Below are 114045 nucleotides of genomic sequence, written 5' to 3'. Positions count from 1 at the left end.
CACCCGCAGGTCGAACTTGTCTTGTAACTCGCGTAGGCGCTCGCTGTCGGTGTCGACGAGGGTGATGTCGTTGTTCTCCCCGGCCAGGTTCTCGGCCAGGGTGCCGCCGACTTGGCCGGCTCCCAAAATGATGATTTTCATAGGGAACGTCTACTCACGTTGAGGCTGTAAAGGGGAGCGCCAGAACGGAGCTGGCGGCAATCCCGAATGAGGTTTGTCATGCCCGGCTCAGAGCTTGACCAGTTTGGCGTAGTAGAAGCCATCCATCTCGGCTTCACCCGGCAGGAACTGGCGGCCCGGGCAGTCCGGGGTGTCCTGTTCGTGCAGCGGTACCAATTTGGCATCTTTGGTCGCGGCAAGGAAGGCGCGGATCTGTTCGCGGTTCTCTTCCGGCAGGACGGAGCAGGTAGCGTAGAGCAGGGTGCCGCCGCTTTTCAGCTTGCCCCAGAGGGCATTGAGAATGCGGCGCTGCAACTCGGCCAGCTCGCGAATGTCCTGATCACGGCGCAGCCACTTGATGTCTGGGTGGCGGCGGATGACGCCGGTGGCGGAGCAGGGAGCATCCAGCAGGATGCGGTCAAACTGACCCTCCGGCCACCACTGTTCCGGTGCTGCGGCATCGCCGTGGATAACCTTGGCGCTCAGGCCGATGCGGTCCAGGTTCTCCTGCACCCGCTTGAGGCGGTTTTCATCGGCATCGACGGCAACCACGCCAGCCAGCTTGGGCTGACGCTCCAGCAGGTGGGCAGTCTTGCCGCCGGGGGCCGCGCAGGCATCCAGCACCCACTCGCCCGGTTGCGGGTCGAGCAGTGCCGCGGCCTGTTGTGCTGCACCATCCTGTACCGAGCAGTCACCGACCTCGAAGCCGGGCAGCTTGGTCACATCACAAGGACGTTCCAGCAGGATGCAATCCTCACCCTCTTCACCGGCCACGGCATTGATGCCGGCTTCGGCCATGCGAGCCAGCATGGCATCGCGGCTCTGGCGCTGGCTGTTGTTGCGGATCCACATGGGGGGGCGCTGGTTGTTCGCCTCCATGATGAATTCCCACTCATCGTGATAGGCCTGACGCAGGCGCTTGGTGAGCCACTCCGGATGACCGAGGCGAATGCTGGGAACGCGGTCGATGCGCAGCAGAATGACTTCGGCGCTGCGCTGGAAGTTGCGCAGCACGCCGTTGATGAGGCCACGCAGGGAGGTGCCCTTGAGCAGTTTGACGGCGTTGACGGTCTCGGCCACCGCGGCGTGAGCCGGAATGCGGGTGTAGATGAGCTGATAGAGACCGACCAGGATGAGGTAGTGGAAAATGCGGCTCTTGTTCTTGAGCGGCTTGTCCATCATCTCGTTGACTGCCGCATCGAGGCGGGGCAGCCAGCGCAGGGTGCCGTAGCAGAGTTCTTGCAGGAGAGCGCGATCGCGAGGCGCGACCTTCTCCTGGGCAGCAGGCAGAACAGCGGAGAGGGATTGACCCTGATCCAGCACCTGTTGAATAACGAGAGCGGCCTGTGCACGTGTTTTCATAGAGTTACCTTAGATGCGCAAGTCGGGGCCTGGGCCCCGCCTGTGTCAATTCAATCCAGTTCAATTCAATTGCGTGCCGGGTTCAAACCAGTCGCGGCGAGAGTTGAGCAGATCCGAAACGGACATCGCCTTCTTGCCGGGCGGTTGCAGGGTCAGCAGGCGCAGTACCCCTTTGCCGGTCGCGATATCGATCCCCTGCTTGTCGGCCTTGAGCAGGGTGCCGGCGGGTTGGCCGTGGTCGATGTCGATGACGGCGGCTTGCCATACCTTGATGGTCTGGTCAGCTACTTCAAACCAGCTGATGGGCCAGGGGTTGAACGAGCGGATGCAGCGTTCGATGGCAACAGCCTCCATCGACCAGTCGATGCGGGCCTCTTCCTTGGAGAGCTTTTCGGCGTAGTTGGCCAGCGCATCATCTTGCACCTCGGCAGCGGTTTCACCGGCGGCCATGGCATTGATGGTGTCGACCAGTGCTTGCGGGCCCAGCTCGGCCAGCTTGTCATAGAGGCTGGCGGAGGTCTCGTCGGCGGCGATGGGGCAGCTAACCTTGCGGATCATGGCGCCGGTATCCAGCCCCACATCCATCTGCATGATGGTGACGCCGGTTTCGCTATCGCCCGCCCAAATGGAGCGCTGGATCGGTGCAGCGCCACGCCAGCGCGGCAGCAGGGAGCCATGGACGTTGATGCAGCCCAGACGCGGGGTATCGAGTACCGCCTTGGGCAGGATCAGGCCATAGGCCACCACGACCATCAGGTCTGCACCAAGGGCGGCCAGTTCGGCTTGCACCTCTTCCTTGCGCAGGGTAGCGGGCTGGTAAACCGGCAGGTTGTGGGCCAGTGCCAGCTCTTTGACCGGGCTGGCGGTGAGCTTCTGGCCACGGCCGGCGGGCTTGTCGGGCTGGGTATAAACGGCAACGACCTCATGGTCGGAAGACAACAACGCCGCCAGGTGACGGGCGGCGAAGTCGGGAGTACCGGCAAAAATCAGTTTCAGCTTATTCAATGGGGCAGATCCTCAGAGGACTTTGCGATCTTCACGGGCCATCTTTTCCAGCTTCTGGCGAATGCGCTGGCGCTTGAGCGGGGACAGGTAATCCACGAACAACTTGCCCATCAGGTGGTCCATCTCATGCTGGATACAGATGGCGAGCAGGTCGTCCGCTTCCAGCTCGAACGGTTTGCCGTGGCGATCCAGGGCGCGGATCTTGATCTGCTCAGCGCGCGGTACCAGAGCGCGGCTGCCAGGCACGGAGAGACAACCCTCTTCAATGCCGGTGCTGCCACACTGGGAGATCACTTCCGGATTGATCAATACCAGAGGATCTTCACGGTTTTCAGAGACATCGATCACTATGATGCGTTGATGAATATCCACCTGCGTTGCGGCCAGGCCAATGCCTTCCTCCGCATACATGGTTTCGAACATATCATCTACAATCTGTTGTAACTCGGGTGTAAAGGTCTCGACAGGGGCTGCGATAGTACGCAGACGCTCATCGGGAAAACGCAATACATCTAGAATGGCCATAGTTTTTTCTTTAGTTTCGTATAAATGCAGTCAATATTGGCGTAATTCTAGTCATTTACGCCGACAAAAAACAGCAACACTTTGCGCGCAGAGGTAACAGGGAGTGTTATGTATCTGAAGCAAACCATCCTCACCTGCCTGCTGGTGACCATGAGCCAAGCCGCTCTGGCCGATCAGCTGAGGTTGAAAGCGGGTTATCCCGAAAGCTATGTAGTGCAAAAAGGCGATACCCTGTGGGATATCTCCGGCAAATATCTTTCCGAACCCTGGCTGTGGCCCCGGCTCTGGAACATCAATCCACAGATTGCCAATCCGCACTGGATCTACCCAGGGGACGTGCTGCACCTGAGCTGGGTCAATGGTGAGCCCCGGCTGGGCAAAGCGATGCAGGGGGGCAAACAGGTCATCCGTCTCGGCCCGAAAACCCGTTATGAGAGCAAGGCAAATCCTATCCCTACTCTGCCCTTCAGCGAGATAGGCCCCTTTTTGCAGACGGACCATATCTTGGCCGACAGTCAACAGCAGAAAATGCTGCCCTATTTGCTGGGTTCCGACGAAAAGCACATTGGAATGCTTGAGGGGGACACCCTCTATGTGCAGGGAGCTCTGATACCGGGCAAGATGTATGGCATCTATCATCCCGGGGTGGTCTACAAGGATCGCGAGACAGGTGAGCTTTTGGGTCAGGAGGCCATCTTTGCAGGCGTGGTGCGTGCGGTAGCGCTGCTGGATGGTGATCGGACCGAAGTGACTCTCACCCACAACCAGCGTGAAGTATTGCAGGGTGATAAGATTATGGAGCTGCCCCCTCAGGAGAACATGCCTGCGGTTTTCATACCCAAGGCTGCCCCAGCGATTGCCCCTGGCTACATCATCGACTTGCCGAGCAAAGCCAGGGGAGGGGGCAAGTTTGATGTGGTCTTGATTAACAAAGGTGCTAGGGATCAACTCTCCGCGGGCGATGTGCTCGATGTTCGGCGTCCGGGGGCTGCGCTGGTCACCAAGAATGGTGCAGTGCAATACAAGGAGTTCTCCTCTGTCTACGACAAGGTGTTCTACAGTAGTGGCAACCAGAAGGCACCACTGCCCTCTGAAGCTATTGCCCGCGTCATGTTGTTCAAGGTGTATGACAAGCTGAGTTATGGCCTCATCATGCAGAGCAAGGACATGGTGAGCTCGGGTTATCAGGTCACTCACTTCTGACGTGAACTACCCCGATGAGCGCTTGGCGCTCTGGTTAACCCTCAATGCGGTTACCGGAATCGGCCCTGTAACCGCAGTTCGACTGCTGGAGCAGAGCGGTGGTTCGATTGATGCCCTGTTTCAGAGCGATGAAACGCAGCTGCATCGCATGGGGCTGTCGTCAGAGCAGATCAGGCAACTGCGCTGGCCCTTGCCGAATGTTGAGCCGAGTCTGGCTTGGGCCGCTGAGTCTGACAATCACCTTATTCCACAAGATCACCCTGCTTATCCATCCTTGTTGCGGGAAATTCCCGCGGCACCACTGTTGCTCTACTGTCGTGGCGATCTTGCTGCGCTGTCGCTATCCCAGTTGGCAATGGTGGGGACACGCCATCCTACCTATGCAGGTAAAGATAATGCGTCCCGTCTCTGTAGCGAGCTGGTTGGGTGCGGATTGGCTATTACCTCGGGCCTTGCGCTCGGTATCGATGGTATTTGCCATCAGCAGGCGCTGGCTTGTGGCGGTATCACTCTTGCTGTGTTGGGTTCCGGGCTGGATTGCCTCTACCCCAAACGCCATCAGGGACTGGCAGGCCAGATTCTGGAGAAAGGGGGTGTGCTTATCTCCGAGCTGGCGCCGGATAAAGGGCCGCTGGCTGAACATTTTCCTCGTCGCAACCGTATTATCAGTGGTCTGTCGTTGGGAACCCTGGTGGTGGAGGCGACCGAGCAGAGCGGTTCGCTGATCACCGCTCGCTATGCACTGGAGCAGGGGCGCGAAGTCTTTGCGGTACCCGGCGCCCCGCAAAATGGCCAGGCGATAGGGTGCAATAGATTAATTCAGCAGGGGGCCAAACTTGTGCTGAGTGCGGCCGATATAGTGGAAGAGCTGCCAGAGTGGGTCGCACGGCCACATCCGTCGGTCATACCATCTGAGCAACCGCATAATAGCGAATTGCCTTATGCCGATTTGTTGGATAACGTAGATTATGAGACCACGAGCGTGGATACCGTTGCCGAGCGGGCCCAGCTTCCTGTCGAAGTGGTATTGGGCAGGTTGGTAGAGCTGGAGCTGGCCGGTGCAGTGATGGCGGTAGCCGGTGGATACGTCAGAGCGAGGAGGGCGAATCATGTTTGATGTATTGATGTACCTTTTCGAGACCTACATCCACAGCGATGCAGATGTGATGGTCGAGCAGGATGAGCTCACCGACGAGTTGAGCCGGGCCGGTTTCGATAAAGAAGAGATCGACAAGGCACTCGACTGGCTGGAGCGGCTGGCCAATCTGCACGATAGCGAGCGGGAGGTCTATGTCACCGCCAGCGCGCAAGGCTCGATGCGTATCTATGCTCCGCAAGAGCTGGCACGCCTCAGCACCGAGTGCCGCGGCTTCCTGCTCTTTCTGGAACAGGCCCAGGTGCTGAATGCCGAAACCCGCGAGATCTGTATCGAGCGCCTGCTCGAGCTGGACAAGCCGGATATCGAGCTGGATGACCTGAAGTGGGTCGTGATGATGGTGCTGTTCAACGTACCGGGCAGTGAAAATGCCTACCAGCAGATGGAAGAGCTGGTGTTTGATGAGTCAGACGGCGTCATTCACTGACAGTCCGGTGCCGCGCTGGTAGAATTCAGGCCATCTGGATTTCAAGGCGCGGCCCATGTCAAAAATCGATCATCACCTCTTTTCAGCCCACGAACATGCCTTCGAGCGCGAGCCGTGCCCGCAGTGCGGGGCCGAGTTGGTGATCCGCCAGGGCAAACATGGCCCCTTTCTCGGCTGTTCTGCCTATCCTGCCTGTGATTACATTCGCTCCCTGACGCCATCCGGCCGTGACATCGAAAAGGTGCTCGAAGGCTCTGCCTGTCCCGATTGCGGACAGCCGCTGGCGATCAAGAAGGGGCGTTACGGTCTGTTTGTCGGTTGTACTCAATATCCGGCCTGTCCGCACATCGAATCCCTGCAGGAGAGCGACGATACCCAGATACTCTGCCCCGAGTGCGGCAAGGGTCATCTGGTGAGCCGCACCTCCCGCTACGGCAAGCAGTTTTACTCCTGTGATGGCTATCCCCATTGCAAATATGTGGTGAACGACAAGCCGATCCCCATGCCTTGCCCCGCGTGTGGCTGGGGCATCATGGTGGAAAAAAAAGTGAGGGGAGCTCTGCGTTGGGTCTGTCCGCAAAAGAAATGCGGCCACCAAAGTGAGCAGGTATAATCCCGCCGCCGCAACCGGATTGAAACGTTTTCGGTGAACTTCAACCCCCCACTTGGAGTAAGGAAATTCCCACCATGAATAAACCCTTTGTTGCCGTATTGATGGGCTCTGATTCTGATTTCCCCGTGATGCAGAGCACCCTCGAGGTGCTCAAGTCATTTGATATCGCAGTGGAAGTCAAAGTCACCTCCGCGCACCGCACGCCGGCTGCGACCCATCAGTATGTGACCGATGCCGAGGCCCGTGGCTGCAAGGTCTTTATCTGTGCTGCCGGTCTGGCTGCGCACCTGGCGGGTGCCGTAGCCGGCATCACGACTCGTCCTGTGATCGGGGTGCCCATCGATGGTGGCCCGCTCAAGGGGCTGGATGCGCTGCTCTCCACCGTGCAGATGCCGGGTGGTGTACCGGTGGCGACCGTGGCGATCGGCAAAGCCGGTGCCAAGAACGCAGGTTATCTGGCAGCCCAGATGCTGGCAGTAGCCGATGATGAACTGGCAGCCAAGGTTCGGGCCGAACGCCAGAAGAATGCCGAAGAGGTGATGGCCAAGGATGCCGCCCTGCAGGCTCAACTCAAGTAAGTGAACGGGTGACGATCCGGATGTGTCGTATTTTTCCTGTGCTACAGCAAAACGTCACTTTGTTGTGGTCGCCACCGTATGGATTCAACTTGCTACTAAGCGACGAGGCGGCAGCTAGGCTGCCGCATTTTTCCTATGCCAAATGAATTTGAACAGGTAGTTGCCGCCCTCCAACAGGAAGGGGTGATTGCTTATGCGACCGAGGCCGTGTTTGGTCTGGGTTGTGATCCCGACTCCGAAGTTGCGGTGCAGCGACTGCTGGCCATCAAACAGCGTCCGGTGGAGAAGGGGTTGATCCTGATTGCTGCCGACGTGGCGCAATTGCAGGATTACATCGATCTGAGTCAGCTTAGCGGTGAGCAACTGGCTCGGGTTGAAGCCAGCTGGCCCGGCCCCTTTACCTGGATCATGCCTGCCCGTGCAACGACGCCGGCCTGGCTGACCGGGCAGTTCGAGACCATCGCGGTACGCGTGACGGCTCATCCTCAGGTGCAGGCGTTGTGCCGTGCCTTTGGCAAGCCGCTGGTCTCTACCAGCGCCAACCTGACCGGTGAGGAGCCTGCCCGTCGGGTGGCCGATATTGGTGAGCGGCTGGCAAGCAAGCTGGCCTATATCCTGCCCGGTGAAGTGGGTGGTCAAGCCAACCCCTCCGAGATCAAGGACGCCAGAACCGGCGCCATTATTCGCCCCTCCTGAGCAGGCGGATACGTCATGATTTGCCATCAATCCGCTGAGCGGTGAGCTCATTGGATTGATTTAACTATAAAAATGGACAGGGCGTTCACGATCCTGCCTGACTGGAGACAAGATGAGCAAACCGGATGTGGCCCAGGTCAAGGCCTTCCTGTTGCAGTTGCAGGACGAGATCTGCCGTGGTCTGGAGCAGGCCGATGGCAGTGGACACTTTGTGGAAGATGCCTGGAGCCGTGAAGGCGGTGGCGGTGGTCGCACCCGTGTGCTGCGCCACGGTGCGGTGATCGAGCAGGGGGGCGTCAACTTCTCCCATGTGTATGGCGATGCCATGCCTGCCTCTGCTACAGCCCATCGGCCAGAGTTGGCCGGTCGCAAGTTCGAGGCGATGGGCGTGTCGCTGGTGATCCATCCGCACAACCCCTATGTGCCGACCAGCCACGCCAACGTCCGTTTCTTCATCGCCGAGAAAGAGGGTGAAGAGCCCATTTGGTGGTTTGGCGGTGGTTTCGATTTGACGCCTTTCTACCCGTTTGCCGAGGATGTCCAGCACTGGCATCAGGTCTCCCGTGATCTCTGCCAGCCATTTGGTGATGATATCTACCCCGAGTTCAAATCCTGGTGCGATCGCTACTTCTTCCTCAAACACCGCAACGAGACGCGGGGGGTGGGCGGTCTCTTCTTCGACGATCTGAATCGCTGGCCCTTTGCCGACTGCTTTGCCTTTATGCAGGCGGTCGGTCGGGGTTATCTCGATGCCTACCTGCCGATCATCGAGCGACGCAAGGCACTGCCCTATGGTGAGCGGGAGCGGGAGTTCCAGCTCTATCGTCGCGGTCGTTATGTGGAGTTCAATCTGGTGTATGACCGTGGCACCCTGTTCGGGCTGCAGACCGGCGGACGTACCGAGTCGATCCTGATGTCGATGCCACCGCTGGCACGTTGGGAGTATGACTGGCAGCCGGAGGCGGGCACTCCTGAAGCCTTGCTCTATACCGACTATCTCACGCCGCGAGAATGGCTGTGACCCGAGGGGCCATGATGGCCCCTTTTTACTGGCCGATATTCGGCTTGTTCCCGAGTGCGAAAACACGTTAAATCGGAATATTGCCCTCTGATGGAACTCTTTGATGGATCGTTATCTGGTTTTTGGCCACCCGGTGCGCCACAGCAAGTCCCCCTTCATTCACACCCTGTTTGCCAGACAAACCCAGCAAGAGCTGGAGTATGGGCTGGCTGAACCCGCCGTCGACGAGTTTGCCCAAGCCCTGCGCACCTTCTTTGACCAAGGGGGCAAGGGATGCAATGTCACCGTTCCCTTCAAGGAGCAGGCATTCACTCTGGTCGATCGCTTGAGCCCGAGGGCCAAGCGGGCGGGCGCGGTCAATACCATCAAGCTGACCGATGATGGTGTGTTGCTGGGGGATAATACCGATGGCGCCGGATTGGTCGCCGATCTCAAGTCCCATGGTGTGACGCTGGCGGATAGCCGGATCCTGCTGCTGGGGGCCGGTGGCGCGGCTCGTGGTGCATTGGCGCCGCTGCTGGCTGAGTTGCCGAGCGAGCTGGTGATCGCCAACCGCACCCACGCAAAAGCGCAACAGTTGGCTGCCGAATTCTGCGATCTGGGGCCTGTGACTGCCCAGACCTATGAGCAGTTGGCAGGGTCATTCGATCTCGTCATCAACTCTACCTCCGCCAGCCTGCAAGGGGAGCTGCCGCCGTTGGCCCCCGCCCTGATCCACACTGATATTGCCATCTACGACATGATGTATGGCGCCTCGGATACGGCGTTTATCAGTTGGGCCAAGCAGCATGGGGCCCGTCAAACCATGGATGGACTCGGCATGCTGGTGGAACAGGCCGCCGAAGCGTTTACCGTGTGGCGCGGAATTCGTCCCGGGACTAAACAGGTATTGAGAGAGTTGAAGCGTAACTTGGGGGTGATATGAACCAGGGTATTCTGTTTCCCGACCTGATGGAGTGGCAGGCTGACGAACAGCGGGTGCGTTTTCCTGCCCAGCAGATGGGGGCACTGATAGATTGTTACATCAGCCTGCGGCGACTGGAGAGAATGACAGGTCTGGCGCTGACGAGAGAGGATGACATCGTCAGAGCCTTCGAAAGTGTACGTTTTGATATTGAAGATATGGCTGAAAAACTCATTGAAGAACAAGAGTTTGCTGAAGATGGCGCAATCTACCTCTGATTTTTCAAAGTTTTTTTGTTTTGTAGCGGAACTACTTTGAAATGGCGCTGACTAACTAGATAGTTGAGGAAGTGCTAGCTAGTCACCTTTATAACTCCCCGGTATTCGTACTGGGGATTTTTTTATCTGCATGAAAGTAAAAGGTTTTTTATTAACCTGTAAGTTGTGAAACTAAATTACATAAATTACTTTCACTTTCTGCTGCTTTGCTGTACAGTTGTCTGCGTAGGGTACAGAGGTAAGATGTTCTATCTTTCAGACCTTTTATTTCACGTAATTGAATGTGGCTGAATAGCTGCCCCGATGAGGTTCTCGTCGGGGTGTTTTTTTATGCGTGCCATTTAGAGTAAATGCTTTAAATTGGCGATGCATTTGATAGAATGAGGCTGCTTCTTGAGGAATACCTGTCGTCTGGTACTCAAGATTCAGCTTCTTCCCAATTTTTTGAACTTATTATTTCAGGCTGGATGGCATCACTGTCGTCCGGCCTCATTTTTAACCCTCTCGGTTAGATCTTGTAATTAAATTTCATTTTTGTCTATTTTTGTAATTCTGGTTCGCTTTGAAAGAACGAATTTGAAAACGCTATCAACGTCTTCAAAAGTTAATTTCTTTCATGAATTAATGGCCTATCTATATGAACTGTAAGCGGTAATGGATATAACAGGGGAGACGAATGCGGGGTGTTCGTCGTGAGGCATGTGAAAGCGGCAATCTGAAACCCTTTCAATCAGCGGAGGGGTGCTCCGCCAATTGCAAGGAGAGCGAGGAGTAGATTACTCCTCGGCAGGTTGTTGTTCGTCAGCGTTCAGCACGTCGGTATCGTCACCACTGACGTACCATTCGGTCAGGGTTTGCGCCAGCTTCTCCACACCGATATTGGTGAGAGAGGAGAATGCTTCGACCTGGATCTGGGAACCGAGGTCGGCAACGGCCTGGCGCACCTTGATTACTTGGTTGTTGCGTGGGCCTGGGCTCAATTTGTCAGCCTTGGTCAGCAGCAGCATGACGGGCAACTGACGGTGCGAGCTCCACTCCAGCATGTTCATGTCGGTATCTTTGAGTGGGTGGCGGATGTCCATCAGGATCACCAGACCTTTCAATGACTCACGGCGCTGCAGATACTCTGCCAGTGACTTTTGCCACTTGAGCTTCATTTCCAGCGGAACTTGCGCATAACCATAACCCGGCAAGTCGACCAGACGCTTGCCCGGTTCCAGCTCAAACAGGTTGATCAGCTGGGTACGTCCGGGTGTCTTACTGGTGCGCGCCAGGTTCTTGTGTTTGGTTAAGGTGTTCAATGCAGATGACTTACCGGCGTTGGAACGGCCGGCAAACGCGATCTCGACACCCCCATCATTTGGCAGGTGACGGATGTCGGGTGCGCTGGTCACAAAATGCACCTTATTGAAATTCAGAGTTTGTGTATCCAACGTAAATTCCCCATGGAGATAGAGGGTTATAGAGTTACTTTTTTGTAAAATGGTGTAAAATAGCGTCGCTTAAACGCGTTTATTTTAACATGCCTTCAGCGGCATGGGATCTGGAAGCCTAATAACGAAAAGTTGGAACGCCATGAAGAACCTAGTCATTACTCTTGCTCTGATGGTTGGCGTAACGGGGATGGCACAAGCCAAGGGCGATGCCGCTGCGGGACAGACCAAGGCTGCCGTTTGTGCGGCTTGTCATGGACCGGACGGAAACAGCCTGGTTGATATGTACCCCAAAATTGCTGGTCAGCACGCATCATATATCAAAAAGCAGTTAGTTGAACTGAAGGCTGCTGCTTCTGGTCAAATTGGCCGGGTTGCGCCAGTGATGGGGCCGATGGCGTTACCTTTGTCGGAACAGGACATGGATGACCTGGCGGCTTATTTCTCCAGCCTGAAGGTTACCCCTATCGCTGTCCCTGACGACGTGGTCGAAGCGGGCAAGGCACTCTATATGGGTGGTGACATGAGTCGCGGTCTGGCAGCTTGTACGGCTTGCCATGGTCCCCGTGGCTCTGGTGTCGAACAGGCGAAGTATCCAAGCCTGTCTGGCCAGCATCCTGCCTATATCAAGGCCCAGCTCACCGCATTCCGTGCCGGGACGCGTGACAACGATCCGAACGGCATGATGCGGGACGTTGCCAAGAAACTGACTGATCAGGATATCGAAGCCCTCTCCAAATATGTGGCGGGTCTGCACTGATACAGTCGATACGGTCGATTTGAGTTGAAACGGGGAGCTTGGGCTCCCCGTTGTTTTTATGGCTTTCAGATAATTCTCGGTTTAATCCCCCCGTTCTGTAAGAGATCTCCCATTCTCAAGGCAGGTCAAGGCTCATAAAATTGCATAAAACATTAAATAATCATTATTTATCAATACGTTATATGAATATTGATGTTTTTCGACATGTTGAGAATGTTTTGAGTGGATTGAGCCGCTTTATAGAGTTGGTACAGTAGGCTTAATGGATTCACCCACGGATTGGGTGGCGGTTTCACGACAGGGGGGTTGTGAGCAGAGGATGGCTGGCGTGGCGGGATGCCCTGGGCTCGGATGAGCTGGCAAAGGATTGAAGGATCAGGATGGTGACCATCTCCGGAGCGGGATGGGGTTGCGGGATGCAGGCTCCCCGGCACGATGGCAGGATGCGGTCGAGACGGGTCAAACAGGCACACGCACATTCAGGAACGACCAATATAAGGTCAGGATGACCACACAACGATATGATGCGGCGACAAGTTGTCACGGAGAGGACGAAACAGATTGTTTTGCCATTCAGGATGGCGCACGCATGAACATATCAAGGCAGCTTCGGCTGCCTTTTTTCTTTTGGGTAATTAACCCGATTAGCCATTCTGTGTCAAAATACCAGCAACATGCCCAGAGGATACCGATCCTGCGGTGTTCAGTGGCCTGATTGGGCCTGATTGGTGCGGGATCCTGCTCTTGTTCCAGCCTTACTGTTCCTCGCATCGTATCCCACCGGGTGAGATCATCCCGGGTACGGGTCAAACCAGTTATTTTTCGGAGTTAGCCATTCATGTCTGCCAAACAACCCACTCGCAAGCCTACTGGCAAGCGCAAAGAATCTGATGTCAGTGCTCAGGAAGGCCGTGAGCGTAAACGGGCTGCCAAGCGCAAAGGCCTGAAGGCTGGTTCTCGTCAGCAAGTTGAACAGCCGAAGAACAAGTCTGGCAACAGCCAGTCCACAGATCCGCGTATCGGTTCCCGCAAGCCGGTAGTTCTGGTGGTGGATGACAAACAGAAGAAGCCGGCAGCACCCAAGGCGGTGAAAGAGAAGAAGCTGGTGATGACGCCCGAGCAGGAGCTGGCTTCCATCGAAAACGATGACCGCTTGAATGATCTGCTGGATCGTCTTGATGCCGGTGAAACCCTGGAAGCGGCCGAGCAGGCCTGGGTTGATCAGCGTGTCGACCGTTATCAGGAGCTGATGGATGAGCTGGGCATCATCGACAACGACGATGATGAAGATGATGAGCTGCCGTTTGATGATGGCGATGACGCCGAGTTCGACGAGCAGAAACCGGCCTCCGAAGAGGAGTTGTGGGACCGTTTCAACCAGGTCGATTTCAAGCCGGAACCCAAGCCTGAGCCGAAGAAAAAGTGATGAGTGGATGGATGCTGGCCGCCCTGTTGGGCGGCCTGATTTTGTCAGGGTTGGCCATCTATGCAGGCATGCTGCTGGCCAGGCTGAGACGGCAGCAAGCGATGCAGTGGCGGGCTATTACTGCTCGCAATGAACGAATTCTGGAGAGCGTACGGGTCATTGCTCATGCGGTGCAGGAGGGGCAGTGCGATTACTCCGAAGGCGCCATTCGGCTGACCAATCTGCTGGATGCGTTGCAGATCAAGGGGGGACGAGCGTTCGTTGCCGAGTTCCCGGGTCTGTACGGGCTGTATGAGAAGGTGAAAGATATGCCGACCCATGAGGCCAGACGCGCCCTCAAGCGCAATGAAGTGATGAAGATGGATCTCGAACGCAGCGGCTACGAGGCCGAGCTGGAGGCTCAGATCCTCAAGGATGTGGCCCAGCTGAAGGATTTTCAGTTAGGTCGGTGAGCCAACAATAACAACAAGAGAGGAAGCGAGCGTGCAAGCAGAACAGATTGTGTGGGATCAGGCCCTGATCGAAAAATATAACTACAGTGGCCCGCGATACACCTCTTATCCCACTGCGCTGGAGTTCAACGAGAGCTTCGGCTATCCGGATTTTGTCCGCGCTGCCGGCCAGTATCCCGAGCGCAATCTGTCGCTCTACGTGCATATCCCTTTCTGTCACAAGCTCTGCTACTACTGCGGCTGCAACAAGGTCATTACCCGCCATCAGCACAAGGCTGACGAGTACCTCGACTACCTGGAGCAGGAGATCAAGGCGCAAGCCCCGCTCTTCAAGCATCGTCTGGTCACCCAACTGCACTGGGGTGGCGGTACACCCACCTATCTGGATGAAGCGCAAACGCGCCGTCTGATGGCCATGCTGCGTGAGCACTTCCATTTCGCTGAAGAGGGGGAGTTCAGCATCGAGGTCGATCCGCGCGAGATTGCCATTACCATGCTGGATGTGCTGCGAGATGTCGGCTTCAACCGCATCAGCCTCGGGGTGCAGGACTTCAACAAGGATGTGCAGGTCGCAGTCAACCGCGAGCAGGACAACGACTTTATTAAAGCGATGCTGGAACGGGCCCGTGAACTTGGCTTCCGCTCGACCAACCTCGACCTTATCTATGGCCTGCCGCATCAGGATCGTGCCAGCTTCCACCATACGCTGGAAGAGGTGCTCAAGACGGATCCGGCGCGCCTCTCTATCTTCAACTATGCCCATCTGCCGAGCCGCTTTGCCGCCCAGCGCAAGTTGAAAGAGGTGGATATGCCTGCGCCGCAGGAGAAACTGGCCATGCTGCAGGACACCATCGCCTTCCTGACCGGTCAGGGTTACCAGTTCATCGGTATGGACCATTTTGCCAAACCCGATGACGAGCTGGCAGTGGCGCAGCGCGAGGGCAAGCTGCACCGCAACTTCCAGGGCTATACCACCCAGGGAGATTGTGATCTGCTGGGGCTGGGGGTCTCCTCCATCAGCATGATCGGTGATGCCTATTCCCAGAACCAGAAAGAGCTCAAGGCTTATTACGCACAGGTTGCAGAGCTGGGTCATGCCCAGTGGAAAGGCTGCTCGCTCAATCAGGATGACCTGATCCGCCGTGAGGTGATCAAGCGGCTTATCTGTGATTTCCGTCTGAACTTTGCGTCTGTCGAGCAGGCGCACGGTCTCAATTTCAGAGAGTATTTTGCCGACGATCTCAAGCTGCTGCAGACCTTCATCAACGATGGATTGGTGCGTATGACGGAGGATGGTCTGGAGGTCTCCTCCACGGGGCAGCTGCTGATCCGCAATATCTGCATGTGTTTCGACGTGTACTTGCGCAACAAGGCGCGCCAGCAACAGTTCTCTCGCGTGATATAAGCTTGTTTGCCGATTAGAAAACAGAAAAGGGCGCCATCGTGGCGCCCTTTTCATATGTATTTTTGCTTAAGCAGCGGGTCGGAAAGGTTCTGGTAAGAAGTCTCTGCGCTGAGGCAAGCAATTGAGAGCCAAGCAAGGGGACGGTGAAATGCAGATAAAAAGATGGGGGCGACTTGCGTCGCCCCCGGTAGTCGTATCGCTCAGATCCTTGAACGAAGTTGCTCCCTGCAATCCCTGACTGTTTACCTCTTCCTTTAGGTTTCCCCTTCCCAATCCTTTGGGGTGTCCTTTAGCCATCTTGGCCTGACGAGTCATCCTGTCCCGTCGCACTTTCTCCGTCCCGGGAGGTGTCCTTTACCACATCCTGTGGTGAGTCCATTTGCCCAACCCTGGCAGCCAGTCTTCCTGACCGACTTCATTGCGTCCGTGCATGAGTAACTATAAGGATTTTCTAACCGGCTACAACGTCAGAATGGAAAACGTTTTTTCTATTAGCTGTTCTGAAAGTGGTGTGTTTCGATTTATTCATTTATAAACAGATACTTAAGTTAATCGCCTTCACGTTTTAAGATCCTATCTTCCGATTATCTCGAGGATCTTTTAGGCTGTTTACTTACATGTGGAATGGCAGATCTCTTACACGGGATTTTGGTTACTTTGGAAACAGATTCTGTGCTCTGATGGTGATCACCCAATGTGGGTGTGACGGCAGGAAAAGAGCAGTGAATGGGGTATTTATAGGTGCTGGTTGAGGCGCTCATAGATGGTTTGGCGCTCTTCAGGGGTGAGCGAAGAGAAGTAGTGGGTAAAGAGGCGCAGTAGCAGGGACTTGTTCATGCCGTCTTGTTGGGTCAGATTACCCAGCTCATCGATGGCCACTGTACTCATGGAGAAGGTCGCTTTTTTAAAACTGGGCTTCAGATGCTCACCACTCTCGATAAAGGCCAGTGCCGACAAGGCTTCATCCCTATGCAGACTCAACTCAAGGCTGACAACCTTGGGTTTACCCTTGGCGTAGAACTCAGCATCTTCGATAAATTCATCGACAGTGAACTTCTTCTGGTGATGCAGCTGATGCTTTTTCTTCAGATCCGCCAAGCCCATCTCATACCCCCACTTTCAGGAACTCTTTGGCGATGGCCCGGATCTCTTCGGCAGATTTGCCATCCGGTTCTATCTCCATCACCGATAATCCCTTTTCCTCACTATCGTCGTAGACGTTGCGGCCATAGGTGATGGAATTCAGTACATCGACTCCGAACGAGGCACATACCTCTTTGGCCTCGAGAATCCGCTTTACCTGATTGGGCAAAGATGGACATTGGGTCAACACAACGGCTGCATTGAGGGTCGGATTGACCATCTTGCAGGTGGTGATCAGATCTTCCATATGGGGCAGGGTCTTGAGGTCGCGGCGTTTCGGGCGCAAGGGGATCAGGGCGTGGGTGGCGACAGCCATGGTGGAGCGCAGTGCCCGGTTGTCTTGCCCGCCGCAATCGACGATGACGTAGTCATAGCGATTTTTCAGGCTAAGCAGATCGTTGCGAATATTGCCATAGAGCTGAACGCAGTTGATTTGTGGCAGATCCGGGTTGTCGTTGCGTTCCTGAATCCAGTCCGAGGTAGTGCGTTGCGGGTCGCAGTCGACCAGTAACACCTCTCCCTGAAATTGGGATCTGAGGTAGACCGCCAGATTTTGCGCCAGGCAGCTCTTGCCACTGCCACCCTTCTCCCCACCGACCAACAAGATCATGACGTTCCCCTATCCATGAGAAAACCGCTGATTTCAGTATAGGAGGGGGTTGGCTCATCACAAGGCGAGAGGAGTGATGCTCCTCTCGTTCTGCAGGTTAATAGTCAACACTGCCGCCATGCCAGCGGCAGACATAGTCGGGCACCAGCATCTGGGGAGCCTTGTCGACATGGCAGACCACCATGGGTATGGCAGGGGCTCCTTCAGCCTGACTGAGGGTGGGGAGCGCAGAGAGCAGCAAAGTCGCGAGCAACAGCATGGGTTTCATCTTCATAACAACTCCTTGGTAGTGTCATTCCTGTGTGATCCGGATCACTTTCTGAGTTAAGTCGAGGTTGGCGCCAGCGCAAGGTGAGGTGAATAAATTCAATTAATGAAAAAAGTATCAAAAGGCGTTGTGGTGACCGACGAGGATGGCTGCCCACCTTGATGCGGACTTTGTGCATATTAAGTTGAACCGCAAAAAGAGGCGGTGACTTATGAGGCTGGGCCTGATGGGGTTGGCGTCAATGCCATGATCTGGAACAAGAAAAGATTTATGCAGTGAATGTGGTCGATGTGAGTATTTATTTCTCCCGCGTTCCTCTCGTTACGGCGATGTATTCAATACACAGGTAGTAATATTCAGATATTATTTTAGTTGCCACCCATTTCATTGTTTTTTAATGGGTTTTTGTTTTTTTCTTTTAATCTTTCCAGTGAGTTGGCATGAATAAAAGTTGAATCAACCTGAAATATATCGGGGTGGTTTTGCATGAAGATTCAGGGTTTGCTGAGAGGAAAATGCGTAAATTGCTACTGGAGTCATAGATTGAAAGGTGAATATATTCAGTTCAAAGTGAATGTGATCAATGTCTAAGTTTATTGCTATTGGCAGGTCTAACCTCGGCTTCGAAAGGCAAAGGCAGGATAGAACATAAGCCGATTACCCTACATAAAGAATATCCCGCCTTAGCCACGAGCATGAATAGAAGGAATCTATTCAATCACTCGCAGGGACCACTGCTAGACGGAATATAATCATGAGCAAATTTTATGTAGGTTCTGAAGTTGGCCAATTGCGCCGTGTCATGTTGCACCGCCCCAACCTCAGTCTGAAGCGTCTGACTCCTTCCAACTGCCAGGATCTGCTGTTCGATGACGTCCTGTCTGTTGAACGTGCCGGTCAGGAGCACGACAAATTCGCTCAGGTACTGCGCGATCAGAATGTCGAAGTTTTCCTGCTGACCAATCTGCTGGCGGAAACCCTGGATGTGCCGGAAGCCAAAACCTGGCTGCTGCAACATCAGGTCTCCGACTATCGCCTCGGCTCTTCTTTTGCCAACGACGTGCGCTGCTTCCTGGCTGACATGCCGCACCGCGAACTGGCCCGCATTCTCTCCGGCGGCCTGACTTACTCCGAGATGCCCTACAGCGGCGTCAACATGGTAGTGGGCATGCACGCTCCGACCGATTTCATCATCGAGCCGCTGCCCAACCACCTCTTTACCCGTGACACCTCCTGCTGGGTTTATGGCGGCGTCTCCATCAACCCGATGGCCAAGCCGGCTCGTCGCCGCGAGACCAACCATGTGAAGGCCATCTACCGCTGGCACCCGATGTTTGCCGGCCAGGACTTCATCAAGTACTTCGGTGACGAGGAGCGTGACTACGACAACTCCACCATCGAGGGTGGCGACGTACTGGTTATCGGCCGCGGCGCCGTGCTGATCGGCATGTCCGAGCGCACTACCCCGCAAGGTGTCGAGCACCTGGCTCGCAGCCTGTTCAAACATGGTCAGGCCAAGCAGGTCATCGCCATGGAGCTGCCGAAACATCGCAGCTGCATGCACCTGGATACCGTCATGACTCACATGGACATCGACACCTTCTCCGTCTATCCGGAAGTGATCCGCAAGGATGTGCAGTGCTGGAGCCTGACTCCGGGCGGCGCCACCGGCATGAACATCAAGGAAGAGGGTTACTTCGTCACCGCCATCGAGAAAGCACTGGGCGTGGATCAGCTGAAGATCATCACCACTGGCGGTGACAGCTTCGAAGCCGAACGCGAGCAGTGGAACGACGCCAACAACGTACTGACCGTACGTCCCGGCGTGGTGGTGGGTTACGAGCGCAATACCTACACCAACGAGAAGTATGACAAGGCCGGCATCACAGTTCTCTCCATCCCGGGTGATGAACTGGGCCGTGGCCGCGGCGGCGCCCGCTGCATGAGCTGCCCGATGGAACGCGACAGCATCTGATGAGACGGCGTGGCGCCGGCAGAAGCTGGCGCCACACAGAACCAAACTCGAGATTAACCACTATGAAAAAACCAACTGTCGTCGTCGCTCTGGGTGGCAATGCTCTGCTCCGTCGTGGTGAGCCACTGGAAGCGGATATCCAGCGCAAGAACATCGCCACCGCCGCCAAGACCATCGCCCTGATTGCTCAGGAGTACAACGTGGTACTGGTGCATGGCAACGGCCCGCAAGTCGGCCTGCTGGCCCTGCAGAACAGCGCCTACACCAAGGTATCCCCCTATCCGCTGGATGTGCTGGGTGCCGAGTCCCAAGGCATGATCGGCTACATGCTGATCCAGGAGCTGAAAAACCTGATGCCGAGCCGCAACGTCACCGCGCTGCTGACCCAGGTGCAGGTTGATCCCAAGGATCCGGCATTTGCCAATCCGACCAAATTTATCGGCCCCGTCTACGAAGAGGCTGAAGCCCGCACCCTGGCAGAAGAGAAGCACTGGGTGGTCAAGGCTGACGGCAAGTTCTTCCGCCGCGTAGTACCGTCCCCGCTGCCTCAGCGCATCGTTGAAGGCGATGCCATCGAAACCCTGATTGCCCAGGGCCACCTCATCATCTGTACCGGTGGTGGTGGTATCCCGGTGACCTGGGATGGCCAGAGCCTGACCGGTATCGAAGCCGTCATCGACAAGGACATGTCTGCCGCCTATCTGGCCAAGCAGATCAAGGCCGACGCCCTGCTGATCCTGACCGATGCCGATGCCGTCTATCTGGATTGGGGCAAGCCGACCCAGCGTCCGCTGCGAGTCACCAGCCCGGACGAGCTGGCCGGGGTCAAGTTCGATGCAGGTTCCATGGGGCCGAAAGTCGAAGCCTCTTGTGAATTTGTCAAAGCGACCGGCGGCATGGTCGGCATCGGCTCGCTGGAAGATGGCCTCGCCATCCTCAAGGGGGAAGCCGGCACCAATATCGTCGCCACCCGCACCGTACATGCGTAATTACCGACATCTGTACTGAGAATGCGTAGTCAACACTACTGCCCGAACTGGTCTGAAACATATATAGAGAGAACTCATCATGGCTTTTAATCTGCGTAACCGTAACTTCCTGAAACTGCTGGACTTCACCCCGCGCGAAATCCAATACATGATCGACCTGGCCATCGACCTGAAAAAAGCCAAATACGGTGGCTACGAGCGCAAGCATCTGGTCGGCAAGAACATCGCCCTGATTTTCGAGAAGACCTCCACCCGTACCCGTTGTGCGTTTGAAGTGGCGGCCTTCGACCAGGGCGCGCAAGTCTCCTACCTTGGCCCAAGCGGTTCCCAAATCGGTCACAAGGAGTCCATGAAGGACACCGCCCGTGTACTGGGTCGCATGTATGACGGTATCGAATACCGCGGCTACGGTCAGGAGATCGTGGAAGAGCTGGGCGCCTACGCCGGTGTCCCGGTCTGGAACGGCCTGACCAACGAATTCCACCCGACCCAGATCCTGGCCGACTTCATGACCATGCTGGAGCACGGCAAGGGCAAGCGTCTGGATCAAATCAAGTTCGCCTACCTGGGTGATGCCCGCAACAACATGGGTAACTCCCTGATGGTCGGCGCCGCCAAAATGGGCATGGACATCCGTCTGGTCGCGCCGAAAGCCTTCTGGCCGGAAGAGGAGTTGGTTGCCAAGTGCCGCCTGATCGCCGAAGAGACCGGCGCACGCATCACCCTGACCGAAGATGTGAAAGAGGGTGTGCTGGGTGCTGACTTCCTCTACACCGACGTCTGGGTATCCATGGGTGAAGCGAAAGAAGCCTGGGATCAGCGCGTCAAACTGATGACCCCGTATCAGGTCAACATGGATGTCATCAACGCCACCAAGAACCCGGATGTGAAGTTCATGCACTGTCTGCCGGCGTTCCACAACGACGAGACCACCATGGGCAAGGAAGTGGCTGACAAATATGGCATGAAAGGCCTGGAGGTGACCGAGGACGTGTTCGAATCCGAGCACAGCATCGTGTTCGACGAGGCCGAAAACCGGATGCACACCATCAAGGCAGTGATGGTTGCTACGCTGGGCGACTAAGGTCGCAGTAGTGGTGCCGGGGGGCGACCCCCGGCTTTTCGACCATGTGACAGCGGCATAATACCTCTAACCCTACAACCCGCAGCCTGCATGGATACCACACCCACAGAAGGAAGCTGGACCATGACCAAATTCAAGTTCCCGTCAGCCTACACGATACTGTTTGTGCTGATCGCCCTGGTGGCCGCCCTGAGCTGGATAGTGCCGGCCGGCAAATATGAGATGACCATGAACGAAGCCCTCGGCAAAGAAGTGCCGGTGGCGGGTACCTACAAACTGGTGGAGGGGAATCCCCAGGGGATCGTCGACGTGCTGCTGGCACCTATCGATGGCCTCTACAACCACGACACCTATGAGGCAGGCGCCATCGACGTCTCCCTCTTTATCCTGATCATCGGTGGTTTTCTTGGCATTGTGACCAAGACAGGTGCCATCGATGCCGGTATTGAACGTGTGACCGACCGCCTGCGCGGCCGGGAAGAGTGGATGATCCCGATCCTGATGGCGCTGTTCGCCGCAGGCGGCACCATCTACGGGATGGCCGAAGAGTCGCTGCCTTTCTACACCCTGCTGGTACCGGTGATGATGGCCGCACGCTTCGACCCTGTGGTGGCGGCTGCAACCGTATTGCTAGGTGCCGGTATCGGTACTCTCGGTTCCACCATCAACCCGTTTGCGACTGTTATTGCCGCCAACGCCGCCGGTATCTCCTTCACCGACGGTATCTGGCTGCGCGTTGCTATGCTGGTTGCCGGTTGGCTGCTCTGCGTTGCCTACGTCATGCGTTACGCCAAGATGGTGCGCAGCGATCCGAGCAAATCCCTGGTGGCTGACAAGTGGGAAGAGAACCGTGCCCACTTCCTTGGCAACAAGAGCGACCAGATGCTGGAGTTCACCCTGACCCGTAAAATCGTGCTGGGTATCTTCGTCGCCGCCTTTGCCGTGATGATCTACGGTGTGGCCGTGTTGGGCTGGTGGATGGCGCAGATCTCCGGCGTGTTCCTGGCTGCCGCCATCATCGTTGGTCTCATCTCCCGCATGAGCGAGGAGGAGCTGACCTCCAACTTTATCGACGGTGCCCGCGACCTGCTGGGTGTGGCGCTGATCATCGGTATCGCCCGCGGTATCGTGGTGGTGATGGATAACGGCATGATCACTCACACTATTTTGCACAGTGCAGAAGGGATCGTGACTGGCCTCTCCACCATCGTCTTTATCAATGTGATGTTCGTGCTGGAAGTGGTGCTCTCCTTCCTGGTGCCGTCCTCCTCCGGTCTGGCCGTACTGACCATGCCGATCATGGCGCCGCTGGCCGACTTCGCCAACGTGGGCCGCGACCTGGTGGTGACAGCTTACCAGTCTGCCTCCGGTCTGGTGAACCTGGTGACCCCGACCTCCGCCGTAGTGATGGGCGGTCTGGCCATCGCCAAGGTGCCTTATGTACGCTGGCTGAAGTGGGTGGCTCCGCTGCTCGCTATCCTGACCGTGCTGATCGTGGTCTGCCTGAGTCTGGGCGCCGTGCTCTCCTGAGAGATGACAAGCAAGATGAAACGGGAGCCTGCGGGCTCCCGTTTTTTATGGGCGCAAGAAGTGATGGGCACAAAATAGCAGGCAACAAAAAGGCGACCCGCGGGTCGCCTCAGTGCATTTGGGGGAGAGAGCTTAGCGGGCCTGCGCCAGTGTGCGCACTACGGCGGCGTGGGCCTGACGGGTGCGGCTGATGTGGCGCGGCGCGACCAGCACCACGTCATTGCCCGCGACGGCGCCCATGATCTCGGGATTGGCGTTGCGATCCAGCAGGCGAGCCACCACGGTGGCGGCCCCCGGAGTGGTGTGGATCAGCACCATCTGCTGGTTGTGTACCACTTCGCGCACCATGTCGTGGATCGAGCGGGTACTGCCGGCGGGCTCCAGCTGCTCATCGACCAGGGTGTAGACCTTCTTGCCGTTGGCATTCTGTGCCTTGGCCACGCCGAGACGGCGCAGCAGACGGGAGATGGTGGATTGGCTGATGTCGGCAAAGCCGCGCTCCGACAGCTCGCGGCGGATCTCTTCCTGGGTGCTGTAGCAGTGCTGACCGATGATCTGGCGACAGGCATCCAGCTGGGCCAGATCGGGCTCTTGGGCAACGGGACGACTGAGGGTTTTGACCACGGCGAATTCCTTTGATGATGACCGGAGGTAAACGCGCGATATCTGCCATAGCAGTCAGTTATCAGGCAAAAACACTGATAATCAATCTATATGCAGGGAATGAGCGGGCATTACCATCTTGCGATGGCAAATTATAGCTGACTGGAAATTCGGTGATGTGACAGGGTTCAAAAATGGGCCCCGCGGGGCCCAATCAGATATCAGTAACGCTCGCTGACGATGTCTTGAGTGAAGGACTTCTCGCAATATTTGCACTTCATCCGCACCACGCCTTTCACTTCGCGCACCCGGAAGTAGCTGTCAACCGGCTCGTTATGGGAGATGCAGTTGGAGTTGGGGCAGTGGAACACGCCGGCGATGAACTCAGGCAGCTCCAGCTGGTGCTTCTTCACCACATTGAAGTCTTCGATGATGTTGACGGTCGCTTTCGGGGCGAACAGCGCCAGCTGGTTGGCCTGTTGCTCGGTCAGGCGGGTGTTCTCAATCTTGATGAGATCCTTCTTGCCCAGCGCGCCGGATTTCAGGTTGAAGCCGACGGTGATCCGCTCCTGGGTTTCAACCAGCTGGAACAGCTTGAGGATCTTGATGCCCTGGCCAGCGGGGATGTGATCGATGACGGAGCCGTGACGGATGGCTTCGACTTGCAGTTGGTTCTTGTCAGACATGATATTCCCCTAAGCTCAGACAGTTTCGTTCAGTACCAGTGCCAGCAGCGCCTGGCGTGCATAGACCCCGTTCTCCGCCTGCTGGAAGTAGCAAGCGTGGGGAGTCTTGTCGACCGCCACATCGATCTCGTCGACGCGGGGCAGGGGATGCAGGATCTTCATGGTGGGCTTGGCCCCTTCCAGGGTCGCCAGCTCCAGAATGAACTTGGCGGCCATGTGCTTGTATTCGGTCTCGTCGAAGCGCTCTTTCTGGACGCGGGTCATGTAGAGGATGTCCAGCTCCGGCATCACCTCTTCCATGGTCTGGTGGACGCTGAACTGGATGCCCTTCTCTTCCAGCTCTTCGCAGATGTAGTCCGGCATCGCCAGCGCTTCCGGGGAGATGAAGAAGAAGCGGCAGTTGAACAGGCTGAGGGCCTGGGCCAGCGAGTGCACGGTGCGGCCATATTTCAGGTCACCGACGAAGGCGACGTTGAGGTTGTCCAGACGGCCCTGGGTCTCATGGATGGTGAACAGGTCGAGCAGGGTCTGGCTCGGATGCTGGTTGGAGCCGTCGCCGCCGTTGATGACCGGCACGCGGGAGAACTCGGAGGCCAGACGGGCCGCGCCCTCTTTCGGGTGGCGCATCACCACCGCATCCGAGTAGGAGCCGATGATCTTGATGGAGTCAGCCAGCGTCTCGCCCTTCTTGGCGCTGGTGTTGCCACCGTCGGCGAAGCCGATGATGTTGCCGCCAAGGCGCTGTACCGCGGTCTCGAACGAGAGGCGGGTGCGGGTGGAGGCTTCGAAGAAGCAGCTGGCAACCAGCTTGTCTTTCAACAGGCTGGTGTCAGGTTCAGCCTTCAACCGTTGTGCGGTTGAGACTACCAGTTCCATTTCTGACCGGGTCAGGTCCGAAATGGAGATGACATGTTTCTTATAGAGTGGATTGGTCATCGTCTGCATTCCCTTTGACATCATTGGAGGTTTTTCGGGCACAAAAAAAAGCCCCTGAAACAGGGGCTTTTTTTAAAAATAACTGGGGATCGTTGGGGTGGGAACCGGAAACAACGGGGCCGCTCTGGTGCGCACCACCCGTCTGCAAGGCTGTTTTCTGAATCAAAAACTGCATCGTTTCGTCCCGACCTTTTTCAAAACCGGACAGATTATAGGGCCGCTTTTTTAATTGTCAAAATTTTATTTATGATGCCAATTTCAGCATGAAAAACGTTTAAGTGACGGAAACATGACGACAAATCCACACCTTGTGCGTCTCTTGCAGCGATTCCCCATCGCGGGCCATGGCGCGCAAATAACCGAGTCTGTGGTGTCCTTCCAGCAGGCAGTAGGGGCGGGGTAGGGGATGACCGTTCGGGTAGCTGGCTCCCTCTTCCGGCACCAGCACGATGACAGGTTCGGGCCAGGTGCCTTCGCTCAGCATCTTCTCGCCGAGCCATGAGCGACGCACATAGCGGTTGCTGCACAGCATCTCGCCCCAGCGCTCGATCACCTCCATATGGCGGGAGTCCACCTGATCCACCAGTTGGGCGGTGGGCCAGCTTTCACAGGTGAACTGATGGTTGGCGAGATCGATAAAGCTCCAGTTGGACTCAAAACCGCGCCAATGACGGTAAATCCACTGGGAGAGCACATTTTCAGGAATAAAGGGCACCAGTGGTGCGACCCGTTCAAGATAGGCGGGCAGGGACTCTGTTTTGCGTTCATCCCTGAAGTTGAGGGGCGCCAGTTGTTGGAGCAGTCGGTAATTGAGCATAAGTGGCCTCCCGGTACCTGATTTCACCCTACCCCCATTAATGTCCCATTCCTACCCCGGCAGGGCTGCAAATACAGCAAGTTATCCCGCTTCGCTGCATAAACAACCGCGACTTGTTCGGGATTTGTGCAATCGCATCGAAAGCGTAAAAAAAGCCTTTACCTTTGATCTCCACTTTGTATACTACGCCTCGTTTGTTGCAGGGGCGTAGTTCCAATTGGTAGAACAGCGGTCTCCAAAACCGATGGTTGCGGGTTCGAGTCCTGCCGCCCCTGCCATTTTCAGAAAGGCCAGCTCATTGAGCTGGCCTTTCGCATTTCCGGCGTTCGCCAATTTATCCCTCTCTCCTTTCTCTTTTTCTTCTTGCGGTTAGCCGTCCGGTGACTGTGGCCACATTGATCTCGATGTCTGCCGCAAGAGCGTTCAGTGTGCTGCAACCCGCTGTTGCAGGACGGTGACCAGCCGCTGGTGGCGGGCGGGGAGCGGCCACTCGGCGCGGTAGATCAGCCAGAGGGTGTCGATCACCTCAATACTGCTCTGGATCACCCGGATCTTCTCCTGTTGGGCAAAGGCGGTGACGGCGAAGCGGGGCAGCACGGTAAAGCCAAGGCCACGGGCGACCGGCTCCAGGATCAGGCCGATCTGGTTGGTAAAGCCGCGCAGGGGGATCTCGTCAACGCGCTGGCCGGGGTAGCGTCGTCCCAACAGGCGCTGAGCCATGCTGCGGCCATCCGGATGGTCGATAAAGCCGAGCTGACAGAGGTGCTGCCAGCTCTGCTCCTCGCCATCGTTGGGCACCACCAGACAGAGGGGTTCGCGGGCGAAGGGCTCGGCGGCGATGCTGGGGTGCTCCGGCGGTTGATCCACCAGTCCCAGATCGCTGCGCCCTGCCAGTACCGCCTGCACTATGTCGGGGGTGGGGGCAAAGCGGTGCTGGATGGTGAGTCCGGGGTGCTCCTGTTGCTGGTCGAGCAGCAGGGGATAGAGCAGCAGACCGATGCTGCCCGGGGTGGACAGGGTGATGGCGCCGCGGTGAGGGTCATCGTCAGAGAGGCGCGCTCGCAGCTGTTCGGCGGCCTGCTCCTGCTGGCGGGCGAAGTCGAGCAGCACCAACCCGCGCGGAGTGAGCTCCAGCTGACGGGGCTTGCGCAGCAGCAGGGTGCCAAATTCGGCCTCGAGACGCGAGATATGCTGACTGACGGCGGCCTGGGTGAGATCCAGCCGCTCGGCGGCGCGGGTAAAGCTGCCGGTTTCATGCACCACCACCAGGGTGTGGAGCCAGAGTGGATTAACCATAAATTTAATTTATGTCTTCCATTAGTTTGACCTTATTTTTCATTATGGCGCCTCTTCCTATCATGTCACCTGTTTCCCACACACAATTTCAAGGTGACTTATGACTTACCCGCGCAACTTCTCCCACATCGGCATCACGGTGACTGACCTCGACAAAGCGGTCGAGTTCTATACCAAGGTGATGGGCTGGTATCTCATCATGCCGGCGACCACCATCACCGAGGATAACTCCGCCATCGGCGTGATGTGCAACGACGTGTTTGGCCCGGGCTGGGGCTCCTTCCGTATCGCTCATCTCTCCACCGGCGACAAGATCGGCATCGAGCTGTTCGAGTTTCCCAACAGCGAGCGCCGTGAGAACAACTTCGAATTCTGGAAGACCGGGGTGTTCCACTTCAGCGTTCAGGATCCGGATGTCGAGGGGCTGGCGGCGCGCATCGTCGCGGCGGGCGGCAAGCAGCGGATGCCGGTGCGCGAGTACTACCCGGGCGAGAAACCCTACCGCATGGTCTACATGGAAGATCCCTTCGGCAACATCATCGAGATCTACAGCCACAGCTATGAGCTGACCTACTCCGCCGGTGCATATCAGGGGTAAGTGACAGGCCGCCTTCGGGCGGCCTGCTGCTTTGTTGTTACAAGAGTCAGTAGCATGGAATAGCGATCTGGTTCACACGAATAGCGCGTTCTGTTGTTGATAGATGGGAAAATATACAGATTCACTAAAGTCTGTTCATATTGCGGCCGATAGCCTTTGATACATCAGGGTTTTCCCTGCCTGACACAACAACAAGGATTCGTCGTCATGACCCTCTCTCTGCGCGGCAAGCTGCTGGCCACCAGTCTTGGCGTAGTGCTGCTGATGGCATCACTGCTCGGCATCGTTGCCTTTCACACCCTAAAATCCCGCACCATGAGCGCCATCCAGAGCGAGGCGGTCAACTATGGCCACGCCTACTCGGTCGCCATCGGCGACTGGATGACGGATCGCAAGAACACCGTCCATGCGCTGGTCAACCTGATCAGCGATAACCCCCAAGCCGAGCTGGTGCCGCACCTGAAGCAGGCCTACACCTCCGGCGGCTTCGGCCTCACCTATTTTGGCTCCGCGCAGGGGGTGATGACCCGGCAGGATCCCTCCCTCAACACCGGCAACTATGACCCGCGCGAGCGCCCCTGGTATCAGGATGCGGTGAAGGCGGGGCAGCTGATCGTCACAGCCCCCTATGTCAGCGTCACCATGCAGAAGCTGGTGGTTACTCTCTCCGAGCCGGTGCGCCATCAGGGGGAGCTGGTCGGCGCCGTGGGGGCCAACCTGGCGCTCGACAAGCTGATCGACGAAGTACTGGCGATGAAGGTGCAGGGTGAGGGCTACGCCATGCTGCTCGACAGCAGCGGCCTCATCGTCGGCCATCCGCAGAAGGATCTGGCACTCAAGCCCATCGCCGAGCTGGCGCCGGGACTCTCTGCCGCCACCTTCCAGCAGTGGGGTCGCGAAAACAGCGAGCTGCACGCCGCCACCCTCGACGGGCGGGATGTGCTTCTGGCGGTACAACCGGTGCCGGGCACCGACTGGCTGCTGGCCATGGTGATGTATCGCGATGTGCTGGAGGCGCCGCTCAGCAGCCTGCTGTGGGAGCTGGTGGGGCTGACTCTGGTGCTGATGCTGGTATTCAGCGCTCTGCTCACTGCCACCTTCAAATACCTGTTCGCCGATCTCGGTCGGGTCGCGCACGCCCTGCACGACATTGCCCACGGCGAGGGGGATCTCACCGTTCACATCAACACCCACAGCAAGGATGAGGTGGGCCAGCTGGCACAGAATTTCAACCAGTTTGTGGCGCGGCTGCACGGCATCGTCAGCCGGTTGCGGGATGTGACCGTCGAGCTGGCGGCACAGTCCCGCGCACAGGCGGCCGGGGCGCAGGCCCGCAGCCAGCGGGTGCGCCAGCAGCAGGACGAGATCGTGATGGTGGCGACCGCGGTGACCGAGATGGCCTCCGCTACCCAGGAGATCGCCGGTAACGCCGAGTTTGCCGCCACTACCGCCACCGATGCGGTTGCACTGGCGGTCGCCGGTCAATCCCAGGTTGGCCAGAGTCAGCGCAGCATTACCGGTCTGGCGGACGAAGTGGCCGATGCCAGCCAGATCATCAACGAGCTCGACAGCCATGCCCAGAAGATCAGCGGCATTCTGGCGACCATCAGCGGCATCGCCGAGCAGACCAACCTGCTGGCGCTCAACGCCGCCATCGAGGCGGCCCGGGCCGGTGAGCAGGGCCGCGGTTTTGCGGTAGTCGCGGACGAGGTGCGGGTGCTGTCACGCCGCACCCACGACTCCACCGACGAGATCCAGCAGATGATCGAGACCCTGCAGCAGACCACCCGTCGCGCCGTGGGTGGCATGGAGACCAGCCGTCAGCTGGCGGGTACCAGCGTCGAGGATGCGGAAGCGGCCAACCAGAGCCTTGCCCGGATCAACGAGGCGATCGGCTCCATCAGCGACATGGCGACCCAGATCGCCGCAGCGGCCGAGGAGCAGACTTCGGTGACCGGCGAGATCAGCCGCAATACCGAGAATATCCGCCACGTCTCACAAGAGCTGGCCGAGCAGGCGGGCAGCGAGGCGGCGCAGGCGGCCGAACTCAAGTCGTTGACCGAGCGGCTGGAGCAGGAGATCGGCCGCTTCCGGCTTTAACATCCCGCCACGCCAGCAACAGAAAGGGCAGCCCGCGGGCTGCCCTTTGTTATTGTCGCTGACCGTCAGGCTGCGCTCTCCAGCTGCGCCAGATGGAAGGCGCGCCAGTTGCCGTCGGGCAGGTAGTGCTTGCCCTGCTGCCATTTGGGATCGTGCTGCACCACGTAGCGGTAGTGGTAGGCCTGCTGCTGGCCGACATAACGCCCCTGCACCGGGTCGAAGATCTCCACCTCGATGAGCTGGCGCAGATATTCGCTCTGGGGATCATCCTCGCCGTGGAAGTTCTCCATCTCGTCGAGCGCCGCGATGGCGGCAGGGAAGTCGTCCAGCACAAACAGCTCGCCATAGACCCAGTCATCCCCCTGCAGCAGGGCCGGATAGCCCTTGTGCTGCAGGTGATAGAGGGCACCGCGCACCCGGGCGCGTCGCGGCGTCTGGCTCACGTGGTGAGCCAGATAGCGGCGGTAGTTGAACAGCCCGTCCATCAGGCTGCCGTAGACGAACAGCGGGCGTGGCTGGCAAAGGCTCATGAGATCTCGCCGCCCACGACCTTGATATCGCCATCCTGCTGCAGCACCACCGCCTCGATGGCCAGCGCCAGCGCGCGGGTAATCTCGCTCATGGCGAGGCAGGGCTGGTTCACCTTGTCCGCTACCTGCTCGGTGATGTAGGGAACGTGGATAAAGCCGCCACGCACCGCCGGGAACTCTTTCTCAATCAGGTAGTGCAGCTGATACATGATGTGGTTGCAGACGAAGGTACCGGCGGTGTTGGAGACCGCCGCCGGAATACCGTTCTCCTTGATGCGCTGCGCCATCCCCTTGAGGGGCAGACGGGAGAAGTAGGCCGGTGCGCCATCGGCCTGAATCACTTCGTCGATGGGCTGCTGCTGCTCGTTGTCGGGGATGCGGGCATCGTCGATGTTGATGGCGACGCGCTCCGGGGTAATGGCGAAGCGGCCGCCTGCCTGACCGACGTTGATCACTACGTCAGGCTGGTGCTGGCGCATCAGCTCCGCCAGCAGGGTGGCTGACTTGCCGAATACGGTGGGGATCTGCGCCTTGATCACGGTGGCGTCCAGAATTGTCTCTGGCAGGCGTTTGACCGCCTCCCATGCCGGGTTGATGGGCTCGCCGCCGAAGGGGTCAAAACCGGTAATCAGTACTTTCATCATCTTCTCCCGAATGGTCAGAATGCCCAGAAATACATGAGTGCGATATGGATCAGCACCAGCGTCAGCGCCATCGGTACCTGCACCTTGATCACCTTGTTGAGATCCTTCATCTCCAGCAGGGCGGCGGGCAGGGCGTTGAAGTTGGCGGCCATGGGGGTCATCAGGGTGCCGCAGAAGCCGGCGGTCATCGCCAGCGCACCGGCCACCACCGGGTCACCGCCCTGGGCGATGACGAAGGGGATGCCGATGCCGGCGGTGATGACGGTGAAGGCAGCATAGGCGTTGCCCATGATCATGGTGAAGACCATCATGCCGAGGCAGTAGGCCACCACCCCGACGAAGGGGCTGCCGACCGGCACCACGGCGGAGATCCCGTGGGAGATGACATCGCCCACGCCGGATTTGTTGAAGATCACCCCGAGCGCGGCCAGCAGTTGCGGCAGAATGCCGGTAATGCCGACCTGCTGGATCATCCGGTCGGAGTCACCCACTACGGTAGAGGGGGTGGCACGAGTCAGCAGTACCGTGATGACGAAGGCGATGACCGCCGCCAGACCGATACCGACCTGACCGCCAAGGGGGGTGAACTGGGCGATCACCACCGCCAGCACGGCCAGCAGGATGCAGGGGAGGAAGATCCGGTTGCCGATGCGGCTGGCGTGGCGCTGGGACTCCTCCTCGCTCGCCTGCTCCAGCTTGCCGATCTTCACCTGCTTGAGCAGGGTGATGACCCCCATGGCGAGGATCAGCACGCCATTGATGACATTGGGGATATAGCTGCCGAAGGCAAACAGTACACCCAGAATGGTCCAGAACAGGGCGGTACCGATTTTGGCCGGGTGGCTGGGGTCACGCAGGACGCGCCAGGCGCTGCTGAACAGGATGACGCCGATCAGCACATAAAAGAATTCGAGCATGTTGGGGATGAGGGTCGCCATTATTGTTGCCCCTCCTTGTCGCTGCTCACGGTATATGTCTTGGCCATCTGACGGTCAAACCACATATTGGAAATAGCCACCATCAGCAGGGCGATAATGGCGATCGGCATGGATGCCTTGGCAATATCGACGGCAGAGACGCTATATCCAAGAGATTCAAATGTGCCGACGATCAGCAATACCCCGGCTGAGGCGACGAAGGTATTCTGGGCAAAGAAGTTGCCGTAGTTTTCGGTGGCGGAAACCCGCGCCTTGATATATTCCTCGTCCTCTTCGCTTAATTTGCCGTGCACCTTGGTGGCGGCTGCCTGAGTCATGGGGTTGACCAGCGGACGAATAAATTGGGTGTGACCCTGAACCCGCACCGAGAAGAGACCGGCCAGTTCGCGGATAAACATATAGAGGGTCATGAACTTGCCCGGGGTGAGCTTCTTGATCCGTTCGATCAGGGTGACCGCCTGCTGTTTGAGGCCGTAGCGTTCACAGATGCCGATCATCGGCAGGGTCAGCAGAAACAGTGTCACCATGCGGTTGGAGACGAAGGCTTCCCCCAGCAGGGAGAGGCAATCGGTCATGGAGAGACCGGAGACCAGCGCCGTGGTGACGGCGGCCACCAGTACGACGGCCAGAGTGTCGAGTTTGAAATAAAATCCCAATAAAATAATAAGAATTCCGCTTAATTTAATAAATTCCAATTAATCACCTCGTTAAAGTGAATATTTATATGCATTTTGGGGTGGCCGAGCTGTTTATCATCTGGTTACTGCGATGGCAACAAAAAATCCCCAAAAAGGGATTCGATTGGTTTTCTATTGGGGGTTTTTGCCGGTTTATTGTTCGCTGGTAAATGGTGAGTCCTGCACCGTCCAGGCTATTTTTTGCCCCCTAATCAGTCATTCAGATTATTTTGGGGTGCCTGGCGACAATATTGGGCTGACAATATGATCGCTATTCTCTTCCGTTGGTGGGTGATGGGGATTGTTGCGCAATGTCTATCTGGCAACCGTCAGCGAATGGCTGGGTATGACTGTGGTTGTGCGGAGCTGGGGTGAGGAAAGTGAAAGGGAGAGGCGGAGAGAACCGGTGGCGACGGCATCGCCACCGGTGCTGTCTCAGGGGGTCTGCTTGACCCAAATCAGCTGGTCGGTGGCAAAGCCCAGCGATTTCGCCTTGGCGATCAGCGCATCCACCTTCGCCTTGGGTGGGTTGGGTGAGCGGGAGAGGATCCAGAGGTAGTCGTGGTTGTAGCTGGTCACCAGCGAGAGCTGGTAATCGGGATCAAGCTCGATGACGTTGTAGCCGCCGTAGAAGGGGCCGAAGAAGCTCACCTTGAGCCGCGCCTCGTCCGGGTTGCCGACGAAGTAGGCCTTGCCCTCGGCTTCGCGCCAGCTGCCATCGCTCTGCTTGCCGCGGTTGAGCACCTTGACGCCGCCATCGTCCCGCAGGCTGTAGGTGGCGCTCACCTGCTCCAGCCCCCGCTCGAAGCTGTGGTCGAGGCGGGCGATTTCGTACCAGGTACCGAGATAACGATCGAGCTGGAAGCCGGTAACGGGGCGGATGCCATCGGCAATCCCGGTACAGGCTGTCAGCAGCAAAGCGGTGAACAGGCAAAGCAGTGAACGCATAAGTAATCCCTCTGTTGTTATCCCTCGATGATGCGCAGCTGGCCATCCCGGAAGCGGGAGGCCTGATCCGTCGGCGTGCTGCCGAAGAAGCGCTTGTACTCCCGACTGAACTGGGAGTTGCTCTCGTAACCGACTCTGGCCGCCGCGGTACCCGCCTTGATACCGTCGTGCAGCATCATCATCCGCGCCTTGTGCAGGCGAAACGACTTGATGTACTGCAGCGGCGAGGTGGCAGTGACCGCCTTGAAGTGGTGGTGAAAGGCGGAGACGCTCATGTTCACCTCCCGCGCCAGCTCCTCCATGGTGAGGTTGTCGGCATAACGGGACTCTATCATACGCAGCACCCGGGCGATCTGGCCCACATGGTTGTGGCGATTGGCGAGCGCCTGCAGCGCCGGGCCGCCCCCCTCGGTGAGGGCGTGAAACAGCATCTCCCGCACCGTCTGCGGTCCCAGCACCCTGGCGTGCAGCGGGTTGTCCATCAGCTCGATCAGTCGCTCGGCGGCGCAGAACATGGTTTCCGACAGGGGGACCGAGTGGACGCCGCTCTTTTGTGGCGCGGGGGCGGGCAAGGCATCGCCCAGCTCCAGCAGCAGCTCTTGCAGGGTGACCAGATCGATCTCGATGGTAAACCCGATAAGCGGCTGCTCGGGGGAGGCGAAGCACTCGCACTCGCAGGGGAGTGGCAGGGTCATCAGCAGATAGTGGTTGGGGTCGTAGCGAAACACCTGATCCGCCAGATAACCCACCTTGTGTCCCTGCAGGATCACGATCATCCGCGGTTGGTAGAGCACCGGGGTGCGGCCATGGTGCTCGGTGGTATAGATGAGGTTGACCTGTTTCACCGGTGATGGGGTGATGCCGGGGGCGGTGACGTGGCGGGTCAATCTGGCGGCGAGGTCGCTGTAACGGTTTTGCATGGCGCTCTTTGATTCGATAGTTCCGGTTTTCGCTGCTTTGTAGAAATAGGCAAGAATCAAGCAGGATGTTGTCTTGATGGTAGGGTGGTTCTGGAGAAAAATGCAATCACGATTTCGCGGCCAGGCCGCCCTGACTATCAGAAGAAGGCAATGTCGATGAACAACTTTACTCTCCATACCCCGACCAAAATCCTGTTCGGCCAAGGGCAGATCGCCCAGCTGCGCGAGCAGCTTCCGAGCGATGCCCGCGTCATGATCACCTACGGTGGCGGCAGCGTGGTGCGCAGCGGCCTGCTGGAACAGATCCGCAACGAGCTGGCCGGTATGACCCTGTTTGAATTTGGCGGCATCGAGCCGAACCCGGCCTACGAGACCCTGATGGGCGCCGTGGAGCTGGCCCGTGCCGAGCGGGTCGACTTCCTGCTCGCCGTTGGCGGTGGCTCCGTGCTCGATGGCACCAAGTTTATCGCCGCTGCTGCGCACTACGATTTGGCCAAGGATCCCTGGCACATTCTCGAGACCGTCGGCAGCGAAGTGCGTTCCGCCATTCCGCTCGGTTCCGTGCTGACCCTGCCAGCGACCGGTTCCGAAATGAATATGGGCGCCGTCATCACCCGTCGCAGCAGTGGCGACAAGGTGCACTTCTTCTCGCCGTTCGTGATGCCGCGTTTCGCCGTGCTGGATCCGGTGCTCACCTACACCCTGCCCGAGCGTCAGGTGGCGAACGGGGTAGTGGATGCGTTCGTCCACATCGTGGAGCAGTACCTCACCTATCCGGTCAACGCCAAGGTGCAGGATCGCTTCGCTGAAGGCTTGCTGCTGACCCTGATCGAAGAGGGCCCCAAGGCGCTGGCCGAGCCGCACAACTACGAGGTGCGCGCCAACATCATGTGGAGCGCCACCATGGCGTTGAACGGCCTGATCGGTGCCGGTGTGCCGCAGGATTGGGCCACCCACATGCTGGGTCACGAGCTGACTGCCCTGCACGGCCTCGACCACGCCCAGACTCTGGCGGTGGTGCTGCCTGCCCTGCTGCAGGCCAAGCGCAAACAGAAACATGCCAAGCTGCTGCAATACGCAGAGCGGGTGTGGGGTCTGAACAGCGGCAGCGAAGCGGAGCGCATCGACGATGCCATCGCCGCGACCCGCGACTTCTTCGAGCGGATGGGGGTCAAGACCCGACTGCGCGACTACGGTCTGAAAGATCTGGGTATCGACACCCTGATCGGCAAGCTGGGTGAGCACGGTATGACCCGTCTGGGCGAGCACGGCGACATCGATCTGGTGCAGAGCCAGCATATTTATGAAGCGGCCTGGTAAGGGCCGCCAATCGGTGCCAAACGGGCGAAACGATTGAATTGCCGGGGCCCTCTCCCGCCTTCTGGCGGCTGAGTGGCCCCGCTTTTGTTGGGAAAATGTTACTTTTTCGGCGTTTCGCTGCGAGAAGTGAGACGAAAGCGGATTTCGTAAGAACAAAAAACGCTAAGATAGAGGGCCGGTAAAACATTTTTTTTGACTGGTTGGATCACTTTTTTCAGCCGTTTTTACTGGTATAAGCCTCTAATTTGGTTTGTTTTTTTTAATCGTAGCCAGGGATGGGCTGAATTCTGTACGAGTGCCGTCGGGACTGCGGTTGTAATAAAACTCCAAAATTTGATACTAATCACCTTCGCGCCTGAAAAGCGGGGGCCTGACCATGACAGGAGGTTGAGGTAAAGCCTACTGATTTTCATAACAAAGAGCCCTGGACCTGCACTTTGGTCATGTCTTGTTTCGTCAGAAGTGAGACACTGGGCAGCGATTGTTTATTAACCATCAGGGAATAGTCATGCAGATTGGAATACCGAGAGAGAGTCTCGTCGGTGAGACCCGGGTCGCAGCGACCCCGGCTACCGTCGAGCAGCTGAAAAAGCTCGGCTTCGAGGTCGCCATCGAGACCGGCGCAGGCCTGTCGGCCAGCTTCGATGATGCCGCCTTCGAGGCTGCCGGTGCCAGCGTGGTGCCGAATGTCTGGCAAGCCGACCTTATCTTCAAGGTCAATGCGCCGACCGATGCCGAGATCGCACAAATTAAAGATGGCGCCACTCTGGTGAGCTTCATCTGGCCTGCCCAGAACCCTGAGCTGGTCAAGAAGCTGTCCGAGCGCAACATCAATGTGATGGCGATGGATATGGTGCCGCGGATCTCCCGTGCCCAGTCCCTCGATGCCCTCTCCTCCATGGCCAACATCGGTGGCTATCGTGCCGTTGTTGAAGCTGCGCACCAGTTCGGTCGCTTCTTCACCGGTCAAATCACCGCAGCCGGTAAAGTGCCGCCTGCCAAGGTACTGGTGATCGGTGCCGGCGTAGCCGGTCTGGCCGCCATCGGTACGGCCGGTTCCCTCGGTGCCATCGTGCGTGCGTTCGATACCCGTCTGGAAGTGGCCGAGCAGATCGAATCCATGGGTGGGGAATTCCTCAAGCTGGACTTCGGTGGCGAAGACGGTGCATCCAGCGATGGTTACGCCAAAGTCATGTCCGATGAGTTCATCAAGGCCGAGATGGAGCTGTTCGCCCAGCAGGCCAAAGAGGTGGATATCATCATCACCACCGCCCTGATCCCGGGCAAGCCGGCTCCCAAGCTGATCACCAAAGAGATGGTCGACAGCATGAAGCCGGGCTCCGTCATCGTGGACATGGCCGCTCAGGCTGGCGGCAACTGTGAATACACAGTGCCGGGCGAACTGCATCTCACCGCCAACGGCGTCAAGGTGATCGGTTACACCGATCTGCCGGGCCGTCTGCCTGCCCAATCCTCCCAGCTCTACGGTACCAACCTGGTCAACCTGATGAAGCTGATGTGCAAGGAGAAGGACGGCAACGTTGCCATCGACTTCGAAGACGTGGTTCAGCGCAACATGACGGTGATCCAGGCCGGTGAAGTGACCTTCCCGCCGCCCGCCATCTCCGTCTCTGCCGCTCCGCAGAAACCGGCCGCCGCCAAACCGGCCGCCAAGAAGGAAGAGGCCAAGCCTTCCAACAAGAAGTTCGTGTTCGGTGCCCTCGGCATCGCCGCCTTCGGCTGGATCGCCTCCGTTGCCCCGGCAGCCTTCCTCTCCCACTTCACCGTATTCATCTTGGCCTGTGTGGTCGGTTACTACGTGGTGTGGAACGTCTCTCACGCCCTGCACACGCCGCTGATGTCGGTCACCAATGCCATCTCCGGCATTATCGTGGTCGGTGCCCTGCTGCAGATCGGGCAAGGGTCGACCCTGGTCACCGCGCTGGCGTTCATCGCCGTGCTGATTGCCAGTATCAACATCTTCGGCGGCTTCACCGTCACTCAGCGCATGCTGAAGATGTTCCGTAAGGATTAAGGGGGTTTAACGTGTCTCAAGGACTGGTAACAGCATCCTATATCGTTGCCGCCGTGCTCTTCATCCTCAGTCTCGCGGGACTGTCGAAGCAAGAAACGGCCAAGCATGGCAACCTGTTCGGTATCGCGGGTATGGCTATCGCCCTGCTCGCTACCGTATTCAACCCGGAGACCAGTGGTGTTCACTGGATCATCCTGGCCATGGTGATTGGCGGTGCCATCGGCGTGCGTCTGGCGCTCAAGGTCGAGATGACCGAGATGCCCGAGCTGGTGGCCGTGCTGCACAGCTTCGTGGGTATGGCGGCAGTACTGGTGGGCTTCAACAGCTTCATCGATCTGCACCCCTCTGCCCCTGCTGAGGTGGTCGTCTCCGTCGGTTCCAACCTGGATGCCACCCTGGCAGCCGCCCGTGCGGCGTTCGAGCAGGCCAACAGCGTTGCCCAGGTCGAGCACCTGACCGGCGCCATGCTGAACATCCATCTGGTCGAGATCTTCCTGGGCGTCTTCATCGGTGCCGTAACCTTTACCGGTTCCGTGGTTGCCTTCGGCAAACTGCGTGGTCTGATCTCCTCCAAGCCGCTGATGCTGCCGCACCGCCACAAGCTGAACCTGCTGGCAGTGGTCGCTTCTCTGGCGCTGATGGTCTACTTCGTCAACGCGGGCGGCTCTACCTTCGCCCTGCTGGTGATGACCCTGATCGCCTTCGCCTTCGGCTGGCACCTGGTTGCCTCCATCGGTGGCGCAGACATGCCGGTGGTGGTCTCCATGCTGAACTCCTACTCCGGTTGGGCGGCAGCGGCGGCGGGCTTCATGCTCTCCAACGACCTGCTGATCGTCACCGGCGCTCTGGTGGGTTCCTCCGGTGCGATCCTCTCCTACATCATGTGTAAGGCGATGAACCGCTCCTTCATCTCCGTGATCGCCGGTGGCTTCGGCTCCGACGGCGTGGCCTCCACGGCTGATCAGGAGATGGGCGAATACCGCGAAACCAGCGCCGAGGAAGTGGCTGACCTGCTGAAGAACTCCAGCTCCGTCATCATCACCCCGGGCTACGGTATGGCGGTGGCGCAAGCCCAGTATCCGGTTGCCGAGATCACCCAGAAGCTGCGTGACCGCGGCGTCAAGGTGCGCTTCGGTATCCACCCGGTTGCCGGTCGTCTGCCTGGCCACATGAACGTGCTGCTGGCGGAAGCGAAGGTCCCGTATGACATCGTGCTGGAAATGGACGAGATCAACGACGACTTCGCCGATACCGATACCGTGCTGGTGATCGGTGCCAACGACACCGTCAACCCGGCTGCGATGGAAGATCCGGGCAGCCCGATCGCCGGTATGCCGGTGCTGGAAGTGTGGAAAGCGCAGAACGTCATCGGCTTCAAGCGTTCCATGAACACTGGCTACGCCGGTGTCCAGAACCCGCTGTTCTTCAAGGAAAATACCCAGATGCTGTTTGGCGATGCCAAGGCCAGCGTCGAGGCAATCCTGAAAGCACTGTAAGTGCCATTCAGAGAGTGAATAGCAAGGAGGCTTCGGCCTCCTTTTTTATTGCTCATCCCTTGTATATCCTCAATCCATACGGACCATGAGGGATCTCCATGATGTGGTGTCAGGGTTGGCGAAGGATCGGGTTGTACGGCTGGCTGCTGGCATCTCTTCTCGTCGGTGGCATGGCTATGGCTCATGACAAGCCGACCCTGACCATATTGACAGAACTGTGGCCCCCCTATGTGATGCACAGCGACAAGGGGGAGCTGGTGGGCGCAGATCTCGAGCTGGCTCGCACCGTGCTGCAGCAGCTCGGCTATCGCACCGAGGTGAAGGTGCTGCCATGGAAGCGGGTGTTGCAACAGGCCCGCCTCGGGCAGGGGGATGCGGTACTCGACGTCTTCTATAACAAGGATCGCCAAGAGTGGCTCCACTATCCCGAAGAGCCGCTCTCTCGTAGTGGCGAAGTGCTCTTCTATCCGGTGGATCGTCCGGTGAAATTCGAGCAATTATCCGACCTCAAGGGGTTGCGGATCGGCATTCAGGCCGACTATGCCTACAGCCCCGATTTTCTGGCCGATGAAGGGGTGATCAGGGTCGCCATGACGGGCGATGGCAAGATGGTCAAGCAGTTGCATCTGATGATGGCCGGCCGACTGGATGGTGTCGTGCTCAATGAACAAGTTGGTCGTTATCTGCTGCGTACCCAGGGGCTGCAGGATCAGGTGGTCAATGGTCGCCGCCTGCTGACCGACGATAACCGCAACTTTCTCGGATTTACCCACAAGCCCGGCCATGACCAGTTGGCGAGGCGCTTCTCGGCCGCCTTGAAACAGTTCAAGCAGACCCCGGCCTACCAGCAGCTGCTGGCCCGCTATCATCTCTAGGTGACTCCATCGTCTGTGCGTTGCATCACAAATTGTCGCGCTTTGTTAAAAGACGGGCATAATGGCGCTAAAAAAGCGATGTTGCGCAACTTAATTTGATTTTATTGATATTAGAATCAAATTAAGTTGATTTGCATGGGGCAGTCATCAGACGGCCACCTCTCTCGCGACGCCTTGGCGACGCGCTCCTGCTTGATGTTGATCCCGTGTCACCCTTTTTTGCCATGCTGTTGCCTGTGGCGATGACAGGCATTGCGCCACCAAGATGAGAATGCACAGATGAAACCACAATGGACCGACTTTATTACCCTGCTCAAGCGTGAAGTGGTGCCGGCCCTGGGCTGTACCGAGCCGATGTCGGTGGCGCTGGCAGCGGCCAACTGCCGCAAGCTGCTGGGGGAGACCCCGACCCGCATCAGCGTCTGGGTCAGTGGCAATCTGTTCAAGAACGGCATGGGCGTCGGGGTGCCGGGCACCGGCATGATCGGTCTGCCGGTGGCCGCTGCGGTCGGCATCACAGGGGGCAACCCCGATGCCGGGCTGGAGGTGCTCAAGACCCTTACACCAGAACAGGTGGAAGCGGCCAAGACGTTGCTGCCGGTCATCAAGGTGGATGTGAAGGATGTGCCGGACGTGCTCTACGCCGAGGTGCTGGCCGAAGTTGAAGGGCACAGTGCCCGGGTGGTGATCTGTACCGACCACACTCGCATCATCCTGATGGAGAAGGATGGCGAGGTTCTGATGGAGCAGGCCAGTGCCCCCGGCGTGCAGATCCAGCCAGCCAAATCCGCCAAACCGGCCATGACCCTGCGGGAGATCGTCGATTTTGCATTGGAAGTGCCGCTGGCGGAGATCGACTTTATCCGCGAGGCCGCCACCATGAATCAGGCGCTGGCGGACGAAGGGTTGCAGGGTTACGGCCTGAAGATCGGCAAGATCCTCACCGAGCAGGTGGAGCGCAAGCTGCTCTCCGATGACCTGATGACCCTGGCGATGCGCCTCTCCTCCGCTGCCTCCGATGCGCGGATGGATGGTGCCATGCTGCCCGCCATGTCCAACTCCGGTTCCGGCAATCAGGGCATTGCCGCCACCATGCCGGTGGTCGCGGCTGCCCGCTTCCTCAAGGCGAGCGACGAGCAGCTGACCCGGGCACTGGTGATGAGCCATCTGGTGGCCATCTACATCAAGACCTATCAGAACAAGCTGTCGGCCCTCTGCGCCGCCAGTACCGCCGCCATGGGGGCCGGTGCCGCCATCACCTGGCTGCTGGGCGGCCAGTATCAGCAGATCAGCCACTGCATCAACAACATGATTGGCGATGTCTCCGGCATCATCTGCGACGGCGCGGGCAGCGCCTGCTCCATGAAGGTCTCCACCTCCACCTCAGCGGCGGTTAAGTCTTCGCTGATGGCTATCAACAACCTGCATGTCCCCCAGAGCGAGGGGATCGTTTCCGACGATGTGGACCAGACAATCGCCAATCTGGGCCGTCTCTCCAAAGAGGGGATGCTGGATACCGACATCGAAATCATCAACATCATGCGAGCGAAACAGCAGAAGCAGTGAATCTGTGACAAGGGGGCGATAGACCCCCTTGTTCTTGTCACGACGGCGCAGACCGTCTGACACGGTTGCCAGGGCAAGCATGGCGCTTGCTCTTGTTTCTCGGGCCCAAGCCCGCTTTTTGGGGAGTCATACCATGACATTTAGCGTTATCGGCAATCTGGCCATCGCCGCCATCTTGCTGTTCTTTCTCTACCGGTTACAGGAAAAACATGTGAGCTTCACCCGCCGGGTATTTGCCGGTCTGGGGCTCGGTATTCTGTTCGGCGCCGCGTTGCAACTGCTTTACGGTGCAGGTTCGCCCGTCATTGTTCAGACCATCGACTATCTGGATATCGTGGGTAGCGGCTATGTGAAGCTGCTGCAGATGATCATCATCCCGCTCATCATGGTCTCCATCATCAGCGCTATCTTGAAGCTCAATGGCGGCACCGCGCTGGGCAAGATCAGTGCCATGACCATAGGCGTGCTGATCTTCACCACCGCCATCGCCGCCGGGGCGGGCATCCTGATGTCCAACCTGTTTGGCCTGACTGCTGAAGGGCTCACCTCCGGGGCCGCCGAGAGCGCTCGTGGCGCCGCGCTGCAGACCACCCTCGGCAGCGTCGAGAGCATGTCGTTCGCCAAGATGATGCTGGAGTTCATTCCCGCCAACCCCTTCCTCGACATGACCGGGGCGCGCAAGACCTCCACCATCGCTGTGGTGATCTTCTCCATCTTCATCGGCCTCTCCGCTACCGGCATCGCCCGCAAGAAGCCGGAGATATTCGCCAGCTTCAGCCACTTCGTGGCCGTGGCTCATGCCATCGTAATGCGAATGGTGACTCTGGTGCTGCGCCTGACCCCGTTTGGCGTACTGGCGCTGATGACCAAGGTGGTCTCCGGCTCCAACTATGCAGATATTCTCAACCTGCTCAGCTTTGTGATGGCCTCTTACGGCGCCATCGCCATCATGTTTGTCGTGCACCTGCTGCTGGTGAGCATGGTCGGCATCAACCCGCTGCGCTTCCTCAAGAAGATCACTCCGGTGCTGGCGTTTGCCTTCACCTCGCGCACCAGTGCGGGCTCCATCCCGATGAACGTGCAGACCCAGACCAAGTCGCTGGGTATTCCAGAGGGGATCGCCAACTTCGCCGCCTCCTTCGGTTCCACCATCGGCCAGAACGGCTGTGCCGGTATCTATCCGGCCATGCTGGCCGTGATGATTGCCCCGACCATCGGGGTCAACCCGATGGATCCCGGCTTTATCATGACCCTGATCGCCATCATCACCGTCAGCTCCTTCGGGGTGGCCGGGATTGGTGGTGGCGCCACTTTTGCCGCGCTGATCGTGCTCTCTGCGCTGGACTTCCCGGTGGCGCTGGCCGGGCTGCTCATCTCCATCGAGCCGCTGATCGACATGGGTCGTACCGCGCTCAACGTCTCCGGCTCCATCACCGCAGGGACGGTGACCAGCCGCCTGATGGGCGAGACTGACATGCATGTGTTCAACAGCGATCACGAAGTGAGTCTGGACGGCGAAGAGTCCACCGTCTGATTTGCTGTCGGTTGATCTGGACGTGGGAAGGGGCGACTCTTTCCCGTCATAGACCGCAGGGAGGGCATGCCCTCCCTGCGCCATTGAGAGGAAAAACTATGAGAATTCTGATCATCGGTGGCGAAGCCGCCGGTATGAGCGCGGCCGCCAAGGCACGCCGTCTGGCCATCGATGCCGAAATCGTGGTGTATGAGGCCTCCGAGGTGATCTCTTTCGGTGCCTGCGGCCTGCCCTACTTCGTCGGTGACGAGTTTCAGGAGCCCGGTTACATGGCCGAGTTCACCCCCGAGCAGTTCGCCGCCAAGGGGATCGAGGTCAAGATTGGCCATCGGGTATTGAGCGTTGACGCAACTGCCCAGACCCTGCAGGTGGAGCACAACGGCGACACCTTCACCGATCGCTACGATCGGCTGATGATCGCCACCGGAGCCCGTGAAGTGATGCCCCCCATCCCCGGTTTGCAGCAGCAAGGGGTATTCGGTCTGCGCCGGATGGCCGACGGACTGGCGCTGAAGGCTGCGGTACAAGACAAGAACAATCGCCGCGCCGTGGTGATCGGCTCCGGCTTTATCGGGCTGGAGGTGGTCGAGGCGCTGGTCCATCAAGGCAAAGAGGTGCGTCTCATCGAACTGGCGGATCGGGTCATCCCCGACGCGTTTGATGGCGAGATCACCCAGCACATCGAAACCGAACTGCGCGAGCAGGGGGTCTCTCTCCATCTGGGTGAGCGAGTTGAAGCGCTGCTGGGGGATGGCCGGGTGACCGGCGTGCGCACCAGCCAGGGTGAGTACGAGGCCGATATCGTGGTGGTCTGCACCGGGGTCAAGCCCAACACCGAGTTTCTGGCCGATACCGGTATCGAGCGGCTCGGCAACGGCGCCATCAAGGTGGATCGTCAGGGACGCAGCTCGCTGGCCAATGTCTGGTCGGCCGGTGACTGTGCCAGCGTCTGGCACAGCGTGAAGCAGCAGCAGGTCTATGTGCCGCTCGCCACCATCGCCAACAAGCTGGGTCGTATGGTGGGTGAGAACCTGGCCGGGGCCGAGCAGGAGTTCCCGGGTACCCTCGGTTCTGCGGCGCTCAAGGTGTTGGGGCTGGAGGCGGGCCGTACCGGCCTCTCCGAGCAGGAAGCCAAGGCGATGGGCATCGACTATCGCACCGTGGTGATCAAGGACAAGTGCCACACCAACTACTGCCCGGGTCAGTCCGACATTCACGTCAAGCTGGTCTACGAGGCGGGCAGCAAGCGGCTGCTGGGCGGCCAGATCCTCGGTCGCAAGGGGGCGGTACACCGCATTGACGCTCTGGCGGTGGCCATCACCATGGGGGTGACCACCGAGCAGCTCGGCATGCTGGACTTTGCCTACGCGCCGCCCTTCTCCCGCACTTGGGATGCCCTGAACGTGGCGGGCAACGTCGCGAAGTAACAGGCGCTGGTCAGGCGGAAAATGAGAAGAGGCGGCACAGGGGGCCGCCTCTTCTTTTTGTTTAAAGCTGCCTCAGGGATTGGCAGGGGGATCTTGCCGCTCCGGCTTGCCTGTCGCCGGTTTGCTGCCGACCAGCACGGCGCCGAAGAAGATAAGCGCAACACCTGCCGCCTTGCTTGCCACCAGCGGTTCGGCAAAGACCGGCATGCTCACCGCCAGCAGATAGACCAGCCCGTAACTGGTGCTGAGCAGTGGGTAGGCGATATTGAGCGGTGTGGAGTGCAGCGCGGCCAGCCAGCAGAGCAGCGATAGCCCGTAGCAGAGGATGCCGATGACGATGGTGAGGAGTGGCAGGGGGTGAGCCAGCATCACGGCGGGATCGGCCTGCCATGCAGGGAGGCTGATCGCTCCCCACTTCATGCAGAGCTGCGCCACCGTCACCAGCACTATGCTGCCTAACACGTAGAGATAGCCCTTCATCGCAGGCCTCCCAGCAGCAGGGCGCCGACGATGATGGTGGCAGCCCCCAGCCAGTTGTGGCTGCTCACCGGCTCGTGGAAAAAGAGGCGTGAGCCGAGCAGCACCAGCACCAGATTAATGCTGAGCATGGGGTAGGCCATGCTCAGCGGCAGTCGTTGCAACAGATAAATCCAGAGCAGCATGCCACTGCCAAGTGCTGCCACGCTGGCAACAAGCCAGGGGGAACGCAGCTTTTGCAGGTGGTTACAGGGGTTACGCTGCCAGCAGATAACGGCCTGCTTTTGCAGCATCTGGCCGCTGCTGGTCAGCAGGCACACCAGTAATAGCAGCACTATATCCATCAGCGTACTCCATGGTAGATGAGCAGGGTCAGCCGGTGGCTGACGAGGGTCTCGTCGGCAGGGGGCAGAGGGCTGGTCTCTCCGTCGTGATCGGTCTTCATCAGCAGGGCAACTTGCCCCTTCTCGCGCGCTTGTGCCAACCATCTCGGGAACTCTGCACGGGCAACATAGCGGCCCTTGGCATCCGGATAGCCCAGGCCGTAAGCTAGCTCTCCTTTGTCGTCGAACAGCATGATCTCGCCGCGCCGTGTGCTCCGGGCGAGAGCGGATGCCAGTCCCGGATCGCTGGCCAGCAGAGTCTCTGAACCCTGCAGCACGGCCTGATTGGTCTCGATGAAACGCTCTGGCAGCTTTGAGTCGATCAGTGATTGCGGCAGCGCCCAGGGCAGGCCGATGGCCAGTATCATGGGGCAGAGCGCGCTCAGGACCCAGCGGCGACTGACCGCCTGCAACTGGATGAGTCCGAGCAGGGACCAGCCGATAAAGATGGCCATGGCCACCGACAGTGCCCCGTGATCCTCTTCACCGTAGATGGCTTGGTCGCGGGATAAAGCCAGCACGGTCAGCACTACCAGTCCGATGAGGCCGAACAGGCCGTTCAGCCAGGCGTTGAGTTTGAAGGCCCGCTCTTTACCTTCCTTGATTTTGTCCACGGCGCTGGTGGCCATCAGCATGGCCAGCGGGGCGAAACAGGGCAGGATATAGGTGAGCAGCTTGCCTTTGGCAATGCTGAAGAAGAGCAGCGGCAACACCACCCAGGCCAACAGATAGAGGGTTTCCGGGCTGTTCTTGCGCGCTTGCCATCCTTGCTTCAGTGCCCCCGGCAGCAGGCCGAGCCAGGGCAGGGTGCCGAGCAGCCCCATCGGCAGGTAGTACCAGAATGGCGCCTTGTGCTGCGCATCTTCCGAGGCGAAGCGCTGGATGTGCTCAATCCAGAAGAAGTAGTGCCAGTAGTCCGGCTCGCGCAGGTGTACGGCGATGGCCCAGGGGGCGACCAGCAGAGCCGCGCTAAGGATGGCCAGCGGCCCGAAACATACCAGCTCGCGCAGGCGGCGCTGATAGATGGCGTAGGGCATGATGGCTACCACGGGTACCGCCAGTGCGATAAAGCCTTTGGTGAGAAAGCCCATGCCGCAGGCGAGGCCGAACAGCAGATAGCCTGCCACTCTGCGACCGGGCGGCCCTTCTTGCCGGATGAGGTAGAAGCTCACCATGGCGGCATTGAGCCAGAGGGTGACCATGGCATCCAGCACGCTGTAGGTGCCGATGCCGTAGACGATCAGGGTCGAGAGATAGATCAGGCTGGCGAACCACGCTGTACGCCGGCACTGCCACAGCTGCAGAGCGAACCAGAAGATCAGCAGGGCGCTCAGGCCGGTGGCTGCGGCCGAGGCGAAGCGGACCGCAAAGTTGCTCTCGCCAAACAGCAGCTGGCTGAGGCTGTTGAACCAGTAACCGGCGATGGATTTCTCGAAGTAGCGCAGGCCAAGGAAGTGGGGCACCACCCAGTCACCCGTGGTGATCATCTCCCGGCTGATCTCGGCGTAACGGTTTTCGTCCGGGCTCCACAGCATCCGCTGGTTGAGTGGCAGCAGGTAAAAGGCGAGGAAGAAAAGGGGCAGGGCCCATCGGGTCATCTTCATGAGATTCTCTGTTGCAATCTGGCGAGCGGGTTCATGGCGTCATCTTGCAACCGAGCCACCCTTCGCGTCCTGGCAGGGAGCCGCGCAGCAGATGGCTGGTCGGCAAGAGGGCTGGGTCGGGGGGAAGCAGGTTGCCAAGGGGGATGAAGTGGATGCCGCGCGACCTGGCTTCATCGAGCAGGAGATCGAACTGCTCGGCCATGACGATCCCCTCCACCTCGGCGTGGATGGTGTAGACATGGGGGCCCGGTTGCGGTGCCGCAGTCAGCTGCTCCAGCAGGAAGTGGTTGAAGCGCTCGGCCGTCACCTGGCTGCCAATCACCTCGTCAAAGGTGGGCAGGTTGACCGGGATCTGCGGGGTGCCGGGCCGACCATCCTCCAGAATGGGACGGAACAGGCCGCAGCCACGGCAGTCACTGTTGTAGCGAAAGCCGAACTGCTCCTTGGCCTGGGTGGTGAGGGGATCGGCTCGCCAGCCGGCGGCGGCGGAGCAATCCACTTCGCGCCCCAGGATCTCGCTCAGGGCATCGACTCCGAGCCGGGTCTGGCGGATCAGTTCGGCTTCGTCCCAGCGACCGGTATTGGCCTGCCAGCCGTGGTGATCCCAGGCATGCAGCCCCACCTCATGGTGCGCCTTATCGGTGTCACGCATCAGGGAACCCAGCTCTCTGCCGATGGACTTGCCGGGCCAGGCGGTGCCAGCCAGCAGGATATCGAGCCCATAGAGGGATGCGGCGTTGGAACGCAGCATCTTGAGCAGGAAGCGGGGTTTTAGCAGGCGCCACAGGTGGCGCCCCATGTTGTCCGGACCGACCGAGAAGAAGAAACTCCCCTTCACCTGATGCTTGTCGAGCAGTTGCAGCAGGCGGGGAACCCCGTCACGGGTTCCCCTGAAGGTATCGACGTCGATCCGCAGACCCACTTCAGTCATGCTCGACTCCCGTCGTGACCGCCCCCTGCAGGAAGAAGTCCAGCGTCTTGCCGATGGTCTCTTCCATCTCGATGGTCGGTTCCCAGTCGATCAGCTTGCGGGCATTACGGATGCTCGGGCGGCGGTGGGAGACATCCTGATAGCCGTCGCCGTAGAAGGACTTGCTCTCCACCAGATTGAAGCCGGCAAATGGCGGGAAGTGGTGGCGCAACGGGTGGGCCTCGAACTTGGCGAGCAGCACCTCGCCCATCTCGCGAATGCTCGCCTCGTTATCCGGGTTGCCGATGTTGATGATCTGGCCGTTGCAGCGATTGCCCCTGTTTTCGACGATGCGGAACAGGGCTTCAATGCCATCCTCGATATCGGTGAAGCAGCGTTTCTGGGCGCCGCCATCCACCAGCTGGATCGGGGTGCCGTCCACCAGATTGAGGATCAGTTGGGTGATGGCGCGGGAACTGCCGATGCGGGCAGAGTCCAGGCTGTCGAGGCGTGGGCCCATCCAGTTGAAGGGACGGAACAGTGTGAAGTTGAGCCCCTCTTTTTTGCCGTAGGCCCAGATCACCCTATCCAGCAGCTGCTTGGAGACCGAGTAGATCCAGCGCTGCTTGTTGATGGGGCCGACGATGAGGCGGGATTCATCTTCGTCGAAGCTGTGGTCGTCGCACATCCCGTACACCTCGGAGGTGGAGGGGAAGATGATGCGCTTGTGGTACTTGACGCAGTAGCGGACGATCTTGAGGTTCTCTTCAAAGTCGAGTTCGAACACCCGCAGCGGGTTGCGGGTGTACTCGATGGGGGTGGCGATGGCCACCAGCGGCAGGATCACGTCGCACTTCTTGATGTGGTACTCGATCCACTCGGTGTGGATGCTGATGTCCCCCTCCACGAAGTGGAAGTGGGGGTGGCCGATGAAGCGTTCCACTGCGCTGGAGCCAATATCGAGGCCATAGACCTCGTAGCCGCCATCCTTGAGCAGACGCTCGGTGAGGTGGTTGCCGATAAAGCCGTTGACGCCGAGGATCAACACCCGGGTCAGCCGTGCCTTGCGCATGGCCTTGCTCGCCTTGTCGCCGATCTTCATCCCTTCCATCAGCCCCAGCTCGCGGGCAAGTTGGGCGCCGCGTACATAGAGCCCTCCTTCGGCCTGGCCTGTCAGGATCTCCAGCACCCCTTCACCACAGGCCACCTGCAGCGGGTCGTGGGAGAGAATGGTGCCCGGCTGCTGGTCGCTCTGGATCGCCAGCGGCTTTGCCTGCCAGACCGTCAGCTTGCGATCACCGGCGAAGCTGAAGGCCCCCGGGTAGGGCTGGGTAACGGCACGTACCAGGTTATAGAGATCCCTGGCGGGCTTATCCCAGCGCAGCTCGCCATCGGTCGGGGTGCGGCGACCATAGTAGCTTGCCTTGCTCTCGTCCTGCGGGGTGAAGGTGGCGTCACCGCGCTTGAGTTTGACCAGCTCCCCTTCCAGCAGGGCGTGGGCTGCCTGGCGCATCTTGCCATGCAGGGTCAGTGCGGTGTCATCGTGGGCAATGCTTACTGCCTGCTGGGCAAGGATATCGCCGGCATCGGCACGGGCTGTCATCCGGTGCAGGGTCATGCCGGTTTCGCGCTCGCCGTTGACCAGACACCAGTTGATGGGCGCCCGGCCACGATAGGCAGGCAGCAGGGATCCATGCAGATTGAAGGCCCCGATGGTCGGGATATCGAGGAGTTCCTGCTTGAGCAGGTTGCGGTAGTAGAAGGAGAAGATGGCCTCGGGCGCCAGTTCGCGGATACGCTCGACCCAGAGCGGGTGGTTCACGTCTTCGGGAGAGTAGACCGGCAGGTCATGTTCGGCGCAGAGCTGGGCCACCGAACCGAAGAAGCGGTTCTCGCCCGGATCATCGGCGTGGGTGAAGACCGCCTGGATCTGATAACCGGCCTGAAGCAGGGACTCGATACCGGTGCAGCCGATATCGTGATAGGCAAAGACAACAACGTTCATGATTGAGTTTCCTGTTGCGAAGCATCCGGTGTGGAGCGAACGACTTGGTGAATGAAGTAGCGGGGACGGGCGCGCACATCGGTATACATGCGGCCTATGTACTCACCCAGCAGCCCCATCCCGATCAGCTGCACGCCGACAAAGGTGAAGAGAATGGCAAACAGGGTGAAGACGCCATCTGCTGCCCAGTCGGCGCCCAGTAACAGACGCAGCAGCAGCAGCAGGATCGAGAAGGTGAAGCCGATCCCCGCCACCAGGCTGCCAACGATGCTGAGCAGGCGCAGCGGGGCCGTGGTCATGCAGGTGACCAGGTCGTACATCAGGTTGATAAGGTGCATCAGGCCATATTTGGATTCGCCGTGGGCCCGCTCGGCGTGGCCCACCTCCAGCTCTGTGGTGCGGCGGGCAAAGCTGTTGGCCAGGATGGGGATGAAGGTGCTGCGCTCCTGACAGCAGAGCATGGCGTCGATGATGTGGCGGCGATAGGCACGCAGCATGCAGCCGTAGTCGCTCATCTGGACGCCGGTGGCCCGCTGTACCGACTTGTTGATAAAGCGTGAGGCTGTCTTGCGAAACCATGAATCCTGCCGGTTGCGGCGGATGGTGCCGACCACGTCATACCCTTCCATGGCGGTGGCGACCAGCCGCGGGATCTCTTCCGGCGGGTTCTGCAGATCGGCATCCAGGGTGATCACCAGATCCCCTGTTGCCGTCTCGAAGCCGGCCATGATGGCGGCATGCTGGCCATAGTTGCGGTTGAGCAGCACGGCGACCAGCTTGCTCCCTTCGCGATTGGCGGCTTCGCTGATGATGGTGGCGGATCGGTCGTTGCTGCCGTCGTCGATCAGGATCACTTCGTAATCCTGGCTCAGCTGCTCGCAGGTGTCGGTCACCCGTTGCAGCAGTTCCGGCAGGCTCGCCTCCTCGTTGTAGACGGGGATGATGACTGAGACCCGTTTGATGTCGTTATGGTTCACGTATTGTTACTCCAGTATGTCGGTCAGGGCTGCCACAACCCGATCCACGTCGGAGAGCGTCATGTCGGGGAAGAGGGGCAGGGTGCAGAGCCGTGACGAGTTCCACTCTGTGTTGGGTAGCGAAAGATCCGGATAGCGCTCCCGGTAGTACTTCTGGGTGTGGGCGGCGCGAAAATGCAGGCCACTGCCGATGCCTCGCTCCTGCAGCGCCTGCATCAGCTGATCGCGATCGAGGCCGCACTACTCGGGGTCGACCCGCACCATGAAGAGGTGCCAGGCATGCAGATGGGGGTAGGTGGGGATGGCCAGCGGTGCCAGCGGCAGGTTGGCCAGACGTTCATGGTAGCGAGACACCAGTTCGACCCGCTTGGCATTGAGCTCGGGCAGGCGGGCCAGCTGCACCAGGGCGATGGCGGCGTTGATGTCGGCCAGGTTGTATTTGAAGCCCGGCATGATCACCTCCGCCTGCGGCTTGCGTCCCTGCGTCATGCGGTCGAAGGCATCGACTCCCAGGCCGTGAAATTTCAGCATGCGAGCCTTGTCGGCCAGCGCCTGGTCATCGGTCACCAGCATTCCTCCCTCGGCACAGGTAAGATTTTTGATGGCGTGGAAAGAGAAGATGGCGGTGCCGGTTTCCCCGACCCAGCGCGCGCGATAGCGGGTGCCGACTGCATGGGCGGCATCTTCGATGACTGGAATATCGTGCTGGCGACCCAGGGCGAGGATGGGGTCGAGGTCGACCGGTGCTCCTGCGTAGTGGACCGGGATGATGGCCCGGGTGTTGGGGGTGATGAGCGGCGCTATCTGGTCGGCGCTGACCATCAGAGTATCCCTGTCCACATCGACAAAGACCGGGGTGGCCCCCAGCAGGGTGATGATGTTGATGGTGGAGACCCAGGTCTGGGAGGGGGTGATCACCTCGTCACCCGGGCCAATCCCCAGCGCCATCAGGGTGACATGCATGCCCGCGGTCGCGGAGCAAAGCGCGACCGCATGCTGGCAGCCAAAGGTCTCGCAGAAACGCTGCTCCAGCTCATGATTTTTCGGGCCCGTGGTGATCCATCCCGATTGCAACACCTCGCTGACGGCACGGATCTCGGCCTCGCCCATGGCAGGCTTTGAGAATGGCAGAAAGTCTTTCATACGACTCCGGTCTTAATGTCGCAAAAAATAAAATGACGATGAAAATCTGCATTGCTGATTTTCACTGGAAATATGCTTGGGGAAAGTGTCGAGATTGCTCTATATATTTTGAAAGTAGCTGAATAACGAGTTTTTATTCAAGCGCACAGCAACACTTGGTAACAATTACTGCCATTTTGATGGCGTGGCTTAATATGGAAATATCTCGTAACAAAAAATCGCTTGGCTTTATTTTAGGTTGGTGTTTAGCCACTTTTTTGACTGTCGCCATCTAAATCATCTGCTATTGCTCAACAGGTTGGGTGTCATTCAGAATTGACATTGCTTGTTACAAATTGCCCGTAGTGCAATTGAGTAAAGGATGTAAAGTTTCCATCATTACGCATTATGGAAAAATCGTTATGAATATCACAGTGTTTGGCAGTGGCTATGTCGGACTGGTACAGGCAATTGTATTGGCAGATGTAGGGCACCAGGTTGTTTGTATCGATCTCGATGCAGATAAAATAAATAGATTATCCCATGGCGAATTACCAATATATGAGCCGGGACTGGATGTGTTATTACACCAGACATTGCAAAATGGCTCGCTGACATTCACCACGGATATTCCCATGGCGGTTACCCATGGTGACGTGCAATTTATCGCCGTCGGTACGCCCCCTGATGAGGATGGTTCGGCCGATCTGAGCGCCGTCAGGGCGGTGGCGAGATCGATTGCCCAGCATCGTGCAGATGAGGTGATCATCATCAACAAATCCACCGTGCCGGTTGGTACGGCAGACAAGGTGTTTTACTGGGTCAGGGAGCAGCAGGCCGAACTTGGCAAGCAGTTTGAATTCGATGTGGTCTCCAATCCGGAATTTCTGAAAGAGGGGGCGGCCGTCAGGGATTGCCAGCGCCCGGATCGCATCGTTATCGGCACCGGCAAGGAGCGTTCCAGAGCCGTGATGCGCGAGTTGTATGAGCCATTTAATCGCAATCACGACCGCATTCTGTTTATGGATGTTCGCAGTGCCGAGCTGACCAAGTACGCCGCCAACTGCATGCTGGCCACCAAGATCAGCTTTATCAACGAGATGGCCGGGCTGGCCGAGCGGGTCGGTGCCGATATCGAGCTGGTGCGGCAGGGGATTGGTGCCGACCAGCGCATCGGCTACCAGTTTATCTATCCCGGTTGTGGTTATGGCGGATCCTGTTTCCCCAAGGATGTGAGGGCATTTCTGGCGACTGCAGCGGCCCTCGACTACGACACGCCGCTTATTCGTGCGGTGGAGCGGGTCAACGAGCGGCAGAAGTTCAAGCTCTTCGACACCCTGGCCTGCCACTTTCACGAGCGAGGCGAGTCGCTGGCGGGCAAGACCATCGCCATCTGGGGACTCGCCTTCAAGCCCAATACGGATGACATGCGCGAAGCGCCGAGCCGGGTGTTGATGGAGGCGCTCTGGCAGGAGGGGGCCCGGGTGCAGGCCTTCGATCCGGTGGCGATGAAGGAGGCACAGCGTATCTATGGTTGCCAGCCCGAGCTGTCGCTGATGGGGACCAGGGAGGCAGCGCTGGCGGGGGCGGATGCGTTGGTCATCTGTACCGAGTGGAACGAGTTCAAGGCGCCCGATTTTGCCCAGATCAGGAAGATGCTGGCGCACCCCCTCATCGTCGATGGTCGCAATCTCTACGATCCGCTCAAGATGAAGGGGCTGGGCTTTTCCTACTATGCCATCGGGCGTGGGGAGACCATTACAGAAGGTATGAGCCATGCAGAGTGCTGATATTTCGGAGCGCACGCTCTGCTGGATGTTGCTGCTGGTTACGCTGGTGCTGCTGTTTGGCCAGTTTGACCATCAGCTCTGGACCCCTGACGAGCCGCGTGAGGCAGCCATTGCACTCGAGATGTACCGCAATGGCGATTGGGTGGTACCGACCCTTGGCGGGCACAGCTTTATCGAGAAGCCGCCGCTCTTCTATATGGCCGCTCTGCCGTTTCTTGATGGGTTTGAATCCTGGCTGGGGGTGACCAATAGCCTGCGGTTGGCGGGCGTGGTCTGGGCGGCGGGTATGCTGCTCTTTACCGGCCTGCTGGCCTATCGCCTGCTTGGCAATAGATCGGCCGCGATCTGGTCGGTGATCGCACTGGGCACCATGGAAGGATTTATCATCAACACGCACTGGATTAGAACGGACAGTGTGCTTGCCTTCTTTGTCATATTTACCCTTTGGGCATTTTCAGAATATTACCTTGTAAGCCGTCGGTGGATGGCGATACTGGCCGGAATAGGGTTGGCGGGCTGTTTTATGGCAAAAGGTCCTATTGGGCCAATGACAGTTTTTTTTGGCTGGTTCCCGCTATTCTTCTTCGCTGCAAGATGTGCCGCCATCGACAAAAAACTGCCAGGATTTATCTGGCAGCATCTGCTGATGCTGCTCTGTTTTATATTGCCAGTGGCAGCGTGGATTCGTGAATTAATTAATCATGTCGATGGCGATGCTTTATGGAATGAGTGGTTCTGGCAGAATCAGGTAGGCCGCCTGACAGGCACCTCGACCGAACTCGGCCATATCAAGAAAGGGGCATATCTTTATTATTTATGGGGGATGGCTGAATATACCATCCCCTGGTTGCCATTCATTTTCTATTGGGGTTGGCAAACCATCAAACAGCGACGCTGGAGTCGTGAGAGGTTATTTCTGTTGTGCTGGGCAGTGGGCACCCTTTTGCTGTTAACCCTCTCATCCACCAAGCGCACCCTCTATCTTTTTCCGTTGTTGCCGGTATTTGCCATCATGCTGGGTCAGGTCAGCCTGAACTGGCCGGGATGGACGGCTCGCTATGGTCGGGGATGGCTCTGTTTCATGCTGCTGTTCTGTGTCGTGGTCATAGGGCTACCTTTGCTGGGCCCTTCACTACCGGTGGCCAGTCATGTTCCGGCAGACGTGCTACAGGTCGCCAGCAAGCTGTGGTGGCGTTATATCCCCGCCAGTATGCTCTTCGTGATTGCGCTGGCGCTGTTGTTGCGGCGCAAGGAGGTGCATGGCGCTACTCATGTTGCCAGCTCGGTGGCCATCATGTTTCTGCTCACCTTTACACTGGTTTACCCCTTGATCGATGCCGCCAAGGGAGTATCGGGAAAGATGGCCCGGTTGCTTGAGGGAATACCGCTCGAGAAGCGGGATCGCATCGCCGGCTGGCAATTGGGGGAGACGGAGCTTGGTCTGCTCTCTGCCTATGAGCAGATGCAGGTAATGAATCTGGACAGGGAGAAAGTGAGGGATGTGGTTGCCTGTCGTGATGCCCGGTTTGATGCCGTGTTGGTCAATGGTACGGCCGGGGAGAGGGTCAAGCTGATGGAGGGGATTCCCTATCAGTTGCTGGCCCAGACCGCTCTGCGCTCGGACAAAGAGCAACAGTTGACTCTGGTGACAGGAGTACTGTGCCATTGAGCCATCTGTTCCCATTCAGGGGCATTGGACGAGGCAATATGGCCGTGTGGTGACGGTTCCGCTCTTCCCGGCCTGGCGTCGGGCTGACAGCGGGTTTGCAACCCTTGGTGATAAGCGAACTTCACGATGCGGCCATCTCGCAGGTGGCTAATGAATGGGATAGATGGGGTGTGAGGGGCCGCGACCGCTATGGGTTGCAGGAACTTCACCCAGCCGGATTGGTGGATTGCAAAGATAAAAAAACCGATGCCTTGGCATCGGTTTTTTTATTACCGGTTTATCCGTATCACTCAGCCACGGCCGAGGCGGTTCTCCGGGTAGTTCTTGGCCAGTACTTCGCGGGCATGCTTGGCCAGCTGCGGCATCTTCAGAGAGTCGTAAGACTCGACCATGATCTCCAGTGCCTTCTCGGTTTCGGCTGTGTCGGGGTAGGTTTCGACAATCAGCTTGGCCCGGTTGGCGGCCGCGACCAGTGCATCACGCTTCACGTAATACTCGGCCACGCTCAGGTCATATCGGGCCAGACGATTCTTCAGGCCAATCATGCGAGCGCGGGCATCGGCGGCATAGACGCTGTTGGGGTAGTTTTGCAGCAGGGTCTTGAAATCCTGGAATGCCTGACGGGCATAAGCCGGGTCTTTGTCGTCACGACCGATACCGAACAGGCTCTGGAAGAAGTTGTAATCCGCCGCCATGTTGGTCAGGCCGCGCATATAGAAGACGTAATCGATATTTTTATGCGCCGGATTGAGGCGGATAAAACGGTCGATATTGGCGATCGCCTGAGCGGTATCATCCTGCTTGTAGTAGGCATAGATGAGGTCAAGCTGCACCTGGTTGGAGTAGGCGCCGAACGGGTAGCGAGAGTCTAAAGCCTCCAGCAATTCAGTGGCTTGCACGTAATTGCCAACGTCCAGTTTGAGGCGTGCTTTCTGGTACAGGGTCTCCGGCGGTTCGTCGGGTACCTTGGGTTTGGTGCTGGAACAGCCTGTGATCAAGGTAGCGACCAAGGCGAGCGACATCAGCAGGTGAGACTTCTTTCCCATCAACAACATCCGGTCCATTTCCACGAAATTGGCAAAGTATCCGTTATGCTTGGCTAAAAGAAAAGCTAGAATACCCGGATTATTTCGAATTGATACCCCCCGCTCAAGAGACCATACATGAGCCAGCATATTGAACTGACAGGCGAATTCCAGGATCACCAATTCGGGCAGCGACTCGACCAGGCCCTGGCCGAATTGTTTCCAGACTACTCCCGCACCCGCATCAAGGAGTGGATTTTACAGGACAGAGTGACCCTGGACGGTCAGGTTGCCAACACCCCGCGCGAGAAGATTCTGGCCGGGCAGCAGGTGCATGTGAATGTCGAGCTGGAAGATGATACTCGCTGGGATGCCCAGGATATCGAGCTCAACATCGTTTATGAAGATGAACACATTCTGGTGATCGACAAACCGGCCGGTCTGGTGGTTCACCCGGGCGCAGGTACGCCGGATGGCACCATCCTCAACGCCCTGCTGCACCGCTACCCCGGCATTGCCGAGGTGCCCCGCGCCGGTATCGTGCACCGTCTGGATAAAGACACCACAGGTTTGATGGTGGTTGCCAAAACCGTACCCGCCCAGACCCATCTGGTGGAAGCGTTGCAGGCGCGCCAGATCACCCGTGAGTACGAAGCGATCGCCATCGGTCACATGACCGCAGGTGGCACCGTCGATGCGCCCATAGGCCGTCACCCGACCCAGCGTACTCATATGGCCGTGGTGCCCAATGGCCGTCCTTCCGTGACTCACTACCGGGTTCACGAGAAGTTCCGTGGCCACACCCGTCTGCGTCTGCGTCTGGAGACCGGCCGTACCCACCAGATCCGTGTCCACATGGCCCACATCAAGCACCCGCTGGTGGGTGATCCCGCTTACGGTGGCCGTCTGCGCCCGCTGCGCAACGCGACCCCCGAGCTGACCCAGGCACTGCGCAACTTCAACCGTCAGGCGCTGCATGCCACCATGTTGCAACTGGCTCACCCCATCACGGGTGAAGTGATGCAGTGGCACTCAGCTACACCGCAAGACATGGTGGAGCTGATGGAAGTGCTGCGCGCGGATACTCTCGCCAATCCGGATGATTTAGTCTGGAACTGATGCGATAGGGCCTGCTGCGTCGGTTTCTGGCGTCATCCGGCCCGAATAGATGCCAATCGGGGTTCCCTTGCAGGAGCCCCGTTTTTATATCGGTGAATTGAAGGAGTCACAGATGAAATGGATCGAACCCGACTGGCCAGCCCCGGCGTGTGTCAGGGCGTTGTCGACCACCCGGGATGGCGGCGTCAGTGAAGGGGTCTTTGCCGGTCTCAATCTGGGCGCCCACGTGGGTGACGAACCGGCGCGAGTCGAGGCCAATCGCGCCCGCTTGCAGCAGGCGGCCGCCATCCCGGGGCCCCTTAACTGGCTCAATCAGGTGCACGGCACCGTGGTTCATCAGGTCAACAGCCATTATCAGCAGGCACCGGATGCTGATGCCGCCTGCGCCCATGAGGCGGATCAGGCCTGCATCGTGATGACTGCTGACTGTCTGCCGGTGCTGTTCTGCGATCGGGCCGGTACCGTGGTGGCCGCCGCCCATGCTGGCTGGCGTGGACTGAAAGAGGGCGTGCTGGAGGCGAGTATCGCCGCCATGGGTTGCGAGCCGGGCGAGATCCTAGCCTGGATGGGCCCGGCCATTGGCCCCACTGCATTTGAAGTGGGGGGAGAGGTGCGCGAGGCCTTTATGGCTGAGCAGGCTGAAGCAGAAGCGGCGTTCGTCCCTTCGTTCAACGACGGCAAATGGTTGGCGGATATCTACCAGCTGGCGCGGTTGCGCCTCGCCCGTGCCGGCGTTACCGCCGTCTATGGCGGCGAATACTGCACCTTCAGCGATAGCGAGCAGTTTTACTCCTATCGTCGCAACGGCCAGACCGGCCGGATGGCCTCCATCATCTGGTTGGCCCGCTAAGCAATCACCCGCCAAGTAATAGCCCGTCTCTCTCAAGAACAGATCCGTATGAGAGAGGCGGGGATCCTGCCCTCTCCCCGCCTTGCAGAAAAAATAACCAGTCCATGCCCTTGAAATAGCCCGTACGGGCCTCATCTTTCATCTCAGAAAGTTAAGTTGTTTGCCGCGCAAGCGGCGTCTGCCTGTTTGAAGGGGGAGTGCAATGCGCCTCGATCGCCTTACCAGCAAATTCCAGATTGCTATTTCCGATGCCCAGTCTCTTGCGCTGGGTCGTGACCACCAATTCATCGAACCCGTTCACCTGATGACCGCACTGGTCAATCAGGATGGCGGCTCCATCCGTCCGTTGCTCACCCTGACCGGGATGGATATCAACGCCCTGCGCTCCCGCCTTGGCGAGGAGCTGGATCGCCAGCCGCGCGTGAGCGGCGTAGAAGGGGACGTGCAGCTCTCCAACGGCCTCGGCCGTCTGCTCAACGTCTGCGACAAACTGGCCCAGCAGCGCAAGGATCAGTTCATCTCCTCCGAGCTGTTCGTGCTGGCGGCCCTCGACGACAAGGGAACGCTGGGTGAGCTGCTGCGCGCCCAGGGGCTGACCAAGGAGAAACTGGAAGCGGCCATCGACAAGGTGCGTGGCGGCAAGAAGGTGGAAGATGCCAACGCCGAGGAGAACCGTCAGGCGCTGGAGAAGTACACCATCGATCTGACCGAGCGGGCCGAAATCGGCAAGCTCGACCCGGTGATCGGCCGTGATGACGAGATCCGCCGTACCATTCAGGTGCTGCAACGCCGCACCAAGAACAACCCCGTGCTGATCGGTGCTCCCGGTGTCGGCAAGACCGCCATCGTGGAGGGGCTGGCCCAGCGCATCATCAACGGCGAAGTGCCGGAAGGTCTCAAGAACAAGCGGGTGCTGTCGCTGGACATGGGGGCGCTGGTGGCCGGTGCCAAGTATCGCGGTGAGTTCGAGGAGCGGCTCAAGGCCGTACTGACCGATCTCGCCAAGGAGGAGGGCAACGTCATCCTCTTTATCGACGAGCTGCACACCATGGTCGGTGCCGGCAAGGGCGAAGGGGCGATGGACGCGGGCAACATGCTGAAACCTGCGCTGGCCCGCGGCGACCTGCACTGCGTCGGCGCCACCACCCTGGATGAGTACCGTCAGTACATCGAAAAAGATGCCGCGCTGGAGCGCCGTTTCCAGAAGGTGCTGGTGGAAGAGCCGAGCGTGGAGGACACCATCGCCATCCTGCGCGGCCTGAAAGAGCGTTACGAGCTGCACCACCATGTGCAGATCACCGACCCCGCGATTGTGGCGGCGGCCCAGCTGTCGCACCGCTACATTGCGGATCGCCAGTTGCCTGACAAAGCTATCGATCTGATTGACGAGGCGGCAGCCAGCATCCGGTTGCAGATCGACTCCAAGCCGGAGGCGCTCGATCGCCTCGAGCGGCGCATCATCCAGCTCAAGCTGGAGCAGCAGGCGCTGATGAAGGAGGACGACGACGCCAGCCGCAAACGGCTGGAGCTGATCAATCAGGAGATTGGCGAGAAGGATCGGGAATACAACGAGCTGGACGAGGTATGGAAGGCCGAGAAGGCCGCCCTTGCCGGCACCCAGCATATCAAGGCTGCGCTGGAGCAGGCCCGTCAGGATCTCGATGTGGCGCGCCGCGCAGGCGACCTGGGTCGGATGTCCGAGCTGCAATATGGCCGCATTCCGGAGCTGGAGAAACAGCTGGATCTCGCCACTCAGGCCGAGATGCAGGAGACCAGTCTGCTGCGCAACCGCGTCACCGACGTGGAGATTGCAGACGTCTTGGCCCGCTGGACCGGTATTCCGGTCGCCCGCATGTTGGAAGGGGAGCGCGACAAGCTGCTGCGGATGGAAGATCAGCTGCACAGCCGGGTGATTGGTCAGGAGGAGGCGGTCGATGCGGTCTCCAACGCCATTCGTCGCTCTCGTGCCGGTCTCTCCGATCCGAATCGCCCCATCGGCTCCTTCCTGTTCCTGGGGCCCACCGGGGTGGGCAAGACCGAGCTGTGCAAGGCGCTGGCGGAGTTCCTGTTCGATACCCAGGATGCCATGGTGCGGATCGATATGTCCGAGTTTATGGAGAAACACAGCGTGGCCCGTCTGGTGGGGGCGCCTCCCGGATACGTGGGTTATGAAGAGGGTGGTTATCTGACCGAGGCTGTGCGCCGTCGTCCCTACTCGGTGATCCTGCTGGACGAGGTGGAGAAGGCGCATCCGGATGTGTTCAACATCCTGTTGCAGGTGCTTGATGATGGCCGCCTGACCGATGGTCAGGGTCGGACCGTCGATTTCCGCAACTCGGTGGTGATCATGACCTCCAACCTCGGGTCGGATCTGATTCAGGAGCACCACTCCGAGAAGGATTACGACGAGATGAAGGCCATGCTGATGGATGTGCTGACCCGCAGTTTCCGGCCGGAGTTTATCAACCGGATCGACGAGACCGTGGTGTTCCATCCGCTCGGCGAGGATCACATCAAGTCCATCGCCCGCATCCAGCTCAAGAGCCTGATGGGCCGACTGGAGGCTCAGGGCTACGAGGTGAAGGTGAGCGAAGCGCTGCTCGAGAAGCTGGTGCATGCCGGGTTCGACCCCGTCTACGGGGCGCGGCCCCTCAAGCGGGCGATCCAGCAAAAGGTGGAGAACCCGCTGGCACAGGCCCTGCTCTCCGGTCGCATCGTGCCGGGCAAAAAGCTGGTGCTGGGGGCCGACAGCAACGGTCTGACCATGACCCAGTAACCGATCTCGTGTCGATGTTTGCAACGCCAGCCTTCGGGCTGGCGTTGTCATATCTGGTGGCGGGGATTCGGGCGCAAAAAAACGGCAATCCGAAGATTGCCGGGAGGAATGTAGTGACGCGACCTGACGTGGGTTGAGCGGGTCGCAGGGGCAAGCCCCGGTTTCGCCGTGGGTCATCAGGGATGACCACGCGACTTACAGCATGTTCGGACTGCGCTCGTTCAGTCCGCACCGCCACACACCTTCAGGGCTGACCCGCGAGCCACTGCGCGCAGGCCAGACCGATGAAATCAACGCGTTTACAGCATGCCCGGGATGGCGGCTTTCATCTCGGTTGGCCAGACGCCGACTTGAACCTGACCAATATGCTCTTTTTGCAGCAGCAGCATGGCCAGACGGGATTGGCCGATGCCGCCGCCGATGGTCTGCGGCATCCGTGCGGCCAGCAGATCCTGATGCCAGTCATACTGCAGGCGATCCTCGTCGCCGGTGATGGCAAGCTGGCGGCGCAGAGCCTCGGCATCGACCCGGATCCCCATGGAGGAGATCTCGAAGCTGTCTTGCAGCACCGGGTTCCACACCAGAATGTCACCGTTCAGGCCTGCCAGACCCAGCTCGCTGTGGCTGCTCCAGTCGTCATAGTCCGGGGCACGCACATCGTGGCGCTCGCCGTGGGAGAGGGCACCGCCGATGCCGATCAGGAACACGGCGCCCAGCTCTTTGGCGATGGCACGCTCGCGCCCCTTGGCATCGAGGTCCGGGTAACGGGCCAGCAGCTCTTCGCTGTGCAGGAACTGGATCTCGGCCGGCAGGAAGGGGGTCAGCTCATGTTCGGCGCAGACTGCGCGCTCGGTGGCCTTGATGGCGGCCCAGATGCCGCGCACGGTTTCCTGCAGATAGGCCAGATCACGGCGCTCGCTCGGCATCACCTTCTCCCAGTCCCACTGATCCACGTAGACGGAGTGGATGGGGGTGAGCTTGTCTTCATCCGGACGCAGCGCCTTCATGTGGGTGTAGATCCCTTCGCCCGGGCCGAACCCGAAGCGACCGAGAGTCTGACGCTTCCATTTGGCCAGTGAATGAACCACTTCGTAGCTGTGCTCCGGCAGGGTTTTCACTTTGACCTGCACTGCATTCTCGTGGCCAGAGAGGTTGTCCTGAGTGCCATCACCGACCCGGCTCAGAATGGGGGCTTGCACCTCCATCAGACCCAGCTGCTGGGCGAGTTGGCGGGAGAACATCTCTTTGACGAAGCTGATCTGCTGTTGGCTGCGAATGTAGTGCTGTTTCATGCTGAATTCCTGTTTCAAACCCCGTTGGATGTGGTGATTCTTCAACGGATCGCTAACTAAATTCAATATTCGATAATAGAAATAGGCTTTATGTATTTTTTTCTTCAAAATAAGCCGTTATTTAATGAGGTATCGTCAACGGGAGTGCAAAAAAATGCCGGAAAATTACCGGATCGATAATCTCGATCAGGCCATCCTCACCGCTCTGATGGAAAATGCGCGAATCCCTTACGCCGAACTTGCGAAACAACTGGCGGTCAGCCCGGGCACCATCCATGTGCGGGTGGAGAAGATGAAACAGGCGGGGATCATCGAGGGGACACGGGTGCAGGTTAACCCCAAGAAGCTGGGTTACGACGTCTGCTGCTTTATCGGGATCAATCTGAAGAGTGCCAAGGATTACCCCTCGGCACTGGCCAAGCTGCAGGCGCTGGACGAGGTGGTGGAGGCCTACTACACCACGGGCCACTACAGCATCTTCATGAAGGTGATGACCCGCTCCATCGACGAGCTGCAGATAGTGCTGATCAACAAGATCCAGACCATCGACGAGATCCAGTCCACTGAAACCCTGATTTCGCTGCAGAATCCGATCCTGCGGGACGTGAAGCCTTGAGGTGGGTTGTATAAGGGGTAGGGTGTAGAGATCCATCTCCCGTGCGAAACCCTGACCCCTTGATCAGGGTTCGATATAGGGGATGGCGTACTTGTCGTAGAGGGCCTTGAGGCTGCCGTTTCGCTTCATGCGCAGCAGTTCGGCATCGTAGGCCGCCATCAGGGCGGGGGTCTGTGCATCCGCTCGTGCGCGGGCCCAGGTGTTGAAGTAGGGGCTGCTCTTGAGCGGTTTGGGCAGGTAATCGATCTTTCCCGTCAGCCCCTCTTCCTTGATCTGGGTGAAGGCGGTGACCAGCGGCATCGGCACGGTATCGATCCGTCCGGCCAGCAGTTTGCGCAGTTGCAGCTGGTTCATGGTGATCTCCTGAAACTGATAGGCCGGGTCGGTCATGGCCGCTGCCAGTTCAGGGGTGTAGGAGAAATCCTTGGTCATGCCGATGCGCCAGGGTTTGAGGTCGGCCAGCGTTTCGTAGCGGATCTTCATCAGGTCCGCCTTGCGCACGAAGAAGTGCCAGCTGTGGCGGATATGGGCCTGCTGCGGGTAGATGAGATAACTCTCCCGCTCCGCCTTGTAGGAGTGGGTCATCACCAGGTCGCAGGCGCCGGTTTCGGCATTGCGGGTGAGGCGGGCGCCGGAGTCGGCCAGCTCGATCCGAAAGGGCGTCTCCAGCTTGTCGAAGATGGCGGTGACGATGTCGATATCGAGTCCGCGGGGTTTCTGATCGGCATCGAGATACTTGAGCGGGGGCTCCATGGTGCCGCAGATCACCAGCTCTTTGGCGGGCAATCCGAGTGGAAACAGCAACCAAAACAGGGAGATCACACGCAAACTACGTCTCCTGAGCCCGTTTGAAGATATTCCAAGACCTGATTCCAGTATATTGGATGGCACCTGATCCGTTAGGAGCGACTGTTTATGGCAAATCCTGAAATCGAGAGCCTGCTGGACGGGATCGACAAGTTGACCGTCTCGCTCTACCGCCTTGGCTTGAGTGCGGCTGCCCTGTTGCTGCTTTGCCGCGGTGCGGCGCTGCTGAGCGGGATGGCATTGCTCCCGTCGGCACAATGGTTGATGTCGCTGGCAGTGGCAAGCGCAATCTGCGGCTTCTCGCTGCATATCTACGACAAGCGGATTCGCATGACTCTGCAGGGATTTGGTTGGGGCGCACTGGCCTTGGCCGCGGTGGGGGCACCGGATGCGCTGGTGCTGGGGGCTGCGTTGGCGACCCTCTCCGGGCTGGCGTTCAAGGAGCAGTTTTGTTTCGCCATTCCCGGCATCAAGCTGGTGCCCGTATTGCTGCCGGCGTTATGGTTGCTGGAGTGGTTGCGGGTGGAGTGGGCCGCCGCACTGGTGGCGCTGGTCTGCGGGGCCCTGTTGACCTTGCTGGCGCTGGCCAAGTGGCGGATGCCCCTGCACTTCGATATCGGTGACAAGGGGCGTTACCAGATTTAGGTCTGCTGGCACACCTTCATCTGCTGGTTGAGGGCCTGCATCACCTGACGGCGGCTGATGATGCCGATCACCTTGCCCTGTTGCAGCACCGGGTAGATCTTGGGCTTGGCATCGGCCATCTGGCGAGCCAGATCCAGAATGCTCTCATCCGGCCCGACCGAGAGGGGCGAGCGGTTCATCAGATCCTCCACCCGGGTGCGGGTATCGCAGTGGTAGCTGCCGGTGAGCTGGCTGGGGATGCAATCTTGTTCGGAAAGAAAGCCGATCAGCCGTTTCTGCTCATCCAGCACTGGCAGGCCGCCAAGACCCGATTGATGCAGGCGATCCAGCGCCTCGGCCAGGCCGAGTCCGGCAGTGAGGGTGTGGGTCAGGCGACCCATGTGGTGGTGTACTTTCAGCATGGTGGTGACTCCGCAAGAGGGGGATGCCGCCACTATGACGCGGGCGGGTAGCTCGCGACCAATGGCTTGTGCCGCAGGGATTGATAGGCACCAGCCATCGGCGGTGATCCGCTGGCAGGCGGGCTTCGTTCATGCAAGACCATGAAAGGGAAAGGAGATCGTATGCGTGCATTGGTTACGGGCTGCGGCCGTCGACTCGGATTTTATCTCTGTGAACAGCTGGTGGCAGCGGGTTGGCAGGTGACGGGCAGTTATCGCAGAGAGCGGCCGGAGCTGGCCACGTTGGCTGCATTGGGGGTCGAACTGGTGCCGGCGGATTTTGGCCGGGAAGATGACGTTGGCAAGCTGATCGATGTGCTGGCTGCCCATCAGGATCTGGCGCTAGTGATCCACAACGCTTCGGCCTTCGAGCCGCAGGCAACTGATCCGGCGGCGCAACTGGCCCAGTTCGAGCAGTTCTACCGGGTGCACATGGCGGCCCCCTTCCAGCTAAACCGGGCGCTGGCCCCCCGACTGGCCAGCAATCCCAACGCCAGCATCATTCACATCACCGATATCTATATCCATGCCCCGGCCCCCCGTTTTGCCAGCTATGTGGCCACCAAGGCAGGGGCCCATTCGCTGGCCATGAGCTTTGCCCGGGAGCTGGCGCCAGCGGTTCGGGTCAACACCATAGAGCCGGGCCCCATTCTGTTTCTCGACGAGCATGACGAGGCGTGGCGCCAGCAGGTGTTGGCGAAAACGCCGCTGGCGCGGGAGGGGGGACTGGAGCCCATCTGGCAGGCGGTGCAGTTACTGATGGGGAACAGTTATATGACGGGGGCCAGCATCAAGGTAGATGGCGGGCGCGCGCTGGCCACTCTCTGAAGATTTGCCAAGCACCAGCGGCTCCAGCCCGACCTGCCGGGTCAGCAAGCCCTTGCCGGGTTTGAGCTTGCCCGACGGGGCAGGGAGTGTCACTTGCAGCGCCACCTTGGGGTCATGCACCTCGCCATGGCCATAGAGCTCGGCCAGCAGCTCCGCCAGATAGGAATCGACCTCTGCCGAGGCAAAGTCACCGCTCCTGTTGCTGGCCAGAATATCGATGTCGAGCGGCCGATCGTGCACCTTGCAGAGCGGATCGCTGCGATCCCGACCGTGAGCTACCTCGAGGGCGACAAAGTGCTGCTTGAGGCGGGCGGCATCGAGCGGGCTCTCCACCACCAGCAGACAGTTGAGAAAGTCGTGGCTGGAGTGCATTCCCACCGGCTTGGTGCGGATCACCGAACTCAGCCGCAGGGGGCCGACGTTCGCAAACAGCTCAGCCAGCGCGCGGCTGACATGAATATGCGGGTCAATATTGGAACCAATGCTACACAGATAGAACATGCTCACCTTCCCTAGGTTGGGCTCATCTGAAATGTATACGCAGCTCACGGTTATCGGATTAACTATGGCTTAACATTGTCTTATCTATTGTGATCCGGCACTGATTCGCAGAAAGGAGGTTTGCATGAGTGTGGAGCTGAAATGGGCGCTGTTGACCGCTTCGGGTGCGCTGGCGCTGATCATGATTATCTGTCTGGCCTCTGTCGCGTTGGCGTGAATCACCACAATCCAGATAATACAAACCGGCCTGTTGGCCGGTTTTGTTTTTTGGGGCGGTGCGGCTATGCTGGCGCACCGGTGAGAATGCAAGAGAAGAGATGATGACCAAGGTTCGCCCACGCTCCCTGCTGCAGGTAGTATTGATGGGATTTGTGCTGGTGTTGATGCCGCTGGGCGGCATGATCTGGCACAACAGCACCTCCCTTGCCCACCTCAGTCAGCTCACCAGCGACGAGATGGAGCGGGCGGTCAAGGATACCCGCCGCGCCACCCTGCTGACGGCGCAAGCCATCGATATCGAACGCACCTTGCGCCGCTTCGCGGTGCTGGGGGATCGCCGCAGCCTCACCAGCTACCAGCAGCAACTCGACGGGTATCGGGTGTTGCTGGCAGAACATCGCAGCTCTATCTCCGACGGTCAGCTCTACAGGGGGCTCGATCAGGGGCTGGCTTGGCTCGACAGCTTGCAGGATGCCGCGCTGGCCCAGGCTGCGGTGGCGGGGGACAAGCTAGAGCTGTTTAACGATGCCAACAAGCAGCTTGAGATGGTCACCCGCAGCCGGGTTGACGAACACATGGATCGGGTGCGACTCACCATCGCCGGACTGACCAGGGAGCTCTGGTGGGTGAGCGGCGCTGTAGCGGCGCTCAGCCTGCTGATGGTCTTTATCTTCACCTACCTGATCATCCACCCGGTACGACAGATTGAGTCGCGCATCTTGAGCCTGGGGGCGGGGGTCGAGCCGGATCCAAGGCCGGTAGATGGCCCCGCCGAGCTGGTGTTGCTGGGGGAGCGGATCCTCTGGCTTTACGACAAGCTCAAGGAGCTGGAGCAGCAAAAGTACCAGTTTCTGCGTCATGTTTCCCACGAGCTCAAGACCCCGCTAGCGGTGCTGCGGGAGGGGTCGGATCTGCTCTGCGAGCAGCTGGTCGGGCCGTTGACGCCGGATCAGCTGGAGATCTGCCAGATGCTGGACGAGAGCAGTCGCCGTTTGCAAACCCTGATCGAGCGGTTGCTCGACTTCAATCGACTCACCCAGCAGGAGGCATTTGAGCTGGAATCTGTCCCCCTACTGCCCATGCTGTCAGAACTCACCATCGAGTACCGGTTGGCATTGGAGTCCAAGCAGATCCGTGTACACTTGCCGACCGGGCCGGTTACCCTGTGGGCGGAGCCCTACCGGTTGAGACTGATCCTCGATAACCTCTTCTCCAACGCTGTCAGTTACGGCGCCAGCGGGGGCAATATCTGGATCAGGGCAGGGCAGGATGAACAGACAAGCTGGCTGGAGGTAGCCAACGAGGGGCCAGAGATCCCCGCTGCCGATCAGCAACGTATTTTTGAACCCTTCGAACAAGGCAGTACAGTGCGACAAGGTGTATTGAAAGGCTCTGGTATGGGCCTCTCTATCGCACGGGAGTCTGCCCATAGTCTCGGAGGTGAGTTGGTTCTGGTGAAAGATGAACAGGCGGATGTCTGCTTCAGGTTGACGTTGAAAAGAGAACTATGAAGATACAGCGCGTATTTCCAGCTCTGATGGCAGGGCTGCTCGCGGGTTGCGCCCTGCTGCCACAGCACGAACAGCAGAACTCCACCGATATCGCTTTTGCCAAGCGGATGGAGTTTGCCAACAAGGAGATGCAGGTACGTCTGCAATACTCCGACTGGTTGCTGGCCAGTCACCCCCAGCAGCGGATGCAGGAGCGTCAACGCCTGAAAGGGGCGGATGATCTGGAGAGCCGGGTCAGTCTGGCGATGGTGGATTCCCACCCGGCCGAATCGGTGGCCAATCGTACCGCCGGGCTGGCGCGCCTGAAGCAGATGCTGCCCGAGCTGGGTCTCGATGCGCAGGCATTTTTGCGCAGCTGGATCGCCCTCGGCGAACAGCTGCTGGCTCGCGACAGCCGACGCGATGATCAGAGTCAGGAGATCCAGCGGTTGCGTCGCCAGATCGAACAGCTGACCGCCATCGATGACCAGCTCAACCAGCGCAAGCTCAACGAGCATCGTGAGGTAATACCATGAGCCGGATCTTGCTGGTGGATGATGACGTCAGTCTGCTCAAGCTGATGAGCATGCGGCTGCGCAGTCAGGGTTATGAGGTGGATACTGCCGACAGTGCGGAAGGGGCCCTCGACCGGCTGCGCCAGCAGCGGGCCGATCTGGTGCTGAGCGATCTGCGGATGGGGGGCATGGACGGTCTGGCGCTGTTCGAGCGGATCCAGGCCCAGTGGCTGGGGCTGCCGGTGATCATCATGACCGCCCACGGCACCATCCCGGATGCCATTCAGGCGACCCGCTCCGGCGTCTTCAGCTTTTTGACCAAGCCCATTGACAAGGATGAGCTGCTGGCCACCATAGAGCATGCTCTCAGCCTGACCCGGCCGAAACAGCAGCAGGAGTGGCAGTCACTGATCCTGACCCGCAATCCCCAGTTGGAACAGTTACTGATCCAGGCTCACAGCATCGCCACCATGGAGGTGCCGGTACTGATCATGGGGCCGTCAGGCTCCGGCAAGGGGGCGATGGCGCAGGCGCTGCACCAGGCCAGCCAGCGCCGCGACAAGCCGCTCCATACCATCAACTGCGCCGCCATTCCGTGGGCGTCACTCGACTTGCAGCTGTTTGGTGAAGATGGCCAATCCGGTCTGTTCGAGCAGGCCAAGGGGGCGACCCTGTTTCTCGACGAAATTGGCAGCCTGTCGGAATCCTTGCAGGCCAAGCTGCTGCAGGTGATGGAGGAGTATGGCCAGGGCACGCCGGAGGTGCGTGTGCTCAGCTCCAGCCATCAGGATCTGGTCAAGGCGATGGAGGAGGGACGCTTTCGGGAAGATCTCTTCTATCGTCTCAACGTCGCCAATATCACCTTACCGTCTCTCTGTGCCCGCAGTGAAGACATTCCGCTGCTGGCCAGACAGGCGCTGGATGATTATCGCTGCCGCCACAGCGACTGCGCCGCGATGGGCTTCTCGCCGGAGGCGCTGGCGATGTTGGCCGCCGCTGCCTGGCCCGGTAACGTGCGTCAGCTCTGCAATCTGGTGGAGCAACTCGCCAGCCTCTGTTGCAGCCCGGTGATCGGGGTCTCCATGGTGGAGTCCGCCCTGAGCGGCGGCGGTGGTGGCATCCCTTCCTTCAACGAGGCTCGTGCCGAATTCGAGAAGGAGTATCTGATCCGGCTGCTGCGCACTACCGAAGGCAACGTGACTCTGGCGGCCAACCTGGCGGGCAGAAACCGTACCGATTTTTACAAGTTATTGAATCGGCACGGTATCGAAGCAGCAAACTTCAAATCGAAGGGATAAATCAGGCGGGATCAACCACAGCCGGAGCGGCATCGGCTTTTTGGGTTTTATGGGAGAGCCAGAGGCCGCTCGCCTTCATCGGGTAGCTGAATTCAAGGGTGCGCCGATGATCTGGCGAGTGAATGAAATCAGGCGGGATCAACTACTGCCGGAGCGGCATCGGCTTTCTGGGTTTTATGGGAGAGCCAGAGGCCGCTCGCCTTCATCAGATAGCCGAACAAGGCGCCAATGATGAGGGAGGGCAGGATCAGCCGCCACTCACCAGCCGCCCCGAAGGTGGCACAGCAACCGGCAAAGGTGCCGGGAATGTAGCCGAGCCACTGCTGCTTGGCCTGTACGCACATCAGGGTTGCGACCACCCCCGTCATCACGTAACCCGCCACGCCCGCCCCCCACAGACTGTCGCCATGGATCAGCAGCAGTGCCCACAGCATGCCGCTGGTGTTGCAGAAGATGGTCTGCAGCAGCGCCTTGTAGCCACCGCTTGACGCGAAGTAGCTGGTACAGCCGAGAAAGCCGACCCAGGAGATAAGGCCGAACGCGACGGCAATCCAGCCCCAGACGGCGGAGAGAATTCCAGTGGTGATGGCGATGGCGATCAGTGGGCTCATGGGGCGACTCTTCAGTTGGCTTCGCATAATGGGCAGCCTACCCCCGGCAATCGGGGCGGCAAGCGGGGGCAGAATTGTGTGTGATCTTCATCACCCTTTTCAACTCAGGAATACGCTTGCGCTCGCGAAAAAATTCATTGGTGACCGGCCTGACAGTCGGCCATAGTTAGAGGCCCTGTCCTGCTCATGGAGTGAGTCTGATGGCGCCAAATGTGATCGTTCCCCTGCTGGTGTTCGTAGTCCTGTTTCTGGTCGGCACCATGGCCAAGGCACTGCCCCTGCACCACATGATGTAAATTTGTGTGAAATAAAAATCTGCCGGGGCGGGTCTTATCCATACTGCCTCACTCAGCCCCGGGAGTTTTTAATGTTGATCAAGCGTCGTACCGCCCACCCCCTCACCGAACAGGATGTTACCCCGGAAGCCGTCTATCAGGACCGCCGCCTTATTCTCAAAGGGCTGGGTCTGGGCGCAGCCACCCTGGCGTTTCCCACTCAGGCCGGAGTGCTCGACCTGCTGCGCGGTAAAGAGGATGCCCCCCAATTAGCTACCAAACCGCTCAACAGCAAGCCTGCGGAGCGCCAGGCCAATCTGGTACTGACACCGGAAGAGAAGGCCACCAGTTACAACAACTTCTATGAGCTCGGCACCGACAAGTCCGACCCGGCTCGCAACGGCCATTACCTCAAGCCCGAACCCTGGACCCTCAAGGTGGAGGGGGAGGTGGCCAAGCCCTTTACACTCGATGTGTGGGATCTCATCAACAAGAGCGAGCTGGAGGAGCGGATCTACCGGCTGCGCTGCGTTGAAGCCTGGTCCATGGTACTGCCCTGGAATGGCATCTCGCTGGCGGAGATCATCCGCCGTGCCGAGCCCACCAGTCGTGCCAAGTTTGTCGCCTTCGAAACCCTGTTTGATCCGAAACAGCTGCCGGGGCAGGCCTCCAGTCTGGGGGGCGGCATCGAGTATCCCTACGTCGAAGGGCTGCGTATCGACGAGGCGATGCATCCTCTTTCTTTCCTTGCGATGGGGCTCTATGGCAAGACCCTGCCCGCCCAGAATGGCGCGCCGATCCGCTTGGTGGTGCCATGGAAGTACGGCTTCAAGAGCATCAAGAGCATCGTCTCGATCCGGCTGGTAGAGGAGATGCCGCCGACCACCTGGAACCTGCTGGCTCCCAACGAATATGGCTTCTACGCCAACGTCAATCCGCAGGTGGATCACCCGCGCTGGAGTCAGGCCAGCGAGCGTTTTATTGGCGAGGGTGGAGTATTTGGTGCCAAGCGTCAGCCGACCCTGATGTTCAACGGCTATGGTGACGAAGTCGCCTCGCTCTATCAGGGGATGGATCTGCGCCAATGGTACTGAGATTGAAACCGGCCCATATCAGCGGCTTGCGGGTGCTGGTGCATCTGGGCTCCCTCGGCTTCCTGCTCTGGCTGGCTTTTGCCATTCCAGCGGGTCTGCTGGGGGGCGATCCGGTGCCAGAACTTATCCACTACCTCGGCAAGGGGGCGCTCAACCTGCTGCTGCTCACCCTGCTGGTGTCGCCGCTGGCCAAGCGCTGGCGGCAGGGGCAGCTCATCAAGCTGCGCCGCCCCCTCGGGCTCTGGTGTTTTGCCTGGGCGCTGCTCCACTTTATGGCGTGGTTGGGGCTGGATCTGCAGTTTGACTGGGGCCTGATTGGCGGCGAGCTGGTCAAGCGCAGCTATATCGTGGTGGGGATGGTGGCATTGCTGCTGCTGGCCGCCCTCAGCATCACTTCGCTGCCCGCATTGCAGCGCCGCATGGGCGCCGCATGGCAGAAGCTGCACAACTGGGTCTATGCCATCGCCTTGCTGGTGCCGGTGCACTACTGGTGGTCACTCAAGAGTGGTTGGGGGGAGCCCCTCATCTACTTGCTGCTGGCCTGCGCCCTGCTCTGGCCGAGACGGGAGAAACTGCTGCGCCCCATGCGGGGACGCTGGAATGCAAAAGAGGCCTAATCGACCTCTTGTTGTTTTATCTCGCCAGTGTAGGCATCGACGATGAGATGCACCTTCTGATCCTGGTGATTGAGGGTTTTGACCTCGAATTTGTCCCCTTCCAGCTCCACTTCCCGAATGTCGTGATACCCTTGCGCCAGCAAGAGTTTGACCAGCCCGGCCATGTCGAGACGGTTCTGGGCCGCCCAGCTTGTGGCACTCAACAGGCAAAGGATCAGCAGGAAACTGCGCGGGATCATATTCATTCCGGATTCATGGCTGGCAGACTATAAACGCCATTATGTTAGGTTTTTGGAGATGAATCATCCATGAATAGAGCGCTCCCTCTGCTTGGGTTATTGCTGCCGTTGCTGGCACAGGCGGTCACGCCTGATGAAGCCCAGCTGCAGCAAGCTGTCCATGAGGGACGGGTTCGGCCCTTCCATGAAATGATGGAGGTGGCGGCCAGATTGCCGGTGCGGGTGTTGCGGGTAGATCTGGGGGAAGAGGATGGTATCTGGCTCTATGAACTGCGAGTCATCGATCGGGAGAACAGCGTGATCAAGGTGGCCTATCGGGCTGACAACCTTGAGCTGGTGTGGGCCAAGGGCCACCATCTGGAGCGGTTGTTCGAACCGCCAAAGCCCCCGGTCGAGGATGATGAATAACCCCTGTGTGGAAGCCTGTTCATGCGAATTCTGATTGTTGAAGACGAAAAAATTCTGGCTGGCCAGCTGGCCGAACAGCTGCGCCTCTCCGGCTTTGTCACCGACCTCTGCCACGATGGCAACGAGGCCGGTTTTCTCGGCGAGACCGAACCCTACGATGCCATCATTCTCGACCTCGGCCTGCCGGGGCGCGATGGCCTGAGCGTGCTGAAAGAGTGGCGCAGCAAGGGGATCGATACCCCGGTGCTGGTGCTGACCGCCCGTGGTCAGCTGCACGAGAAGATAGAGGGGCTCAACGCCGGTGCCGATGACTACCTGACCAAGCCGTTCCAGGTGGCCGAGCTGGTAGCGCGGGTCCATGCGCTGGTGCGCCGGGCAGCGGGCAACGCCAGCTCAATTCTGGAGATTGGCGGAGTGCGGCTCGACATGGCGGCGTCGCAGGTGTGGTACGAAGGTACCCCCATCAAGCTGACCGCCCACGAGTTCAGGGTGCTGGGTTACCTGATGCAGCATCGGGGCAAGGTGGTGTCGCGCAGCGAGCTGATCGACCACATCTACGCTCAGGATTTTGACCGTGACTCCAATACCGTGGAGGTGTTCATCGGCCGGATCCGCAAGAAAACCAACCCCGATCTGATTGAGACAGTGCGCGGCCTCGGGTACCGGATCAACGAATGAGGCTGGTCAGAACCCTGCGGGGGCGACTGGTCGCCATCGCGCTGGTCTGGTGTGGGCTGTTTCTGTTCGCCACCGGTTTCAGTCTGCAGACCATGATGCGCAACTACTGGCAGGAGGCGGAGGCCGACGGTCTGCGCTTGCAGCTCTATGATCTGCTCTCCCGGCTGGAAGTGGCCAAAACCGGCCTGCCGGTGGTCACCGGCTCCCTCTCCGATCCCCGTTTCAATCAACCCTACTCCGGCTACTACTGGCAGCTGGAGCTGGGCCGTGATGTGGTGGGGCGCTCCCGTTCCCTGTGGGATACCAACCTGAAGAGCGACGGCCTCAAGTCGGCGTTTGGCGATCCCGACCTCTTCGTCGGCAAGGGGCCCAACAAGGAGCCGCTGCTGATCATGACCCGTACCGTGCTGCTGCCCGGTTCGGATCGGGTGTTCACTCTGGTGATGGCCAAGGACAGCAGCGCCCTGGCCCAAACCCTCAACAAGACTCGGATCAGCCTGTTCCTCGGCCTCGGCTTTGCCGCCGCCGGTCTGGTACTCGGCTTCATGTTCCAGATCGTCTACGGCTTGCGGCCGCTGCACCTGCTGCGCCGCGAACTGGGGCGGGTTCACGAGGGCCATCAGGAGGGCTTCCGGCTGCGCTATCCGCTGGAGATCCAGCCGCTGGTGGAGGATATCAACCGGCTGCTGCACCACTACGGTGAGCTGCTGCAGCGGGCCCGTTCTCACACTGGCAATCTGGCTCACGCCCTCAAGACGCCGCTCAGCATCATGCGCAATCAGGTGGCTCAATTGCCGCCGGAGGATCAGGCCGCCATCGGCGAGCAGCTCGATCAGATCCAGCGCCATATCGATTACCACCTCGGCAAGGCGCGGGTGACCGGCGCCGCCAAGATCCTCGGGGTCTCGACCCCGGTGCGGGCGCGGGTGGAGTATATCTGCCGCGCCTTCTCCCGCCTCTATCCGGGCAAGACAGTGGATCTGCAAGTGCCCGCCAATCTGGCGGTCGGGGTGGAAGAGCAGGATTTCGATGAGATGGTAGGCAACCTGCTGGAGAACGCCTTCAAGTGGTCCGCCAGCGAGCTGCGCATCTCCAGCGCCGAGCTGGGAGGCTGGATCACCCTGCGTATCGAGGATGACGGCCCCGGCATGAGCGAGGATCAGATCGCCAAGGCGGTGCTGCGCGGGGTGCGGCTCGACGAGAAGGTGCCGGGCTCGGGCCTGGGTCTCAACATCGTCTCCGATCTGGCGGAAGCCTATCGAGGCAGTTTCATCATGGGCCGCGCCGAACTGGGCGGTCTGGCCGCCTCCCTCTCGTTGCCCAAGGTGGCAAGAGTCGAGAGCTAGGCATAACATATGGCATTTGTTTTAGCCTGAGGAAGAGAACCATGACCGACGATCCGTGGGCACTGTGTCACCTTGACGATTCGTTTGATGCCTCTGTGCTGGGGGTCAAGGGTGCTCAGATCCAGTGGTTTGAAGACAGGGATGGCCTGATCGCGTTCCTTCTGGAAGATTTTGTCGACTTGCTGGCCGATGTGGGCGAGCTGGACGAGGAGCAGACCGAGCAGGCGCGCGAGCGCTTCACCCTGCTGGTGGAGCAGAGCTTCGACGATCGCACCCTGATGGATGCCATCAACGATCTCGCCTCCGGCCTGCGTCGCATCGCCTGGTTGGGGCCGCTCTCGGAGCTGGCCGAGATCAGCGACGACTTTGCCTCCGGCCTGCGCCGCTATTTCTGGAGCCAGTACGATGGGGACGAAGATGACCCGGACGCATGGGTTCCGGAAGAGCTGTGGCCGCAGCTGGTTGAGTGCGCGCAGGAGTATATGGAGGAGGGGGAGTTCTAAACCCATCCCCATGCCTGCGCTTTGGCAGACAGATAAAGAAACGGCGCCTTGATGGCGCCGTTTTTATTGGGTGGCAATCGCCTTAGCCGTTGGCCGGTACCGCGTGGGCGGTGTTGGTCAGCATCGGGCCTGTGTACTTCTCGATCTGCAGCTGGGCCATGTGGCCGCAGTTGCCCTGTGCCAGACTGGACGAGCCTTCGTCGAAGGTGAGGCAGTTGACGTTGCCGTTCTTGCAGATGCTGCCCGCTTCGCCCGGTTTGGCCGGGTCATACCAGGCCCCTTCGCAGATCCGCACCACCCCCTGGCGCACATCTTCGGAGAGCAGAGCACCTACTAAAATCTGGCCGCGCTCGTTGAAGGCGCGCACCAGATCCCCCTGAGCGATACCACGGACCTTGGCGTCGGCGGGATGGATCATGATCGCCTCGCGGTCGGCGATGGCGAACTTGTCCCGCAGCGGGGTGTTGTCGAGCTGGGAGTGCAGCCGCTGGGTCGGGTGCGAAGTGTTGAGGGAGAGCGGATAGCGCGCCGCAACCTCGCTCTTCACCCACTCCTTGGGCTCATACCACTTGGGATGGCCGGCGCAGTCGGCGTAACCCATCCCCGCCACCGTGTTGGAGAAGATCTCGATCTTGCCGGACGGGGTGCCGAGCGGGTTGAGCAGCGGGTTCTCGCGAAAATCGGCGTGACGGATCCACTGGCGGTTGGCCTCGGGGATCGGGAAGCGGATGTAGTTGTTGGATTCCCAGAACATGTTGAACGGCGGCAGCGCCACCCGGGCACCGCGAGCCTGCGCCGCCATGCCGTCGTACATCTGCTTGAGCCACAGCATCTCGTCCTTGCCTTCGGTGTACTGCTCCTGCACGCCCAGCTTGGCGGCGATGGCGCTGAAGATGTCGAAGTCGTTGCGGGCTTCAAACTGCGGCGGCACGCACTGGTGCATCGGGAACACATAGCGCTGGGAGTAGTCGCCGCCCATCTCCAGATCGTTGCGCTCGTAGCTGGTGGTGACCGGCAGCACGATGTCGGCGTGCTTGGCGGTGGCGGTCCAGTAGGGCTCGTGAACGATCACGGTCTGCGGCTTGCGCCACGCTTGCAGCAGGTTGTTGGTGTCCTGATGGTGGTGGAAGGGGTTGCCGCCCGCCACGTAGACCAGCTTGATGTCCGGATAGGTCACCTTGCGGCCGTTGAAGTCGATGGTCTTGCCCGGATTGGCGAGACAGTCGGCGATGCGGGCCACCGGGATCGGTGCCGGGCTGTTCTTCGGTGCGTTGCCGGCGGATATACCGGCCAGAATGCCGCCCTTGGCGGTGGGGCTGCCACCGGAGGAGTAGTGGTAGCTGAAGCCGTAGCCGCCGCCCGGCAGGCCGATCTGGCCCAGCATGGAGGCCAGAGTGACCAGCATCCAGTTCGGCTGTTCACCATGCTGCTGACGCTGCATGCCCCAACCGGCCATGATCATGGTGCGCTTGGCGGCCATGTCGAGAGCCAGCTGGTGGATCACCTTGGCATCGACGCCGCAGACGCTGCTCGCCCACTCGGCGCTCTTCGGTTGGCCGTCATCCTTGCCGAGCAGATAGTCCAGAAACTTGTCGAAGCCGACGGTGTAGCGATCGAGGAAGGCCTGATCGTGCTTCTTCTCGCTGTAGAGGGTGTGGGCCACACCCAGCATCATGGCCACGTCGGTGTAGGCGTTTGGGGCAATCCACTCGGCGCCGACCAGCTTGGCGGTCTCGTTGTAGACCGGATCGATGCTGATGACGCGGGTGCCTTTCTCTTTCAGCGCCTTGAAGCCGGCCTGACCTTCGTGATCCGGCATGTTCCAGCTGTTCTTCAGGGTGACCTGAGCATTGACCCCCCACAGCACCACCAGTTCGGCGTTCTCCACCACGTTGGGCCAGGCGGTCTGCTGCTCGTACACCTCGATGGAGCCCATCACATGGGACATGATCACCTGAGCTGCACCGGTGGAGTAGTCACCGGCATAACCGGTGAAACCGCCGGAGAGGTTCATCAGGCGGTGCAGCAGGGTGCGGCTGTTGTGGAACATGCCGACGCTTTTCCAGCCATAGGAACCGGCGTGGATAGCCTGCGGGCCGAAGTCACTCTGAACCCGCTGGATTTCACCGGCCACCAGTTCGATCGCCTTGTCCCAGCTCACTCGCACCCACTCGTCGGCACCGCGCAGCTCGGGTTTGGCGCCCGGGCCATGCTCCAGCCAGCTCTTGCGTACCATGGGGTATTTGATGCGGTTCTTGGCGTGCACCTGGAACGGCGCCATGTCGATGAGATCGTTCGGCGCCGGATCATCGGCTACCGGCTGGACGCGCACCATGCGACCATCTTCGACGATCGCCTCGAAAGCACCCCAGTGGGCGCCGGTCAGAATGCCCTTCTGGGCGGGCACCAGAGTCGGGAACTGACTCAATGCGGTGCTGATGGCTTGTGCCAGCGCACTCTTGGGAAAAATGCCGCCGAGCAGGGGCAGGGCTGCGCAGGCGCCGAGCCCCTTGAGCAGGTTGCGGCGGGACAGATTGGTCTTCTTGTCATTGAAAAAAGTCATAACGGTTATCCTCTGTGCCAGCCTTAGTGGGCCGCGCTCATGTCACTGGCGTGTTTCTGGACATACTGGGTCAACATGCGAGCCTGTTCCGGGGTCAGGGAGGTACGAGATTCCATCCCCTTGATGACGCCGATCCACTGGTTGGCATTGAAGTGATCCAGCGCGGTGAGGCCGTGGCAGCCGGTACAGTTGTTGGACATCAGGGTGGAGGCGTATTGCCACAGCTTGCCCTGATCGCCGATGAGCTGGCTCTGGTCGACCCAGGCGGTCAGCTTGACCTGATGCCAGGTGAGGTTGGTGGCGCTGTCGGTTTCGCTCTGGCCGGTGACCAGCGCTTTCTTGGCGGCATCGCCGACCAGTACGCTGAGGATCCGTTTGCCCGGTGCGGCGTAGAATACTTCGCTCACACCATCCTGTTGCCAGCCTTCGATCTGCACCTTGGCGCGGCCGTTTTCGTTGGCCAGCACTTCCACCTTGGTGGAGGGCATCAGGGTACCTTCGTCAGTCTTGGCGGCAGCATCGAGGAACAGCGGGGTGGTGGCGATGGCGTAACGGGTTGTGACATTGGCCGGAGTCTGGGCCGCAGCCTGCGCCAGCTCGCTGGCACCGGCGGCAGCCAGGCCGCTCATGTCAGGCATGATGTGGGCGACACCACGATGGCAGTCGATACAGGTCTGGCCCTCCTTGATGGCGACCGGGTGCTCGGCACGGGCATTGGGGCGCTGGGCCAGAATGTCCATCGCCTCGTAGCTGTGGCAACTGCGGCAGGTGGCGGAGTCGTTGGCTTTCAGCTCGTCCCAGACGGACTGGGCCATCCGCAGCTTGTGGGCTTCATACTTTTCCGGGGTATCCAGGGTGCCGATCGCCTCGTGATAGATATCCTTCACGGCGCGGATCTTGGTCCACAGGTAGGAGGTGGGGTCGCCCGGGATGTGGCAGTCGGCGCACTCGGCGCGGATCCCTTTGGTGTTCTGGAAGTGGACACTGCCCTGATACTCGGCGAGCGGAGTCTGCATGGAGTGGCAGGAGACGCAGAATTCGGTGGAGCTGGTCTTGTGCAGCACGGTCACGGTGACACCCAGTGCCGCGACACCCAGCAGGGCCCCGAGCAGCAGGAGCCAGAACCAGGTTTTTCTTATCAGTTTTCCAATCATGGCGGCGTTTTCCTACGGTCAATAATTACCTACATAGTACTAGTCCAATAGTAGTAGTAATGATAGGGATAAGGCGTTGACCTCCATCATGGTTTATATTTTTGATTGTTGTCACATTTTGTCTTTTATTTTGCTATTGATATATTTGTCGAATTAAATTCAGTTGTTTTCTGTTTTATCTATTTGTGCACTTTCCGCGACAGCTGTTAGCCCCCTCGCAAAACCCCACAAGATTCGCTGATATAGTGAGCAGTGAGCCTCAACGGAGTGTCGCTGATGAGCCCTTTCTCACTGCTGTGTGTCGCCGCCAACGTGCAACTGCTGGCCGAATTCGAACAGGAGTTGGCTCCGCTGCTCGGCCATTTCGCGTTGGTGGTGGTGGTCGGTCAGGGGTCGGCGGAGCTGGCCTTGGACGAGCAGGATCGCAAGGGGCAGCCACCCGCCGTAGTGGTGTGTGACAGCGAGCTGGGGGATGGGAGAGGGGCCGATTTTCTGATCCGCCTCGGCAGCCGTCACGAGGCGTGCCGCAAGATCCTGCTCGGCAGCCAGCCGGAGATGAAATCGATCATCGAGGCAGTGAACCTCGGTCGTCTCGACTACTACCTGCAACGCCCCTGGCGCGATGGCAGCCTGCGCCGGGCGGTGATCGAGCAGGCGAGCCACTTTGTATTGCAGCGTCCCGAGGCGGATCTGCTGAGCTATGCCGCCGTGCTCGACAACCAGAAGCTGCTGCGAGCCCACGTCGATCGCCAGTTGGCTGCCTATCGGCAGGGCTTTATGGATTACACCCACTGCAGCGATGAAGAACTCTCCCGGGTGGTGATCGACGGTCTCTACCAGTTTTTCGAGGGCAATGACGAGGAGCGGGTCTGCCGCCACTACAGTCCGGGCCATGTGCTGACCCGCGAGGGGGAGCCCAACAGCTTTCTCTGGTTTATCGCCAAGGGGGAGGTGGTGCTGCGCAAGCGGGACGAGCAGGGGTTCGATCAGGAGGTGGTGCACTACCGTACCGGCTCGCTGGTGGGGGGCATGTCCTTTGTGACTGGCGAACCCGCCTTCACCACCGGCGTGACTCTGACCGGTGCCGAGGTGATCAAGCTCGACAAGCTGCAATTCTCCCGGGTGATGCAGGCACGCAGCGAACTGCTCCCCTCCTTTACCAACCTGCTGCTGCGCCACTTCAATCGCCGTCTGCAAAACAGCATCCGCACCGAGATGCGGCTGCAACAGACCCTCAACTCCCTCGATGCCGCTCACGCCCAGCTGGTGGAGAGCGAAAAAATGGCGATGCTGGGTCAACTGGTGGCCGGTGTCGCCCACGAGCTGAACAACCCGGTGGCGGCCATTATCCGTGGCAGCGAGACCTTGCGGGCTGCCATCCCCGATCTGGTCAATCTCGAGCTGCCAGCAACCATCAAGGGGCTAGGCAACCAGACCCTCTGTCAGGCGCTCTCCTCCCAGCCGGTCTCGACCAGCGAGATCCGTGACAAGACCCGGCTGGCGGAGGGGCGCTTTGGTGATCGCCAGCAGGCGCGGCTGGCGGTGCAGATGAATCTGGATGACGAGCTGAACTGGCAGCGCTGGTTTGCCAGCCGCACTGCCGACGAGCGGGAGGCGCTGCTCGCCCGGCTGGAGCTGTTCCAGCAGACCGGCAGCTTCCTGCGCAATATCGAGGTGTGTGCCCGCCGCATCGGCGATCTGGTCAAGAGCCTCAAGCAGTATGCCCGGCAGGATCGTGCCGAACCCTCGCTGGTGGACCTGCACGAGGGGCTGGAAGATACCCTGATGATTTTCGAAAACCGCCTCAAGCAGCATGAGCTCTGCAAGGAGTACCAGCCGCTGCCGCTGGTACGCTGTCACCCCATCGCCCTGCAGCAGGTGTGGACCAACCTTATCGCCAACAGTCTGGATGCCATGAGCGGCCCGGGGCGACTCACCATCCGCACCGGGTTGCTGGATCCCGAGTGGGCCATGGTGGAGATCGAGGATAGCGGTTGCGGCATCGAGCCCGAGCTGTGGCAGCGGATCTTCGATCTCAACTTCACCACCAAGCGGGAGGGACATTTCGGTCTCGGGATTGGTCTGAGCGTTTCGCTGCAGATAGTGCAACAGCACCACGGCCGGATCGAGGTGGCCTCCGAACCGGGCCGTTACACCCGGATGCGGGTCTGTCTACCGCTGGACGGCATGGGGCAGGCCGGTTACGGGGGCGAACCTCATCACAACAAGGAGCATGCGGCCTGAGCCGTCGCCAGCATCAATCGCGCGGCGTGCCAAACCATGTCGCCAAGGAGGAGCAATGAACAAACACTATCTGATCCTGTGTGTGGACGATGAGCGGGAGGTGCTGGATGCGGTGATCCATGATCTCGCCCCGTTCCGTTCCCACTTCGAGCTGGAAGCCGCCGAGAGCGTCGATGAGGCGCGTGCGGTGGTGGAGGAGTGGGAGCACGACGGCAACAAGCTGGCGCTGATCCTTTGTGACCACATCATGCCGGGAACCCTGGGGGTCGATTTTCTGGTGGAGCTGAACCGGCGTGCCACCACCCGGGCCAGCCGCAAATTGCTGCTGACCGGACAAGCTGGGCTGGAGGCCACCGTCGAAGCGGTCAATCGCGGCGGGTTGCACTACTACCTTGCCAAGCCGTGGAAGCTGGCGACCCTGCAAGAGGCGGTGCGCGAACAGCTGACCGACTACCTGCTGGCGGAAGATGGCGAAAACGCCTTCCACTATGCGCCGCTGCTCAATCAGGCGCGGCTGTTTGCCGCCATCCACGATCACCCGTTCGACGAATAGGGGCAGTTGGGCTTTCGCGGTGGCAGTTGTATACTGTCTGCATATACAGTATTGCAGGTAGCCACCGATGCGACTCTTTATCGCCGAGAAGCCCACGCTGGGCCGTGCCATTGCCGATGCCCTGCCCAAGCCCCACAAGAAGGGCGACGGTTTTATCGAAACAGCCCAGGGGGATGTGGTCACCTGGTGCATCGGCCATCTGCTGGAGCAGGCCGAGCCCGATGCCTATGACGCCGCCTTCAAGCAGTGGCGGATGGAGCATCTCCCCATCATCCCCGCCCAGTGGCAGCTGGTGGCCAAGCCCAAGACCAAAACCCAGCTCACCGTCATCAAGCGGCTGATCAAGCAGGCGGACTGCGTGGTCAACGCCGGTGACCCGGATCGGGAAGGGCAGTTGCTGGTGGATGAGGTGATCGACTTTCTCGGCTACCCGAAAACCAAGCCGGTGCAGCGCTGCCTCATCAGCGATCTCAACCCGCCCGCGGTGCGCCGCGCCCTCGACAAGCTGAGGGACAACAAGGAGTTCGTGCCGCTGGCGGTTTCCGCACTGGCCCGCAGTCGGGCCGACTGGCTCTACGGCATCAACATGACCCGCGCCTATACCCTGCTCGGGCGCAAGGCCGGTTGCAGCGAGCTGCTCTCGGTTGGCCGGGTGCAGACCCCGCTGCTGGGGCTGGTGGTGCGGCGGGATCTCGAGATCGAGGCCTTCGTGCCCAAACCCTTCTACGAGGTGCTGGCCCATCTGTTGACCGATAGCAACGAGCGTTTCACCGCCAAGTGGCTGCCATCGGAAGCCTGTCTGCCGTGGCAGGATGAGGAGGGACGGGTGCTCAACCGGGCGCTGGCCGATAAGGTGGTTAGCCGGATCAACGGCCAGCCCGCTCAGGTCGAATCGGTGGAGGAGCAGGCCCGCAAGCAGGCGGCGCCGCTGCCCTACAACCTCTCCAGCCTGCAGATCGATGCCGCCAAGCGCTTCGGCATGGATGCCAAGCGAGTGCTCGACATCTGCCAGAGCCTCTACGAGCGCCACAAGCTCATCACCTACCCGCGCTCCGACAGCCGTTATCTGCCGACCGACCACTTCAAGCGGGCCGAGCAGGTGCGCGGCGCCATCGCTGCCACTGCTCCTGCGCTGGTCAAGGCGGTTGCCGAGGCAGACGGCAAGATCCGCAGCAAGGCGTGGAACGACAGCAAGGTGGATGCCCACCACGCCATCATCCCCACCGAGAAGCAGGGCAACCCCGCTACGCTGGGGGCCGACGAGGCGAAGCTCTATGGCCTGATTGCCCGCCAGTATCTGCTGCAGTTCTATCCCCCGTTCGAATACAACGACTGCAAGGTGCTGCTGCGCATCGCCGGTGGTCTGTTTCAGGCCAAGGCGCGGCGCATTCTCAAAGCGGGCTGGAAGGCGCTGCTCGGGGTGGAGGAGGATGACGACGAAGAGAAGGCGGGCACGCTACCTGCGCTGAAGGAGGGCGAACAACTGTTCTGCGAGCGGGGCGAACTGCTGGAGAAGATGACCCAGCCGCCCAAATCGTTCACCGATGCCACCCTGCTGGCGGCCATGACCGGCATCGCCCGCTATGTGCAGGATCCCGAGATCCGCAAGACCCTGCGCGACACAGACGGCCTCGGCACAGAAGCGACCCGGGCAGGCATTATCGACCTGTTGTTCAAGCGCCGCTTTCTGGTGCGTCAGGGCAAGAGCATCAAGGCGACCCCGACCGGGCGGGCGCTGGTTCAGGCGTTGCCAGCCACCGCCACCACGCCGGATATGACGGCGCTGTGGGAGCAGAGCCTTGGCCAGATCGCCGAGCGCCACGGCAGCTACCAGCAGTTTATGGGGCCGCTCACCGATCAGCTTAACGGCCTGATTGAAGGGGCGCGGCAGGACTCCGGCGCCAGCTTCAGCGCCCTGCCCAAGGAGGCGCCGGGTGCCGGCAAGCGGCGTTTTACCAGGCGCAAGAGTCCGGCGGCCAGCACGACTGGCGGGCCCCGACCGCGCAAGACGGCCAGCAAGCGCCAGACCAGGGCGGCATAACGAAAAAAGGCGCCCATCCAGGGCGCCAAAGGCATTGTTGTCAGGCTGCCTGAGTGGACAAGCTGGCACGGATCCTGTGCTGGTAGTGCAGAACCACACCGAGAAACACCAGATCCTTGAACAGGAAGAACTCGGTGACTGGCACGCCGTCAACAATCTTCCAGACACCTGTCAGGGTCAGCAGGAAGCTCAGCGTCGCCAGGAAGGTGACGATAGCCCCCATGCTGCACCAGTAACCGATGCGAGGTTGCCACAGACCCACGACCAGCCCGATGGCAATCACTATCTCGACCACCCCGATCAGGTTCGATACGCTCTGCTCCGACAGGGGGCCATAGAGCCAGCTCATCAAGGGGTGGCTGGCTACCAGTGGTTTGATGGCGGCTGCCTCTGTCGGGGTAAACTTGAAGACGCCGATCCAGAGCAGGGTCAATACCACGCCCGCCAGGGCGACCAGAAAGCCTTTGTCATGTTGCTGCATGGGGGGGCTCCTTGTTTAAGGGGTCAGAGTGACGGGCGGGAAGTCGATCTCGGTCGCCGCCAGGTGGTTGCCATAGTTGGTCAGGGTATTGACCACCACCTGGCCGAGCACCTCCAGCAGTAGCTCGTCATCTACGCCTGCGGCACGGGCGCTAGCAAGCTGCTCGTCACTGATCACCCCGCGCTGGTTGACCAGCGCCGTTGCCAGTTGCAGCAGGGCGTGATCAAGGGGAGCCGAGGCTTGGCCGAGCCGGGCAGCCCGGATCTCCTGGGCCGAGAATCCGGCCTTGCTCGCCAGTAGTGTGTGGGCAGACAAACAGTATTGGCAGGCGTTGGCTTGACCTATGGCCAGTGCCAGCAACTCCCGTTGTGAGGCAGTGAGGCGCCCCTTGCCAAGCGCCTCGGCAAAGGCCAGGAAGCCATTGAGCAGGGCTGGCGAGTGGGCCAGGGTGGCGTAGAGGTTGGGCACCATGCCCAGATTGCGGCGCAGGGTGGTCAGGGTCTGGGCGGCTGCGGGTTGCGGTTGGGATACGGGTTGGATACGGCTCATGATCTTCTCCTGTGGTAGTGAAGGTTCGGGAGACAGTGTGCCGTCATTCGTGATACGGTTTATCACTCATCGTCTGCAATTAAATACTATTCGTCTCAAATATGGATCCGCTCTCTGCCCTGTTGGTTCATGCCTCCCCCGAAGCCAAGATCTTCTTCGCCGGCAACCTGTGCCAGAACTCCTCCAGTGATGATTACCCGAGTGGCGGACATCTTCATCTGCTGCGCAGTGGCGCCGTCATGTTGCGTGAAGAGGGGGGCGCCAGCTTGCTGCTCGAGGAGCCGACCCTGATCCTGTTCCCTCGGGGACGTCCTCACAAGCTTGAACCCAGAACGCTGGGGGGTTGTGATTTGGTGTGCGCCAATGTCGCATTCGGCAAGGGGGGGTCATCGCCGTTGCAACTGGCATTACCGGGCTCGCTGGTGCTGCCGCTAAGGGAGTTGCCTGCCCTGACGCCGGTGCTGAGTCAGCTGTTTGACGAGGCGTTTCACCCCCGCTACGGGCAGGATCCTCTGATCTCCCGCTTGCTGGAGGTACTGTTGATCCTGCTGCTGCGTCATCTGGTCGAGCAAGGGGTGTGTCAGCAGGGGATGCTGGCAGGTATTTCCGATCCCCAGTTGGCCAAGGCGATCTCGGTGATGCATCAGCGTGGGGATGAACCCTGGACGGTGGCCACGCTGGCGCGGGAGGCCGGCATGTCGCGAGCCCGCTTTGCCGCGAGGTTTCAGGAGCGGGTTGGTCAAGCGCCGCTTGGTTATCTGACCCACTGGCGCATGGCGCGAGCCTGCCAGCAACTGCTGGCGGGGGAGCCCATGGTGCAGGTGGCGCTGGGGGCGGGGTACAGCAGCAGTGTTGCCTTTGGTCGGGCATTCGAGCGGGAGCTGGGGGTGAGCCCGGGGCGCTGGCTCAAGGCGCAGCAACAAGCCGAATAAAAAACGGGGCAGCCAATGGCTGCCCCGTGTTCATGGCTGGTCAGCCGGTATAGACGTTCTCTTCCGGATAACGGATGCGGGTCTCGACCGGGCGGGCCAGCATAAAGGCCAAGGTGAGGGGACCGAGACGGCCGCAGATCATCACCAGCACCAGGATCAGCTTGCCCGGCTCGCTCAGGGAGGCGGTGATGCCGGTAGAGAGGCCGACGGTGGCAAATGCCGAGATGGTCTCGAACATGATTTTGTCGAACGGCAGATCCTCGGTCACCATCAGCAGGAACATCGCCAGCATCAGCACCATGGTGCTGACGATGATGATGGCCAGCGAGCGTGTCACGATCTGGGGCGACAGGGTGCGGCCAAAAGCGGTGACATGGGGCCGTTTGGTCAAAAACGCCTTGGTCGCCAGCAGCACAACCGCGAAGGTGGTGACTTTGATACCACCACCGGTCGAGGTGGCACCGGCACCGATAAACATCAGCATCATCAGGAACAGCAATGCCGCCGGGGTCATCAGCCCGATATCTATGGTATTGAAACCGGCGGTACGGGCACTGGCAGATTGGAAAAAGGCCGCCAGCAGCTGGCCACCGACACCGGCCTTGCCGAGGGTGCCGGGGTTGTTGTGTTCCAGCAGCCAGAACATCAGGGTACCGGCCAGCAGCAGCGCCGGGGTCATCAGCAGCATCAGCTTGCTGTGCAGCTTCAGCTTGCGCCAGCGGCGGTTGCGCACCAGATCGACGATGACGGTAAAGCCGATCCCCCCCAGGATCAGCAGACCGGCGATGGTCAGGCTGATGATGGGGTCGTCCCTATAGTCGATGAGGTTGTTGGCAAAGAGCGAAAACCCGGCGTTGTTGAAGGCCGATACTGCGTGGAAGAAGCTGACATAGAGGCCGTGCACCCACCCCATCTCGGGCACCCAGCGGATCGCCATGATGCCGGTACCGATCAATTGGGCGATAAAGGCGAACAGCACGATCCGTTTGACCAGCTGAATGATGTTGACCGAGCCTTCCTGTCCCAGCGCCTCCTTGGCCAGTACCTGTTGGCGCAGACCGACCCGCTTGCTGAAGATGGCTATCAGCAGCAGGGTCATGGTCATCTGGCCCAGACCGCCGATCTCCATCAGCATCAGCAGGAAAATCTGCCCCTGCAGGGTGAAGGCGGTGCCGGTATCCACCACGCCAAGACCTGTCACGCTGATGGCCGAGGTGGCGGTAAACAGGGCGTTGACAAAGGTAACCTCGCCATTGTGGCTGGAGGGTTGCACCAGAAAGATGGTGCCAATCAGCAGAATGATCAGAAAGCTGCCGAGGATCAGCCGGGCTTCGCTCCAGCGAGAGTCCTGCTCCCGATGGAGGGCGAAGGCGTAGCTGCTGCGCCAGTTGATCATAGGGTTTCGAGCCAGTGGTCGATGGCGTGCTTGTTGCCCGCCAGGATCAGGATGTCGCCCAGTTGCAGCTCCATCTTGCCGGTCAGCACGTTGTGCAGCACATCACCACGCTTGATGGCAAGCAGCTGGAAATCGCTCTGTTGCAGCAGGTGGAAGTCGCCTAGTTCCCGGCCGTTCTGTTGCAGGCCGATCACGAACTCGGTCAGCACCATGTCGTGGCCCAGCTCCAGATAGTCGAACAGCCGGTTGTCCAGCATGCTCTGGGCGACCCGGCGGCCCATGTCCCACTCCGGGTTGATCACCTTGTCGGCGCCCACTTTCTGCAGGATCTTGGCGTGGAACTTGTCGCGCGCCTTGACCCACACCTTCTTCACGCCTGCCTCTTTCAAGACGAGGGTGGTGAGGATGCTGGTCTCCAGGTTGTCACCGATGGCAACGAAGACGATATCGAAATTGGCCAGTCCCAGCTCGGCCACGGTGGCCTCATCGGTGGCATCCGCCACGATAACGTGATTGCAGAGGGCGGCGATTTGCCGGGTCTTGCTCTCGTCGATATCGATGGCCAGTACTTCGGCATCTTGCCGTTGCAGCTCTTCGCACAGGGCGCTGCCAAACAGGCCCAGGCCGATGACGGCAAACTGGTTGTTCATGAGTTATTCCTCAGCAGTTGAAGTCGCCTACTCTAAACCACTGCTATTCCCCCGAAAAGGGCTCGGGTTTTTCGTCATGGGGCAACTTGAGGTAGACTGCGCCCTTGCACCAAGCCGGGATAGACCGATGAAACTGAATGCCAACGCCTCCTTGTTGAAGCTTAACACCCTTGCCCTCGATGCGTACTGCCTCTGGCTGGCCGAGGTGGAGCAGGTTGCCGATCTGGCGACCCTGCGTGCCGATCCGCAGCTCAACCAGCTGCCGCGCCTCAATCTGGGCGGCGGCAGCAACATGCTCTTCACCACCGATTTTCTCGGTCTGGTGGTGCTCAACCGGCTCAAGGGGATTACCGCTGAAGATGGTGGCGATCACTGGTTGCTCCATGTGGCGGCCGGTGAAGATTGGCATCAGCTGGTGCGCCATACTTTGCAACAGGGCTGGTTCGGGCTGGAGAATCTGGCGCTCATTCCCGGCACGGTCGGTGCGGCGCCGGTGCAGAACATCGGTGCGTATGGCGTTGAGCTGGCCGACTTCTGCGCCTATGTCGAGGCGTTCAACTGGCAGAGTGGCGAGATTGAACGGATCGTGGCGGCAGAGTGCCGCTTCGGTTATCGCGACAGCATCTTCAAACACGAGTATCAGGATTCTCACCTGATCACCGCCGTCGGACTCAAACTGCCCAAGGCGTGGCAACCGGTGCTGGGCTATGGCCCGCTGGCGGCGCTCGGTGACGCGCCTTCGGCGCAGGCCATCTTCGATACCGTCTGTGCCACCCGCATGGCCAAGCTGCCGGATCCCGCCGTACTCGGCAATGCCGGCAGCTTCTTCAAAAATCCGGTGGTGCCTGCCGCGCTGGCGGAGTCGCTCAAGTCGCGCTATCCGCAGATGCCCTGCTATCCGGCTGGAGAAGGGCAGGCCAAGCTGGCGGCGGGCTGGCTCATCGATCAGTGCGGTCTGAAAGGTTTCGCCATTGGCCGTGCCGCCGTTCATCAGGAGCAGGCGCTGGTGCTGGTCAATCTGGGGGGCGCCAGTGCCATGGAGCTGATCGCGTTGGCGGCCCACGTGCGCGACAGCGTGGAGCAGAAGTTTGGTGTGGTGCTGGAGCACGAGGTGCGCTTCATGGGCGCGCAGGGTGAAACCTGGCTCGATGAGGTGCTCTCATGACGTTGACTCCCATCAGACAGACCCTGATCACCCTGCTCAGCGACGGCCAGTTTCACTCCGGCGAACAGCTGGGCGAGCAGCTCGGCATCAGCCGGGCGGCAGTGAGCAAGCATATGGCCGCACTCCAGGAGCTGGGGCTGGATCTCTTTAGCCTGACCGGCAAAGGCTACCGGCTGGCTGTGCCGATGGCGCTCTATGACGAGGCGCAGTTGCAGGCGCTGGCGCCGATGGCGCCGGTGCACTGCTTCCCGGTGATCGGTTCGACTAACCAGCATCTGCTGGACAGGGTCAATCAACTGCGCTCTGGCGAGAGTTGCCTTGCCGAGTGCCAGACCGCCGGGCGCGGTCGTCGTGGCAAGCCCTGGGTCTCGCCGTTCGGTTGCCAGCTGATCCTCAGCATGTACTGGCGGCTGGAGCAGGGGATGGCTGCCGCCATGGGGCTGAGTCTGGCGGTCGGTGTTGCCGTGGTAGAGGCGCTGGAGTCTCTCGGTTATCACGGCGTCGAACTCAAGTGGCCCAACGACCTCTACTATCAGGGGCGCAAGCTGGCGGGCATTCTGGTGGAGATGAGTGGCAGCGCTGGCGCCAGTTGCCATCTGGTGATCGGTATCGGCCTCAATCTGGCGATGCCGACCCGCGAAGGGGAGAAGATCGATCAGGCCTGGGCCGAGCTGCGCCACATCAATCCCGAGCTGGTTGATCGCAATGAGCTCGCTGCCCGGATGATTGCCTATCTGCAGCGGGCGATGCAGACCTTCGAGCAGAGCGGATTGGCGAGCTTTGTCGATCAGTGGAACCGGCTCGACCACTTTGCCGGTCGCCCTGTCCGTCTCTTGATGGGGGAGCAGGAGATCCGCGGTATCGCCCGTGGTATCGACGATCGCGGCGCACTGCGGCTGGAGACGGAGGAGGGCACCAAGTTCTATCTGGGTGGCGAACTCTCCCTGCGCCGGGGTGATTGAGCGTTGCGCATGGCGATAACCGTTAGCGACAAAAAGAGAGGGGACCTGCGGGTCCCCTCTCTGTTATCCGGCTATCCGGAATGGTGCGAACTGCCATGCTTATTTGCGCAGCTTGATCTGTTCGATGGCGTGCTCGTTGCCCTTGGTCAGGATCAGGTTGGCCCGCTCCCGGGTCGGCAGGATGTTCTCCTGCAGATTGAGATAGTTGATATCCTGCCAGATGTTGTTGGCGATCTGGGTTGCTTCGCTCTCGGTCAGCTTGGCGTAGTGGTGGAAGTAGGAGTCCGGGTCCGAGAAAGCACCACTGCGGAATTTGAGGAAGCGCTCGATATACCAGGTGCGCAGCAGGTCGGCTTCGGCATCCACATAGATAGAGAAGTCGACGAAATCGGAGACAAACACCCGGTGAGGCTCCTGCGGATAATCCATACCGCTCTGCAGTACATTGAGCCCTTCCAGGATCAGGATGTCCGGCTGCTCTACCACCTTCTTCTCGTCAGGGATGATGTCGTAGATAAGGTGGGAGTAGACCGGCGCTTCCACCTTCTCGTGGCCAGCCCGGATATTGGCAACAAACTCCACCAGATGGCGGATGTCGTAGGATTCAGGGAACCCCTTGCGACGCATCAGGCCACGCTCCTCCAGCACCTTGTTGGGATAGAGGAAGCCATCGGTGGTGACCAGCTCCACCCGCGGGTGCTCCGGCCAGCGCTCCAGCAACGCCTGCAGGATGCGAGCCGTGGTGCTTTTGCCCCCCGCCACACTGCCGGCGATGCTGATGATATAAGTACCCTTGCCGCGTGACTGGCCGAGGAACTGTTCCAGTACCCGGCTACGGCGCTGCTTGGCTTTGACATAGAGATTGAGCAGGCGGGAGAGGGGCAGATAGATCTCCTCTACCTCCTTCAATGACACCTTTTCGTTGATCCCGCGCAGGGTTTGCAGATCGTGTTCGGTCAGGGTCAGGGGGACCGAATCGCGCAATAACGCCCATTTTTCGCGGGTGAATTGCAGATAGGGGTTATGCTCTGTCGTCATGGTGTCATCACTGTTTCTTTGGCACGGCGACCATACACCAAGGGGTGGAGAGCGACAAGGGACGCATCCAGATTGGCCTGAATCCCTCCACTTTTTTGCCCGGATCCCGGTAATAATCCACATTTTGCAAGGTGCAATGGTTGCATCCCCCAAATCCTTACAATAAAATGCGCGACGCTTGGATGTCTGTCGCCTGTTTGCTCGGCAAAAGCGATAAAAAACAGTGGGTGCAAGCAGAATTACCACTGTGACAATCTGGCATCTGGAGGGGTTCCCGAGCGGCCAAAGGGATCAGACTGTAAATCTGACGGCTCTGCCTTCGAAGGTTCGAATCCTTCTCCCTCCACCATATTTCTCTGCGGTTTGAGTTCTTTGGGTTAGAGAAATGCGGGCATCGTATAATGGCTATTACCTCAGCCTTCCAAGCTGATGATGCGGGTTCGATTCCCGCTGCCCGCTCCAAGATGCTGATATGGCTCAGGCGATACCAAGAGCTACGCCCTCAGGGTGAAGTCGGCAGTCGAACCTGTCTGTCAGCACCAGCCTCTCTTCCCCACCAGATTCAAATCCATCATATAAACTGTTCTGTGGTTAGCTTGCCACCGCGTACTCAGCGTTAGTTTAGAGGGACGATCATGTCTAAAGAAAAATTTGAGCGTAATAAACCGCACGTTAACGTGGGTACCATCGGCCACGTTGACCACGGTAAAACCACCCTGACTGCAGCTATCACCAACGTGCTGGCCAAGCACTTCGGTGGTAAAGCTTTCGCCTTCGACCAGATCGACAAGGCACCGGAAGAGCGTGAGCGTGGTATCACCATCAACACCTCCCACGTAGAATACGACACCGCTACCCGTCACTACGCCCACGTAGACTGCCCGGGTCACGCCGACTACGTTAAAAACATGATCACCGGTGCTGCCCAGATGGACGGCGCGATCCTGGTAGTAGCAGCGACTGACGGCCCGATGCCGCAGACTCGTGAGCACATCCTGCTGGGTCGTCAGGTAGGCGTTCCGTACATCATCGTGTTCATGAACAAGTGTGACATGGTAGATGACGAAGAGCTGCTGGAACTGGTCGAGATGGAAGTTCGCGAACTGCTGTCCGAGTACGACTTCCCGGGTGATGACCTGCCGGTAGTCCGTGGTTCTGCACTGAAAGCGCTGGAAGGCGAAGCTCAGTGGGAAGAGAAGATCCTGGAACTGGCTGGCCACCTGGACAGCTACATTCCGGAGCCGGAGCGTGCGATTGACCAGCCGTTCCTGATGCCTATCGAAGACGTATTCTCTATCGCTGGCCGTGGTACTGTAGTAACCGGTCGTGTAGAGCGCGGTATCGTTAAAGTTGGTGAAGAAGTGGAAATCGTTGGTATCAAAGATACCACCAAGACCACCTGTACCGGCGTTGAAATGTTCCGCAAACTGCTGGACGAAGGTCGTGCAGGCGAGAACATCGGTGCACTGCTGCGTGGCGTGAAGCGTGAAGACGTAGAGCGTGGTCAGGTACTGGCCAAGCCGGGCACCATCAAGCCGCACACCAAGTTTGAATCTGAAGTGTACGTGCTGTCCAAAGAAGAAGGTGGTCGTCATACCCCGTTCTTCAAAGGCTACCGTCCGCAGTTCTACTTCCGTACTACCGACGTGACCGGTACCATCGAACTGCCGGAAGGCGTAGAGATGGTAATGCCGGGCGACAACATCAAGATGGTTGTTACCCTGATTGCGCCGATCGCGATGGACGATGGCCTGCGTTTCGCTATCCGTGAAGGTGGCCGTACCGTAGGTGCCGGTGTTGTAGCTAAAGTTATCGCTTAATCTTTGGCTTACATAAATAAAGCAAAGCCCCTATAATAGGGGCTTTCTTGTGTAGGGGCGTAGTTCGAATTGGTAGAACAGCGGTCTCCAAAACCGATGGTTGCGGGTTCGAGTCCTGCCGCCCCTGCCATATACCTCGTCTCGTACGGGGCTTTTGTGTCTTTGGTTACGTCAGATACAGGTGGGTTGTATGAGTGTTAGTTCTGAGAGCCAGGGCGGAAGCAAGGATACCCTGCTTTGGGGCCTGGTTTTCATTATCCTGGCGGCCGCTGTAGTGGGTAATTACCTGCTCAACGATGTTGTCGCTGCCGTCCGCGCCCTGGGTGTGGTCGTTGTCATTGCTGCTGCTGGTGCAGTAGCCCTGCAAACCACCAAGGGAAAGGCAACACTGGCATTCGCCCGTGAGTCTCGCCTGGAAGTCCGCAAGGTCGTATGGCCGACCCGTCAGGAAGCCATTCAGACAACCCTGATTGTGCTGGCGGTGACCGCCGTGATGGGGCTGCTGCTGTTCGTTCTGGACGGTGCCTTGGTCTGGTTGGTCAACCTGATTACCGGTGTGTAAGGATAAGCCATGACTGAACAACGTGAACAGCGTATGAGATGGTATGTCGTGCAGGCTTTTTCCGGCTATGAAGGCCGTGTAGCCAAGTCCCTGCGCGAACATATCAAGATGCATGGCATGGAAGACATGTTCGGTGAAGTACTGGTCCCGACCGAAGAAGTGGTCGAGATGCGTGCTGGCCAGAAGCGCAAGAGTGAGCGCAAGTTTTTCCCGGGTTATGTCCTGGTCCAGATGATCATGGATGAAACCACATGGCACCTGGTGCGTAACGTACCGCGTGTCATGGGCTTCATCGGCGGTACTTCCGACCGTCCGGCACCGATCTCCGACAAAGAGGCCGATGCCATCCTGAACCGTCTGCAGGATGCCCACGACAAGCCGCGTCCGAAAACCCTGTTTGAACCGGGTGAAATGGTGCGGGTTGCCGATGGTCCGTTTGCCGACTTCAACGGTACCGTTGAAGAGGTAGATTATGAGAAGAGCCGCGTGAAGGTCTCTGTACTGATCTTCGGTCGTTCTACTCCTGTTGAACTGGATTTTGGTCAGGTCGAAAAAGGCTGATTGAATTCTGTACGTTTAACGGTTGTCAGGGGCAGCGAATATCTCTATAATTCGCTGCCCCTTTATTAGTTGGGGAGCCGTTTGCAGGAGCAAGTCTCCGAGGCGCTAGAACCCATTTTTGAGGTATTTTCCTAATGGCTAAGAAAGTCACAGCTTATATCAAGCTGCAGGTTGCTGCTGGTGCAGCCAACCCGTCTCCTCCCGTTGGTCCTGCACTGGGTCAACACGGTGTTAACATCATGGAATTCTGTAAGGCGTTCAACGCTCGTACAGAGAAGCTGGAAAAAGGTTCACCGACTCCGGTCGTGATCACCGTTTACAGCGACCGTTCCTTCACCTTCGAAACCAAGACTCCGCCTGCTTCCTTCCTGCTGAAGAAAGCTGCTGGCATCAAGTCTGGTTCTTCCAAGCCGAACAAAGACAAGGTTGGTAAGGTGACCGTAGCCCAGCTGCAAGAAATCGCCAAGACCAAAGAACCGGATATGACCGGTGCCGATCTGGATGCAAAAGTACGTTGCATCGCAGGCTCCGCTCGTTCCATGGGTCTGGTAGTGGAGGATTAAGACAATGGCTAAACTTTCCAAGCGTATGCGCGTTATTCGCGAAAAAGTTGACGGTACCAAAGAGTACTCCATCAACGAAGCCATTGCCCTGCTGAAAGAACTGGCTACCGCCAAGTTCGTTGAAAGCGTTGACGTTGCTGTCAACCTGGGTATCGACGCTCGTAAATCTGACCAGAACGTACGTGGTGCTACTGTACTGCCGCACGGTACCGGTCGTGATGTACGCGTTGCCGTATTTACCCAAGGTGCCAATGCCGAAGCAGCTAAAGCTGCCGGTGCTGACCTGGTAGGTATGGATGACCTGGCCGATCTGGTTAAGAAAGGCGAGATGAACTTCGACGTAGTTATCGCATCCCCGGATGCCATGCGCGTTGTTGGTCAACTGGGTCAAATCCTGGGCCCGCGCGGCCTGATGCCGAACCCGAAAGTTGGTACTGTAACTCCTAACGTTGCCGAAGCTGTCAAGAACGCCAAGGCTGGTCAGGTTCGTTACCGTAACGACAAGAATGGTATCATCCATACCACTCTGGGTAAGGTTTCTTTCAACGAAGTTCAGCTGAAAGAAAACTTGGAAGCTCTGCTGGTTGCCCTGAAAAAAGGCAAGCCCTCTTCCGCCAAAGGTCAATTCATCAAGAAAGTCAGCATCTCCACCACCATGGGTGCCGGTGTTGCCGTAGACCAAGCTTCTCTGGAAGCTCAGGCCTAATTGATGGGTTTTACAAGGCGCAAAATTTAATCTATAATTTTGCGCCTTGATTGGTTGGGGGTTTCGACCTCCGTCCAAGACCGCAGGAGGCTGTAAAGCCTTAATGTTTCCTGCGTAGACGGTGCCGGAAACCCAGCGAGAAAGATTCTTTCTCTTCTGGAATCCTGCTACCGCATCGTTCCCCTCTGTTGTAAAGGTAGGGGGGATGTGTCAGTACTGGGTCATTTGACCCGGATTCAATCCAGGAGTTAAGCCAATGGCATTGGGACTCGAAGACAAAAAGGCAATTGTTGCTGAAGTCAACGAAGCTGCCAAAGGCGCTCTTTCTGCAGTTGTTGCCGATTCTCGCGGTGTCACTGTAGACAAGATGACCGTCCTGCGTAAAACCGCTCGTGAAGCCGGTGTGTACATGCGCGTTGTGCGTAACACCCTGCTGCGTCGCGCGGTAGAAGGTACCGAATACGAGTGCCTGAACGACGCATTTACCGGTCCTACCTTGATTGCTTTCTCTAACGAACACCCGGGCGCTGCTGCTCGTCTGTTCAAAGAGTTTGCCAAAGCGAACCAAAAGTTCGAAATCAAGGCTGGCGCTTTTAACGGTGAGTTTATCGCCGCAGCACAAATTGATCGTCTGGCCACGCTGCCGACCTACGACGAAGCAATTGCGAAGTTGATGGCGACTATGAAAGAAGCCTCTGCTGGCAAGCTGGTTCGTACCATCGCTGCTGTGCGTGATCAGAAGCAAGCTGCTGCTTGATTCTCGCCTATTTAGGCTGTTTGAGTTTATTCAACATCAGGAATTTTTGTCATGTCTATCACTAAAGACCAAATCATCGAAGCCGTTGCTTCCATGTCCGTAATGGAAGTTGTTGAGCTGATCGAAGCTATGGAAGAGAAGTTCGGTGTTTCTGCCGCTGTTGCTGTTGCTGCCGGTCCGGCCGCTGAAGCAGTAGAAGAGAAGACCGAGTTCGACGTAGTTCTGACTGCTGCCGGTGCCAACAAAGTGGCCGTCATCAAAGCCGTTCGTGGCGCTACCGGTCTGGGCCTGAAAGAAGCCAAAGATCTGGTAGAAGCTGCTCCGGCTAACCTGAAAGAAGCCGTCTCCAAAGACGAAGCTGAAGCTCTGAAGAAAGAGCTGGAAGCTGCCGGTGCTTCTGTTGAGATCAAATAATCTGCATTTATGTAGATTAGCCTGATAAAACAGGCTAGGGCTGGTGAATTTTTGTTCACCAGCCTTTTTGCGCTGTAGACTGAGAGCATTTCACACCGTTTACGACTCTCGGTGCACCAGCAATCCGGACTGTCTTCTTTCGTCCGGGCCAACACAAAACGGTGTTGAGACAGAGCTGTCCCGCGGGACAGAGTGGGTCACTTATCAGCGAGCTGAGGAACCCTATGGTTTACTCTTATACCGAAAAAAAACGCATTCGTAAGGACTTCGGTAAGCGAGACCAGGTACTGGACACGCCTTATCTGTTGTCCATTCAGCTGGACTCCTTCAAGCAGTTCATCGAGGCTGACCCGGAAGGTGAATATGGCCTAGAGGCCGCTTTCCGTAGCGTTTTCCCGATCACCAGTTACTCCGGTAGTGCTGAGCTTCAGTATGTCAGCTATCGCCTGGGTGAGCCGGTATTTGACGTAAAAGAATGCCAGATCCGTGGAGTGACCTACTCCGCGCCGCTGCGTGTCAAGCTTCGTATGGTTCTGTACGACCGTGAAGCAGCTGCCGGCACCGTCAAAGACATCAAGGAACAAGAAGTATACATGGGCGAAATTCCGCTCATGACCGAGAACGGCACCTTTGTTATCAATGGTACCGAGCGGGTTATCGTTTCCCAGCTGCACCGCAGCCCGGGCGTCTTCTTCGACCACGATAAAGGCAAAACACATTCATCCGGTAAGGTGCTGTATAACGCGCGCGTTATCCCCTACCGTGGCTCCTGGCTGGACTTCGAGTTCGATGCGAAAGACAACCTGTTTGTCCGTATTGACCGTCGTCGCAAACTGCCGGCATCCATCATTCTGCGCGCCCTGGACTTCACTTCCGAAGAGATCCTGGCCACCTTCTTCGAAACCATCGGTTTCGAGGTCAAAGATGGCAAGTTGATGATGGATCTGGTGCCAGAGCGCCTGCGTGGCGAAACTGCGACCTTCGACATCGTGGCCAATGGTGCCGTGGTTGTTGAAACCGGTCGTCGTGTGACTGCCCGTCACATCCGTCAGCTGGAAAAAGATGCCGTTACCCAGATTGAGGTACCGGTTGAGTACGTTGTTGGCAAAGTTGCTGCCAAGGACTACGCACATCCGCAAACTGGCGAACTGGTAGTGGCAGCCAACCAGGCTCTGAGTCTGGAAGCGATTGCCAACCTGTCCCAGGCCGGCTTCAAGCATTTCGAGGTTCTGTTCACCAACGAACTGGACCACGGTGCTTACATGTCCGAGACCCTGCGCGTCGATTCCAGCACCAACCGTCTGGAAGCGCTGGTAGAAATCTACCGCATGATGCGTCCGGGCGAGCCGCCGACACGTGAAGCAGCAGAGCAGCTGTTCGAAAACCTGTTCTTCTCTGCCGAACGTTACGACCTGTCTACCGTAGGTCGGATGAAGTTCAACCGCCGTCTGGGTCGTGAAGACGAGACTGGCGCTGGCGTACTGACCAAAGACGATATCGTCGATGTAATGAAGCGCCTGATCGACATCCGTAACGGTAACGACGAAGTGGACGATATCGACCACCTGGGTAACCGTCGTATCCGTTCTGTCGGTGAAATGGCTGAAAACCAGTTCCGCGTCGGTCTGGTGCGTGTCGAGCGTGCGGTCAAGGAGCGTCTCTCCCTGGGCGACCTGGACACCCTGATGCCGCAGGATCTGATCAACGCCAAGCCGATCTCCGCCGCAGTCAAAGAGTTCTTTGGTTCCAGCCAGCTGTCCCAGTTTATGGACCAGAACAACCCGCTCTCCGAAGTGACCCACAAGCGCCGTATCTCTGCGCTGGGCCCGGGCGGTTTGACTCGTGAGCGTGCCGGCTTTGAAGTCCGAGACGTACACCCGACCCACTACGGTCGTCTGTGCCCGATCGAGACTCCTGAAGGTCCGAACATCGGTCTGATCAACTCCCTGTCCGTGTACTCTCGTACCAACGAGTATGGTTTCCTCGAGACCCCGTATCGTAAGGTCATTGACGGTGTGATCACCGACGAAGTGGACTATCTGTCTGCTATTGAAGAAGGCAAGTACGTGATCGCACAGGCTAACGCCGCGACCACCGAAGATGGCCGTCTGAAAGATGAATTGATCCCGTGCCGTCACAAAGGTGAATCCACCTTTATGAACGCCGACCAGATCCAGTATATGGACGTGAGCCCGCAGCAGATCGTATCTGTGGCAGCGGCCCTGATCCCGTTCCTGGAACACGATGACGCGAACCGCGCATTGATGGGTTCAAACATGCAACGTCAGGCTGTACCGACCCTGCGTGCTGACAAGCCGCTGGTAGGTACCGGTATGGAACGCGCTGTGGCCGTTGACTCCGGTGTAACCGTAGTTGCCAAGCGTGGCGGCATGATCGACTACGTCGATGCCTCCCGTATCGTTATCAAGGTAAATGAAGATGAGCTGATGCCAGGCGAAGCCGGTATCGACATCTACAACCTGACCAAATACACCCGTTCCAACCAGAACACCTGTATCAACCAGCGTCCTTGCGTGATGTTGGGTGAGCCGGTCATGGCTGGCGACGTACTGGCTGACGGCCCGTCCACCGATCTGGGTGAACTGGCTCTGGGTCAGAACATGCGCGTCGCGTTCATGCCGTGGAACGGTTACAACTTCGAAGACTCGATCCTGGTGAACGAGCGTGTTGTTCAGGAAGATCGCCTGACCACCATCCATATCCAGGAACTGGCCTGTATCTCCCGTGACACCAAGCTGGGTCCGGAAGAGATCACTGCTGACATCCCGAACGTGGGTGAAGCCGCTCTGTCCAAGCTGGACGAGTCCGGTATCGTCTACGTGGGTGCCGAAGTGAAGGGCGGCGACATTCTGGTTGGTAAGGTAACGCCGAAAGGTGAAACCCAGCTGACGCCGGAAGAGAAGCTGCTGCGCGCCATCTTCGGTGAGAAGGCGTCCGACGTGAAGGACTCCTCCCTGCGTGTACCGAACGGTGTGTACGGTACCGTGGTTGACGTGCAAGTCTTTACCCGCGATGGCGTGGAAAAAGACAAGCGCGCCAAAGAAATCGAAGAGATGCAGCTGAAGGAAGCGAAGAAGGACTTGACCGAAGAGTTCAAGATCCTGGAAGACGGCATTTTCGGCCGCTCCCGCAACCTGCTGCTGGCCGCCGGTTACAGCGAAGATCGTCTGAACAAGCTCGATCGCTCCAAGTGGTTTGAACTGGCCATCGAAGACGAAGGCAAGCAGACCGAACTGGAACAGATCGCTGAACAGCACGTTGAGCTGAAAGCCGAGTTCGACAAGAAATTCGAGAACAAGCGTCGCAAGATTATCCAGGGTGATGATCTGGCACCGGGCGTACTGAAAATCGTCAAGGTTTATCTGGCAGTCAAGCGTCGCATCCAGCCGGGTGACAAGATGGCGGGCCGTCACGGTAACAAGGGTGTTATCTCCAAGATCTGTCCGGTCGAGGATATGCCTCATGACGAGTTCGGCCGTCCGGTCGACATCGTACTGAACCCGTTGGGCGTACCATCCCGTATGAACATCGGTCAGATCCTCGAAGTGCACTTGGGCCTTGCGGCCAAGGGTATCGGCGAGAAGATCGATCGCATGGTCAAAGAGCAGCGCGAGCTGCACGAGATGCGCAACTTCCTGCAACAGGTCTATGACCTGGGCGAGAAGGACACCCAGCAAGTGAACATCGCCGAACTGTCTGACGACGACGTACGTACCCTGGTGGGTAACCTGCGTAAGGGTCTGCCGGTTGCTACTCCAGTGTTTGATGGTGCCAAAGAGCGCGAAATCAAAGCCCTGCTGAAGCTGGCCGATCTGCCGGAATCCGGTCAGATTGATCTGTTCGACGGCCGTACCGGTAACCGCTTCGAGCGTAAAGTAACCGTTGGTTACATGTACATGCTGAAGCTGAACCACTTGGTCGACGACAAGATGCACGCGCGTTCTACCGGTTCTTACAGCCTGGTTACCCAGCAGCCGCTGGGTGGTAAGGCTCAGTTCGGTGGTCAGCGTTTCGGTGAGATGGAAGTGTGGGCCCTGGAGGCTTACGGTGCGGCATATACCCTGCAGGAAATGCTGACCGTCAAGTCTGACGATGTGAATGGCCGTACCAAGATGTATAAGAACATCGTGGATGGCGACCACCGTATGGAGCCGGGCATGCCCGAATCCTTCAACGTATTGCTGAAGGAAATCCGCTCTCTGGGTATCAACATCGAGCTGGACGAAGAGTAAGAGCTCGCTCTTATTGTTCGAGAATTGACGTGGGCGCCCCGCTGTTTTGGCAGCCGGGGCGCCGAGGTTAGACTCCTGACAGGGGAAACACGTGAAAGACTTACTCAAGTTTTTGAAGGCTCAGACCAAGACCGAAGAGTTTGACAGTATCAAGATCGGTCTGGCCTCTCCTGACATGATCCGCTCCTGGTCATTCGGTGAGGTCAAAAAGCCTGAGACCATCAACTACCGGACTTTCAAGCCGGAGCGTGATGGTCTGTTCTGCGCCCGTATCTTCGGACCGGTGAAGGACTACGAGTGTCTGTGCGGCAAGTACAAGCGCCTGAAACACCGTGGTGTGATCTGTGAGAAGTGCGGCGTTGAAGTGACCCAGACCAAGGTCCGTCGTGAGCGTATGGGCCACATCGAGCTGGCCAGCCCGACTGCCCACATCTGGTTCCTGAAGTCCCTGCCGTCCCGTATCGGTCTGCTGCTGGACATGACCCTGCGCGACATCGAGCGCGTGCTCTACTTCGAATCTTTCGTAGTTATCGAGCCGGGCATGACCAACCTCGAACGCAGCCAGATGCTCTCTGAAGAGCAGTACCTGGATGCGCTGGAAGAGTGGGGCGACGAATTTGACGCCAAGATGGGTGCCGAAGCGATCCTGGCATTGCTGCGTGCCATCGATCTGGAAGGTGAAGTCAAAGCGATGCGTGAGGAGCTGGATCAGACCAACTCCGAGACCAAACGCAAGAAGACCACCAAGCGTCTGAAGCTGATGGAAGCTTTCCTGCAGTCCGGCAACAAGCCGGAGTGGATGATCATGACAGTGCTGCCTGTGCTGCCGCCGGACCTGCGTCCGCTGGTACCGCTGGACGGCGGCCGTTTCGCGACTTCCGATCTGAACGATCTGTACCGTCGCGTGATCAACCGTAACAACCGCTTGAAGCGTCTGCTGGATCTGGCTGCTCCGGACATCATCGTGCGCAACGAAAAGCGCATGCTGCAAGAGTCCGTCGATGCGCTGCTGGATAACGGCCGTCGCGGTCGTGCCATCACCGGTTCCAACAAGCGCCCGCTGAAATCCCTGGCCGACATGATCAAGGGTAAGCAGGGTCGTTTCCGTCAGAACCTGCTCGGTAAGCGTGTCGACTACTCCGGTCGTTCCGTTATCACCGTAGGCCCGACTCTGCGTCTGCATCAGTGCGGTCTGCCGAAGAAGATGGCGCTGGAACTGTTCAAGCCGTTCATCTATGGCAAGCTGGAAACCCGCGGTCTGGCGACCACTATCAAGGCCGCCAAGAAGATGGTGGAGCGCGAGGAAGCTGTCGTTTGGGACATCCTGGACGAAGTGATCCGCGAACATCCGGTTCTGCTGAACCGTGCACCGACTCTGCACCGTCTGGGTATCCAGGCATTCGAACCGACTCTTGTCGAAGGCAAGGCAATCCAGCTGCACCCGCTGGTTTGTGCTGCGTATAACGCGGACTTCGACGGTGACCAGATGGCTGTTCACGTACCGCTGACCCTGGAAGCCCAGCTGGAAGCGCGTGCGCTGATGATGTCTACCAACAACATCCTGTCGCCTGCATCCGGTGAGCCGATCATCGTTCCTTCTCAGGACGTGGTCTTGGGTCTGTACTACATGACCCGCGCCCGCATCAATGCGAAGGGTGAAGGTATGGTGCTGTCCGGCCCGAAAGAGGCCGAGAAAGTGTACCGTGCCGGTCTGGCCGACCTGCATGCTCGCGTCAAGTGCCGCATCACCGAGTACGTGAAGAACGAAGCCGGTGAGCTGGTTGCCAAGACCGAGATGAAGAACACCACCGTTGGTCGTGCGATCCTGAGCCTGATCCTGCCGAAAGGCATGGAATACGCCCTGATCGACGAGCCGAAGGTGCTGACTGCTGCAGAACAGGCTGATCTGGATGCCAATCCGCAGAACTGGATCAAGTGCGTATCCAACAAGGCGCTGGGCAAAAAGCTCATCTCCCGTCTGCTGAACACCTGCTATCGCAAGCAGGGCCTGAAGGATACCGTTATCTTCGCTGACCAGCTGATGTATACCGGTTTCCACTACGCGGCCCTGTCCGGTGCTTCCGTTGGTATCGATGACATGGTCATCCCGGATGCCAAGAAAGACATCATCGCAGCAGCCGAAGCTGAAGTTGCCGAGATCCAGGACCAGTTCCTGTCAGGTCTGGTAACTGCGGGCGAGCGTTACAACAAGGTTATCGATATCTGGGCCAGCGCCAACGAGCGCGTCTCCAAGGCCATGATGGAGAACTTGTCCAAAGAGCGTAACGTCAACTCGCTGGGTGAAGAAGAAGAGCAGGCCTCGTTCAACAGCATCTTTATGATGGCCGACTCTGGTGCGCGTGGTTCCGCCGCCCAGATCCGTCAGCTGGCCGGTATGCGTGGCCTGATGGCCAAGCCGGATGGCTCCATCATCGAGACCCCGATCATCGCGAACTTCCGCGAAGGTCTGAACGTACTGCAGTACTTTATCTCTACCCACGGTGCTCGTAAGGGTCTGGCGGATACTGCACTGAAGACTGCGAACTCCGGTTACCTGACTCGTCGCCTGGTAGACGTGGCGCAGGACATGGTGATCACCGAGGACGATTGCGGCACTACCGACGGTCTGTGGATGACTCCGCTGATCGAGGGTGGCGACGTGGTCGAGCCGCTGCGTGAGCGCGTGCTGGGTCGTGTGGTGGCAGAAGATGTCATCAAGCCGGGTACCGAGGACGAGATCCTGGTCGCTCGCAACACCCTGCTCGACGAGCAGCTGTGTGACCTGCTGGAACGCAACTCCGTTGACCGTGTGAAGGTACGTTCTGCCATCACCTGTGAAACCGACTTCGGTAACTGTGCTCACTGCTACGGCCGTGATCTGGCCCGTGGTCACCTGGTTAACAAGGGTGAGGCTGTCGGTGTTATCGCCGCCCAGTCCATCGGTGAACCGGGTACCCAGCTGACGATGCGTACTTTCCACATCGGTGGTGCTGCATCTCGTGCCGCTGCTGAAAGCAGCATCCAGGTCAAGAACACCGGTACCATCAAGCTGCAGAACGCCAAGTTCGTTCACAACAGCGATGACAAACTGGTTATCACCTCACGTTCTACCGAACTGACCATCATGGACGACATGGGCCGTACCAAGGAAAGCCACAAGCTGCCTTACGGTTCCGTACTGGAAGTGAAGGACGGCCAGGCCGTGAGTGCTGGCGAGACCGTTGCCAACTGGGATCCGCACACCCACCCGATCATCACCGAAGTGGCAGGTCGCCTGCAGTTCGAACACATGATCGATGGCGTGACCATCACTCGTCAGACCGACGAGCTGACCGGTCTCTCTTCTATCGTTGTTCTGGACGTCAACGAGCGTCCGAGCGCCGGTAAAGAGATGCGTCCGACCGTTAAACTGGTCGACCTGAACGGCAAAGACGTGATGATCCCGGGTACCGATGTAGCCGCCCAGTACTTCCTGCCGGGCAAGGCGATCGTGAACCTGGAAGATGGTGCCAACGTGGGCGTGGGTGACGCGGTAGCGCGTATCCCGCAAGAGTCCGGCGGTACCAAGGACATCACCGGTGGTCTGCCGCGCGTTGCGGATCTGTTCGAAGCACGTCAACCGAAGGAACCGGCAATTCTGGCCGAGATCTCCGGTACCATCTCCTTCGGGAAAGAGACCAAGGGCAAACGCCGTCTGGTCATCACCCCGACCGATGGTGGCAACGTCTACGAAGAGATGATTCCGAAGTGGCGTAACCTGAACGTGTTCGAAGGTGAAAAAGTTGAGAAGGGTGAAGTGCTGGCGGACGGTCCTGAGTCTGCTCACGACATCCTGCGTCTGCGCGGTATCAGCCCGGTCGCCAACTACATCGCCAACGAAGTGCAGGACGTATACCGTCTGCAAGGCGTTAAGATCAACGACAAGCACATCGAAGTCATCGTTCGTCAGATGCTGCGCAAGTGCGAGATCCTGAGCGCTGGCGATACCGATCTGATCGAAGGCGAACAGGTTGAAGTGGCTCGTGTGAAGATTGCCAACCGTAAGCTGGTTGCCGAGGGCAAGACCCCTGCGACCTACCGTCATGTTCTGATGGGTATTACCAAGGCATCTCTGAGCACCGAGTCCTTCATCTCCGCGGCTTCCTTCCAGGAAACCACTCGCGTTCTGACCGAAGCCGCCGTAGGTGGCAAGCGTGATGAACTGCGTGGTCTGAAAGAGAACGTCATCGTGGGTCGTCTGATCCCGGCTGGTACCGGCTTTGCCTACCACCACAGCCGGATCAACCAGCGTGCTGCCGCAGCTCGTGCTGTTGGCACCCCGCAGGTGACCGCTGATGAAGCGGAGCAGAACCTGGCGGATCTGCTTAACGCAGCCGGTAGCTTCGACGAAGAGTAACTCGTCATCCGTGATTAAAAAGGGCTCCTTCAAGGAGCCCTTTTTGTTGGCCAATTCCTCGGCAAAGGTAGACGCAGCGCGGGTTTCAGGATGATCCAGAGCAAAGTTGTAGAGTAAAAAATCAAAAAAAGTTGACTTTACTCCCCTGCAATTTAAAACTCGGGAAAGTTGAATGGTTATTACAGGGGTAGAACATGACTGTCGGTATCGAGGAAGCCATGCTTCCCGAAGAACAGCTGATCAGCCGCACTTTTACAGATGAAGACAGGGAATTGTTGCGCTCATACGATGGGCTCATCGATGGCTTGGCCGAGCTGTTCGGCAAGCATTGTGAAGTGGTACTCCACTCCCTGGAAAATCTGCACGAGTCGGTGATCAAGATCGCCAACGGCTTCAATACCGGACGCACCCTCGGGGCGCCCATCACCGATCTCGCCCTGCGCATGCTCAAGGATATCGAGAGCACCGGCCAGGATTACACTCAGAGCTATTTCGCTCGCAGCCGTACCGGCGCGCTGATGAAGTCGAGCACCATCGCCATTCGCAACAGCGAGCGGCAAGTAGTGGGGCTTATCTGCATCAATCTGCACATCAATGCGCCTTTCCACGAGTTCGTGGCCGAATTTTTCCCGACGCCCCAGCAGGCGGCGCGTCAGTCACCAGAGACCTTCGCCAACAGCGTGGAAGAGCTGGTTGCCCAGACGGTGGATAACACCATCGACGAGATCAATCGCGATCCCACCGTGGCCAACAATGCCAAGAACCGCTTCATCGTGACCCAGCTGTTCGAGAAGGGCATTTTCGATATCAAGGATTCGATCAATCTGGTGGCGGACAAACTCAATATTTCAAAACATACCGTTTATCTTTACATCCGACAGCGCAAGCAGGGTGAAGACGAGAACGAGTAACTCATTCCAGAAGGGGATAGATGAATGGCTAAAGAAGTGATTGCAACCGACAAGGCGCCTGCCGCGATTGGTCCGTATGTTCAGGCTACCAAGGTTGGCGAGATGATCTTCACCTCCGGGCAGATCCCGCTCGATCCTGCCACCATGGAAATCGTGGCTGGCGGCATTGAAGAGCAGGCCGAGCGGGTGATGAAGAATCTGGTTGCCGTGTTGCACGCTGCGGGTGCCGATGCCAGCAAAGTGGTCAAAACCACCTGCTTCCTGAGTGACATGAACAACTTCGTTGCTTTCAATCAGGTCTATGCCCGCTACTTTGGCGATGCGGCGCCAGCCCGCTCCTGCGTGGAGGTGGCCCGTCTGCCGAAAGATGTGCTGGTCGAGGTTGAGGCGATAGCCCATCTCTGAGCAAGAGATCGAATCAAGCCCCTCCTGGCAGGGGCTTTTTTGTTTTTGGCGTAAAATGGACCGGGTCAGCACAGGAGTCCTGCTATGAGTCTGAGTTTTGCCATTCTGGTCACGGGACCTGCCTATGGCACCCAATCGGCCAGCACAGCCTATCGTTTTGCCCGCGCCCTGTTGGCGCAGGGGCATACCTTGTCCCACCTGTTTTTCTATCAGGACGGGGTCTGCAACGGCAACGGTCTGCATCTGCCAGCATCCGATGAGACTGACCTGGTGCGTCTGTGGCGAGAGCTGGCAGAAGAGCAGGGGATCCGTATCGACGTCTGCGTCGCCGCCGCCATGCGACGCGGTGTGCTCGATGAACAGGAAGCCAAGGGGGCAGGGCAGGCACACTTCAATCTGCAAGCGCCATTTTGCCTGAGCGGTCTGGGCCAGTTGGCCGAGGCGGCGCTCACCGCCGATCGGCTGGTTCAGTTTTAGGGGGAGTCATGAGCAAGAAAATCGCCTTTATCTGCAGTCGTGGCCCCCATGGCCATGCCGCCGGCCGGGAAGGACTGGATGCCTTGTTGGCCACCTCGGCCATGACCGATGAGCTGGCCCTCTTCCTGATTGGGGACGGCGTGCTGCAACTGCTCAAGGAGCAGCAGCCTGCCGCCATTTTGCAGCGCCACTACGCGCCCACCTTCAAAATGCTGGAACTCTACGACATCGAAGAGGTCTATGTTTGTGCTGACTCGCTGGCAGAGCGTGGCGTGACAGTGGATGATCTGCTGATCCCCGTCGAGAGTCTGCCGCGCCAGGAACTGGCTCGGCGCTGGGCACAATGTTCGACTCACATCAGCTTTTGAGGTCTCTATGTTGCATCTGATATTGAACTCTCCCTTTCAGAGTCAGGCTCTGGCAGAGGCGCTCTCATACCTTCAGCCCGAGGATGAGCTGGTACTGATGCAGGATGCCGTGATTGCGGCATCGGCTCCCCAGTGGAGCGCGCGGCTGGCGGGTATCCCGCTTTATGTGATGCAGGAAGATCTGCAAGCTCGCGGTTTGCAGCATCGGGTGGGCAATGTGCTCGATATGGCGGATCTGGTGGCACTGATTGCGCAAAAAGGTTCCCCGCGCACCTGGGGTGGCTGAGAAGCATATTTTCAAGAAAATTCAAGGCGATGTCGTGAAAGCAAACGGATCCGAATTGCCCTTTTGTGACGCAAATTGTATAAATCTTGACTCCCCAGACAACAGGGCATAAAATTTCGCGTCCCCGTATCTGCGGGGAGGATTTTCCACACGTTTATGAAGTCATTATCAGGAGCCTTTTGATGGCAACTATTAACCAGTTGGTTCGCAAGCCACGCATCAAGCTCGTTGTGAAAAGCAACGTGCCGGCGCTGGAAGCGTGCCCTCAGAAGCGTGGCGTATGCACTCGTGTATATACCACCACCCCGAAGAAGCCTAACTCTGCACTGCGTAAAGTGTGCCGTGTACGTCTGACCAACGGCTTCGAAGTCACCTCCTACATCGGTGGTGAAGGTCACAACCTGCAAGAGCACTCTGTTGTTCTGATCCGTGGCGGTCGTGTAAAAGACTTGCCAGGTGTTCGTTATCACACCGTTCGTGGTGCGTTGGACTGTGCCGGTGTTAAAGACCGTAAGCAGGCTCGCTCCAAGTATGGCGTGAAGCGTCCTAAAGCTTAATGGTTCTCCGTTAAGTAAGGCCAAACGTTAATTCGTTTCTAGTTAGATAGCTTTCTAGTTTTGGGTAATCCCTGAAGTTACGGAGAATTTGAAATGCCAAGACGTCGTGTTGTTGGTCAGCGTAAAATCCTGCCAGATCCCAAGTTCGGATCAGAGCTGCTGGCTAAATTTGTCAACGTAGTAATGGTTGACGGTAAGAAATCTGTTGCAGAAGCCATTGTTTATGGCGCCCTGGACATCATTGCCACCAAATCTGGCAAAGAGCACCTGGCCGTATTCGAAGAAGCTCTGGATAACATTCGTCCGGCGGTCGAGGTTAAATCTCGTCGCGTCGGTGGTGCAACCTATCAGGTGCCGGTAGAAGTTCGTCCGGTACGTCGCAATGCCCTGGCAATGCGCTGGTTGGTTGATGCCGCTCGTAAACGTGGTGAAAAATCAATGGCTCAGCGTCTGGCTGGCGAGCTGCTGGATGCCGCTGACAATAAGGGTTCGTCTGTCAAGAAACGTGAAGACGTTCACCGTATGGCTGAAGCGAACAAAGCCTTCGCTCACTTCCGCTGGTAATCCGCTTGCGCAGGGTCTTTTGACTCTGCGCACCTTTAATTATCTAGGGACAAGCGCCTTAGTAAGAGGATGACAATGGCTCGTACAACCCCCATTGAGCGTTATCGTAACATCGGTATCTCCGCTCACATTGACGCCGGTAAGACTACTACTACCGAGCGCGTACTGTTTTACACCGGTGTAAGTCACAAGATCGGTGAAGTTCACGATGGCGCTGCCACCATGGACTGGATGGAACAGGAACAAGAGCGTGGTATCACCATCACCTCCGCCGCGACCACCGCTTTCTGGTCCGGTATGGGTAAACAGTTCCAACCGCACCGTATCAACATCATCGATACCCCGGGCCACGTTGACTTTACTATCGAAGTAGAGCGTTCAATGCGTGTTCTGGACGGTGCCGTGATGGTGTACTGTGCTGTAGGTGGCGTACAGCCACAGTCTGAAACCGTATGGCGTCAGGCTAACAAGTACAAGGTTCCCCGTATTGCGTTCGTCAACAAGATGGACCGTACCGGTGCCAACTTCCTGCGTTGTGTTGAGCACATCAAGACCCGTCTGAAAGGTACTCCGGTTCCCCTTCAGCTGAACATCGGCTCTGAAGAGAACTTCAAGGGCGTTGTTGACCTGGTCAAGATGAAGGCCATCAACTGGAACGAAGCTGACCAGGGCGTATCCTTCGATTACGAAGACGTCCCGGCCGAGTTGCTGGAACAGGCGCAAGAAATGCGCATGAATCTGGTTGAAGCCGCTGCTGAAGCGTCTGAAGACCTGATGGAAAAATACCTGGGCGGCGAAGAGCTGACCGAGGAAGAGATCAAAGGTGCTCTGCGTCAGCGCGTGCTGAACAACGAAATCATCCTGGTAACCTGTGGCTCCGCGTTCAAGAACAAGGGCGTACAGGCCATGCTGGATGCCGTGATCGAGTACCTGCCGGCTCCGACCGACGTTGCTGCTATCGACGGCCTGAAAATGGACGGCGAGACCAAAGACGAGCGTCACGCTTCCGATGACGAGCCGTTCTCTGCTCTGGCGTTCAAGATCGCTACCGACCCGTTCGTTGGTAACCTGACCTTCTTCCGTGTCTACTCTGGCGTGATCAACTCCGGTGACACCGTGCTGAACTCCGTCAAGGACAAGCGCGAGCGTTTTGGCCGTATCGTTCAGATGCATGCCAACAAGCGTGAAGAGATCAAAGAAGTACGCGCTGGTGACATCGCTGCTGCCATCGGTCTGAAAGACGTGACCACTGGTGACACCCTGTGTGACCCGAACGCACCGATCATCCTCGAGCGTATGGAATTCCCGGAGCCGGTAATTTCTATCGCGGTTGAGCCGAAAACCAAGGCTGACCAGGAGAAGATGGGTCTGGCTCTGGGCCGTCTGGCTCAGGAAGATCCGTCCTTCCGCGTATGGACTGACGAAGAGTCAGGTCAAACCATCATCGCTGGTATGGGTGAGCTGCACCTGGACATCATCGTTGACCGTATGCGTCGCGAGTTCAAGGTTGAAGCCAACGTAGGTAAGCCGCAGGTTGCCTACCGTGAAACCATCCGTACCACAGTTAAAGACATCGAAGGCAAGCATGCCAAGCAGTCTGGTGGTCGCGGTCAGTACGGTCATGTTGTTATCGACATGTACCCGCTGGAAGAAGGCAAAGCATACGAATTCGTCAACGACATCAAAGGTGGTGTCATTCCTGGTGAATTCATCCCGGGTGTTGATAAAGGTATCCGTGAGCAGCTCAAATCTGGTCCGCTGGCTGGTTACCCGGTTATGGATCTGGGTGTGCGTCTGCACTTCGGTTCTTACCACGATGTCGACTCTTCCGAACTGGCGTTCAAAATCGCTGCTTCCATGGCCTTTAAGGCTGGCTTCATGAAAGCCAACCCGGTTCTGCTCGAACCGATCATGAAAGTAGAAGTTGAAACTCCGGAAGATTACATGGGCGACGTTATCGGTGACCTGAACCGTCGTCGTGGCCTGATCGAAGGTATGGAAGATGGCCCGTCCGGCAAGATCGTACGTGCTCTGGTGCCGCTGGCCGAAATGTTCGGTTATGCAACTGCACTGCGTTCCGCTACCCAGGGTCGCGCTTCCTACGCCATGGAATTCGCCAAGTATCACGATGCACCGACCAACGTTGCACAAGCCGTGATCGAAGAGCGCAAATCCAAGTAATTTAAGATTCCCCGCCTACGACGGTAGGCGGGTTTAACCTAGAAGGACTACGTCGTGTCTAAAGAAAAATTTGAGCGTAATAAACCGCACGTAAACGTCGGCACCATCGGCCACGTTGACCACGGTAAAACCACCCTGACTGCAGCTATCACCAACGTGCTGGCCAAGCACTTCGGTGGTAAAGCTTTCGCCTTCGACCAGATCGACAAGGCACCGGAAGAGCGTGAGCGTGGTATCACCATCAACACCTCCCACGTAGAATACGACACCGCTACCCGTCACTACGCACACGTAGACTGCCCGGGTCACGCCGACTACGTTAAAAACATGATCACCGGTGCTGCCCAGATGGACGGCGCGATCCTGGTAGTAGCAGCGACTGACGGCCCGATGCCGCAGACTCGTGAGCACATCCTGCTGGGTCGTCAGGTAGGCGTTCCGTACATCATCGTGTTCATGAACAAGTGTGACATGGTAGATGACGAAGAGCTGCTGGAACTGGTCGAGATGGAAGTTCGCGAACTGCTGTCCGAGTACGACTTCCCGGGCGATGACCTGCCGGTAGTCCGTGGTTCCGCACTGAAAGCGCTGGAAGGCGAAGCTCAGTGGGAAGAGAAGATCCTGGAACTGGCTGGCCACCTGGACAGCTACATTCCGGAGCCGGAGCGTGCGATTGACCAGCCGTTCCTGATGCCGATCGAAGACGTATTCTCTATCGCTGGCCGTGGTACTGTAGTTACCGGTCGTGTAGAGCGCGGTATCGTTAAAGTAGGTGAAGAAGTGGAAATCGTTGGTATCAAAGATACCACCAAGACCACCTGTACCGGCGTTGAAATGTTCCGCAAGCTGCTGGACGAAGGTCGTGCAGGCGAGAACATCGGTGCACTGCTGCGTGGCGTGAAGCGTGAAGACGTAGAGCGTGGTCAGGTACTGGCCAAGCCGGGCACCATCAAGCCGCACACCAAGTTTGAATCTGAAGTGTACGTGCTGTCCAAAGAAGAAGGTGGTCGTCATACCCCGTTCTTCAAAGGCTACCGTCCGCAGTTCTACTTCCGTACTACCGACGTGACCGGTACCATCGAACTGCCGGAAGGCGTAGAGATGGTAATGCCGGGCGACAACATCAAGATGGTTGTTACCCTGATTGCGCCGATCGCGATGGACGACGGCCTGCGTTTCGCTATCCGTGAAGGTGGCCGTACCGTAGGTGCTGGTGTTGTAGCTAAAGTTATCGCTTAATCGATACTTTAAATGCACACATGAAAGGGGTGGCTTCGGCTGCCCCTTTTGTTTTTGGGCTTTATCTGCCCTGTGAGATACTGGGCAAAACCATTGATTGAGGTAGTTTCCGTGAGCAAACCCGCCATTTTTCTGGATCGTGACGGTGTCATCAATGAAGACACTGGCTATGTCAGCCAGGTCGATGACTTCCATTTTCTGCCCGGAGTCATAGACGCCCTGCAGCTCCTCAAAAAGAAAGGCTATCTGCTGGTTGTAGTGACCAACCAGTCAGGGATTGCCCGCGGTTATTTCACCGAAGATGATTTCATGAACCTAACCGAGTGGATGGATTGGTCGCTGGCCGATCGCGATGTGGACCTCGATGGTATCTACTTCTGCCCACACCATCCGATTCACGGTGCTCCCTGTGACTGCCGCAAGCCGGAACCGGGAATGCTGTTGCTCGCCAAGCAGGAACTGAACATCGACATGAGCCGTTCCTATATGGTGGGTGACAAGCCTTCCGATCTGAAAGCAGCGAGCAATGCCGGGGTCGGTCACAAGATCATGGTCAGAACCGGTAAGCCGGTTACCGAAACGGGTAGCGCACTGGCAGATGCCATCTATGACAACCTGCATGATTTTGCCATCGCGGTGCCTGCAGCACGCTGATTTCGCCGGTTTAATATGCCAATTGGTGGCTTTGTGAGCGAACGAACAGCGAAAGCCATCTTTTTGCAATTATCCGCTTGCCAGAACGAATTCACTCCCTATAATGCGCCTTCATCGACACGGCAAGCGGCAACGCAGAAAGCCAAGTCGGTAACCTCGAAAAGCCTTTGAAAATAAGGCTTGACTCGAGAAGGCGGTTGAGTAGAATTCCACTCCCGCAGCAACACACTGTTGCGTCGCTCTTTAACAATTTGAATCAAGCAATCTGTGTGGGCACTCACAGCATCGAACATCAAAAACAATTTTTGATTTTCAATGTCTGGTGAAGTGACCAAGACGATTTCTTAGCAATAAGAAGTCGAACAGTTTATTTCAGCAATTCATTGAGCCGCTTTTCGAAGCAACCAAACTTAAATTGAAGAGTTTGATCATGGCTCAGATTGAACGCTGGCGGCAGGCCTAACACATGCAAGTCGAGCGGCAGCGGGGAAGTAGCTTGCTACTTTTGCCGGCGAGCGGCGGACGGGTGAGTAATGCCTGGGAAATTGCCCAGTCGAGGGGGATAA

The 114045-nt window shown here is 58.6% G+C and carries 109 protein-coding genes, 4 tRNA genes, 1 rRNA gene and 1 pseudogene (1 of these 115 only partly in view); 74 read left to right on the top strand and 41 right to left on the bottom strand.

Annotation, left to right across the window (positions count from 1 at the left end; all coding sequences use genetic code 11):
• The 4 genes from trkA to def form a co-directional block, all read right to left on the bottom strand.
• A protein-coding gene (gene trkA / locus G5253_RS10245) for a Trk system potassium transporter TrkA (RefSeq protein ID WP_266135237.1) crosses the window boundary here: on the bottom strand, positions 1-141 show its 5' portion. The gene continues 1236 nt to the left of window position 1, outside the view; 141 of the gene's 1377 nt are visible here — the first part of the coding sequence; its start codon is at positions 139-141; the stop codon falls past the left edge of the window.
• An 87-nt stretch (positions 142-228) separates the two neighbouring features.
• Positions 229-1521 carry a 16S rRNA (cytosine(967)-C(5))-methyltransferase RsmB gene (gene rsmB, locus G5253_RS10240; protein ID WP_128834727.1) on the bottom strand — a complete coding sequence of 431 codons (1293 nt, stop codon included), beginning with the start codon at positions 1519-1521 and terminating at the stop codon, positions 229-231.
• A 60-nt stretch (positions 1522-1581) separates the two neighbouring features.
• Positions 1582-2526: a methionyl-tRNA formyltransferase gene (gene fmt / locus G5253_RS10235; protein ID WP_266135236.1), complete on the bottom strand. Its 945-nt coding sequence runs from the start codon at positions 2524-2526 to the stop codon at positions 1582-1584.
• A 12-nt stretch (positions 2527-2538) separates the two neighbouring features.
• Positions 2539-3051, bottom strand: coding sequence for a peptide deformylase (def, locus tag G5253_RS10230; RefSeq protein ID WP_216952294.1), 513 nt, complete (start codon positions 3049-3051; stop codon positions 2539-2541).
• A 108-nt stretch (positions 3052-3159) separates the two neighbouring features.
• Between def and G5253_RS10225 the strand changes: the two genes are divergently transcribed.
• From G5253_RS10225 to G5253_RS10185, 9 genes are all read left to right on the top strand, one after another.
• A complete protein-coding gene (locus tag G5253_RS10225) occupies positions 3160-4254 on the top strand; it encodes a LysM peptidoglycan-binding domain-containing protein (protein WP_266135235.1) in 1095 nt (364 codons plus the stop codon).
• 1 nt (position 4255) lies between these two features.
• On the top strand, positions 4256-5371 hold the full coding sequence (dprA, locus tag G5253_RS10220) for a DNA-processing protein DprA (protein ID WP_266135234.1): 1116 nt from the start codon (positions 4256-4258) through the stop codon (positions 5369-5371).
• The gene (locus G5253_RS10215; RefSeq protein WP_005339699.1) at positions 5364-5837 is read left to right on the top strand and encodes a DUF494 family protein; all 474 of its coding nucleotides are present in this window, start codon (positions 5364-5366) and stop codon (positions 5835-5837) included. The genes dprA and G5253_RS10215 overlap by 8 nt, the downstream gene beginning before the upstream one ends.
• Positions 5838-5892: 55 nt before the next feature.
• Positions 5893-6450 carry a type I DNA topoisomerase gene (locus G5253_RS10210; protein ID WP_266135233.1) on the top strand — a complete coding sequence of 186 codons (558 nt, stop codon included), beginning with the start codon at positions 5893-5895 and terminating at the stop codon, positions 6448-6450.
• Between the two features lie 74 nt (positions 6451-6524).
• Positions 6525-7028 (top strand): 5-(carboxyamino)imidazole ribonucleotide mutase, encoded by a 504-nt coding sequence (purE, locus tag G5253_RS10205; protein WP_005341951.1) that lies wholly within the window; start codon positions 6525-6527, stop codon positions 7026-7028.
• A gap of 135 nt (positions 7029-7163) precedes the next feature.
• Positions 7164-7724 carry a Sua5/YciO/YrdC/YwlC family protein gene (locus G5253_RS10200; protein ID WP_160882022.1) on the top strand — a complete coding sequence of 187 codons (561 nt, stop codon included), beginning with the start codon at positions 7164-7166 and terminating at the stop codon, positions 7722-7724.
• A 112-nt stretch (positions 7725-7836) separates the two neighbouring features.
• Entirely contained in the window at positions 7837-8745 is a 909-nt protein-coding gene (hemF, locus tag G5253_RS10195; protein WP_160882021.1) for an oxygen-dependent coproporphyrinogen oxidase, read from the top strand.
• Between the two features lie 103 nt (positions 8746-8848).
• Positions 8849-9670 (top strand): shikimate dehydrogenase, encoded by an 822-nt coding sequence (gene aroE / locus G5253_RS10190; RefSeq protein WP_201902698.1) that lies wholly within the window; start codon positions 8849-8851, stop codon positions 9668-9670.
• Complete coding sequence (locus tag G5253_RS10185) at positions 9667-9927, top strand: DUF1488 domain-containing protein (RefSeq protein WP_266135232.1); 261 nt, start codon at positions 9667-9669, stop codon at positions 9925-9927. Before aroE ends, G5253_RS10185 begins: the two co-directional genes overlap by 4 nt.
• 776 nt (positions 9928-10703) lie before the next feature.
• Here the strand turns inward: G5253_RS10185 and yihA are convergent.
• Entirely contained in the window at positions 10704-11360 is a 657-nt protein-coding gene (gene yihA / locus G5253_RS10180; protein WP_266135231.1) for a ribosome biogenesis GTP-binding protein YihA/YsxC, read from the bottom strand.
• Between the two features lie 142 nt (positions 11361-11502).
• Here yihA and G5253_RS10175 point away from each other — a divergent pair, with 142 nt between their 5' ends.
• The 4 genes from G5253_RS10175 to hemN all read left to right on the top strand — a co-directional run bounded on the left by G5253_RS10175 (position 11503) and on the right by hemN (position 15403).
• The gene (locus G5253_RS10175; RefSeq protein ID WP_266135230.1) at positions 11503-12120 is read left to right on the top strand and encodes a c-type cytochrome; all 618 of its coding nucleotides are present in this window, start codon (positions 11503-11505) and stop codon (positions 12118-12120) included.
• Between the two features lie 838 nt (positions 12121-12958).
• Complete coding sequence (yihI, locus tag G5253_RS10170) at positions 12959-13546, top strand: Der GTPase-activating protein YihI (RefSeq protein ID WP_266135229.1); 588 nt, start codon at positions 12959-12961, stop codon at positions 13544-13546.
• 11 nt (positions 13547-13557) lie between these two features.
• Positions 13558-13998: a DUF2489 domain-containing protein gene (locus tag G5253_RS10165; RefSeq protein ID WP_164537978.1), complete on the top strand. Its 441-nt coding sequence runs from the start codon at positions 13558-13560 to the stop codon at positions 13996-13998.
• A gap of 31 nt (positions 13999-14029) precedes the next feature.
• Entirely contained in the window at positions 14030-15403 is a 1374-nt protein-coding gene (hemN, locus tag G5253_RS10160) for an oxygen-independent coproporphyrinogen III oxidase (protein ID WP_266135228.1), read from the top strand.
• Between the two features lie 735 nt (positions 15404-16138).
• Here the strand turns inward: hemN and G5253_RS10155 are convergent.
• The 3 genes from G5253_RS10155 to G5253_RS10145 all read right to left on the bottom strand — a co-directional run bounded on the left by G5253_RS10155 (position 16139) and on the right by G5253_RS10145 (position 17430).
• Positions 16139-16507: a CopG family transcriptional regulator gene (locus G5253_RS10155; RefSeq protein WP_216952276.1), complete on the bottom strand. Its 369-nt coding sequence runs from the start codon at positions 16505-16507 to the stop codon at positions 16139-16141.
• A gap of 1 nt (position 16508) precedes the next feature.
• The gene (locus G5253_RS10150; RefSeq protein ID WP_216952274.1) at positions 16509-17156 is read right to left on the bottom strand and encodes an AAA family ATPase; all 648 of its coding nucleotides are present in this window, start codon (positions 17154-17156) and stop codon (positions 16509-16511) included.
• Between the two features lie 97 nt (positions 17157-17253).
• On the bottom strand, positions 17254-17430 hold the full coding sequence (locus G5253_RS10145; RefSeq protein WP_266135227.1) for a hypothetical protein: 177 nt from the start codon (positions 17428-17430) through the stop codon (positions 17254-17256).
• Between the two features lie 748 nt (positions 17431-18178).
• Between G5253_RS10145 and arcA the strand changes: the two genes are divergently transcribed.
• From arcA to G5253_RS10125, 4 genes are all read left to right on the top strand, one after another.
• Positions 18179-19399, top strand: coding sequence for an arginine deiminase (gene arcA / locus G5253_RS10140; protein WP_005339718.1), 1221 nt, complete (start codon positions 18179-18181; stop codon positions 19397-19399).
• Positions 19400-19461: 62 nt separating this feature from the next.
• A complete protein-coding gene (gene arcC, locus G5253_RS10135; protein ID WP_005339719.1) occupies positions 19462-20388 on the top strand; it encodes a carbamate kinase in 927 nt (308 codons plus the stop codon).
• Between the two features lie 79 nt (positions 20389-20467).
• The gene (gene argF, locus G5253_RS10130; RefSeq protein WP_005339721.1) at positions 20468-21472 is read left to right on the top strand and encodes an ornithine carbamoyltransferase; all 1005 of its coding nucleotides are present in this window, start codon (positions 20468-20470) and stop codon (positions 21470-21472) included.
• A gap of 123 nt (positions 21473-21595) precedes the next feature.
• Positions 21596-23002 carry a YfcC family protein gene (locus tag G5253_RS10125; protein WP_201943563.1) on the top strand — a complete coding sequence of 469 codons (1407 nt, stop codon included), beginning with the start codon at positions 21596-21598 and terminating at the stop codon, positions 23000-23002.
• Positions 23003-23134: 132 nt separating this feature from the next.
• On the opposite strand, the gene G5253_RS10120 is transcribed toward G5253_RS10125, so the two are convergent.
• From G5253_RS10120 to G5253_RS10100, 5 genes are all read right to left on the bottom strand, one after another.
• On the bottom strand, positions 23135-23626 hold the full coding sequence (locus G5253_RS10120; RefSeq protein ID WP_005339728.1) for an arginine repressor: 492 nt from the start codon (positions 23624-23626) through the stop codon (positions 23135-23137).
• Between the two features lie 200 nt (positions 23627-23826).
• A complete protein-coding gene (gene pyrI, locus G5253_RS10115; protein WP_005339730.1) occupies positions 23827-24291 on the bottom strand; it encodes an aspartate carbamoyltransferase regulatory subunit in 465 nt (154 codons plus the stop codon).
• Between the two features lie 15 nt (positions 24292-24306).
• On the bottom strand, positions 24307-25227 hold the full coding sequence (gene pyrB, locus G5253_RS10110; RefSeq protein WP_005339735.1) for an aspartate carbamoyltransferase: 921 nt from the start codon (positions 25225-25227) through the stop codon (positions 24307-24309).
• Positions 25208-25402, bottom strand: a complete 195-nt coding sequence (locus G5253_RS10105; protein WP_013724188.1) for a hypothetical protein — start codon at positions 25400-25402, stop codon at positions 25208-25210. Before G5253_RS10105 ends, pyrB begins: the two co-directional genes overlap by 20 nt.
• Before the next feature lie 99 nt (positions 25403-25501).
• Positions 25502-26044, bottom strand: a complete 543-nt coding sequence (locus G5253_RS10100) for a hypothetical protein (protein WP_266135226.1) — start codon at positions 26042-26044, stop codon at positions 25502-25504.
• A 201-nt stretch (positions 26045-26245) separates the two neighbouring features.
• Between G5253_RS10100 and G5253_RS10095 the strand changes: the two genes are divergently transcribed.
• A tRNA-Trp gene (locus tag G5253_RS10095) sits at positions 26246-26322 on the top strand.
• A gap of 145 nt (positions 26323-26467) precedes the next feature.
• Here G5253_RS10095 and G5253_RS10090 read toward each other — a convergent pair.
• On the bottom strand, positions 26468-27340 hold the full coding sequence (locus G5253_RS10090) for a LysR family transcriptional regulator (protein ID WP_266135225.1): 873 nt from the start codon (positions 27338-27340) through the stop codon (positions 26468-26470).
• Positions 27341-27440: 100 nt separating this feature from the next.
• On the opposite strand from G5253_RS10090, the gene G5253_RS10085 reads away from it, so the two are divergent.
• Both G5253_RS10085 and G5253_RS10080 read left to right on the top strand, forming a co-directional pair.
• A complete protein-coding gene (locus G5253_RS10085) occupies positions 27441-27938 on the top strand; it encodes a lactoylglutathione lyase family protein (protein WP_266135224.1) in 498 nt (165 codons plus the stop codon).
• Between the two features lie 207 nt (positions 27939-28145).
• Entirely contained in the window at positions 28146-30038 is a 1893-nt protein-coding gene (locus tag G5253_RS10080; RefSeq protein WP_128815732.1) for a methyl-accepting chemotaxis protein, read from the top strand.
• Between the two features lie 65 nt (positions 30039-30103).
• Here the strand turns inward: G5253_RS10080 and G5253_RS10075 are convergent, their stop codons facing one another.
• The 6 genes from G5253_RS10075 to G5253_RS10050 all read right to left on the bottom strand — a co-directional run bounded on the left by G5253_RS10075 (position 30104) and on the right by G5253_RS10050 (position 34695).
• Complete coding sequence (locus G5253_RS10075; protein WP_215806574.1) at positions 30104-30568, bottom strand: gamma-glutamylcyclotransferase family protein; 465 nt, start codon at positions 30566-30568, stop codon at positions 30104-30106.
• A complete protein-coding gene (gene pcp / locus G5253_RS10070; protein WP_254204540.1) occupies positions 30565-31212 on the bottom strand; it encodes a pyroglutamyl-peptidase I in 648 nt (215 codons plus the stop codon). The genes G5253_RS10075 and pcp overlap by 4 nt, the downstream gene beginning before the upstream one ends.
• 14 nt (positions 31213-31226) lie before the next feature.
• Complete coding sequence (locus G5253_RS10065) at positions 31227-32150, bottom strand: DUF979 domain-containing protein (RefSeq protein WP_266135223.1); 924 nt, start codon at positions 32148-32150, stop codon at positions 31227-31229.
• Positions 32150-32845: a DUF969 domain-containing protein gene (locus G5253_RS10060; RefSeq protein ID WP_005341931.1), complete on the bottom strand. Its 696-nt coding sequence runs from the start codon at positions 32843-32845 to the stop codon at positions 32150-32152. Before G5253_RS10060 ends, G5253_RS10065 begins: the two co-directional genes overlap by 1 nt.
• A 417-nt stretch (positions 32846-33262) precedes the next feature.
• On the bottom strand, positions 33263-33775 hold the full coding sequence (locus tag G5253_RS10055; RefSeq protein WP_216979911.1) for a lipocalin family protein: 513 nt from the start codon (positions 33773-33775) through the stop codon (positions 33263-33265).
• Between the two features lie 17 nt (positions 33776-33792).
• Entirely contained in the window at positions 33793-34695 is a 903-nt protein-coding gene (locus tag G5253_RS10050) for an AraC family transcriptional regulator (RefSeq protein WP_019446575.1), read from the bottom strand.
• A 156-nt stretch (positions 34696-34851) separates the two neighbouring features.
• Here G5253_RS10050 and yqhD point away from each other — a divergent pair, with 156 nt between their 5' ends.
• From yqhD to G5253_RS10015, 7 genes are all read left to right on the top strand, one after another.
• The gene (gene yqhD / locus G5253_RS10045) at positions 34852-36015 is read left to right on the top strand and encodes an alcohol dehydrogenase (protein WP_040070066.1); all 1164 of its coding nucleotides are present in this window, start codon (positions 34852-34854) and stop codon (positions 36013-36015) included.
• Between the two features lie 508 nt (positions 36016-36523).
• Positions 36524-38050, top strand: a complete 1527-nt coding sequence (gene pntA / locus G5253_RS10040) for a Re/Si-specific NAD(P)(+) transhydrogenase subunit alpha (RefSeq protein ID WP_266135222.1) — start codon at positions 36524-36526, stop codon at positions 38048-38050.
• Positions 38051-38061: 11 nt separating this feature from the next.
• The gene (gene pntB / locus G5253_RS10035) at positions 38062-39546 is read left to right on the top strand and encodes a Re/Si-specific NAD(P)(+) transhydrogenase subunit beta (RefSeq protein ID WP_005339759.1); all 1485 of its coding nucleotides are present in this window, start codon (positions 38062-38064) and stop codon (positions 39544-39546) included.
• Positions 39547-39644: 98 nt separating this feature from the next.
• On the top strand, positions 39645-40421 hold the full coding sequence (locus tag G5253_RS10030; protein ID WP_323137699.1) for a substrate-binding periplasmic protein: 777 nt from the start codon (positions 39645-39647) through the stop codon (positions 40419-40421).
• 279 nt (positions 40422-40700) lie between these two features.
• Entirely contained in the window at positions 40701-41987 is a 1287-nt protein-coding gene (locus G5253_RS10025; protein ID WP_266135220.1) for a serine dehydratase subunit alpha family protein, read from the top strand.
• 133 nt (positions 41988-42120) lie between these two features.
• A complete protein-coding gene (locus tag G5253_RS10020; protein ID WP_150995580.1) occupies positions 42121-43521 on the top strand; it encodes an L-cystine transporter in 1401 nt (466 codons plus the stop codon).
• Between the two features lie 98 nt (positions 43522-43619).
• Entirely contained in the window at positions 43620-44948 is a 1329-nt protein-coding gene (locus G5253_RS10015) for a CoA-disulfide reductase (RefSeq protein ID WP_266135219.1), read from the top strand.
• Positions 44949-45020: 72 nt separating this feature from the next.
• Here the strand turns inward: G5253_RS10015 and arnF are convergent, their stop codons facing one another.
• The 7 genes and pseudogenes from arnF to arnB form a co-directional block, all read right to left on the bottom strand.
• On the bottom strand, positions 45021-45428 hold the full coding sequence (gene arnF / locus G5253_RS10010; RefSeq protein WP_216952260.1) for a 4-amino-4-deoxy-L-arabinose-phosphoundecaprenol flippase subunit ArnF: 408 nt from the start codon (positions 45426-45428) through the stop codon (positions 45021-45023).
• The gene (locus G5253_RS10005; RefSeq protein ID WP_216952259.1) at positions 45425-45769 is read right to left on the bottom strand and encodes an EamA family transporter; all 345 of its coding nucleotides are present in this window, start codon (positions 45767-45769) and stop codon (positions 45425-45427) included. The genes arnF and G5253_RS10005 overlap by 4 nt, the downstream gene beginning before the upstream one ends.
• On the bottom strand, positions 45769-47412 hold the full coding sequence (arnT, locus tag G5253_RS10000) for a lipid IV(A) 4-amino-4-deoxy-L-arabinosyltransferase (RefSeq protein ID WP_266135218.1): 1644 nt from the start codon (positions 47410-47412) through the stop codon (positions 45769-45771). The genes G5253_RS10005 and arnT overlap by 1 nt, the downstream gene beginning before the upstream one ends.
• Positions 47413-47443: 31 nt before the next feature.
• Complete coding sequence (gene arnD / locus G5253_RS09995; protein WP_216952257.1) at positions 47444-48343, bottom strand: 4-deoxy-4-formamido-L-arabinose-phosphoundecaprenol deformylase; 900 nt, start codon at positions 48341-48343, stop codon at positions 47444-47446.
• A complete protein-coding gene (gene arnA, locus G5253_RS09990; protein WP_266135217.1) occupies positions 48336-50327 on the bottom strand; it encodes a bifunctional UDP-4-amino-4-deoxy-L-arabinose formyltransferase/UDP-glucuronic acid oxidase ArnA in 1992 nt (663 codons plus the stop codon). Before arnA ends, arnD begins: the two co-directional genes overlap by 8 nt.
• Entirely contained in the window at positions 50324-51304 is a 981-nt protein-coding gene (gene arnC / locus G5253_RS09985; RefSeq protein WP_266135216.1) for an undecaprenyl-phosphate 4-deoxy-4-formamido-L-arabinose transferase, read from the bottom strand. Before arnC ends, arnA begins: the two co-directional genes overlap by 4 nt.
• Positions 51305-51310: 6 nt before the next feature.
• Positions 51311-52447 (bottom strand): annotated as a pseudogene (gene arnB, locus G5253_RS09980) (UDP-4-amino-4-deoxy-L-arabinose aminotransferase).
• A gap of 401 nt (positions 52448-52848) precedes the next feature.
• On the opposite strand from arnB, the gene G5253_RS09975 reads away from it, so the two are divergent.
• Both G5253_RS09975 and G5253_RS09970 read left to right on the top strand, forming a co-directional pair.
• The gene (locus G5253_RS09975; protein WP_266135215.1) at positions 52849-54216 is read left to right on the top strand and encodes a UDP-glucose dehydrogenase family protein; all 1368 of its coding nucleotides are present in this window, start codon (positions 52849-52851) and stop codon (positions 54214-54216) included.
• A gap of 121 nt (positions 54217-54337) precedes the next feature.
• On the top strand, positions 54338-55885 hold the full coding sequence (locus G5253_RS09970) for an ArnT family glycosyltransferase (RefSeq protein WP_266135214.1): 1548 nt from the start codon (positions 54338-54340) through the stop codon (positions 55883-55885).
• 290 nt (positions 55886-56175) lie between these two features.
• Here G5253_RS09970 and G5253_RS09965 read toward each other — a convergent pair whose 3' ends face one another.
• A complete protein-coding gene (locus G5253_RS09965) occupies positions 56176-56931 on the bottom strand; it encodes an outer membrane protein assembly factor BamD (protein WP_058056274.1) in 756 nt (251 codons plus the stop codon).
• Positions 56932-57048: 117 nt separating this feature from the next.
• Between G5253_RS09965 and rluD the strand changes: the two genes are divergently transcribed.
• From rluD to clpB, 3 genes are all read left to right on the top strand, one after another.
• On the top strand, positions 57049-58029 hold the full coding sequence (gene rluD, locus G5253_RS09960; RefSeq protein WP_005339771.1) for a 23S rRNA pseudouridine(1911/1915/1917) synthase RluD: 981 nt from the start codon (positions 57049-57051) through the stop codon (positions 58027-58029).
• A gap of 112 nt (positions 58030-58141) precedes the next feature.
• The gene (gene pgeF, locus G5253_RS09955; RefSeq protein WP_158113522.1) at positions 58142-58879 is read left to right on the top strand and encodes a peptidoglycan editing factor PgeF; all 738 of its coding nucleotides are present in this window, start codon (positions 58142-58144) and stop codon (positions 58877-58879) included.
• A 202-nt stretch (positions 58880-59081) separates the two neighbouring features.
• A complete protein-coding gene (gene clpB, locus G5253_RS09950) occupies positions 59082-61655 on the top strand; it encodes an ATP-dependent chaperone ClpB (protein ID WP_266135213.1) in 2574 nt (857 codons plus the stop codon).
• 299 nt (positions 61656-61954) lie between these two features.
• On the opposite strand, the gene asnA is transcribed toward clpB, so the two are convergent.
• The gene (gene asnA / locus G5253_RS09945; RefSeq protein ID WP_266135212.1) at positions 61955-62947 is read right to left on the bottom strand and encodes an aspartate--ammonia ligase; all 993 of its coding nucleotides are present in this window, start codon (positions 62945-62947) and stop codon (positions 61955-61957) included.
• A gap of 154 nt (positions 62948-63101) precedes the next feature.
• On the opposite strand from asnA, the gene asnC reads away from it, so the two are divergent.
• Entirely contained in the window at positions 63102-63563 is a 462-nt protein-coding gene (gene asnC, locus G5253_RS09940) for a transcriptional regulator AsnC (protein WP_005339783.1), read from the top strand.
• Between the two features lie 63 nt (positions 63564-63626).
• On the opposite strand, the gene G5253_RS09935 is transcribed toward asnC, so the two are convergent.
• Entirely contained in the window at positions 63627-64391 is a 765-nt protein-coding gene (locus G5253_RS09935) for a substrate-binding periplasmic protein (RefSeq protein ID WP_266135211.1), read from the bottom strand.
• Between the two features lie 87 nt (positions 64392-64478).
• Between G5253_RS09935 and G5253_RS09930 the strand changes: the two genes are divergently transcribed.
• Positions 64479-65015 (top strand): DUF2301 domain-containing membrane protein, encoded by a 537-nt coding sequence (locus G5253_RS09930; protein WP_266135210.1) that lies wholly within the window; start codon positions 64479-64481, stop codon positions 65013-65015.
• Here G5253_RS09930 and G5253_RS09925 read toward each other — a convergent pair.
• On the bottom strand, positions 65012-65416 hold the full coding sequence (locus tag G5253_RS09925; protein WP_266135209.1) for a CBS domain-containing protein: 405 nt from the start codon (positions 65414-65416) through the stop codon (positions 65012-65014). The genes G5253_RS09930 and G5253_RS09925 overlap by 4 nt on opposite strands.
• Before the next feature lie 162 nt (positions 65417-65578).
• Between G5253_RS09925 and G5253_RS09920 the strand changes: the two genes are divergently transcribed.
• Positions 65579-66283, top strand: coding sequence for an SDR family oxidoreductase (locus G5253_RS09920; protein WP_266135208.1), 705 nt, complete (start codon positions 65579-65581; stop codon positions 66281-66283).
• Here the strand turns inward: G5253_RS09920 and G5253_RS09915 are convergent.
• Entirely contained in the window at positions 66209-66784 is a 576-nt protein-coding gene (locus G5253_RS09915) for a 2-amino-4-hydroxy-6-hydroxymethyldihydropteridine diphosphokinase (protein WP_266135207.1), read from the bottom strand. The two genes, G5253_RS09920 and G5253_RS09915, sit on opposite strands and share 75 nt — an antisense overlap.
• Positions 66785-66908: 124 nt before the next feature.
• On the opposite strand from G5253_RS09915, the gene G5253_RS09910 reads away from it, so the two are divergent.
• The 4 genes from G5253_RS09910 to G5253_RS09895 all read left to right on the top strand — a co-directional run bounded on the left by G5253_RS09910 (position 66909) and on the right by G5253_RS09895 (position 70306).
• Positions 66909-67001, top strand: coding sequence for a YnhF family membrane protein (locus G5253_RS09910; RefSeq protein WP_216952243.1), 93 nt, complete (start codon positions 66909-66911; stop codon positions 66999-67001).
• A 103-nt stretch (positions 67002-67104) separates the two neighbouring features.
• Positions 67105-68514, top strand: a complete 1410-nt coding sequence (locus G5253_RS09905; protein WP_216954464.1) for a sensor histidine kinase — start codon at positions 67105-67107, stop codon at positions 68512-68514.
• Positions 68511-69029, top strand: a complete 519-nt coding sequence (locus tag G5253_RS09900) for a hypothetical protein (protein ID WP_266135206.1) — start codon at positions 68511-68513, stop codon at positions 69027-69029. Before G5253_RS09905 ends, G5253_RS09900 begins: the two co-directional genes overlap by 4 nt.
• The gene (locus G5253_RS09895; RefSeq protein ID WP_266135205.1) at positions 69026-70306 is read left to right on the top strand and encodes a sigma 54-interacting transcriptional regulator; all 1281 of its coding nucleotides are present in this window, start codon (positions 69026-69028) and stop codon (positions 70304-70306) included. The genes G5253_RS09900 and G5253_RS09895 overlap by 4 nt, the downstream gene beginning before the upstream one ends.
• Before the next feature lie 128 nt (positions 70307-70434).
• Here G5253_RS09895 and G5253_RS09890 read toward each other — a convergent pair whose 3' ends face one another.
• Positions 70435-70917 carry a DUF1097 domain-containing protein gene (locus tag G5253_RS09890; protein WP_005339809.1) on the bottom strand — a complete coding sequence of 161 codons (483 nt, stop codon included), beginning with the start codon at positions 70915-70917 and terminating at the stop codon, positions 70435-70437.
• A 367-nt stretch (positions 70918-71284) separates the two neighbouring features.
• On the opposite strand from G5253_RS09890, the gene msrP reads away from it, so the two are divergent.
• Both msrP and msrQ read left to right on the top strand, forming a co-directional pair.
• The gene (msrP, locus tag G5253_RS09885; protein ID WP_266135204.1) at positions 71285-72286 is read left to right on the top strand and encodes a protein-methionine-sulfoxide reductase catalytic subunit MsrP; all 1002 of its coding nucleotides are present in this window, start codon (positions 71285-71287) and stop codon (positions 72284-72286) included.
• Complete coding sequence (gene msrQ / locus G5253_RS09880; RefSeq protein WP_266135203.1) at positions 72277-72903, top strand: protein-methionine-sulfoxide reductase heme-binding subunit MsrQ; 627 nt, start codon at positions 72277-72279, stop codon at positions 72901-72903. The genes msrP and msrQ overlap by 10 nt, the downstream gene beginning before the upstream one ends.
• Here msrQ and G5253_RS09875 read toward each other — a convergent pair.
• Positions 72900-73148 (bottom strand): PepSY domain-containing protein, encoded by a 249-nt coding sequence (locus tag G5253_RS09875; RefSeq protein WP_266135202.1) that lies wholly within the window; start codon positions 73146-73148, stop codon positions 72900-72902. The genes msrQ and G5253_RS09875 overlap by 4 nt on opposite strands.
• A gap of 63 nt (positions 73149-73211) precedes the next feature.
• On the opposite strand from G5253_RS09875, the gene G5253_RS09870 reads away from it, so the two are divergent.
• From G5253_RS09870 to G5253_RS09855, 4 genes are read left to right on the top strand one after another with little or no spacing between them, the layout of a single operon-like run.
• Positions 73212-73550 (top strand): PepSY domain-containing protein, encoded by a 339-nt coding sequence (locus G5253_RS09870; RefSeq protein ID WP_005341875.1) that lies wholly within the window; start codon positions 73212-73214, stop codon positions 73548-73550.
• Between the two features lie 21 nt (positions 73551-73571).
• On the top strand, positions 73572-74228 hold the full coding sequence (locus G5253_RS09865; RefSeq protein ID WP_005339826.1) for a response regulator transcription factor: 657 nt from the start codon (positions 73572-73574) through the stop codon (positions 74226-74228).
• Positions 74225-75574, top strand: coding sequence for a sensor histidine kinase (locus G5253_RS09860; protein WP_266135201.1), 1350 nt, complete (start codon positions 74225-74227; stop codon positions 75572-75574). The genes G5253_RS09865 and G5253_RS09860 overlap by 4 nt, the downstream gene beginning before the upstream one ends.
• Positions 75575-75615: 41 nt before the next feature.
• Complete coding sequence (locus G5253_RS09855) at positions 75616-76077, top strand: hypothetical protein (RefSeq protein WP_123173962.1); 462 nt, start codon at positions 75616-75618, stop codon at positions 76075-76077.
• An 82-nt stretch (positions 76078-76159) separates the two neighbouring features.
• Here the strand turns inward: G5253_RS09855 and torA are convergent, their stop codons facing one another.
• Both torA and G5253_RS09845 read right to left on the bottom strand, forming a co-directional pair.
• Positions 76160-78640, bottom strand: a complete 2481-nt coding sequence (gene torA / locus G5253_RS09850; protein ID WP_421203233.1) for a trimethylamine-N-oxide reductase TorA — start codon at positions 78638-78640, stop codon at positions 76160-76162.
• A gap of 23 nt (positions 78641-78663) precedes the next feature.
• Complete coding sequence (locus tag G5253_RS09845) at positions 78664-79794, bottom strand: NapC/NirT family cytochrome c (protein WP_005339847.1); 1131 nt, start codon at positions 79792-79794, stop codon at positions 78664-78666.
• Positions 79795-80070: 276 nt separating this feature from the next.
• Between G5253_RS09845 and G5253_RS09840 the strand changes: the two genes are divergently transcribed.
• From G5253_RS09840 to G5253_RS09830, 3 genes are all read left to right on the top strand, one after another.
• On the top strand, positions 80071-82038 hold the full coding sequence (locus G5253_RS09840; RefSeq protein ID WP_421203231.1) for an ATP-binding protein: 1968 nt from the start codon (positions 80071-80073) through the stop codon (positions 82036-82038).
• A gap of 55 nt (positions 82039-82093) precedes the next feature.
• The gene (locus G5253_RS09835) at positions 82094-82591 is read left to right on the top strand and encodes a response regulator (protein ID WP_266135198.1); all 498 of its coding nucleotides are present in this window, start codon (positions 82094-82096) and stop codon (positions 82589-82591) included.
• A 67-nt stretch (positions 82592-82658) separates the two neighbouring features.
• Positions 82659-84632, top strand: a complete 1974-nt coding sequence (locus G5253_RS09830; protein ID WP_323926984.1) for a DNA topoisomerase III — start codon at positions 82659-82661, stop codon at positions 84630-84632.
• A 40-nt stretch (positions 84633-84672) separates the two neighbouring features.
• Here G5253_RS09830 and G5253_RS09825 read toward each other — a convergent pair whose 3' ends face one another.
• Together G5253_RS09825 and G5253_RS09820 are read right to left on the bottom strand one after the other, a co-directional pair.
• On the bottom strand, positions 84673-85113 hold the full coding sequence (locus tag G5253_RS09825) for a DUF417 family protein (RefSeq protein ID WP_110304110.1): 441 nt from the start codon (positions 85111-85113) through the stop codon (positions 84673-84675).
• A gap of 15 nt (positions 85114-85128) precedes the next feature.
• Positions 85129-85662 (bottom strand): carboxymuconolactone decarboxylase family protein, encoded by a 534-nt coding sequence (locus G5253_RS09820; protein ID WP_040070030.1) that lies wholly within the window; start codon positions 85660-85662, stop codon positions 85129-85131.
• A gap of 101 nt (positions 85663-85763) precedes the next feature.
• Between G5253_RS09820 and G5253_RS09815 the strand changes: the two genes are divergently transcribed.
• Positions 85764-86594: an AraC family transcriptional regulator gene (locus G5253_RS09815; protein ID WP_040070028.1), complete on the top strand. Its 831-nt coding sequence runs from the start codon at positions 85764-85766 to the stop codon at positions 86592-86594.
• Positions 86595-86634: 40 nt separating this feature from the next.
• On the opposite strand, the gene G5253_RS09810 is transcribed toward G5253_RS09815, so the two are convergent.
• Complete coding sequence (locus G5253_RS09810) at positions 86635-87990, bottom strand: TrkH family potassium uptake protein (protein WP_005339856.1); 1356 nt, start codon at positions 87988-87990, stop codon at positions 86635-86637.
• Entirely contained in the window at positions 87987-88640 is a 654-nt protein-coding gene (locus G5253_RS09805) for a potassium channel family protein (RefSeq protein ID WP_005339863.1), read from the bottom strand. The genes G5253_RS09810 and G5253_RS09805 overlap by 4 nt, the downstream gene beginning before the upstream one ends.
• 127 nt (positions 88641-88767) lie before the next feature.
• Here G5253_RS09805 and murB point away from each other — a divergent pair, with 127 nt between their 5' ends.
• Both murB and birA read left to right on the top strand, forming a co-directional pair.
• Entirely contained in the window at positions 88768-89805 is a 1038-nt protein-coding gene (gene murB, locus G5253_RS09800; RefSeq protein WP_421203226.1) for a UDP-N-acetylmuramate dehydrogenase, read from the top strand.
• A complete protein-coding gene (birA, locus tag G5253_RS09795) occupies positions 89802-90767 on the top strand; it encodes a bifunctional biotin--[acetyl-CoA-carboxylase] ligase/biotin operon repressor BirA (protein ID WP_266135194.1) in 966 nt (321 codons plus the stop codon). The genes murB and birA overlap by 4 nt, the downstream gene beginning before the upstream one ends.
• Before the next feature lie 99 nt (positions 90768-90866).
• Here the strand turns inward: birA and coaA are convergent, their stop codons facing one another.
• The gene (coaA, locus tag G5253_RS09790; protein ID WP_033114855.1) at positions 90867-91805 is read right to left on the bottom strand and encodes a type I pantothenate kinase; all 939 of its coding nucleotides are present in this window, start codon (positions 91803-91805) and stop codon (positions 90867-90869) included.
• 264 nt (positions 91806-92069) lie between these two features.
• On the opposite strand from coaA, the gene G5253_RS09785 reads away from it, so the two are divergent.
• The 23 genes from G5253_RS09785 to G5253_RS09675 all read left to right on the top strand — a co-directional run.
• A tRNA-Tyr gene (locus G5253_RS09785) sits at positions 92070-92154 on the top strand.
• A gap of 38 nt (positions 92155-92192) precedes the next feature.
• Positions 92193-92267: transfer RNA gene (locus G5253_RS09780), tRNA-Gly, on the top strand.
• Between the two features lie 173 nt (positions 92268-92440).
• A complete protein-coding gene (tuf, locus tag G5253_RS09775; RefSeq protein WP_074042664.1) occupies positions 92441-93625 on the top strand; it encodes an elongation factor Tu in 1185 nt (394 codons plus the stop codon).
• A 53-nt stretch (positions 93626-93678) separates the two neighbouring features.
• A tRNA-Trp gene (locus tag G5253_RS09770) sits at positions 93679-93755 on the top strand.
• Between the two features lie 60 nt (positions 93756-93815).
• Entirely contained in the window at positions 93816-94187 is a 372-nt protein-coding gene (gene secE / locus G5253_RS09765; protein ID WP_005306322.1) for a preprotein translocase subunit SecE, read from the top strand.
• Positions 94188-94220: 33 nt separating this feature from the next.
• Complete coding sequence (gene nusG / locus G5253_RS09760; RefSeq protein WP_019840195.1) at positions 94221-94748, top strand: transcription termination/antitermination protein NusG; 528 nt, start codon at positions 94221-94223, stop codon at positions 94746-94748.
• Between the two features lie 134 nt (positions 94749-94882).
• Entirely contained in the window at positions 94883-95311 is a 429-nt protein-coding gene (gene rplK / locus G5253_RS09755; protein ID WP_005339887.1) for a 50S ribosomal protein L11, read from the top strand.
• 4 nt (positions 95312-95315) lie between these two features.
• Positions 95316-96017 (top strand): 50S ribosomal protein L1, encoded by a 702-nt coding sequence (rplA, locus tag G5253_RS09750; RefSeq protein WP_005339888.1) that lies wholly within the window; start codon positions 95316-95318, stop codon positions 96015-96017.
• A gap of 256 nt (positions 96018-96273) precedes the next feature.
• A complete protein-coding gene (rplJ, locus tag G5253_RS09745; protein ID WP_216952230.1) occupies positions 96274-96774 on the top strand; it encodes a 50S ribosomal protein L10 in 501 nt (166 codons plus the stop codon).
• Between the two features lie 51 nt (positions 96775-96825).
• A complete protein-coding gene (rplL, locus tag G5253_RS09740) occupies positions 96826-97188 on the top strand; it encodes a 50S ribosomal protein L7/L12 (protein WP_005341840.1) in 363 nt (120 codons plus the stop codon).
• A 224-nt stretch (positions 97189-97412) separates the two neighbouring features.
• A complete protein-coding gene (gene rpoB / locus G5253_RS09735) occupies positions 97413-101441 on the top strand; it encodes a DNA-directed RNA polymerase subunit beta (protein WP_216979946.1) in 4029 nt (1342 codons plus the stop codon).
• Between the two features lie 91 nt (positions 101442-101532).
• Positions 101533-105837 (top strand): DNA-directed RNA polymerase subunit beta', encoded by a 4305-nt coding sequence (gene rpoC / locus G5253_RS09730; protein WP_266135193.1) that lies wholly within the window; start codon positions 101533-101535, stop codon positions 105835-105837.
• A 194-nt stretch (positions 105838-106031) separates the two neighbouring features.
• Positions 106032-106748, top strand: coding sequence for a helix-turn-helix transcriptional regulator (locus G5253_RS09725; protein WP_005339902.1), 717 nt, complete (start codon positions 106032-106034; stop codon positions 106746-106748).
• 24 nt (positions 106749-106772) lie between these two features.
• Positions 106773-107153: a RidA family protein gene (locus G5253_RS09720; RefSeq protein WP_005339904.1), complete on the top strand. Its 381-nt coding sequence runs from the start codon at positions 106773-106775 to the stop codon at positions 107151-107153.
• Between the two features lie 84 nt (positions 107154-107237).
• Complete coding sequence (gene tusD / locus G5253_RS09715) at positions 107238-107630, top strand: sulfurtransferase complex subunit TusD (RefSeq protein ID WP_266135192.1); 393 nt, start codon at positions 107238-107240, stop codon at positions 107628-107630.
• An 8-nt stretch (positions 107631-107638) separates the two neighbouring features.
• On the top strand, positions 107639-107998 hold the full coding sequence (gene tusC / locus G5253_RS09710; RefSeq protein WP_005341830.1) for a sulfurtransferase complex subunit TusC: 360 nt from the start codon (positions 107639-107641) through the stop codon (positions 107996-107998).
• A 7-nt stretch (positions 107999-108005) separates the two neighbouring features.
• On the top strand, positions 108006-108284 hold the full coding sequence (gene tusB / locus G5253_RS09705) for a sulfurtransferase complex subunit TusB (protein WP_058056195.1): 279 nt from the start codon (positions 108006-108008) through the stop codon (positions 108282-108284).
• A 182-nt stretch (positions 108285-108466) separates the two neighbouring features.
• On the top strand, positions 108467-108841 hold the full coding sequence (gene rpsL / locus G5253_RS09700) for a 30S ribosomal protein S12 (protein ID WP_005306278.1): 375 nt from the start codon (positions 108467-108469) through the stop codon (positions 108839-108841).
• A gap of 93 nt (positions 108842-108934) precedes the next feature.
• Positions 108935-109405 (top strand): 30S ribosomal protein S7, encoded by a 471-nt coding sequence (gene rpsG, locus G5253_RS09695; RefSeq protein ID WP_005339911.1) that lies wholly within the window; start codon positions 108935-108937, stop codon positions 109403-109405.
• A 75-nt stretch (positions 109406-109480) separates the two neighbouring features.
• Complete coding sequence (fusA, locus tag G5253_RS09690; RefSeq protein ID WP_021229318.1) at positions 109481-111586, top strand: elongation factor G; 2106 nt, start codon at positions 109481-109483, stop codon at positions 111584-111586.
• 54 nt (positions 111587-111640) lie between these two features.
• Positions 111641-112825 (top strand): elongation factor Tu, encoded by a 1185-nt coding sequence (gene tuf, locus G5253_RS09685; RefSeq protein ID WP_074042664.1) that lies wholly within the window; start codon positions 111641-111643, stop codon positions 112823-112825.
• Positions 112826-112936: 111 nt separating this feature from the next.
• Positions 112937-113479 carry a D-glycero-beta-D-manno-heptose 1,7-bisphosphate 7-phosphatase gene (gmhB, locus tag G5253_RS09680; protein WP_266135191.1) on the top strand — a complete coding sequence of 181 codons (543 nt, stop codon included), beginning with the start codon at positions 112937-112939 and terminating at the stop codon, positions 113477-113479.
• Positions 113480-113891: 412 nt separating this feature from the next.
• Positions 113892-114045: ribosomal RNA gene (locus G5253_RS09675) — 16S ribosomal RNA — on the top strand; the annotation flags it as partial.

Origin of the sequence: Aeromonas sp. 602658, assembly GCF_049173005.1 — a bacterium.
GTDB lineage: Bacteria > Pseudomonadota > Gammaproteobacteria > Enterobacterales > Aeromonadaceae > Aeromonas > Aeromonas veronii_A.
Note: the sequence above shows the minus strand (reverse complement) of the source record. Positions and strands in the feature narration are given on the sequence as shown.

Coding starts and splice junctions, on each gene's coding strand:
- rsmB (WP_128834727.1), bottom strand. CDS start 1,521: ATGAAAACACGTGCACAGGCCGCTCTCGTTATTCAACAGGTGCTGGAT.
- def (WP_216952294.1), bottom strand. CDS start 3,051: ATGGCCATTCTAGATGTATTGCGTTTTCCCGATGAGCGTCTGCGTACT.
- G5253_RS10225 (WP_266135235.1), top strand. CDS start 3,160: ATGTATCTGAAGCAAACCATCCTCACCTGCCTGCTGGTGACCATGAGC.
- G5253_RS10215 (WP_005339699.1), top strand. CDS start 5,364: ATGTTTGATGTATTGATGTACCTTTTCGAGACCTACATCCACAGCGAT.
- G5253_RS10210 (WP_266135233.1), top strand. CDS start 5,893: ATGTCAAAAATCGATCATCACCTCTTTTCAGCCCACGAACATGCCTTC.
- purE (WP_005341951.1), top strand. CDS start 6,525: ATGAATAAACCCTTTGTTGCCGTATTGATGGGCTCTGATTCTGATTTC.
- G5253_RS10200 (WP_160882022.1), top strand. CDS start 7,164: ATGCCAAATGAATTTGAACAGGTAGTTGCCGCCCTCCAACAGGAAGGG.
- hemF (WP_160882021.1), top strand. CDS start 7,837: ATGAGCAAACCGGATGTGGCCCAGGTCAAGGCCTTCCTGTTGCAGTTG.
- aroE (WP_201902698.1), top strand. CDS start 8,849: ATGGATCGTTATCTGGTTTTTGGCCACCCGGTGCGCCACAGCAAGTCC.
- G5253_RS10185 (WP_266135232.1), top strand. CDS start 9,667: ATGAACCAGGGTATTCTGTTTCCCGACCTGATGGAGTGGCAGGCTGAC.
- G5253_RS10175 (WP_266135230.1), top strand. CDS start 11,503: ATGAAGAACCTAGTCATTACTCTTGCTCTGATGGTTGGCGTAACGGGG.
- yihI (WP_266135229.1), top strand. CDS start 12,959: ATGTCTGCCAAACAACCCACTCGCAAGCCTACTGGCAAGCGCAAAGAA.
- G5253_RS10165 (WP_164537978.1), top strand. CDS start 13,558: ATGCTGGCCGCCCTGTTGGGCGGCCTGATTTTGTCAGGGTTGGCCATC.
- G5253_RS10155 (WP_216952276.1), bottom strand. CDS start 16,507: ATGGGCTTGGCGGATCTGAAGAAAAAGCATCAGCTGCATCACCAGAAG.
- G5253_RS10150 (WP_216952274.1), bottom strand. CDS start 17,156: ATGATCTTGTTGGTCGGTGGGGAGAAGGGTGGCAGTGGCAAGAGCTGC.
- G5253_RS10145 (WP_266135227.1), bottom strand. CDS start 17,430: ATGAAGATGAAACCCATGCTGTTGCTCGCGACTTTGCTGCTCTCTGCG.
- arcA (WP_005339718.1), top strand. CDS start 18,179: ATGAGCAAATTTTATGTAGGTTCTGAAGTTGGCCAATTGCGCCGTGTC.
- arcC (WP_005339719.1), top strand. CDS start 19,462: ATGAAAAAACCAACTGTCGTCGTCGCTCTGGGTGGCAATGCTCTGCTC.
- argF (WP_005339721.1), top strand. CDS start 20,468: ATGGCTTTTAATCTGCGTAACCGTAACTTCCTGAAACTGCTGGACTTC.
- G5253_RS10125 (WP_201943563.1), top strand. CDS start 21,596: ATGACCAAATTCAAGTTCCCGTCAGCCTACACGATACTGTTTGTGCTG.
- pyrI (WP_005339730.1), bottom strand. CDS start 24,291: ATGTCTGACAAGAACCAACTGCAAGTCGAAGCCATCCGTCACGGCTCC.
- pyrB (WP_005339735.1), bottom strand. CDS start 25,227: ATGACCAATCCACTCTATAAGAAACATGTCATCTCCATTTCGGACCTG.
- G5253_RS10105 (WP_013724188.1), bottom strand. CDS start 25,402: ATGCAGTTTTTGATTCAGAAAACAGCCTTGCAGACGGGTGGTGCGCAC.
- G5253_RS10100 (WP_266135226.1), bottom strand. CDS start 26,044: ATGCTCAATTACCGACTGCTCCAACAACTGGCGCCCCTCAACTTCAGG.
- G5253_RS10090 (WP_266135225.1), bottom strand. CDS start 27,340: ATGGTTAATCCACTCTGGCTCCACACCCTGGTGGTGGTGCATGAAACC.
- G5253_RS10085 (WP_266135224.1), top strand. CDS start 27,441: ATGACTTACCCGCGCAACTTCTCCCACATCGGCATCACGGTGACTGAC.
- G5253_RS10080 (WP_128815732.1), top strand. CDS start 28,146: ATGACCCTCTCTCTGCGCGGCAAGCTGCTGGCCACCAGTCTTGGCGTA.
- G5253_RS10075 (WP_215806574.1), bottom strand. CDS start 30,568: ATGAGCCTTTGCCAGCCACGCCCGCTGTTCGTCTACGGCAGCCTGATG.
- pcp (WP_254204540.1), bottom strand. CDS start 31,212: ATGATGAAAGTACTGATTACCGGTTTTGACCCCTTCGGCGGCGAGCCC.
- G5253_RS10065 (WP_266135223.1), bottom strand. CDS start 32,150: ATGGCGACCCTCATCCCCAACATGCTCGAATTCTTTTATGTGCTGATC.
- G5253_RS10055 (WP_216979911.1), bottom strand. CDS start 33,775: ATGCGTTCACTGCTTTGCCTGTTCACCGCTTTGCTGCTGACAGCCTGT.
- G5253_RS10050 (WP_019446575.1), bottom strand. CDS start 34,695: ATGCAAAACCGTTACAGCGACCTCGCCGCCAGATTGACCCGCCACGTC.
- yqhD (WP_040070066.1), top strand. CDS start 34,852: ATGAACAACTTTACTCTCCATACCCCGACCAAAATCCTGTTCGGCCAA.
- pntA (WP_266135222.1), top strand. CDS start 36,524: ATGCAGATTGGAATACCGAGAGAGAGTCTCGTCGGTGAGACCCGGGTC.
- G5253_RS10030 (WP_323137699.1), top strand. CDS start 39,645: ATGATGTGGTGTCAGGGTTGGCGAAGGATCGGGTTGTACGGCTGGCTG.
- G5253_RS10025 (WP_266135220.1), top strand. CDS start 40,701: ATGAAACCACAATGGACCGACTTTATTACCCTGCTCAAGCGTGAAGTG.
- G5253_RS10020 (WP_150995580.1), top strand. CDS start 42,121: ATGACATTTAGCGTTATCGGCAATCTGGCCATCGCCGCCATCTTGCTG.
- G5253_RS10015 (WP_266135219.1), top strand. CDS start 43,620: ATGAGAATTCTGATCATCGGTGGCGAAGCCGCCGGTATGAGCGCGGCC.
- arnF (WP_216952260.1), bottom strand. CDS start 45,428: ATGAAGGGCTATCTCTACGTGTTAGGCAGCATAGTGCTGGTGACGGTG.
- G5253_RS10005 (WP_216952259.1), bottom strand. CDS start 45,769: ATGGATATAGTGCTGCTATTACTGGTGTGCCTGCTGACCAGCAGCGGC.
- arnT (WP_266135218.1), bottom strand. CDS start 47,412: ATGAAGATGACCCGATGGGCCCTGCCCCTTTTCTTCCTCGCCTTTTAC.
- arnD (WP_216952257.1), bottom strand. CDS start 48,343: ATGACTGAAGTGGGTCTGCGGATCGACGTCGATACCTTCAGGGGAACC.
- arnA (WP_266135217.1), bottom strand. CDS start 50,327: ATGAACGTTGTTGTCTTTGCCTATCACGATATCGGCTGCACCGGTATC.
- G5253_RS09975 (WP_266135215.1), top strand. CDS start 52,849: ATGAATATCACAGTGTTTGGCAGTGGCTATGTCGGACTGGTACAGGCA.
- G5253_RS09970 (WP_266135214.1), top strand. CDS start 54,338: ATGTACCGCAATGGCGATTGGGTGGTACCGACCCTTGGCGGGCACAGC.
- G5253_RS09965 (WP_058056274.1), bottom strand. CDS start 56,931: ATGGGAAAGAAGTCTCACCTGCTGATGTCGCTCGCCTTGGTCGCTACC.
- rluD (WP_005339771.1), top strand. CDS start 57,049: ATGAGCCAGCATATTGAACTGACAGGCGAATTCCAGGATCACCAATTC.
- pgeF (WP_158113522.1), top strand. CDS start 58,142: ATGAAATGGATCGAACCCGACTGGCCAGCCCCGGCGTGTGTCAGGGCG.
- clpB (WP_266135213.1), top strand. CDS start 59,082: ATGCGCCTCGATCGCCTTACCAGCAAATTCCAGATTGCTATTTCCGAT.
- asnA (WP_266135212.1), bottom strand. CDS start 62,947: ATGAAACAGCACTACATTCGCAGCCAACAGCAGATCAGCTTCGTCAAA.
- asnC (WP_005339783.1), top strand. CDS start 63,102: ATGCCGGAAAATTACCGGATCGATAATCTCGATCAGGCCATCCTCACC.
- G5253_RS09930 (WP_266135210.1), top strand. CDS start 64,479: ATGGCAAATCCTGAAATCGAGAGCCTGCTGGACGGGATCGACAAGTTG.
- G5253_RS09925 (WP_266135209.1), bottom strand. CDS start 65,416: ATGCTGAAAGTACACCACCACATGGGTCGCCTGACCCACACCCTCACT.
- G5253_RS09920 (WP_266135208.1), top strand. CDS start 65,579: ATGCGTGCATTGGTTACGGGCTGCGGCCGTCGACTCGGATTTTATCTC.
- G5253_RS09915 (WP_266135207.1), bottom strand. CDS start 66,784: ATGTTCTATCTGTGTAGCATTGGTTCCAATATTGACCCGCATATTCAT.
- G5253_RS09910 (WP_216952243.1), top strand. CDS start 66,909: ATGAGTGTGGAGCTGAAATGGGCGCTGTTGACCGCTTCGGGTGCGCTG.
- G5253_RS09905 (WP_216954464.1), top strand. CDS start 67,105: ATGACCAAGGTTCGCCCACGCTCCCTGCTGCAGGTAGTATTGATGGGA.
- G5253_RS09900 (WP_266135206.1), top strand. CDS start 68,511: ATGAAGATACAGCGCGTATTTCCAGCTCTGATGGCAGGGCTGCTCGCG.
- G5253_RS09895 (WP_266135205.1), top strand. CDS start 69,026: ATGAGCCGGATCTTGCTGGTGGATGATGACGTCAGTCTGCTCAAGCTG.
- G5253_RS09890 (WP_005339809.1), bottom strand. CDS start 70,917: ATGAGCCCACTGATCGCCATCGCCATCACCACTGGAATTCTCTCCGCC.
- msrP (WP_266135204.1), top strand. CDS start 71,285: ATGTTGATCAAGCGTCGTACCGCCCACCCCCTCACCGAACAGGATGTT.
- msrQ (WP_266135203.1), top strand. CDS start 72,277: ATGGTACTGAGATTGAAACCGGCCCATATCAGCGGCTTGCGGGTGCTG.
- G5253_RS09875 (WP_266135202.1), bottom strand. CDS start 73,148: ATGAATATGATCCCGCGCAGTTTCCTGCTGATCCTTTGCCTGTTGAGT.
- G5253_RS09870 (WP_005341875.1), top strand. CDS start 73,212: ATGAATAGAGCGCTCCCTCTGCTTGGGTTATTGCTGCCGTTGCTGGCA.
- G5253_RS09865 (WP_005339826.1), top strand. CDS start 73,572: ATGCGAATTCTGATTGTTGAAGACGAAAAAATTCTGGCTGGCCAGCTG.
- G5253_RS09860 (WP_266135201.1), top strand. CDS start 74,225: ATGAGGCTGGTCAGAACCCTGCGGGGGCGACTGGTCGCCATCGCGCTG.
- G5253_RS09855 (WP_123173962.1), top strand. CDS start 75,616: ATGACCGACGATCCGTGGGCACTGTGTCACCTTGACGATTCGTTTGAT.
- torA (WP_421203233.1), bottom strand. CDS start 78,640: ATGACTTTTTTCAATGACAAGAAGACCAATCTGTCCCGCCGCAACCTG.
- G5253_RS09845 (WP_005339847.1), bottom strand. CDS start 79,794: ATGATTGGAAAACTGATAAGAAAAACCTGGTTCTGGCTCCTGCTGCTC.
- G5253_RS09840 (WP_421203231.1), top strand. CDS start 80,071: ATGAGCCCTTTCTCACTGCTGTGTGTCGCCGCCAACGTGCAACTGCTG.
- G5253_RS09835 (WP_266135198.1), top strand. CDS start 82,094: ATGAACAAACACTATCTGATCCTGTGTGTGGACGATGAGCGGGAGGTG.
- G5253_RS09830 (WP_323926984.1), top strand. CDS start 82,659: ATGCGACTCTTTATCGCCGAGAAGCCCACGCTGGGCCGTGCCATTGCC.
- G5253_RS09825 (WP_110304110.1), bottom strand. CDS start 85,113: ATGCAGCAACATGACAAAGGCTTTCTGGTCGCCCTGGCGGGCGTGGTA.
- G5253_RS09820 (WP_040070030.1), bottom strand. CDS start 85,662: ATGAGCCGTATCCAACCCGTATCCCAACCGCAACCCGCAGCCGCCCAG.
- G5253_RS09815 (WP_040070028.1), top strand. CDS start 85,764: ATGGATCCGCTCTCTGCCCTGTTGGTTCATGCCTCCCCCGAAGCCAAG.
- G5253_RS09810 (WP_005339856.1), bottom strand. CDS start 87,990: ATGATCAACTGGCGCAGCAGCTACGCCTTCGCCCTCCATCGGGAGCAG.
- G5253_RS09805 (WP_005339863.1), bottom strand. CDS start 88,640: ATGAACAACCAGTTTGCCGTCATCGGCCTGGGCCTGTTTGGCAGCGCC.
- murB (WP_421203226.1), top strand. CDS start 88,768: ATGAAACTGAATGCCAACGCCTCCTTGTTGAAGCTTAACACCCTTGCC.
- birA (WP_266135194.1), top strand. CDS start 89,802: ATGACGTTGACTCCCATCAGACAGACCCTGATCACCCTGCTCAGCGAC.
- coaA (WP_033114855.1), bottom strand. CDS start 91,805: ATGACGACAGAGCATAACCCCTATCTGCAATTCACCCGCGAAAAATGG.
- tuf (WP_074042664.1), top strand. CDS start 92,441: ATGTCTAAAGAAAAATTTGAGCGTAATAAACCGCACGTTAACGTGGGT.
- secE (WP_005306322.1), top strand. CDS start 93,816: ATGAGTGTTAGTTCTGAGAGCCAGGGCGGAAGCAAGGATACCCTGCTT.
- nusG (WP_019840195.1), top strand. CDS start 94,221: ATGAGATGGTATGTCGTGCAGGCTTTTTCCGGCTATGAAGGCCGTGTA.
- rplK (WP_005339887.1), top strand. CDS start 94,883: ATGGCTAAGAAAGTCACAGCTTATATCAAGCTGCAGGTTGCTGCTGGT.
- rplA (WP_005339888.1), top strand. CDS start 95,316: ATGGCTAAACTTTCCAAGCGTATGCGCGTTATTCGCGAAAAAGTTGAC.
- rplJ (WP_216952230.1), top strand. CDS start 96,274: ATGGCATTGGGACTCGAAGACAAAAAGGCAATTGTTGCTGAAGTCAAC.
- rplL (WP_005341840.1), top strand. CDS start 96,826: ATGTCTATCACTAAAGACCAAATCATCGAAGCCGTTGCTTCCATGTCC.
- rpoB (WP_216979946.1), top strand. CDS start 97,413: ATGGTTTACTCTTATACCGAAAAAAAACGCATTCGTAAGGACTTCGGT.
- G5253_RS09725 (WP_005339902.1), top strand. CDS start 106,032: ATGACTGTCGGTATCGAGGAAGCCATGCTTCCCGAAGAACAGCTGATC.
- G5253_RS09720 (WP_005339904.1), top strand. CDS start 106,773: ATGGCTAAAGAAGTGATTGCAACCGACAAGGCGCCTGCCGCGATTGGT.
- tusD (WP_266135192.1), top strand. CDS start 107,238: ATGAGTCTGAGTTTTGCCATTCTGGTCACGGGACCTGCCTATGGCACC.
- tusC (WP_005341830.1), top strand. CDS start 107,639: ATGAGCAAGAAAATCGCCTTTATCTGCAGTCGTGGCCCCCATGGCCAT.
- tusB (WP_058056195.1), top strand. CDS start 108,006: ATGTTGCATCTGATATTGAACTCTCCCTTTCAGAGTCAGGCTCTGGCA.
- rpsL (WP_005306278.1), top strand. CDS start 108,467: ATGGCAACTATTAACCAGTTGGTTCGCAAGCCACGCATCAAGCTCGTT.
- rpsG (WP_005339911.1), top strand. CDS start 108,935: ATGCCAAGACGTCGTGTTGTTGGTCAGCGTAAAATCCTGCCAGATCCC.
- fusA (WP_021229318.1), top strand. CDS start 109,481: ATGGCTCGTACAACCCCCATTGAGCGTTATCGTAACATCGGTATCTCC.